This window comes from Actinoplanes awajinensis subsp. mycoplanecinus (assembly GCF_001509495.1).
Lineage (GTDB): Bacteria > Actinomycetota > Actinomycetes > Mycobacteriales > Micromonosporaceae > Actinoplanes > Actinoplanes palleronii.
This window is the reverse complement of sequence record NZ_LLZH01000059.1, coordinates 1-115,343: the sequence shown is the minus strand read 5'-3', so window position 1 is coordinate 115,343 and position 115,343 is coordinate 1. Positions and strand designations below refer to the sequence as shown.

Below are 115,343 nucleotides of genomic sequence, written 5' to 3'. Positions count from 1 at the left end.
TGACCGATTTCGCGTACGCCGAGCCCGCCGCCGAAGTCCACGAGCAGTGGACGTCCCTACGAGTCGGCGAGCTGTCCCAGGTGACCTTCCACGGCCGCCCACGGCCCGGGGAGTGCCCGTCAGCCGACCTCCTCACCCACCTGCTCCACCTACCCACCACGGCCACCACGCTGACCCTGACCGCCGCCCTACCGGCCACCGCCCCGACCACACCCACGCCCGCCGCCCGCTCCGCACCCGCGCGCAGATCCGCCTCAGCCACCGCCACGTCCGCCTCCGCCGCCCCTGCCGCCTCTGCCGCCGCACCTGGACTCGGCGAGCAGCCGCAGCTCAGCCTGGCCATCCGCCTGGCCGCGTCGGAACCGGCCGCACTCGAGCCCGCCATCAACCTCCTGCGACAACTGGCGGCCGGAGAGCACCTCCACCTCCGCCGCCGGGACGGCGACCACCTGCCCGGCTTCGCCGCCACCCTGCCTCTCGCCGCGTCCGACAAGGCCGGCCTGCCCAGCGGTCACCGGCAGATCACCCGGACCGTCCCCGGCCGTCGCACCCACCCGGACGCGTTGTCCCGGCCCGGCGATCCCCGGTCACCGGCGGAGGGGTTCGGCCGTCTGGCGTTGCCGACCGACCGGGCCGGCCTGGTCGTGGGGCACAACCGGCACGGCCAGCCGGTGCTGATCCGGCCGTTCCGCCCGGACCACACCCGGGTCGTCCTGGTCGGCGGGCTCCGCTGCGCCCAGGTGGTGACGTTCCGCGCGATGGCGCTCGGCGCCCGGGTGCTGGTGCGCACCTACCGCCCACGGGCCTGGGAGCCGTTCGCCCGCGGCGCGGCCGCACCCAGCGGCTCGATCACCCTCGGGGCGCCGGACCAGCCGGTCGAGGCGCCACCAAGCTCACCGCTGTGTCCGCTACTGATCATTCTCGACCTGGGACCGCTCACCCCGGCCCCGCCCGTCTTCGCCACCCCGCTCCCGGCCGGCCCGGTCCAGCCTGGCACCGCGGCCAGGCTTCCCCTCGGAGTGACCGGAATCGGCCACACCCCCGCACCGCTACCGGCCGGTGCGACGGATGCCGGGCCGTGGCGGGCGACGCTGTCCCTCCGGGAGGAATGTCGCGCGGCGGACGTCGCCGCCGCGAACGACGCCGATCTGCTCCTGCTGCAGACCCTGCGGCCGGACGAGGCCCACCTGATCGGCGCCGCGCTCGAACTGGGCGACACCGCACCTCTGCTCACCCGGATGCGCCCCGGCATGCTCGCGGTCATCAACAGGCAGGCGGTCCGCTGGGCGATGCTCGCACCCACCTCGGTGGAGAAGGTCCTGATCGGTGACTCCCGCCGGTCGGCAAATGAGCGATAGATCTCGATATGCCGGAATATCCGGCGGCAGGCGGATGAAGATCGCGGAGTGTCGTACCCACCACTGGCACGGCCGTGGCACCATCCCCTGCCATGGGCATCATCATCCGGCTCGTGATCACGGCCATCTCGCTGTGGATCACGACCCTGGTCATCGACGGGATCCAGCTCACCGCGGGCACGGCAGCCGGTAAAGCCGGCACTCTGCTCGCGGTCGCGGCGATCTTCGGTCTGGTGAACGCGGTTCTCCGTCCGATCATCAAGACGATCGGTTGCGGGCTCTACGTCCTCACCCTCGGCCTGATGGCACTGGTCGTGAACGGACTGCTGTTCCTGCTGACCAGCTTCATCGCCGACAAGCTCGACCTCGGCTTCCACGTCGACGGCTTCGTCGCCGCGATCCTCGGCGCGCTGCTCGTCGGCGTCGTCAGCTGGGTCCTCAACATGCTCGTCCCCGACGGCGGGGACGACTGATCCGGCCCCACACCGGCTGCACCCGCACACCTCAGCACCAGCCGAACGCGATCGGCTGGTGCTGAGTGCTGTCAAAACGCCCTTGAGGCAACCCTCAGCGCCAGCCGGGGCCCGCCGCGCGCCATCCACAAAGACCGGCGGAATGCAGGCCAGCGAGGGCTGATTGGCCTCGTGAGCTGGAGCATAGGCAAGGACCGTGGCTGTTTCCGGCCCTTACGGTGTGTGCCATGAGCGACGAGCGGCGCGGATATCTGTACGGCCTCACGGCGTACGTGCTCTGGGGCTTCTTCCCGATCTATTTCAAGCTGCTCCGGCCCTCGCCCCCGCTGGAAATCCTCTCGCACCGGATCATCTGGTCCGTCCTCTTCGTCGCCCTGCTGCTCACCGTCCAGCACAACTGGCGCTTCCTGGGCCGTGTGCTGCGCACCCCGCGCCTGCTCGGCGGCATCTCGGTCGCGGCGCTGCTGATCGGGGTGAACTGGGCGACCTACATCTACGGCGTGAACTCGTCCCGGGTCGTCGAAACCGCGCTCGGCTACTTCATCACCCCGCTGGTCGTGGTCCTGCTCGGCGTGACCGTGCAGCGGGAGCGGCTGCGCGCCTGGCAGTGGATCGCGGTGGGCATCGGTGGCCTGGCGGTCGCCATCCTGACCGTCGACTACGGGCACCTGCCGTACATCGCGCTCGTCCTGGCCGCCTCGTTCGGCTCGTACAGCCTGATCAAGAAGCGGATGTCGCTACCGCCGGCCGAGGGGCTGTTCGTCGAGTCGGCGGTGCTGGCACTGCCCGCGCTGGGCTATCTGACCTGGCTGAACCTGGCCGGGGACGCCGAGTTCGGGCACGTCTCGGCACAGCACACGGCGCTGATGCTGTTCTCCGGTGTGGCCACCGCCGTACCGTTGCTGCTCTTCGCCGGTGCGGCGAACCGGGTGCCGCTGGTCGGTCTGGGGATCCTGCAGTACGTCGCGCCGATCCTGCAGCTGGCCTGCGGTGTGCTGATCTACCACGAGCCGATGCCCGCCGCCCGGCTGGCCGGTTTCGGACTGGTCTGGATCGCTCTGATCATCTTCACCGTCGACGGGCTCCGCAGCGCACGCCTGCGCGCCACCGCCAGAAGCTCCGAGAAGCAGATCAGCGAGGCTGGTACGACAGCATGACCTTGCCGTCGAAGCGCACCAGCTCGAACCGGTCCAGTCCGGCCTCGGCGAAGTGCGTGACCGACTGCATCGGGAATTCCGCCCCGGGCTGCGGCGTCCACGACCCGAGCTGCTCACTCTGGTCATCAGGCCCGTAAGCGATCAGCCGGTACGTGTACGGCTTGGCCGACGCCGCGTACCGGCAGAGCATCTCCACCTTGGTGCCGCCCGCCGTCCCGGTGAGCCGGATGGTGGCGGTGATCGGCGAGTTGATCTCCACCGCGCTCATCGCGACCGCCGGACCACTCGCCGCGGCACCCGCTTCGGGCTGGCGCAGCAGCCACAGGGTGGCCCCACCGCCGAGAACGACAATGAGCACCAATGCCGCTACGGTGCTCAACATGCGTACCGGAAACGCTTTGACCGGCGGCGGAGCCGGCCGGTAGCCACGGGCCGGTGGCGCGGCCGAGAGCGACGGGTCCAGCAACCTCGCGAATTCGTCCGCGTCGAGCCGGTCCAGCATGTCCGGAACGCGGGCCAGATCGGCGACCGCCTCGCGGCAGAACGAGCACGACGCCAGGTGTGATTCGTAGGCGGCGCGTTCTGCCGGCGACAGCGCGCCGAGGACGTAGGCGGCGTCGTCGTGCCCGTCCTCACAGCGCATGGTGTCCTGCCTCCAGCCGGCGTCCCCGTCATCCGGTCTTTGGTACGCGACAACCGCCCTGGAGGTTCAAATATCTCTTAAAGCCGCACCTCAAGCTGTAGCGACTCGGTGACTGAACAGTCCCGGTGCAGGCAAAACGCGATCGAAGAAGATCACGCTGTGGCGGACTCGCCGCCGGACAGCGCCTCGGCCACATTCCGCGCGGCGGCGGTCAGTTTGGCCCGCACGACCCGCGCCGAGGTGAGCATCTCGGCGGCCGGCATCGAGCAGGCGAGCACGAGCCGCCGCTCCATGTCCCGGTCGGCGACCACGACCACCGCGGCGGAGGCCAGCCCCTGCCGGAACTGTCCCATTTCGATCTGCATGCCGCGCCGCTCGCCGGCCGCCAGGTCGCCCTCGAGCGCCTCCGGCGTGGTGAGCGTGGTCGGGGTGAACGCCCGCATCCCGTAGTCGCGCAGGTAACGCGACCGCTGGTCCGGGGTGAGCGTGGCGAGCAGCGCCTTGCCCAGTGCGGTGGCGTGACCACCCTCGTCGAAACCGGGGGCGACGTCATCCAGGAACGGCGAGCGGGCACCCTCGGCGGAGGCGGTCACCGCGATCCGGCCGCCGACGAAGCGGCCGAGGTAGTGGCTGTATCCGGTGTCGATCGCGGCACGGCGGAGCGCGTCGCCGACCGCGGGCGGGCCGCGGAACGCCGAGACGAGCTCGCGGTACCGATCGGCGATCTCGAGACCGACGATGTAGGTGCCGTCTTCGCGCCGGATCACGTAGCCCTCATAGGCCAGTGTGCGCACCAGGTGATAGGTCGTCGCGACGGTCAACTCGCACCGCCGGGCGATCTGTTTCACCGTGAGCCCGCGTGGCGCGCGGCCGACCGACTCCAGCACGCGTAACGCTCGCGACACGCTCCGGATGAGATCTGACGGCTCCGCTAGGGGGTCACGCACAGCTACCTCCGAGGCCAGGGACATACACCATATGAAGAAACATCCGGCGACGGAATGCCAAAAGCATGTGGATCACGATCGATTTGCACAGCCGGTGTGATCAACAGAACGGGGCGTGTCGGAGCGTGCCCGAATTGGCTTAGTCTGCGTCCGATGCCATCTGCCTCGAAACAGACCCCGAAAACGGCACCGACCAGGTCAAACGCCACCCGCGCCACGGTCGGCGCGCTGACCACGACCATTTCTGTTTCGATACCGGTCTTCCTGGTCGGCGGACTGGCGGTTCAGGTCCGCGAGGAACTCGATTTCAGCCCGGCCGGTCTGGGTCTGGTGGTCTCGGCGTACTTCGGAGTGAGCGCGCTGGCCTCGATCCCGGCCGGCGCTCTGGTCGAGCGGCACGGCGCCACCCGGATCGCCCGGGCCGGCATCGGGCTCTCCGCGGTCGCGCTGATCGCGGTCGCGGCCGGGGCGCGCTCACTGTGGAGCCTCATGGTGATCCTGGCGATCGGCGCGGCCGGCAACGCGATGGGCCAGCTGGCCAGCAACACCAGCCTGTCCCGGCAGGTGCCGGCCCATCGACAGGGCTTCACCTTCGGCGTGAAGCAGGCCGCCATCCCGATCAGCACGCTGCTGGCCGGTGCGGCGGTGCCGTTGGTGGCTCTGACCGTCGGCTGGCGCTGGGCGTTCGTCCTGGCCGGGCTGCTGGCGTGCGTGGCCATCGCCGCGGTGCCGGCCGATGAGCTCGGCGGGACCCGCACGCGCGAGCAGGGGCAGGCGACCGGCGCCCTCGTGGTGATCGGCCTGGCCGCCATGCTCGCGGCCGCCTCGGCCAACGCGCTCGGCACGTTCCTGGTGTCCTCGGCCGTCTCGCACGGCATCGGCCCGGCCCCGGCCGGGCTCGCACTCACCCTGGGCGGCGCGATCTGCGGGCTGGCCCGGATCGTCGGCGGCGCCCAGGCCGATCGCCGGCCGGACCGGCAGGTGGGCACGATCGCCGCGCTGCTCGCTTGCGGCGCGCTCGGCTTGGCACTTCTTTCGGTACGAGGGGAAGGCGCCCTGATCGCCGGCGTCGTGCTCGGCTTCGGTTTCGGCTGGGCGTGGCCGGGCCTGATGACCTTCGCGGTGGTGCGCCTGCACCCGCAGTCCCCCGCGGCAGCCACCTCGATCACCCAGACCGGGGTCTACGCCGGTGGCTGTGTCGGCCCGCTCGGGCTGGGCGCGATCGCCGGCACAGCCGGGTATCCGGCCATGTGGACGGCGGCGTCGATCGCGATGGTGCTGGCCGCGGCCCTCATGCTGCTGGGCAGCCGGTTGCTGGGCCGGTACCGGAGCTAGGTCGTCCGGTCGGCGATGACGTCGCAGAGCGCTTCCATCGCGCTCTTGGCCTGGCCGTCCGGCAGCGGCGCCAGCCGGGCCCGCGCCTCGTCCGCATAACCGCGGACCGTTTCCCGGGCCCGCTTCATCGCCGCCGACTCGCGCAGCAGCGTGAGCGCCTCGGCGTGCAACGTGTCGTCGGTGATCGGCCCGGCGGAGAGCAGCTCGCGCAGCCGGACCGCGGCGGCGTCCGCGTCGTCCCCGGCCAGCGCGTAGAGCACCGGCAGCGTGGGCACGCCCTCGCGCAGGTCGGTGCCGGGCGTCTTACCGGACTGGACCGACTCGGAGGCGATGTCGAGCAGGTCGTCGGAGAGCTGGAAGACCATGCCGATGACCTCGCCATACCCGGCGAGGGCCTCGACGACCTCGGGCCGGGCGCCGGAGAACATGCCGCCGAAGCGGGCCGCGGTGGCGATCAGTGAGCCGGTCTTGTCCGCGATGACCTGCAGGTAGTGCTCGATCGGATCGGTGCCGCGCGGGCCGGCGGTCTCGGCGATCTGCCCGTGCACCAGGCGCGAGAAGGTCCGCGCCTGCAGGTGCACGGCCTCGGTGCCGAGCTTGGCGGCCAGCTCCGCGGCCTGGGCGAACAGGTAGTCGCCGACCAGGATGGCCACCGAGTTGCCCCAGCGCGCGTTCGCGCTCGGGGTGCCCCGCCGGACCTGGGCCTCGTCCATCACGTCGTCGTGGTAGAGCGTCGCGAGGTGGGTCAGCTCGACCACGTTGGCCGCGTCGATCAGCTCGGGCCGGGCCGGATCGCCGAACTGCGCGCTCAGCGCCACCAGGATCGGCCGGAGCCGCTTGCCCCCGGCGTCGGCGAGATGGCGCGCGGCTTCGGTCACCAGCGGGTCGGCGCTGGCGACGTGCACCCGCAGCGCTTCCTCCACGGCAAACAACATCGCGGACACCGACGCGTCCATCTCGGGATCGACGTCGAGGCCCAGCGACGACAGCGTCAGATCACCGGTGCTCACCACGCTCCCACGATGCCATACCGGCCCGCCCCTTTCAGTCCCAGGGGTGCAGGCGACAAGATCAAAATAATCAGGGCTTCCGGAGCCCGGCCCGGATGGCGCGATAGGCGGCCCACGGGACGGCCGGGCGGTCCAGGTTGCGGTGAGCCAGGTACCGGCGGGTGGCGGCCTGGCACTCGCGACCGATTCGGATCGGGTCGAGCAGGCTCGCCCGGTGCCGGGCGCCCGGCTCGACGAGCTTCACCGGGCGCAGCAGCCAGCCGTCGCCGTCGCGTACCAGCCGGCCGCGCACGTTCGCGTTGTGCAGACCGGACAGCTTGTCGTCGTGCCGGTGCACCAGCAGCCCGGACGGGCCCGCCACGACCGGCACGTCCGCGGGCACCTCGACCCGGTAGCCGTCCGGCGTCGCGCTGACCGTGGTCCGCACCAGCAGCGGGGCTCCGGCGGCGTCGAGCGCGATCAGCACCACCGACGGGTACCCGGCCAGCACCTCGGCGCCGAGCAGCGTGCTGTCGGCCAGCCCGGTGTTCGCGGCGACCGGCAGCGGCCGGGCGACCACCTCGGCCGGCTCGACGTCGATCAGCAGGCGCATGTAGTAGAAATCGGCCATCTTGGTGGCCGGCCAGTTCAGGTAGCCCTGGCTGTGCGGCTGGCGCTCCATCAGCAGCGCCCAGAGCCGCCCCAGATCGCCGACCGGCGCGGTGTGCACCTCGTCCGGGCAGGTGGCGACGCCGCGCACCAGCACCTGCTCAGGCAGGTCCAGGCCGCTCGCGGTCGGCTCGGAGAAGAGCAGTGCCACCCGGCCGTCCCGGCGGATGTTGAACGCCTTCTGCGGGTAGCCGAGCGAGGTGGTCAGCAGCAGCGTCCCGTCGTCCCGGCGCAGCCCCGAGGTCGGCCACGCCACCGGTGAGCCGTCGCGGGTCAGGGTCGCCAGCTCGCAGGTGCGGTAGGCATCGATCACGTCGGCCAGCGGTTTTCCGGTAACGAGCGCATCCACGGTGATCATCCTAGGTGGATCACGACACCGTCCGGTCAGACGACAGCGGCTCCGGCAGAGTGCCGGAGCCGCTGGTCAGGACGGATTGACGTGTGCTCAACGCACGAATTGAGAAGCCTCACGTGTCAGGTCGATCAGCGGGGCCGGCGCGACACCGAGCACCACCGTGACGATCACGCCGAGGCCGAGCGCGGCCGACGTCAGGAAGCCCGGGATGGACACCGCCGGCGTGGTCTCGCCCGGCTCGGAGAGCCACATCAGCACGACCACCCGCAGGTACGGGAACGCCAGCAGCATGCTGGTGATCACGCCGAAGATGACCAGCCACGTCTGCCCGCCGTCGATCGCCGCACCGAAGACCGCGAACTTGGCGGTGAAGCCACTGGTCAGCGGGATACCGGCGAAGGTGAGCAGGATGAACGTGAAGATCCCGGCGAGCAGCGGGCTCTTCCGGCCGATGCCGGCCCACCGGGACAGGTGGGTCGCCTCGCCGTCCGAGTCACGCACCAGGCTGATGATCGCGAACGCCGCGACCACCGAGAAGCCGTACGCGACCAGGTAGAACATCGTGCTGGCCAGGCCGTCCTTGTTGAGCGCCAGCACACCGACCATCAGGTAGCCGGCGTTCGCGATCGACGAGTAGGCAAGCAGCCGCTTCATGTCGGTCTGGGTGACCGCCATGATCGCGCCGAGGAACATGGTCAGCACCGCGACCGTGCCGAGGACCGGCTGGAAGTCCCAGCGCACCCCCTCGAACGCGGTGTAGAGCACCCGGAGCAGCGCGCCGAACGCGGCGACCTTGGTGCAGGCCGCCATGAACGCGGTGATCGGGGTCGGCGCTCCCTGGTAGACGTCCGGCGTCCAGACGTGGAACGGGGCCAGCGCGCTCTTGAACAGCAGGCCGATCGCGACCAGGCCGAAGCCGGCGTAGAGCAGCACCGGGCTGCGCTGCGGGTTGGCCACCGCGGCGTGGATCGCGCCGAGCTGCACGCTGCCGGCGAAGCCGTACAGCATCGCGACGCCGAACAGGAAGAACGCCGAGGCGTACGACCCGAGCAGGAAGTACTTGAGCGCCGCCTCCTGGCTGAGCAGTCGCCGGCGCCGGGCGAGCGCGCACAGCAGGTACAACGGCAGCGAGAAGACCTCCAGCGCCACGAACATGGTGAGCAGGTCGTTCGCGGCGACGAAGAGCAGCATGCCGCCGAGCGCGAAGGTGGCCAGCGGGTACACCTCGGTGAGCCCACTCTGGCCGGTCACCTGCTTGGCGTCCTTGTCCGAACCGACCACGACGGCGGCCTGGGCGACGAACGCGCCACCCTGCTCCACCTGCCGCTCCCCGATCAGGAAGAGCGACACCACGCCGAGCACCAGGATCGCGCCCTGCAGGAAGACGGACGGGCCGTCGATCGCGACCGCGCCGCCGACCGTGACGATCCGGGTGTTCCGGTTGATCACCAGGACGGTCAGCGCGGCCACCACGCCGAGCAGCGCGAGCACCAGCTGGACCAGGTTGCGGGCCCGGCGCGGGACGAGCACCTCGATCAGGACCCCGACGCAGGCGACCCCGAAGAGGATCAACATGGGCGCGAGCGCGCCGTAGTCGATCTCCGGAAGTTTCAGCTCTCCCATGGTTATCGGCCAGCCTTTCCATCCGCGACCGCGCTCGGGCCCGGATCCTGTGTGCCGACGTCCAGCAGGGTCTGCTCAACCGCCGGGTTGATCACGTCGGTGACCGGTTTCGGGTAGAAGCCGAGCACCAGCAGGAGCGCGATCAACGGGGCGACGACGACCTTCTCCCGCAGGCTGAGGTCCTTCTTCATGGCCGGCACGTCTTCCAGGGCCGGATTGAGCGTGCCCTGGGTGGTCCGCTGGATCATCCACAGCACGTACGCGGCGGCCAGCACGATCCCGACGGTGGCGATCACGGCGTACGCCTTGTTGGTGCTGAACGTGCCGATCAGGACCAGGAACTCACTGACGAACGGCGCCGTGCCGGGCAGGGCCAGCGAGGCCAGACCGGCGAAGAACAGCACCCCGGCCAGGGCCGGCACCATCTTGCCCGCCCCGCCGAAGTCGCTGACCAGCGAGGAACCGCGCCGGGCCACGAACATGCCGACCACGATGAACAGCAGGCCGGTGGCCAGACCGTGGTTGACCATGTAGAGCACCGAGCCGGTGCCGCCCTGCGTGGTGAAGGCGAAGATGCCGATGCCGATGAAGCCGAAGTGCGCGATCGACGTGTACGACACCAGGCGCTTCAGGTCGTTCTGCCCGACCGCCAGCAGCGCCGCGTAGATGATCCCGACCACTGCCAGCACCATCGCGGCCGGCGCGAACCAGCGCGACGCCTCCGGGAAGAGCGGGAGGCAGTACCGCAGGATGCCGAACGTACCGACCTTGTCCATCACGCCGACGAGCAGCGCGGCCGCACCCGCTGGGGCGGCACCACCGGAGTCCGGTAGCCAGGTGTGGAACGGGAAGAACGGCGCCTTGATCGCGAACGCCACGAAGAAGCCGAGGAACAGCCAGCGTGCGGTGTCCTGATCGAACGTCTTGGCCGCGTCGACGAGCGCGGAGAACTCGAAGGTGTGCCCGCCGATCACCCACAGCCCGACCACGGCGGCCAGCATGAAGAGGCCGCCGACCAGGCTGTAGAGGAAGAACTTGACCGCGGCGTACTGCTTCTGGCCGCTGCCGAACGAACCGATGATGAAGTACATCGGGATCAGCATGATTTCGAAGAACACGTAGAACAGGAAGACGTCCGCCGCGGCGAACACCCCGATCATGGTGAACTCGAACGCCAGCAGCAGGGCGAAGTAGGTCGGCGCGGACCGCTTGCTCTGGTCCACGTCGTGCCAGGACGCCAGGATGACCACCGGGAACAGCACCGCGATCAGCATCAGCATGACGAGCGCGATGCCGTCGGCGGCGAAGGTGAAGCTGGCGTTCCAGGACGGGATCCAGGCGTACTTCTCGTGGAACTGGAACCGGTCGGGGCTGCCGACCGTGAAGGCGACCCACATGAAGATGCTGAGCACCAGCACGACGAGCGACCAGATCAGCGCGACGATCTTGGCTAGCTCTGCCTTGGCCCGCGGAATGCAGGCCACCGAGATCGCCCCGACCAGGGGAAGCAGCGTGAGTACAGAGAGAAAGGGAAAGTTCGTCACGCCAGCCACCCCAACTGGATCGCTAGGAAGGCGCCGACAATGAGCATCGCGCCGGTGAGCATGGAGAGTGCGTACGAGCGGACGAAGCCGGTCTGCAGCCGCCGGAGCCGGCTGGAGCTGCCACCGACCGCCGCCGCCAGCCCGTTGACGATGCCGTCGATGCCCTTGGCGTCCAGGTAGACCAGCGCCCGGGTGAGGTACTTGCCGGGCCGCTCGAACACCGCCTCGTTGAACGCGTCGGTGTAGAGGTTGCGCCGCGCCGCGGTGACCAGCACCCCGGCCGGCTGCGGCTCGAGCGCGGTGCCCTTGCGGAACATCGACCAGGCCAGACCCGCACCGGCGACCGTGACCACCAGCGAGAGCACGGTGATCACCGTGTGCGAGAGCACGCCGTGCACCTCGCCCTGTTCACCACCGAGAACCGGGGTGAGCCACTCCGGCACGGTCGTGCTCATCACCCAGCCGGCCGCGACCGAGCCGACCGCCAGCAGGATCAGCGGGATCGTCATCAGCGCCGGCGACTCGTGCGGGTGCTTGTTCTCCTCGGTCCAGCGCGCCGGGCCGTGGAAGGTGAGCACGAACAACCGGGTCATGTAGAACGCGGTGAGCCCGGCACCGAGCAGCGCGGCCAGCCCGAAGACCCAGGCCTGCCAGGTCACTTCCCGCTCGAAGGCGGCCGCGATGATCGGCTCCTTGGAGAAGAAGCCGGACAGCGGCGGGATGCCGATGATCGCCAGCCAGCCGGTGGCGAACGTCAGCCAGGTGATCCGCATGTGCTTGGACAGGCCACCGAACCGGCGGATGTCCACCTGGTCGTGCATGCCGTGCATGACCGAACCGGCGCCGAGGAACATGTTGGCCTTGAAGAAGCCGTGCGCCAGCAGGTGCACGATGGCCAGCCCGTAGGCCGCACCGCCGAGCCCGACACCGAGGAACATGTAGCCGATCTGGCTGACCGTCGACCAGGCCAGGATCCGCTTGATGTCGTCCTTCGCCGAGCCGATGATGCAGCCGATCAGCAGCGTCAGCGCACCGACGCTGACCACGATCAGCTGCAGCGTCTCGTTGGCCGAGAAGATCGGGTTGGACCGGGCGATCAGGTAGACCCCCGCGGTGACCATGGTGGCCGCGTGGATGAGCGCCGACACCGGGGTCGGGCCCTCCATCGCGTCCGGCAACCAGGCCTGCAGCGGGAACTGACCGGACTTGCCGGCCGCGCCGAGCAGCAGGAGCAGACCCATGACCAGCACCGTGGTGGCGCTCAGCGAGGTCACCCCGCTGAAAACCGCGGAATATTGAGTGCTGCCCAGCGTGGTGAACATCAGGAAGACGCCGATCGCCAGGCCGGCGTCGCCGACCCGGTTCATCAGGAACGCCTTCTTGCCGGCCGTGGCCGCCGACGGGCGGGTGTACCAGAACGAGATCAGCAGGTACGACGCCAGACCGACGCCCTCCCAGCCGAAGTAGAGCATCACGTAGTTGTTGCCGAGGACGAGCAACAGCATCGCCGCGACGAACAGGTTGAAATAGGCGAAGAACCGTCGCCGGCCCGGGTCGTGCTCCATGTAGCCGACCGCGTACAGGTGGATCAGCGAACCGACACCGGTGATCAGCAGGACGAAGACCCCGGAGAGCGGGTCGAAGAGCATGCCGAAGTCGACCTTCAGCGCGCCGACCTGGATGAAGTCGAACAGGCTCAGCTCGGCCGAGCGCTTCGTCTCCTCCAGGCCGCTCAGGCTCAGGAAGAAGATCAGCCCGAGTACGAACGAGCTGGCCACCGCCAGGACGCCGAGCCAATGACCCCACTTGTCGGCCCGCTTGCCCAGCAGCAACAGGATCGCCGCGCTGGCCAGCGGGATGGCCACGAGTAGCCAGACGCTGCTCAGCACCCCCGTCGCGGGGGCGTACTCCAATGAGAGTGCCATGGAAGCCCCTTCAGTACTTCAGGAGGTTCGCGTCGTCGACACTCGCCGAGCGTCGCGTACGGAAGATCGACATGATGATGGCGAGGCCGACAACGACCTCGGCCGCTGCCACGACCATCACGAAGAACGAGATGATCTGGCCGTCCAGGCCGCCGTTGATCCGGCTGAAGGTGACCAGCGCCAGGTTCGCCGCGTTCAGCATCAGCTCGATGCACATGAACAGGACGATCGCGTTGCGCCGGATCAGCACTCCGGAGGCGCCGATGGTGAACAGGATCGACGCCAGGATCAGGTAATAGTCAGGAGTCACTTCGCTCCGCCGTCCATCGATTGCTCCGCTTCGCGTTCACTTCTCGGTGCCCTTCGGGGCTACCTCAGAGATCGTCAGCTCCCGGACCGGCAGGATCGGCGAGATGCTGCTCTCCGCTCCGTTGCCGTCCGGCAGGCGGGCCGGCGCGGCCACCGACATGGTGTTCGCGTAGACGCCGGGGCCGGGCTTCGGGCCGGGGTAGTTGCCGGGAAGGAAGCGCTCCTTCATCCGGGACACCTGGTCCACCTTCTCGCCCTTGCCGCGTTCGACGTGGGCCAGGATCATCGCGCCCACCGCCGCCGTGATCAGCAGCGCCGAGGTGACCTCGAACGCGAAGACGTACTTGGTGAACAGCAGCGAGGCCAGGCCCTGCACGTTGCCGTTCTGGTTGGCCGCGTCCAGGCCGGCGGTCGGGGTGTCATCGAGCGCCCGGGCCAGTCCGGTGCCGACCAGGCCGGCGAATCCGAGACCGAGAATGATCGCCGCGACCCGTTGCCCGCGCAGCGACTCGATCAGCGAGTCCGAGGCGTCCCGGCCGACCAGCATCAGCACGAACAGGAACAGCATCATGATCGCGCCGGTGTACACGATGACCTGCACGAAGCCGAGGAACGGCGCCGAGTTGACCACGTAGAGGATCCCGAGGTTCAGCATGGTGAGCACCAGCCAGAGCGCGGAGTGCACCGCGTTACGGGCCAGCACCATACCGAGCGCCCCGATCACCGCGAGCGAGCCGAGGATCCAGAAGGCGACCTGCTCGCCGGTGGACACCTGGGTCATGCCGCACCCCCGGTGGCGTCCTCCGCGGCGTTCGTCGACCACGGCGCCCGCTCCGCTCCGGCCGACGTACCCGGGTTGGTGAGCGCGCCGAGGTAGTAGTCCTTGTCGGTCTCGCCCAGGCGCATCGGGTGCGGCGGCTGCTCCATACCCTCCAGCAGCGGCGCCAGGAGCTGTTCCTTCGTGAAGATCAGGTCCTGGCGGCTGTCCCGGGCCAGCTCGAACTCGTTGCTCATGGTCAGCGAACGGGTCGGGCAGGCCTCGATGCAGAGCCCGCAGAAGATGCAGCGGGTGTAGTTGATCTGGTAGATCTTCGCGTACCGCTCACCCGGCGAGAACCGCTGCTCGTCGGTGTTGTCGCCGCCCTCGACGTAGATCGCGTCGGCCGGGCAGGCCCAGGCACACAGCTCGCAGCCGATGCACTTCTCCAGGCCGTCCGGGTGCCGGTTGAGGATGTGCCGCCCGTGGTAGCGCGGCGCCGGCGTCGGCGGGGAGAACGGGTAGTCGGTCGTGATCACCTTGCGGAACATGTGGGCGAACGTCACGCCGAAACCCTTGAAGGAGCCGGTCAACGTGTTCACGTCACACCTCCTTCGACTCGGGGTCGCCGCCGACGGCGGCCGGGGCACGCTCGGCGACCGCACGGCGGGCGCGCGGGCTGGGCGGTACCTGGAGGTCCATCGGGGGGACCGGGAAACTGCCCGGTGGACGTGCGGCCAACTGCTCCTCGATGGGCACCGGATCGGGTTTCTCCGACGAGGGCCACTTCCACGCGACCACCAGCACGATCAGGGCGATCACCCCGGTGGAGATCCACCGGGCTTCGGTGGAGAGCGCGCCGCTGCGGGCGACCTTGAAGTACGCCAGGAAGAGGATCCAGACCAGGCTGACCGGGATCAGCACCTTCCAGCCGAACCGCATGAACTGGTCGTACCGCATCCGGGGCAGTGTGGCCCGCAGCCAGATGAAGCCGAACAGCAGCGTGAAGACCTTGAGGAAGAACCAGATCAGGCCGAAGTAGCCGGAGTTGGCGCCCTCCCAGATCGCGGTGATCGGCCACGGTGCGCGCCAGCCACCCAGGAACAGCGTGGTGCAGAACGCCGAGACGGTGATCATGTTGATGTACTCGGCCAGGAAGAACAGCGCGAACTTGAACGACGAGTACTCGGTGTGGAACCCGCCGACCAGCTCGGACTCCGCCTCGGGCAGGTCGAACGGCGCCCGGTTGGTCTCACCGACCGCCGAGATCACGTAGATCAGGAAGCTCGGCAGCAGCTGCAGGCAGTACCAGCCGGGCATGGTGATCGTGACGCCGAAGAGCGTGGTCGGCTCGCCGGACGCCTGCGCCGCGACGATCTGCGAGGTGCTCATCGAGCCCGCGGTCATGAACACCGCGACGATGGAGAGGCCCATCGCGACCTCGTACGAAATCATCTGCGCACTCGACCGCAACGCGCCGAGCAGCGGGTACGTCGACCCGGACGCCCAGCCGGCCAGCACCACGCCGTAGACGCTCATCGACGAGCAGGCCAGCAGCACCAGCACCGAGACCGGTACGTCGGTGAGCTGCAGCGCGGTCCGATGACCGAACATGTTCACCACGCCACCGAACGGGATCACCGCGAAGGCGGTGAACGCCGTGGTCGCCGAGATGACCGGGGCGAGGAAGTAGACGATCTTGTCGGCGGTCTTCGGAATGATCTCCTCTTTGAACGGCAGCTTCAGGCCGTCGCTGAGGCTGGTCAGATAACCGCGGAACCCGACCTGGTTGGGGCCCGGCCGGACCGCCATCCGGGCCACGACCTTGCGCTCGTAGTTGATCGTGAACAGCGTCAGGATCAGCAGCAGGACGAACAGCCCGAGCAGCTTGATCAGCACGATCCACCAGACGTCCTGTTCGAACGTCTGCAGGGTCGGGTCCTCCGCGTGCGCCGCGAGAAGGACGTTCATCGCTCAACTCCCTCGGCGAGAATCGGACCGGGCAGACCGGCCGACAACCGGACCACCGCGCCGGCGGTGACGCCGAGACTGCGGCGCACCGTCGAAGCCGGCGAGTTGGTCGGCAGCCACACCACCTGCCGGGGCAGGTCGGCGATCGCGGCCGGCAGCGTCACCGAGCCGCGGTCACTGCGGACCGTGAGCAGGTCGCCGTCGGTGACCCGCAGCTGCTCGGCCAGCTCCTTGCCGAGCCGGACAACAGGCGGTCTCGCCGTACCGGCCAGCACCGCGTCGCCCTCGGTCAGCGTGCCCAGGTCGATCAGCTGGTGCCAGGTGGCCAGCACCGCGGCCCGCTCACCCGGCTCGGCGACCGCCTCGGCGGCGATCGACGGCAGCTCGGGACGGGCCGTGCCGGCCGGCAGCGCGCCCAGCTCGCGGCGCACCGCCTGCACGTCGCCGGTGTTCAGGGTGACGTCCAGCAGCGCGGCGATCGCCTCCAGCACCCGGCCGTCGGTCATCGCCGTGCTGCCCAGGACCTTCTCGAAGGACCGCAGCCGGCCCTCCCAGTCCATGTAGGTGCCGGACTTCTCCACCGCCGGCGCGATCGGCAGCACCACGTCGGCCCGCTCGGTCACCGCGCTGGTGCGCAATTCCAGGCTGACCAGGAAGGGCACCGCGTCCAGCGCCTGCTCGGCGAGGACCGGGTCGGTCAGGTCGCCCGGGTCCACCGCGCCGACCAGCAGGCCGCCGAGTGTCCCGTCGGCCGCCGCCGCGATGATCGCGTCGACGTCCCGGCCCGGCCGGCTCGGCAGCACGCCGGAGTCGACCGCCCAGCCCAGCGACAGCTCGGCGCGAGCGCCCGGGTCGCCGACCGGGCGACCGCCCGGCAGCAGGTTCGGCAGGCAGCCGGCGTCGACAGCACCCCGGTCACCGGCCCGGCGCGGCACCCACGCGAGGCGGGCGCCGGTCCGGGCGGCCAGCGCCGCGGCCGCGGAGAGCCCACCCGGCACGGTGGCCAGGCGTTCGCCGACCAGCAGCAGGCTGCCCGGAGCGCTGAGCGCCTCGGCGACCGCCGGGTCGGTGTTCAGCAGCCGGGCCTCGTCACCCGGCACCGCCGCGACGAGCGTGGCGCTGAGCTTCTCGAAGCCGCGGGACAGATACGGCGCGATCGCCGTGACCTGCAGTTTGCGGCGGCTGGTCGCCTTGCGCAGACGCAGGAAGAGGATCGGGCACTCCTCCTCCGGCTCCAGTCCGACGATCAGAGCGGACGGGGCGGCCTCGACATCGGCGTACGAAACCTCGGAAACCCCGGCCACCGCGGCCGCGAGGAAATCGGCCTCCTCGGTGATCTCGGCCGACGAGCCGGAGGCTCGGACCGGCCGCGCCCGGAAGTCGATGTCGTTGGTCCGCAGCACGATCCGGGCGAATTTCGCGTACGAGTACGCGTCCTCCACGGTGAGCCGCCCGCCGGTCAGCACCCCGACGCCCCGCTCGCGGGCCGCCTTCAGGCCTTCCGCGGCGGTGAGCAGCGCCTCGCTCCAGGACGCCTCGCGCAGCTGCCCGGTACGCGCGTCCCGGACCAGCGGCGTGGTGATGCGCTCGTTGGCCGTGGTGTAGCGGAAACCCCACCGGCCCTTGTCGCAGTTCCACTCCTCGTTGACCGCGGCGTCGTCACCGGCCAGCCGGCGCAGCACCTTGCCGCGCCGGTGGTCGGCTCGCATCGAACAGCCGGCCGCGCAGTGCTCGCAGGTGGTCGGCGAGGAGACCAGGTCGAACGGGCGGGCGCGGAACCGGTACTGCTCGCCGGTCAGCGCGCCGACCGGGCAGATCTGGATGGTGTTGCCGGAGAAGTACGAGTTGAACGCGACGTCCCCCTCGCCCTCGCCGACCTGGCCGTCCCCGGTGCCCGTGCCACCGAAGAAGTCGTCCCGGTAGACGTTGATCTGCTCGCCGGAGGACCGGTCCATCAGGTCGATGAACTTGTCGCCGGCGATCTCCTCGGAGAACCGGGTGCAGCGCTGGCAGAGCACGCAGCGCTCCCGGTCCAGCAGCACCTGGCTGGAGATGTGGATCGGCTTCTCGTACTCGCGCTTGGGCTCGTGGAACCGCGACTCGGCGCGGCCGTTGCTCATCGCCTGGTTCTGCAACGGGCACTCACCGCCCTTGTCGCAGGTCGGGCAGTCCAGCGGGTGGTTGATCAGCAGCAGTTCCATCACGCCGGCCTGGGCCTTGGCCGCCACCGGCGAGGTGACCTGGGTCTTCACCACCATGCCCTCGGCCACCGTCTGGGTGCACGAGGCGATCGGCTTGCGCTGGCCCTCCACCTCGACCAGGCACTGGCGGCAGGCACCGGCCGGCGCCAGCAGCGGGTGGTCGCAGAACCGCGGGATCGCGGTGCCCATCCGCTCGGCCACCCGGATGAGCAGCTCGCCCTTCTCCGCGGTGACCTCGACGCCGTCGATGGTCAGCGTGACCAGGTCGGCCCTCTTCGCTACGTCGGTCATCAGTGCGCTCCCACCAGGCTCTTCTCGGACAGCCGGGGAGCCGTGCGGCCCTCGATGTAGCCGAGGTAGTCGTCCCGGAACCACTTGAGCGTCGAGATGACCGGCGTCGCCGCGCCGTCACCGAGACCGCAGAAGGACCGGCCGAAGATGTTGTCCGCGGTGTCCTGCATGGTGTCCAGGTCGGCGAGGGTGCCCTGGCCGGCGAGGATCCGCCGGTAGGTACGCACCAGCCAGTAGTTGCCCTCCCGGCACGGTGTGCACTTGCCGCACGATTCGTGGTGATAAAACTCCAGCCACCGCCACGTGTTGTAGACCGGGCAGTCCTGGTCGGAGAAGATCTGCATCGCCGTGGTGCCCAGGATCGAGCCGGCCGCCGCGACACCCTCGAAGTCCATCGCGGTGTCGATGTGCTCGGCGGTCAGGATCGGCGTCGACGAGCCACCCGGCGTCCAGAACTTCAGCTCGTGGCCCGGCTGCATGCCGCCGGCCATCTCGATCAGCTCGCGCAGGGTGATGCCGAGGCCGCACTCGTACTGGCCCGGGTTGACCACCCGGCCGGAGAGCGAATAGATCATCGGGCCGGCCGACTTCTCGGTGCCCATGCTCTTCCACCAGTCCGCGCCGCCCAGCACGATGTACGGCACGCTGGCGATCGTGCCGACGTTGTTGACCACGGTCGGGCTGGCGTACAGGCCGGCGATGGCCGGGAAGGGCGGGCGCAGCCGGGGCTGGCCGCGGAACCCCTCCAGCGAGTCGAGCAGCGCGGTCTCCTCGCCGCAGATGTACGCGCCGGCGCCGCTGTGCACCACCAGGTCCAGGTCGAACCCGGAGCCGAGGATGTTCTTGCCGAGGTAACCGGCGGCGTACGCCTCCTGCACCGCGTTGCGCAGCCGCCGCGCGGCGTGCACCGCCTCACCGCGGATGTAGATGAACGCGCGGTTCGCCCGGATCGCGTAGGACGCGATGATCGCGCCCTCCACCAGCGAGTGCGGGTCGTACGTCATCAGCGGCAGGTCCTTGCAGGTGCCCGGCTCGCCCTCGTCCGCGTTGATCACGAGGTAGTGCGGCTTGCCGTCGCCCTGCGGGATGAAGCCCCACTTCAGCCCGGTCGGGAACCCCGCGCCACCACGGCCACGCAGCCCGGAGTCCTTGATCAGCTGGATCATGTCGTCCGGGTGCACGTCGAGGGTCTTGCGGAGCGCCTGGTAACCGTCGAGGCGCTCGTAGACGCCGATCTGCCAGGCGTCCGGCGAGAGCCAGCGCTTGGTCAGCACCGGGGTCAGCTTCTGCAGCACCTCAGGTCGGATTTGGGTCATTTCTCCTCCTCCGAGCCACGGGTCGGGTCGGGCGTGCGCGGGCTGTCGCCCGCGGGTTTGGCGTCGCCGGCCGGCGCGCTGCCCGCGACGCCGGTCGTCGCGCCCGCGTTCGCTTCCGGTTTCGCCGGTTCGCTCGCGGTGGGATTGCGGAGCTCCGCGGTACGGATCTGCGGGTCCTCGGTCTTCTTCCCGGCGTTGACCCGGTCACCGACCTGACCCGCCTTCTCGGCAGCCTTTCCGGCGACCGTGCCGACCGCAGCCTTCACCGCTTGCACCGCGGTCGCGACCTTGCCGGGCTGCTCCTCGCGAGCCGGCTTGGTGGTGGTGATCGGGGTGTCCAGGTTGAAGCCGGCCACCGCGATCCCGTGCTCCTGGGCGAGACGCACCCCGCGCAGCGTCGGCGCGCCGGCCACTCCGTCGCCGACCGCGCCCTCGCGCGGATCGGCGAAGCCGGCCAACTGGAACTGCATCTCCTTGAGCGAGCAGATCCGGGCGCCCCGGCTGGGCGTCGGCTGCTCGCCGTTACGCAGCTTGTCGACCATCTCGACCGCGGAGTCCGGCGTGGCCTGGTCGACGGTGAAGTCGTAGTTGACCGTCACCACCGGCGCGTAGTCGCAGGCGGCCAGGCACTCGGCGTGCTCGAGCGTGATCTTGCCGTCGGCGGTGGTCTCGTTGTGACCGACGCCGAGGTGCTCGGTCAGCTGGTCGTAGACCTCCTGACCGCCGAGCACGTTGCAGAGCGTGTTGGTGCAGACGCTGACCAGGTACTCACCGGTGGGCCGGCGCTTGTACATGGTGTAGAAGGTGGCGACCGCGCCCACCTGGGCCTTGTTGATGCCCAGGATCTCGGCGCAGAAGGACACCCCGGCCGGGGTGACGAACCCGTCCTCGGTCTGCACCAGGTGCAGCAGCGGCAGCAGCGCCGAGCGCTCCCGGCCGGCCGGGTACCGCGCCAGGATCTCCCGCGCGGCCCCCAGCAGCTTCTCCGCCAGCGGAGCCGCGGCCGGGGAGAATTCAACGGCAGTGTCGGACATCAGCGATCACACCCACCCATAACCGGGTCCAGGGAGGCGCCACCGGCGATCACGTCGGCCAGCAGTGCTCCCTCGGCCATCGCGGGGATGGCCTGGAGGTTGACGAAGCTCGGCTCGCGGTAGTGCACCCGGTAGGGGTGGGTGCCACCGTCAGAAACCGCGTGTACGCCGAGTTCGCCACGCGGGTGTTCCACCGCGACATAGACTTGACCGGGCGGCACCCGGAAGCCTTCGGTCACGAGCTTGAAGTGGTGGATCAGCGATTCCATCGACTGGCCCATGATCTTGGCGACGTGCTCCAGGGAGTTCCCGAGACCGTCCACGCCCAGCGCGAGCTGCGCGGGCCAGGCGATCTTCTTGTCCGCGACCCAGACCGGGCCGGGCTTGAGCCGGTCGAGCGTCTGTTCGACGATCTTCAGCGACTCCTTGATCTCCGCCAGCCGGACCAGATAACGACCCCAGACGTCCGCCGTGGTCGCGGTCGGCACGTCGAACTCGTACGTCTCGTAACCCGCGTACGGCATGGTCTTGCGCAGGTCCCAGGGCAGGCCAGCGGCCCGCAGCACCGGTCCGGTGATGCCCAGCGCCAGGCAACCGGTCACGTCCAGGACGGCGACACCCTGCGTGCGCTTCTGCCAGATGATCTGGCCGGAGAGCATCGCCTCGTATTCCTTGAGCTTCTTCGGCAGGTAGACCAGCAGGTCCCGGATCTTCTTGACCGCCGAGTCGGGCAGGTCCTGTGCCAGGCCGCCGGGCCGGATGTAGCCGTTGTTCATCCGCAGCCCGGAGGTCTCCTCGAAGATGTCGAGGATGTACTCCCGCTCCCGGAAGCCGTACAGCATCATCGAGATCGCGCCGAGCTCCATGCCGGTGGTGGCCAGCCAGACCAGGTGCGAGGCGATCCGCTGCAGCTCCATGAACATGACCCGGATCGTTCTGGCCCGCTCGGTGATCTGATCTTCGATCCCGAGCAGCTTCTCCACCGCGAAGCAGTACGCCGCCTCGTTGGACATGTTGGCCAGGTAGTCCATCCGGGTCACGAACGTGACGCCCTGCGTCCAGGTGCGGTACTCCAGGTTCTTCTCGATCCCGGTGTGCAGATAGCCGATCACCGGGCGGGCCTCGATCACCGTCTCGCCCTCGAGCTCCAGCACCAGCCGGAGCACGCCGTGGGTGGACGGGTGCTGGGGACCCATGTTGACGACGATCTTCTCGTTGCTGAGCGGGTCGATGCTGGACGTGACGCTGTCCCAGTCGCCGCCGGTGACCGTGAAGACCCGGCCCTCGGTCGTCTCGCGCGCGCTTGCGTACTCAGAACTTGTCACTGGTAGACCCTCCGCTGGTCGGGCGGCGGAATTTCGGCGCCCTTGTACTCCACGGGCACCCCGCCGAGCGGGTAGTCCTTGCGCTGGGGATGGCCCTCCCAGTCGTCCGGCATCAGGATCCGGGTCAGGTTCGGGTGGCCGGTGAAGACCACGCCGAACATGTCGTAGACCTCGCGCTCCTGCCAGTCCGCGGTCGGGTAGACGCTGGTCACGCTGGGCAGCGGCACACCGTCCGCGACAGCGGCCTCGAGACGGACCCTCCGGCGGTACGTCATCGAGGTGAGCTGGTACGCGATGTGGAACCGGCGCTCGTCGGTGGCCAGGTAGTCGACGCAGTCGACAGAGGAGCAGAGCTCGAACTTCAGGGACCCGTCGTCCCTCATTACCTGACAGACGTCCTTGATTCTCTCGGGCCTGATGTGAAGTGTGAGTTCCGCCCTATCCACCACCACTTTCTCGATGGCTTCGGAGAACGCCGGATAAGCTTCCTCCAACGCGTCATAGACGTCGTCGAAATACCCGCCGAACGGCCGAGGGCTGTCAAAAACAGCAGGTCGAGGGCGGACCAGACGGCCGAAACCGGAGACGTCGCCGGTGCCCATGACGCCGAACATTCCTTTGTCCGGACTGGACGGAGGCGGCGCTGTTTCGGGAGCAGAACCGCTACCCTCAGTTCCAGGCTGAATACTCATTTGCCACCCTCCCGCAAATGCGGCTGGAGTTTCATCCAGTTCTCGATCCGCAATTGCTCTTCGCGCCCTTCCTTGACGGCCTGCGTCCATTCCGCCCGGCGGACCTTGTCCACCCGGTACGACGACGGCATGGCACCCGGTGCGACGAGCGGGAGCTTGCCGTCGAGACGGCGCTGCTCGTGCATCTTGCGGCCGTTCGGGCCGAGAGGTGTGGCCATCACCTTCTCGCGCATCTTGAGGATCGCGTCGATCAGCATCTCCGGCCTGGGCGGACAGCCCGGCAGGTAGATGTCGACCGGGACGATGTGATCCACACCCTGCACGATGGCGTAGTTGTTGAACATGCCGCCGGACGAGGCGCAGACGCCCATCGAGATCACCGAGCGCGGCTCGGGCATCTGGTCGTAGATCTGCCGGACCACCGGAGCCATCTTCTGGCTGACCCGGCCCGCGACGATCATCAGGTCCGCTTGGCGAGGCGAAGCGCGGAACACCTCCATGCCCCAGCGACCCAGGTCGTAGTGCGGGCCACCGGCGGCCATCATCTCGATGGCGCAGCAGGCGAGACCGAAGGTCGCACCCCAGAACGATGACTTGCGAGCCCAGTTCGACAGCTTCTCGACCGAGGTGAGGAGGATGCCGCTGGGAAGTTTCTCTTCGATTCCCATGGTTATCAGTCCCAGTTGAGGCCGCCGCGCCGCCACACGTAGGTGTAGGCGATGAACACGGTGACGATGAAGAGGACCATTTCCACGAAGCCGAACAGGCCCAGCGCCTCGAACGAGACGGCCCACGGGTAGAGGAAGATGGTCTCGATGTCGAAGATGATGAAGAGCATCGCGGTCAGGTAGAACTTCACCGGGAAGCGTCCACCGCCGACCGGTTGAGGGGCCGGCTCGATGCCGCATTCGTAGGCGTCCATTTTTGCCCGGTTGTAGCGCTTCGGACCCACGATCGGTGCCACCGACACCGAGAACAACGCGAAGAGCGCGCCGAGGATCAGCAACCCGACGATCGGGACGTATGGGTTGATCGTCATCTTCACTCCCGTACGACTGTTAGCCGCTTCACACTAGTTTTTCGCTTTTGTATCCCTTTGGTCGGGGTGCCCGAATCCGTCGGTCAGACGGAGGGCGCCACCTTCGTCAAGCCGTTGATGATGCGGTCCATGGCGTCGCCACCGCGCGGGTCGGTGAGGTTGGCCAGGAGCTTGAGGACGAACTTCATCAACGTCGGGTGCGGCATGCCGTGCTTGGTGGCCAGCCGCATGATCTGCGGGTTGCCGATCAGCTTCACGAACACACCACCCAGGCGGTAGTAACCGCCGAACCGCAGGCTCAGCTCGGACGGGTAGGCGCGCAGCGCCCGCTCCCGTTCCGGTCCCGCCGGGCGGGCCAGTGCCTGCACCGCCACCTCGGCGGCCAGCTCACCGGACTCCATCGCGTACGCGATGCCCTCGCCGTTCATCGGGTTGACCATGCCACCCGAGTCGCCGACCAGCATCACGCCGCGGGTGTAGTGCGGCACCCGGTTGAAGCCCATCGGGAGCGCCGCGCCCAGCGTCGGGCCCTCCGCGTTCTCCTCGCCCCGCATACCCCAGTCCTCCGGGGTGGAGCCGAGCCAGTCGGTGAGCAGGTGCCGGTAGTTCGTCTTGCCGAACGCATCGGACGAGTTGAGGATGCCGAGGCCCACGTTCACCCGGCCGTCACCCAGCCCGAAGATCCATCCGTAACCCGGGAGGAGCCGGCTCGGGTCCTGCGCGCTGCGCAGCTCCAGCCAGGACTCCAGGTAGTTGTCGTCCGCCTTGACCGCGGAGCGGTAGTAGCGCCGGACGGCCACCCCGAGCGGGCGGTCGTCGCGCTTGGCCAGCCCCAGCGCCAGCGGGAACTTGCCGGAGACGCCGTCGGCGGCGATCACCAGCGGAGCGCGGTACTCGACGGGTTCCTTGTCCGGGCCGATCTTGGCCTCGACGCCGATCACGTACCCGTCCTCGTTCAGGACCGGGCCGATCACGTTCACGTTCGTCCGCAGCAGCGCGCCGGCCTCGACCGCGCGGTCGGCCAGCATGTCGTCGAAGTCCATCCGGGTGCGGACCAGGCCGTAGTTGGGGAAGCTGGCCAGCTCGGGCCAGTCCAGCTCGAGCCGGACCCCGCCGCCGATCACCCGGAGGCCGCGGTTGTGCAGCCAGCCGGCCTTCTCCGAGGTGTCGATGCCCATCCGGACCAGCTGCCGGACCGCGCGCGGGGTCAGGCCGTCGCCACAGACCTTCTCGCGCGGGAACTCGGTCTTCTCGAGCAGCAGGACGCGAACTCCGTGCCGGGCGAGGTGGTACGCGGCCGCGCTGCCACCGGGCCCCGCGCCGACCACGATCACGTCAGCCTCGTCGGCGACGGTCGATGGCGAGTGGTCAGTCACGGTGCAGCCTCCGATCCCGCGGCGCTCGTGAATTAGTTCACAAGCGCGCCTCGATCGGAGTCTAGGCCGACTATCGAAGATCTTTGCGCTCAGGTCAGCCTAATTGTTTCGGCGTGGCTAACGAATCGGGGCAGATTCCCCCAAAACGCGATCTGCGATCCCCCGGGCCGGGCCCTCGAGATGATCTCGGATAGTGCCGTCCATCGCCCGGTCCAAAGCGACGATCAGTTCCTCTACCAGGTCTTGCGCCAACAGGGGATCTTGGGCGGCGACCATCCGGATGCGATTGGCCAGCTCACTGGCACGCCGCTCACCAGCCTCGCCCTCATCAATCGCGATGTCGATGTCGGTGTCCTCGAGCTGCCCGATTTTTGTCATAACTTCGAGCTAAACAGTCGATTCGCTCCGCGTACGTGAAATGACCGTTTTGTCACCGACACGCGCGAGTTGATCAGGATCCGTTTTCGGTACGGCCGGTCAGCGGCGGGTCGCCCGGTGCAGCGACACCACTCCGCCGGTCAGGTTGCGCCAGCCGACCCGGTCCCACGGCCCCGACTCGGCGATCCGCCCGGCCAGCCCGGCCTGGTCCGGCCAGGCGCGGATCGACTCGGCCAGGTACACGTACGCATCCGGGTTGCTCGACACCCCGCGCGCCACCACCGGCAGCGAGCGCATCAGGTACTGCATGTAGACGGTCCGGAAGGCCGGGTTCGTCGGCGTGCTGAACTCGCACACCACCAGGCGGCCGCCCGGCCGGGTCACCCGGGCGAACTCACGCAGCGCAGCGCCGGTGTCCACCACGTTGCGCAGCGCGAAGGAGATCGTCACCGCGTCGAAGGTGGCGTCCGGGAACGGCAGGTGCAGCGCGTCACCGGCCAGCAGCGGCACCTCGGCCCGCACCCGGCGGCCGGCCTGCAGCATCCCGACCGAGATGTCGGCGCCGACCGCGAACGCGCCGGACCGGCCCAGCTCGTCGGTGGAGACGCCGGTGCCCGCACCCACGTCCAGCACCCGCTCACCCGGCCGCAGGCCCAGCGCGGCCCGGGTGGCCCGGCGCCAGCTGCGGTCCTGTGCGAAGGAGAGCACCGTGTTGGTCAGGTCGTAGCGCTTGGCCACGCCGTCGAACATCTCGGCGACCTCGTGGGGCTCTTTGTCCAGATCTGCGCGCGTCACGTCAACCAACTCTGCCACTACGTCGCCAAACAGAACGGGCGGGATGGTTTCCCATCCCGCCCGTGCCTTGTGCGTTATATATACGACCGCCATCGGTCGGGTCCGACTGCTCGTCACCGACGCTGACCGCCTGGCGACGCATAAGTTTTTCCGGTTCCGTACGCAGGCAACGTAACCAGCGGGAACGGCGCGGTACAGCCAACAGGCGGGCTCGTTACGAAGGAGCAATACAGCCCTCCCCGGTCCGACGACCCCCACCCTGGCCGAACGGTCAGCTCGGACGCGCCGAAGGGCTCGGTGAGGGCGTGTTCTCGGCGGCATCGGCGAGATCTCGCGCCTGCCAGGCGACCAGCACCACCACCAGGATCGCGGCCACCACCGCGGACCAGACCAACGCGCCGGCCGCGGACCACATGGCCTTGCGGGTCACACCCACCGCGGTCTTGGCCACGCGGTAGCCACCACGGGCGTTCTTCAACTTGACCCAGGCCGCGGTGAAGAAGAACACCACGATCGCGGTGACGACGAAGGTCAGCAGTGACACGCTGCTGTTCAGCATGCGTCACAGAATGCAACGAACAGCCGACCATGTCTGTCGATAGATCGGCTGTTCCGATCGTCCTATCCGGCCGTTACTGGGCGTCCACAAGGGGGAGCTGGGTACGCCCCGCCACGCCGCCACCGGGGATCGCGATCGACGAGAAGTGCGAGACCACGCGGTCGTCGGTCGGGTCGTCGGCGGCGGTCCGGTGCACCGCGAGGTGCTTGTACCACGTGTCGCGCCAGGCCGGGATCCGGTCCGCGGTGCGGATCATCGAGATGAGTTCCTGCAGGTTGGAGCGGTGCTTGGCACCGGCCGAGGAGATCACGTTCTCCTCCAGCATGATCGAACCCAGGTCGTCGACGCCCATGTGCAGCGAGAGCTGGCCGATGTCCTTGCCGGTGGTCAGCCAGGACGCCTGCAGGTGCGCGATGTTGTCGAAGAACAGCCGGGAGACCGCGATGAACCGCAGGTACTCCATCGTGGTCGCCTGGGTGCGGCCCTTCAGGTGGTTGTTCTCTGCCTGGTACGTCCACGGGATGAAGGCGCGGAAGCCACCGACCTCGTGCGACTCCTCCACCGCGATGTCGCGGTACCCGTTCGCCACCGCGAGGTCCTGCACCTCACGGATCATCCGGATGTGCTCGATGCGCTCGAAGTTGGTCTCGCCGGTGCCCATCATCATGGTCGCGGTCGAGGACAGGCCGTTACGGTGAGCCACCGCCATCACCTCGAGCCAGCGCGCACCGCTCTCCTTGAGCGGGGCGATCGCCTTGCGCGGCCGGTCGGGCAGCATCTCGGCGCCGGCGCCGGCGATCGAGGTCAACCCGGCTGCCTTGATCCGGAGGATGGCCTCCTCGATCGACAGGTTCGAGACCTTGGCCATGTGCAGGATCTCACTCGGGCCGATCGAGTGGATCGCGAGCTGCGGGAACGCCTGCTTGACCGAGGAGAAGAGCTCCTCGTAGTACTCCACGCCGTAGTCCGGGTGGTGGCCGCCCTGCAGCATCACCTGGGTGGCGCCGAGCTCGACCGCCTCGGCGCAGCGGCGCAGGATCTCCTCGGTCGGGTGCGACCAGCCCTCTTTGTGCTTGGGGGCCCGGTAGAACGCGCAGAACTTGCACGCCGTGACGCACACGTTCGTGTAGTTGATGTTGCGGTCGATCAGGTAGGTGACGATGCCGTCCGGGTACCGCCGGCGCCGGACCGCGTCGGCCGCCTCGCCCAGTGCGTGGAACGGGGCCTCCGTGTAGAGCAGCAGCGCCTCCTCGGGGGTGATCCGCCCACCGTCCGCGCCGCGCTGCAGGATGCTGTCGATCTCCGGGTTCACCGTCACGACAGGAAGCGTACGTCCAACGGCGGACAGCCGTCAGCGGCCTCGGTCACCGCCACCCGCGCCGTCGATGAGCACGCCCAGCCCGTCGAGCACCCGGGCGAGGCCGAAGTCGTACGCATGATCGGGGTTGTGGGCGGCGCCGAGCGCGGCGCCCGCCGCGGCGCCGACCCGAGTGGCGGTCGGGTAGGCGTGCTGGTCGAAGACCGCTTCGAAGACCGGGCCGCGCTCCTGCCACCACTCCCAGTCGGTCTCCTGGCTGCGCTCGGCCGCGGCCCGGCCGTCGGCGGCGGTCCGCGCCGAGGACTGCACGAAGCCGATCAGGAAGGTCAGCGCCGAGTCGATCTCCACATCGTCCAGCCCGCAGCCGGTGAAGGCGCGCAGCTCGTGCTCGTACTTCGCCATCAGGCCGGGCCCGAGCGGCGGCCGGTTGGCCGGCAGACCGGCCACCCACGGATGCTCCTCGACAAGCATGCGGTTCTCCGCGGCGATCGCGGTCAGCCGCTCCCGCCACGGCCGGTCCGGCAGCTCGGCCCGAGGCATCGCCAGGTAGACCCGGTCCAGCATCAACTCCAGCAGGGTCGCCTTGTCCGGCACGTAGGTGTAGAGCGTCATCGGCACCACGCCCAGCTCGGTCGCGACCCGGCGCATCGAGACCGCGTCCAGCCCCTCGGCGTCGGCCAGGCTGATGCCGGTCTCGATGACCCGGACCACGCTCAGGCCCGGACGGCGGCCTCGCTTGCGCTCGACCGCCTCCGGAAACCAGAGCAGATCGATGGTGCGGCGCGCTTCGGCCATCTCGGGTGGCACTCCTTTCTTGTACGGCGTATTCTGTACGGCGTACAACTAACCGTCCTGGGGAGGCACCATGCGAATCCGGTCATCCGCACTAGCGCTCACCGTCGACGACGTCCCCGCCTCGAGCAAGTTTCTCGCGGACCACTTCGGCTATGTCGAACGGATGGCGGCTGACGGGTTCGCCTCTCTCGGCCGCGACGACGCCGGCCTCGACCTGATGTTCATGCGCCGCGGCCTGGAGGTGCTGCCACCACACCTGCGCGAGGTGGCCGCCGCCGGCGCGATCGTCGCCTTCGTGGTCGACGACCTCGACGCCGAGCAGGACCGGTTGCGCGCCGAGGGCGTCGAGCTCACCCTGCCGATCCGCGAGGAGCCCTGGGGCGAGCGCCTGCTGCTGGTCACCGACCCCAATGGTGTCGTTTACGAGTTGGTGGAGTGGGCCGAGACCGAGCCGGGCCGATAATCTCGACGAACTGCTCAGGGGGTTGATACGTGCTCGTCGTTCACGGCGCCTGGGCGCCCGGGTCCGGGCGCCCAGGCCGGTTACTGCTCTGGGCCGAGGAACCGACCGCCCGGGAGACCTCGGCGTCCCGGGCCAAGGTCCGCCCACATCCGTTCGCGGCCGGCGCCGAGGCGCTGGCCGGCGCCCTCGCGCTCCCCGATGACGTGACCAGCATCGGAACCGGCACGGTCCAGCTGCCCGGCACCTCACAGGGGCCGGTCCCCTCCCCGGAGACCGGCGTCGAGCCGGCCACCTCGCGCGGCGTCCGGCTGGCCGGCTGGACCGTGCCCACCCTCGTGGTGCCCGGTGAGTCCGCCGTGGCCGTGCTCGCGGCCCTCGCCGACCCCGACCCGGCCGGAGCCTGGGTCGCCGGCGCCTCGCTGCGTTATCTCTGCCTGCTCGCCGGCTGGGCCTGCGACCTGGCCCAGCACGGCCGGATGCTGCCGCAGCTGACCATCGAGGAGAAGGTGCCTGCCGCGCGGTGGCGCTCCGTGCTGACCGGCACCGACCTGGCCACCTACCGCGACTTCGCGGCGGGGATGCCACCGGTGGTCCGGGCGGTCACCCCGGTCACGGCTCCGGCGCGCGCGGGTTCCGCGGCCGCCGAGGGGCACCCGGCCGGGCGGACCCTGCGGGACGCGCTGGAGACGCTGCTCGACGCGTCGGCCCGGGTGATCCTGCCGGAGCGGATCCTCGGCGGCCACCGGGCCGGGCCGAAAGCGCCGCTGCCGGACCGCTGGATCACCGCGCTGACCGCACCCGACCCCACCCTGCCGCACGCGTCCGCCGGCGAGCTGCGCGACCTGCGCAAGGCGCTCGACGACTGGATGCGCGCGGCCCAGGCGGCGAACGGGCCGATCCGGGTCAGTTTCCGCCTGACCGAGCCCGAACCGGGCGAGGACGACTGGCAGCTGGAGTTCGCCCTGCAGTCGGCCGAGGACTCCGGCCTCTACCTGCCGGCCGAGGCGGTCTGGGCCGGTGAGCGGTTCCCGGGCCTGCCGAGGCGGCCCGACGAGGCGCTGCTGGCCGGGCTGGGCCGCGCGGTGAGACTGTTCCCGCAGCTCAACGACGCACTGCGGCAGCAGCAGCCGGCCGCGATGGAGCTGAACACCGCCGAGGCCTACGACTTCCTGCGCCAGGCTGCCCCGCTGCTGCAGGCGGCCGGGTTCGGCGTGCAGCTGCCGTCCTGGGCCGGGCGCAAGGGTGTCGGCCTGAAACTGACCACCCGGACCAGGTCCAAGGCGGGCGCCTCGCGGGCGGCCGCCGACTCCGGGTTCGGCCTGAGCGAGATCGTCGACTTCCGGCTCGACCTGGTGATCGGCGACGGCACGGTCAGCGCCGAGGAGCTGGCCGAGCTGGCCCGGCTCAAGGTGCCGCTGGTGCGGGTCCGCGGGCAGTGGGTCGAGCTGGACGATCGCCAGCTCAAGGCCGCGCTCAAGGCGGTCGGCCGGCGGCGGGAGGGCGAGCTGACCGCCGCCGAGGTGCTGCAGCAGGTGGTCGAGGGCGGCGAGGAGGACCTGCCGCTGATCGAGGTGGACGCCGACGGTGTGCTCGGCGATCTGCTCTCCGGCCAGGCCTCCGAGCGCCTCGAGCCGATGCCGACCCCGGAGGGGTTCCGGGGGACGCTCCGGCCGTACCAGGAGCGGGGCCTGTCCTGGCTGCACTTCCTCACCCGGCTCGGGCTGGGCGGGATCCTGGCCGACGACATGGGCCTGGGCAAGACCGCGCAGACCCTCTCGCTGCTGCTCACCGAGCGCGTCGGGCGGGCACCCGAGGAGAACGCGCCGACGCTGCTGATCTGCCCGATGTCCCTGATCACCAACTGGCAGAAGGAAGCCGAGCGGTTCGCCCCGGAGCTGCGGGTCTACGTGCACCACGGCGGCACCCGGCAGCGCGGTGACGACTTCCTCGCCGCGGTCGGCGCGGCTGATCTGGTGCTCACCACGTATGGCACGGCCGCGCGCGACCTGGAGACGCTGCGGGAGATCGGCTGGAGCCGGGTGGCTTGTGACGAGGCTCAGGCGATCAAGAACAGCGGCACCCGCCAGTCACAGGCGGTCCGGGCCATCCCGGCGCGCACCAGGCTGGCCCTGACCGGCACCCCGGTGGAAAACCACCTCGCCGAGCTCTGGTCCATCATGGACTTCTGCAATCCGGGACTGCTCGGGCCGGCGAAGAGGTTCCGCCGCCGGTTCCAGGAGCCGATCGAGATCAACCAGGACGCGGACGCGACCGCCGCGTTGAAACGCGCGACCGGGCCGTTCGTGCTGCGCCGCCTCAAGACCGACAAGAGCATCATCTCGGACCTTCCGGAGAAGAACGAGATGAAGGTGTGGTGCACGCTCACTCCCGAGCAGGCCACCCTCTACCAGGCCGTGGTCGAGGACATGATGTCCGAGATCGAGGGCAGCGAGGGCATCCAGCGGCGGGGCAACGTGCTGGCCGCGATGATGAAGCTCAAACAGGTCTGCAACCACCCGGCGCACCTTCTCAAGGACGGTTCCCGGCTGCCCGACCGGTCCGGGAAGCTGGCCCGGCTCGAGGAGCTGGCCGAGGAGATCGTCGAAGACGGCGACAAGGCCCTGATCTTCACTCAGTACGCGGAGTGGGGCTCCCTGCTGCAGCCCTACCTGGCGGCGCACCTGGACCGTCCAGTGCTGTGGCTGCACGGCGGGCTCAGCAAACCCCGTCGCGACGAGCTCGTCGAGCGCTTCCAGACCGAGGACGAGCCGATGCTCTTCCTGCTCTCGCTGAAAGCGGCCGGCACCGGGCTCAACCTGACCGCGGCCAACCATGTCGTCCACTTTGACCGGTGGTGGAACCCAGCCGTCGAGGACCAGGCCACCGACCGGGCGTTCCGCATCGGACAGTCGCGTGACGTGCAGGTCCGCAAGTTCATCTGCACCGGCACGCTCGAGGAGAAGATCGACGCGATGATCGAGCGGAAGAAGGCGCTGGCCTCGGCAGTCGTCGGCACCGGCGAGGAGTGGATCACCGATCTGAGCACGGACCAGCTGCGCGAACTGTTCGCGCTCGACCCGGCGGCGGTGCGCTGAGATGCCGTTCGACAAGTCCGGCCAGTTCTACGACGCGGCTCGTCCGATCGAAGTGGACGGTGGGCTCGCCGTCCGGTCGAAACGCGGCAAGATCGGCGAGCAGTGGTGGTCGCGGCGCTTCGTCGACGTGCTGGAGGAGGTCTGCGACCCGGGCCGGCTCGCGCGCGGACGCGCCTACGCACGAAAAGGGCAGGTCATCGACTTCGCCCTGAGCGCCGGGCAGATGGTCGCGCGGGTGCAGGGGTCGCGGCCGACGCCTTATCAGGTGACGATCCGGATCGCCGCGTTCGACGAGGCACAGTGGACGGAGATCACCGAGGCGCTCGGCGCGCAGGCGCTCTATCGCGCCGCGCTGCTGGCCGGCGAGATGCCGCGCGAGATCGTCGAGCTGTTCACCGACCTGGGGCTCCCGCTCTTCCCGTCGGAGCTGAACATCGACTGTTCCTGCCCGGACTGGGGCATACCGTGCAAACACGGCTCTGCGGCGCTGTATGTGCTGGCCGAGGCGTTCGACGACGATCCGTTCCTGGTGCTGGCCTGGCGCGGGCGGGCCCGGGAGACGCTGCTCGACGCCCTGCGCGGCACAACCGATCCGGGCGAGGCGGTGGATCCGCTGGCGGTGGCGGAGGAGCCGCTCACCGACCGGATGGCCGACTACTACTCCCCCGCGGTGAGCCTCGGCCGGTTGCGGGAGCGACCACCGCGCGGCGGGACACCGCCCGAGCTTCTGCTGCGGGCCCTGGACCCGCCGCCGGTCAAGGTCCGTCACATTCCGCTGATCGACCTGCTGCGCCCGCTCTACCGCGACCTGGCCGCCCAGCCGGAGGAGTGACGCGGGCCGGGGCCTGCGGTAACGCAGGCCAGGGCAGCGGTGACGCAGGCCGGCCCGCCGTTCGGCATGACCTCGCCCTTACCTGCGGGGAGCCACAGGCCCGGACCGCGCGGCTCGGCGCTCCCGGACCGCGCGTCGCGGACCGCGCGGCTCAGGCGCTCCCGGACCGCGCGGCTCGAGCGTCGCGGACCGCGCGGAGTTGCAGTCCGGGTGGTGCAGAGCCGCGGCCCGGGGCCGTCCGGCGCGAGAGTCCGGGCCGCGTCCATCGTGGACCGATCGTGGGCGAGTCCACGATGGACGCGGCGGCTGGGGAGCTATCCGACTTGGGCTGATTTCGCCTCTCGGAGAGTGCCCATAAGCATGCGAGGCGTCACAACCGGTGTCAATAGACGATGACCGATATATAGGTCTTCCGCAGCGCGAACCGGCTCGCGAACTAAGGTCGGTTTCATGAGTGAGATGAGCTACCGCCGGCTCGGCGAATCGGGCCTGGTCGTGTCCGTGGTCGGCATCGGCTGCAACAACTTCGGCCGCAAGCTCGACGCGGACGGCACCCGTGAGGTCGTCGACGCCGCGATCGACGCCGGGATCACCCTGTTCGACACGGCCGACATCTACGGCACCCCGCACGGCAGCTCCGAGGAGTTGCTCGGCGCCGCGCTCAAGGGCCGCCGCGACGAGGTCGTGCTGGCCACCAAGTTCGGCATGAACATGGAGGGACTGAACGGACGCGACTTCGGCGCCCGCGGCTCCCGGCGCTACCTGGTCCGCGCGGTCGAGGCGTCGCTGCGCCGGCTGGAGACCGATCACATCGACCTGTACCAGCTCCACGAGCCGGACCCGGCCACCCCGATCGAGGAGACCCTCACCGCGCTGGACGACCTGGTCCGCTCCGGCAAGGTGCGATACCTGGGCAACTCGAACTTCTCCGGCTGGCAGATCGCCGACGCCGACTGGACCGCCCGGGCCGGGAGCTTGACGCCGTTCATCAGCGCGCAGAACCAGTACAGCCTGCTGCACCGGGACGTGGAGATCGAAGTGGTCCCGGCCTGCGAGCGCTTCGGGCTGGGCCTGCTGCCGTTCTTCCCGCTCGACTCGGGCCTGCTCTCCGGCAAGTACCGCCGCGGCGAGACGCCGGCCGCCGGCACCCGGCTGGCCCAGGACCGGTACACGCCGTGGCTGGCCCATGCCGACTGGGACACCATCGAGGCGCTTACCGCGTTCGGCGCCGAGCGCGGGCACAGCCTGCTCGAGGTGGCGATCGCCGGGCTGGCCGCCCGCCCCGCGGTCACCAGCGTGATCGCCGGCGCGACCACGCCCGACCAGGTACACGCGAACGCCGCGGCCGCGAGCTGGCACCTGGACGTCGCCGACATCGCCGCCCTGGACGCCATCCTGAACAGCTAGCCCCCAGCGGCGCGCTGCGTGGGGACTTTCGGCGCGCACCGCACCACAACTCCACACACTGCCCGCGGCAGCGCGCTGCGTGGGGACTTTCGGCGCGCACCGCACCACAACTCCACACACTGCCCGCAGCGGCGCGCTGCGTGGGGACTTTCGGTGCGCACCGCACCCAAACTTCACACACCGCCCCCGGCGGTGCGCTGCGCACCGAAAGTTCACACACTGCCTGCGGCGGTGCGCTGTGCGCTGGAACTTCACACGCCATTGGCGGCGCAGTGAGGGCCGGGTGCATTGCACCCGGCCCTCACTGGACGTTGCGGAAGAGCTACTCGACGACGGTGATGATGCGCCGGCGGCGGGCCATCCGGAACGCGAGCACGCCGAACGCCAGCAGCGCCGCGCCGCCGCCCGCGATCAGTCCGGCCGACGGGCCGGTGATCGGCAGGCCGCCGCCCTCGCCGCCGGTGCTACCGGCGCTCACGGTCAGCGCGGCCTTGTCGTTGCCGTGCTTCGTGTCCTGCACACCGCCGTCCACCTGGACGAACCCGGCCTCGTGCGAGCCTTCCTGGATCATCGCCTCGAAGGCGAAGACCCGCTTGCCGCCCTTGGCGACCTGGTCGAACACCAGGCAGACCCAGTCCCGGCTGTCCAGATCGGACTTCAGGTCGAGCTTGGTCGGCGACGTGCCCGGCACGCACCACTCGTCGGCCTTGGTCAGCTTGACGTTGGTCGGCACGTTGACGTGCACGTACCCGATCCACTTGGTGCTGATCGGGATCGTCGCGGTCGGGCCCAGGTTCTGCGTGCCGACCTTGACCGTGACCAGGTCACCGGGGGTGCCGCGGAAGGTACCGCCGATCGCCTTGCTGTCCGCCGCCGACTTCGGCACCTTGACGTAGAACAGGGCCAGGTTGTCGGCCGGGTTCAGGTCGTCGGCGACGTCGTCGTCGGTGATGTCGGCGACGGTGGCCGCCGGCTGGAGCTTCAGCTCGGCGCCGGGCTTCGAGGCGGTGCGCTTCTTGAAAGCGTCCACATAGTTCTGAGTGAGACCGACGACGCCGGCGACGGCGAGATAGTCCGCCGGGCCGGCCGCATCCGCGGCAACCTTGATCTTCGCGGGGGTGGACGCCGACAGGGTCGCCGCCTGGCCCGGGGCGAGCTTCTCGTCGAGGACGCAGATCAGGCCCTCGACGTCCGCGTCCTTCTCGCAGTTGCGGTAGTTCAGGTCCGGCGAGACACCCGCGCCCAGGGTCGACACGATCAGGCCGAGCGGGCCGGACTGCACGTTGCCGGTGTTGCGGACGCTCAGCGCCAGGTCGGCGGACTGACCGCGGCCCAGCTTCAGGTCCTTCAGGTCACCGACCTCGAGGTCGACCGCGCTCTTGGTGGTACGCACCACCTGGACCTGCATCTTGTCGTGCTCTTCGGTACCGACCGTGGCGGTCAGGTCGAAGTACGAGTTCAGGTTCGTGGTGGACGCGACGTCCGGCTTCACGGTGAGGGTGTAGGCGCGCCGCTCACCGCCCGCCAGCTTGGCGATCTTGCAGGCGGTCGCCGTGCAGCCGGCCGGCGGGACGAACCCGATGTCGGACGGCACCGCGTCGGGACCGTCGGCGAAGCCGATCGTCACGTTCTCGGCAGCCGCGCCACCGAGGTTGTAGACCTCGAACTTGACCGTCTTCGACTGGCCGTCGATCACCGTGACGGTGTCGGTGATGTCGAGCAGCACCAGCGCGAACCCGGGAAGGATCGAGTCGGCGGCCTGCGCGGGCAGGGCCAGGCCGGACACGGCCAGGCCGACGGCGACCGGCGGTAGGACGAGGCGGCGGAGCAGAGCGCGCAAACGCATGTTCACCGTTTTCGGACTTGAAGCCGCGCGGGGGCGGCTGGAGAAAGTCCGCGGAGCGTAAGGCCCTGCCCCTGAAAGATCAAACCTCGGCGAAGAGCAGGCCATTCTGCGGCAACGGCGGAACTTCGCCACGATTCGCCGCACGCCGGGCGAATTCCGTGATTCCCTGCTGCTGCCGCTCACCCAGCGAGAAGTCCAGGACCCGGAAGTAGTTGGCCAGCGTGGCCGCGTCGAACGGCTCCCAGCGGGCCGCCGCCTCGGCCACCTCGTCCAGCTCGCCCAGGCAGAGCTCCTTGGACCGCTGGAACGCCTCGTGCACGTCCTTGACCTGGCCGGGGTGTGCCGCGGCGAAGTCCTTGCGGACCGCCCAGACGGCGAAGACCATCGGCAGGCCGGTCCACTCCCGCCACGCCTCGGCCAGGTCGATGACCTGGAGGCCGAGGGCGGGTGCCTCGTACATCGCGCGCAGTGCCGGGTCGCCGATCAGCACACCGGCGTCGGCTTCCTGCAGCATCTGCGACAGGTCGGGCGGGCAGCGGAAGTAGGTGGGCTCCACGCCGTACCGGTCGGCGAGCAGCAGCTGAGCGAGCAGGACGCCGGTGCGTGAGGTGGAACCGAGCGCCACCGGGCGCTTGTCGAGCTCGGTCGGAGGCCGGGTGGAGACCAGGTTGACCGACAGCACCGGCCCGTCGCTGCCGACCGCCAGGTCGGGCAGCAGGAGCAGTTCGTCGGCGTGCCGCAGGTACTCGACCAGGGTGATCGGGCCGATGTCCAGGTCACCGGCGACGAGCGCGGCGCTGAGCCGGTCCGGCGTGTCCTTGTGCAGGTCGACGTCGAGCAGAGCGCCCGACCGCATCAGGCCCCAGTAGATCGGGAGGCAGTTGAGGAACTGGATGTGCCCGACCCGGGGCCGACTGACGCTGTCGTTCATGCAGCGACGGTATCCCCTGATTCAGCGACATCCGTGGCGAGAGCAGCATCAGGGTGGCCAAGGTCGCAGCGAGGCCGGCTGGCGCTCAGGGGTGTGTCCGGCGTCCCGAGGCACCCCGGAGAGCCAGCCGGGGACCGCGGGCGCGCCACGGTCCGGAGCGGGCCGCAGTGTGGCGCGAGACCACCACGGGACGCGGCTGATGCCTACGGACGGGAAGCCATTGATCGTACGAAATGGGGGGTTTGACGGACCAGCGGCCAGCAGGCGAGAGCGGCGAGCAGCCCGGCGGCGCCCGCACCGGCGACCAGGACGCGTGGGTCGAAGTGCTCGAGCAGCGGGCCGGCCACCAGGAAGCCGAACAGCCCGGCGCCCTGGACGACCGCGGTGATCACGGCGAAGGCACGGCCGTGCGCCTCGGCCGGCACCCGGCCGGCGACGATCACGGTCATACAGACGTTCAGGGCGCCGTTGCAGACGCCGCCCAGGATCCAGAGCGGGACCAGCCAGCCGGCCGCGCCCACCGTCGAGCCGGCCAGGACCACCAGGCTCGCGCCGGCCAGCACGGCGAGCACCAGCCGGACCGAGATCCAGCGCTGCGGGATTCGCCCGAAGAACGGGGTGACCAGCACCATCCCGACCATCCAGGACGCTGCGACCAGGCCGTAGACGGTGGCCGAGGCGCCGAGCGTGTCCCGGATGAAGAACACGTCGAGCACGTTGATCGCGCCGACCCCGGCGACCACGGCGGCGATCGCCACGGCCATCACGGTCAGCGACCGATCGGAGCGCAGCCGGAACGCGACCGGCTCGGTCGCCTGGTCGGCGGTGGCGCCGCCGCACCGCCGGGTCCGGATCAGCAGCGCCATGACGACGAGTCCGAGATAGCTGGCCGCGTCGATCAGCAGCGGGACCCGCGAACCGGTCTGCCCGACCAGGAACCCGGCCAGCGCCGGGGCGACCAGTGCGCCGATCTGGCTGGCGGTCTGCACCAAGCCACTGGCCTTGGCCAGGTCGTCACGACGGACCATCTGCGGCAGCAGCGCCTGCAGGGTCGGCTGGGTGACCGCGAGACCGGCGGCGAGCAGCGCGACCAGCGCGATGATCGCGGCCGGGTGGGTGACGAAGGCGAGGGCGGCGCAGACCGCGGCCTGCCCGAGGCCGACGGCGACCAGCAGCGTACGACTGTCGGCCCGGTCGGCCAGCCGTCCGGTGAGCGGGGTGAGCAGGGCCATCGGCAGGGCGGCGGCGAGCAGCAGCCCGGAGACGGCCAGCCCGCCGTGCCCGGTCTGCTGCAGGACCAGGGCGAGCGTGGTCGCCGCGAGGAAGTCGCCGCAGACGGAGACACCCCGTCCGGCGGCCACCAGGTAGACGTCCGTCCAGCGCGAACCGGCAGATGTGAAGGACATACTTCGAAAGTAATCCTTCACATCTACGGGCGCAACCCGCCTATCGAAATCAGTCCATGGGGAATGCCGTGTACTGAACGACCACCTTGCGGGCGCCGGCCGGCGGATCCTCCTGCCGCTCCCGCACCCGGTACGGCTCCAGCAACTCCCGCACCTGCGCGCTCAGCCGGGTCATCTCCTCCGCGGTGACCAGCAACTGCTGGCCCATCATCGCGCTGGCCTCCCGCCACTCCTCCGGCTCCTGGTGCTGCCGGTCCAGCCACTGATGCACCCGCTGCTGGTCCCGGGTCAGGTAGACGTCGATCAGCGCCCGCTCGGCGGCCACCGCCTCGGGCTGGTTGGTGTCACTGGCGATCCACAGGCCGTTCCCGGTGCTGCGCCAGCGCCGCTCCCGCCCGTCACCCTGGCTCGGCGCCTGCTCGACCAGGCCGTATTTGGCCAGCTCTCGCAGGTGGTAGCTGGTCGCGCTGGGCGACAACCCGACCAGGCCGGCGCACTCGGTCGCGGTCACCGTCGACCCGGTGACACTCAGGTGCTCGACGATCTCGATCCGCGCCGGATGCGCCAACGCCCGCAACGTCCGCGCATCCGTCACCCGCACGTCCGCCCGGTTGGTCTCCTGCTCAGCCATGCCCACATTCTCCGCGAGAGGGGGAGGCCGGTGAAAATCAGTGGACAGCGCCTGTGGGCGGCGTAGCGTGGAGGGCCGCTATGACGGCCGTGGTGAGCATGCACCGCAGCGGACGTCGCCCGCGCCGGCGGCGGCCGACCCGTCCTCCGGATACGCGAGCGCAAGCCTTGATCAGCCTGCCGAGGATGTCCCGTGCCCGCGTCTGAACTGGACCTCGAACTCACCGCCGAACGCACACACCTGACCGAGTCCCGGGCCGCGCTGCACCGGATGCGTGGCCGCGCCGAAGCGCTCTTCTCCACCGGCAACCAGGTGGCCGGCGACGCCTACACCGCCGAGCAGCTGGGCCGGCACATGGCCCGCCGGGTCAAGGAGCTCGCCGACGACCCGGACACCCCGCTCTTCTTCGGCCGCCTCGACATCGAGGAGGTCGCCTACCACGTGGGCCGCCGGCACGTCACCGACGACGCCGGCGAGCCGATGGTGCTGGACTGGCGGGCGCCGCTGTCCCGCTCGTTCTACCGGGCCAGCGTCCGCGACCCGCAGGGCGTCGCCACCCGCCGCCGGTTCGGGTTCGTCAAGGGCGAGCTGACCAGCTTCGAGGACGAGCACCTGGACCGCGGCGAGGAGCTCGGCACCAGCAGCCGGATCCTGACCGCCGAGATCGAGCGCCCGCGCGTCGGCCCGATGCGCGACATCGTCGCCACCATCCAGCCGGAGCAGGACGAGCTGGTCCGGGCCGACCTGGGCGACTCGATCTGCGTGCAGGGCGCGCCCGGCACCGGCAAGACCGCGGTCGGGCTGCACCGCGCGGCGTTCCTGCTCTACCTGCACCGGGAGCGGCTGCGCCGGTCCGGTGTGCTGATCGTCGGGCCGAACACCGCGTTCCTCTCCTACATCTCGGCGGTGCTGCCGACCCTCGGCGAGGTCGAGGTGCAACAGTCCACGCTGGACGAAATCGTCGGCCGCGCTCCGGTCAAGGCGGTCGACACGGCCCAGGCCGCTGTCGTCAAACATGACGTACGGATGGCAGCGGTCCTTCGCAGTGCACTGTGGAACCGTCTCGGCGAGCCGACCGAGCCGATCATGGTGTCGGACGGCTCGTACCGCTGGCGGATCGACCTGGAGCCGCTGCGCCGGATCGTCGACGAGGCCCGCGGTGAGGGCTTGCCCTACGCGGTCGGCCGGGAACGGGTCCGGGCCCGCGTGGTCGGCCTGCTGCAGCGCCAGTCGGAGTACCGCACCGGCAACTCGCCGAACGAGGGCTGGCTCCGCCGGATGAGCAAGGTCGCCCCGGTCGCCGGGTTCCTGGAGACGTGCTGGCCGGCCGTCACCCCGGAGTCGCTGGTCGCCGAGCTGCTGACCGACCCGTCCACGGCCGGTGACCTGCTCACCGCGGACGAGCAGGAGGCGATCCGCTGGGTCAAGCCGCCCAAGACCGCCAAGTCGGCCAAGTGGACGCTCGCCGACCTGGTGCTGCTCGACGAGGCCGCCGGCCTGCTGGAACGGGAGACCAGTTTCGGTCACGTGGTCATCGACGAGGCGCAGGACGTGTCGCCCATGCAGGCGCGCGTGATCGCCCGGCGCAGTGAGCACGGCTCGATCACCCTGCTCGGCGACCTGGCACAGGGCACCGCGCCGTGGGCCGCCACCGACTGGCACGACATCCTGGCCCACCTCGGTAAACCGGACGCCGCGGTGGTGCCGCTGACCGTCGGATTCCGCGTACCGGAAGTGGTTGTGGCCCTGGCCAACCGCCTCCTGCCGGCGCTCGGCGTGAACGTGCCCGAAGCGGTCTCGCTGCGCCGCGACGGTGACCTCAGGCTCCTCCCCGTCGCCGACCCTGCCGACCTGGACGCCCGCACTCTCGCCGAGGTCACCGCGGCCCTCGGACACGAAGGGTCCATCGCGGTCATCGCGGCGGACGCTGCGGTGGATCAGCTCCGCGCGCACCTCACGGTTGCCGGGATCGAGCACGCGCGGCCCGACGAGCTCGAGACCGCGGCGCGCGTCATGGTCGTCCCTGCGACGCTGGTCAAAGGCTTGGAGTACGACCATGTCATCGTCCACGAGCCCGCCGACATCGTGGCCGCCGAGCCGCGCGGCCTGAACCGCTTGTACGTGGTGCTGACCCGAGCGGTCACCCGGCTCTCGGTTCTGCACGCCAAGCCACTCCCGCAACCGCTGTAAAAAAGCCGTCCTGTGGATCACGCTCCCACGTGGTCCGCGGGACGGCTTAACATCGGCTGATGTCCCGCATCGGAGTGTTGTTCGACCGCGACCTGTCCCCCGAAGACCTGCAAGCCTTCGCCGTCGCCGCGGAGGAGGCCGGCGCCGACGACCTCTGGGTCGTCGAGGACCTGGGCTGGGCCGGGTCGATCAGTACGGCCGCGCTGGCCCTGGCCGCCACGTCCCGGATCCGGGTCGGCATCGGCATCACCCCGGCCCCGCTGCGCAGCCCGGCCCTGCTCGCCATGGAACTGGCCATGCTGGCCCGGGTCTACCCCGGTCGTCTGGTGGCCGGTCTCGGACACGGCGTCGCCGAGTGGATGCGCCAGCTCGGCCTGGAGGCGAAGTCCAAGCTGGCCCTGCTCGAAGAGACGATCATCGTGGTGCAGGGGCTGCTGCGCGGCGAGACGGTCACCCTGCAGGGCCGCGAGGTGTGCATCGACGGCGTACGCCTGGTGCACCCGCCGGCGGTGGTCCCGCCGATCGTCACCGGCGTGGTGAAGCCGCGCTCGCTGGAGCTGTCCGGCCGGGTCGCGGACGGGACGATACTCGCCGAGGGCAACAGCCCGGCCCAGCTGACCGACGCGCTCGGGCACATCCGCAAGGGTGGCGCGACCGACGAGCACGAGCTGATCGTCTTCACGTACCTGCACGTCAACGACGATCCGGCGGACGCCGCGCGGGTGACCGGCCCGATGGTCGAGGGTCAGGCGAGCTGGCTGGGCGTGCCGCCCGAGGAGATCTTCTCGCTGATCGGGCCGGTCGGTCAGGTGGCCGGCAAGGTGCAGGCGCTGGCCGAGGCCGGCGCCGCGACGATCGTGCTGCGCCCGCTCGGCCCGGACCCGATCCCGCAGCTCCGGGCCGCGCTCACCGCACTGGGTCGCTGACCGCGGCGTCGATCAGGCGGGCCATCTCGGCGACCGGTAGCGATGGATTGCCGGCCGCCGACTCGGCCACCTGCGGATCCGCGTCGGTGAGCAGCGCCGCGACGCGGTCCGGTGGCAGCGCCGGATGACCGGCGGCGATCGGCCGGGCCTGCGTGTCGGCGAGGCAGTGCTCCAGGGCCGCCGCGTCGGCGTGCGGGTGCCGGGCGATCTCGCGCAGGGCCTTCGGCACCCGCGGCTCGCGCCGGGCCAGATCGAGGAGCAGGTCCGCTGTCGCGTCCGGGTTCGCGGCGACACGACCTATCACGCGTACGCCATGAGCCGCCACCATCGCGGCCAGCCGCGCCGCGCTCAGTCCCGGATGCCCGGCCACCGCGGCGACCACTTTCGCGTCCGGGTCACCGGCCAGCCCGTCCCGTACGTCCGCGGGCAGGTCACGGCGGACCGCGAGCAGCATCCGCACCTCCGGGTTGGCACTCGCCGCCAGTTGCCGGAGCTCCTCGTCGGTCGCGGTGGCGACCCGGGGCAGCAGGGTCGGCCCGATCCGGGTGGTCCCGGCCAGCTCGGCGAGCACGTCCAGTGGCACCGCCGGGTTGTGGGCGAGCCTGCGCCGCACCTCGTGCGTCTGATCACCGGCCATCCGGCGGAGCAGGGCGACCGGCAGGGCGGGGTTCTCGGCGAGGTCACCGCGTACCCCGGAAATCGGGTCGTCGGCGAGCCGCTCAGCGGCCTCGACCGGCAGATCCGGCCGCGCCGCGAACGCCCACCGCAGGAACGTCGACGGATCCTCCGCGAACCTGACCAGCGCGGATACCGGCGTCGCCAAGTTATCCACAGCCTGCCGCCGGATCCTGTGGATAGTGGATTCGTGGCTGCCGTCGCAGGCCGCGCCGGGCGGCAGCGTGCAGTCGGTCCGCAGGCAGTGCGGGTCGTGCACAAACGGGATCGGTTCCCGTTCGCAGACCAGGCACGCCTCCGGCGGCGGCTCGTTGGCGACCAGCGCGGCCAGGCTGGCCGGCGGGGTGGCCCGGTTCACCGCGACCATCACCCGGACCTCGGCGTGCCGGTGCGCGGCCAGCCGGCCCAGCAGCTCCGGATCCGTGGTGTGCAGGGCCAGCTCGGCGACCACTTCCGGATCCGGGTCGGCGGCCAGCGCGGCGACGACGTCCGCCGGCAGGCCCGGGCAGGCGGCCAGTTCCTGCCGGATCTCCGAACTCGGCTCGGCGGTGAGCCGCCTCGCCCACTCCGGCCGGCCACGGCCTTCGTCGAGCAGGGCCAGTTCGACGTACGTCCAGGTGGCGGCGGTCTCGCCGGCGGTACCGGGCCCGTTGCCGCTGAAGTCCTCGGCGGAGAGGCGGCCTTCGCGGGCCAGCACGATGGCGGCGCCCTCGAATCGGGTGGCGAGAACGCGCACCTGGGCGGGCGTCAGGTCGGAGCGGTAGGCGAGGTCGCGCGCAAGCTCCTCGTCGGCCAGCCCGATCAGGCGGTCGACCAGGGCGGGCGGCAGGGCAGTGTTACCGGCCAGCGCCACCAGGAGGTCATCCACGATCGAGCATCTTCGCCGTTCGAAGGCCCGTCCGGAAGCCTTTTCTGTTGCGTCTCCATCTCACCTTGTGGACCCGCGGTGGCCGACGGTCAGACCAGCGGCTTCACCCAGCGGGACCACTCGGCCTGCGGGTGATAGCCGTGCCGGGCCCAGATGCCGTGCGCGCCCGCGTTCGCGTCGAGCACCATGGCGTCCGCGCGGGTGCCGCCCAGCCTGCGAAAACGCTCCTCGGCCGCGGTGATCAGCCGGCCGCCGACCCCGGCCCGGCGGTGCCGCGGCGCGACCGCGAGCCGGTACAGATGACACCGCCAGCCGTCCCACCCGGCAATGATCGTGCCCACGATCTCGCCACCGTCGACGGCCAGGATCAACGCCTCCGGATCCCGCGTGACCAGCGCCTGCACCGCCGCGGCGGTGTCCACCGGCCGACCGTCGTTCTCCGCCGCACCCTGCCAGAACGCCAGCACCGCGGCCAACTCGGACTTCTCGGCCACTCGCAAGATCAGCTCTCCCACGACGGTTACCTTAGGTCGTCGCGATGTGCGCAGAGCGACGCCGGTTCGGCTAGAAGACTGACAGTTTCGTTCTGGCGATGGTGTCCGGATGCGACCATGCGGCTATGACCGTTCCCTCGCCTGGAGTTCCCAACTGGGTGGATCTGGCGACGTCGGACCTCGACGCCGCTGTCCGGTTCTACTCGAGTCTGTTCGGCTGGACCGTTGAGGTGTCCGGCGATGACTTCGGGGGATATACCACCTTTCTCCTCAATGGGCTGCCAGTGGCCGGCGCCGGTCCGCTGTTCGGCGAGGGACAACCGACCGCGTGGAGCACGTACCTGGCGACCGACGACGCCGACCTGGTCGCCGTACGGGTGGAGGCGGCCGGCGGCAAGGTGCTGGTGGCGCCGTTCGACGTGATGGATCAGGGGCGGATGGCCGCCTTCCTGGACCCGTCCGGCGCGCCGTTCAGCGTCTGGGAGGCCGGCATGATGCGCGGCGCCGAGGTGTTCGACGTGCCCGGCGCGCTCACCTGGAACGAGCTGAACACCCGGGATCTGGACGGGGCGCGGAACTTCTACGGTGCGGTGTTCGGGTGGACGTTCCGGGAGGCGCAGGTGGGCGGGCTGCCGTACCTGCTCTGTGACAACCTGCGCCAGCCGGTGGCCGGGATCCAGCCGATGGTCGGCGAGGGCTGGGCGGACGACGTGCCGCCGTACTGGCTGGTCTACCTCGCGGTCGGGGACTGTGACGTGGCGGCCGAGCACGCGTTCGCGCTGGGCGGGCGGATCGTGCAGCCGCCGACCACGATCTCCATCGGACGCTACGCGGTGCTCACCGACCCGCAGGGCGGCACGTTCGCCATCCTCGCCGGCCGCCGGTAGCGGTTCCCGGCTGGTCCTCAGGGCTGCCTCACGGCGCGTGAGGCAGCCCTGAGGACCAGCCGGAGACCGTGGGTCAGGAGCGGACAGCGACGATCAGGGGGCCGTGGTCGCCGGGGATCACCCGGACCCGGACGCGGTAGTGCTCGGCCAGGTTCGCCTCGGTGAGCACCTCGACCGGGGTGCCGGCCGCGACCACCCGGCCGCCGGCCAGCAGCACCATCCGGTCCGCGTACTCGCCGGCCGTGGAGAGGTCGTGCATGGTGGCGAGCACGGTCAGGCCCCGCTCGGCGCGCAACCGGTCGATCAGCTCGAGGACCTCCTGCTGGTGACCGATGTCCAGGGCGCTCGTCGGCTCGTCGAGCAGCAGGATCCGGGCGCCCTGGGCGAGCGCCCGGGCCAGGAACACCCGCTGCCGCTCGCCACCGGAGAGGGTGTCCAGCCGGCGGCCGGCGAACGGGACCAGGTCGAGGGCGGTCACCTCCGCCTCGACGGCGGCGAGGTCTGCGGCCGACTCCCGGCCGAGCGCCGGAACGTACGGGGTACGCCCCAGCAGCACATAGTCGAAAACGGTCATCGCGGGTGGGACGACCGGGTTCTGGACGACCACCGCGACCGCCTTGGCCCGATCCCGGCGGTGCAGCCGGTCGACCGGGCGGCCGTGCAGGTGGACCGACCCGCGGAACGGCAGGAGCCCCGCGACGGCGCGCAGGGCGGTGGACTTGCCGGCGCCGTTCGGGCCGATCACGGTCGCCCACTCGCCCTCGGCGACGGTCAGGTGGACGGCGTCGACGATCAGGGCGCTGTCCAGTCGTACGGTCAGATCGGTGACCTCGATGGCCGGGCCCGCCGCCGTACCGGAAGAAGTCGGCTCGCAGGAGAGCGGACCGGGAGCGGACGTCATGTCGTCAGCGACCGGCTGGTGCGCAGCACCAGGATGAAGAACGGCGCGCCGAGAAACGCCGTGACCACACCGATCGGGATCTCCGCCGCGCCGCCCGCCACCCGGGCCAGCAGGTCGGTCAGGGCCAGGAACGCCGCGCCGAAGAGCACCGACAGCGGCAGCAGCGAGCGGTAGCTCGGCCCGGTCAGCATCCGCAACGTGTGCGGAACGATGATGCCGACGAACCCGATCAGGCCGGAGACCGAGACGGCCGCCGCGGTGCCCAGCGACGCGGCCACGATCAGCAGGTAGCGGCTGCGCTGCGGATGCAGGCCGAGACTTGACGCCTCCTCGTCGCCGACCGTGAGCACGTCCAGCTCGCGGCGCTGAGCCAGCACGATCACCGCGGTCACCACCGTGTACGGCAGCACCACCAGCACGTCGTGCCAGCCCGCGGTGCCCAGCCGGCCGAGCAGCCAGGAGTACACCTCGCGCAGCGACTCGACGTGTCGTTGCAGCAGGTAGGTCTGCATCGCGGCGAGGAACGCGGAGACCGCGACCCCGGCCAGGATCAGCGCCGACGGTGACCGATCCCGCCCACCGGCCGCACCCAGCACCCAGGTCAGCGCGACCGCGACCAGGGCGCCGACAAAAGCGGCAAGTGGCACCCCGATCGGCAGCCCGGCCGCCGCGTCCGTGGCCGGCCGCAGCACGATCACCGCGGTCACGCCGAGCCCGGCGCCGGCGGCGACGCCGAGCAGGTGCGGATCGGCGAGCGGATTGCGGAACGCACCCTGGTAGGCGGCGCCGGCCAGGGACAGCATCGCGCCGACCACCAGGCCGAGCACCACCCGGGGCAGGCGCAGTTCGAGCAGGATCGCGACCTCACGCTCGGTGAGACCACTGTGCAGGCGGACCCCGGGAATCAGGTTGAGCAGCTCGACCGCGACGCCGCCGGGCGGCAGCGGGACCGATCCGAAGGCCAGGCCGGCGGTGACCGCGACCAGCACGGCCAGCACGCCACTCGCGAACCAGGCCGGGCGCAGCCCGGCCGGCCTCATGAAGCCGGAACCTTGCGGACCGCGTCGGCCACGGCTTGGACCAGATCGACGGTACGGGGGCCCCAGCGCGACGCGATGTCATCGTCGAGCGGATAGATCTGGCCCGTGCGCACCGCCGTGATCGACGCCCAGCCCTTACGCGCCGTGACCGTCGCGGCGGACTGCTGGCAGCACTTGGTGTCGGCCAGGAAGACGGTGTCCGGGTTCGACGCGACGAGGCTCTCCGCGGAGAGTTGCGGGTACCCGCCCTTGCTGCCGTCCGCGTCGGCGGCGTCGGCCACGTTTGTCATCCCGAACAGCTGGAAGACGCTGCCGATGAACGTCTTCGAGGTGGCCGAGTACAGCTCCGGGCCGAGCTCGTAGAAGTAGCTGACCGGTTTTGCCCGGGCCGGCACCGACGCCACGATCTGCTTGATGCCGGTCTGCATCGCCGAGGTGACCTGGACGGCCTCGCCGCTGTGCCCGGTCAGCGAGCCCAGGTCCTTGATCTCGAGATACGTATCGGTCAGGGTGGTGGCCGCCGGGGTCCGGAACACCGGGATCTTCAGCTTGCCGAGCTGGGCGACGATCTGGTCGGCGTCGTCGGAGAGCACCACCAGGTCGGGATCCTTGGCCGCGATCGCCTCGGCGTTCGGCTTGAAGCCGGAGAGGTCGGTCCGGGGCGCGTCGGCAGGGTAGTTCGACTGGTCGTCGACTGCGGTGACCTGCGGACCGGCGCCGATCGCGAAGAGCATCTCGGTGGCGACCGGGCTCAGCGAGACGATCTTCTCGGGGCGCTGCTCGAGGGTCAGCGCCCCGGCCGTGAAGCTCTCCCCCGCCGACGGCCGGGTGCTGGGCGTCCCGGAATCCTTGTCGCCACCGCACCCGGTGAGCAGCAGGGCCGCCGCGGTGGCGGCGGCGAGAAGCGCGCGTTTCATGGAGGTCCCCCGGACTACTTGCCGGCGTCGCTCTTGGTCTCGGACTTCAGCTCACCGGTGGCTGCGGCCTCGTCAGTATCCGTGCTCCCGGCGGCCGTGGCCGTCTTCTCCTCTGCCAACACCGTCGTCACTTCCGCCGGCGCCGTCGTCACTTCTGCCGGCGCCGTCTTCTCTGCTGCCGGCGCTGTCTTCTCTGCTGTCGGTGCCGGGGTCGAGGCGTCGGCGGCGGCGACGCGGTCACCGGCGGCGACGGCGTCGTCGTCGCCCGCCAGGGCGGAGCGCAGGCGCTGCTTCTCCGCGGTGCGGCGCTCGACCACCGAGCCGAGGTGCTCGGCCATCTCGTTGCGCCACTTGCGCAGCAGGATGAACGAGAAACCGGCCGAGGCGACGAACGCGATCATCGCTTTGACCAGGATGTTCAGCGGCAGCGGAACGAGCGCGGCGAACACCACCACGAACAGGCCGAGCCGGCCCAACGTGTATTTGATGGCGGGACTCATGATTTATCTCCCTCAGCCGGACCGCTGACGAAGCCAGCGCAGGCCGTAGAACCAGACGAAGCAGTACACGACCGTACCGGTCACCGCGCCGGACCCGCCGCTCACCAGGTTCGGGGTGTAGTCGGCGAGCAGACCGGCGACGGTCATCCCGAGGGCCGCGCCGAACCCGATGCCGAGCAGCGCCACGACCACCCGGTCGGCACCGTAGCCCTCGGCCCGGAACTGCTCGATGAACAGCCAGACCGGCAGGATCACGATCAACCAGCCGTTCGTCTCGCCGAAGTCGGCGGCGCCGGTCAGGGCCAGGATGCCCTCCAGGACCAGCACCACCGCGATCCCGACGACCAGGCCGGCGAACGCCGCGCCGAGCATGTCGCCGACGCTCGCCACCGGTACGGGTTCGCGCCGCAGTCCACGGCCTGTGCTCGGCTGCTGGGTCATCAGAACACCCTAGGCCCAGACCTTCTGCGGCTCGCTGCGCCGCTCGGCCAGGCTGATCGGCTTCTCGTACTCCCGGACGACCTCGTATCGCGTGTTGCGCTCGACCGGCTGGAAACCGGCATCCCAGATGATGTTGAGCAGGTCGTCGCGGTGCATGGTGCTGGGCGTGCCGTACGAGTCGGCGTCGTGGGTGATCTTGTATTCGACCACCGAGCCGTCCAGGTCGTCGGCGCCGAAGTTGAGCGACAGCTGCGCCACCGACAGGCCGTGCATGACCCAGAAGTTCTTCAGGTGCGGCACGTTGTCGAACATCAGCCGGGAGACCGCGAACGTCTTCAACGACTCGGCCGGTGCCGCCATCGTGGTGCGTTCCTGGATCCGGTTGCGGACCTTGCCGTCCTGGGAGTCGACGAAGTCGTGCTGGTAGCGCAGCGGGATGAAGACCGCGAAGCCACCGGTCTCGTCCTGCAGCTCGCGCAGGCGCATCACGTGGTCGACCCGGTGCCGGGGCTCCTCGATGTGGCCGTAGAGCATCGTGGCCGGCGTCTTCATGCCCTTTTCGTGGGCCAGCCGGTGGATGCGCGACCAGTCTTCCCAGTGGCAGTTGTGGTCGACGATGTGCTGCCGGACCTCCCAGTCGAAGATCTCGGCGCCGCCGCCGGTCAGCGACTCCAGCCCGGCGTCCATCAGCTCGTCGAGGATCTCGCTGGCCGGAAGGCCGCTGATCTTCTCGAACCACTGCACCTCGGTGGCGGTGAAGCACTTGAGCTTGACGTTCGGCAACGCGGCTTTCAGCTCGCGCAGCACCTTGGGGTAATAGCGCCAGGGCAGGGACGGGTGCAGGCCGTTGACGATGTGCAGCTCGGTGAGCTGCTCGTCCTCCATCTCCTTGGCCTTGGCGACCGCCTCGTCGATGCGCATCGTGTACGCGTCCTTCTCGCCCGGCTTGCGCTGGAAGGAGCAGTAGGCACAACTGGCCGAGCAGACGTTCGTCAGGTTCAGGTGGCGGTTGACGTTGAACATCACCCGGTCACCGTTCATCTCGGTGCGCTTGTGATGAGCCAACCGGCCGAGCCAGGTCAGGTCGTCACTCTCGTAGAGCGCGATGCCGTCCTCACGGCTGAGCCGCTCGCCCGCGTAGACCTTCGCCTCGAGGTCACGCTTCAGTCCGGCATCCATGTGCGCCCCTTTCCCGTCGTCGCCGTCGAGACTACGTCCCGGCTCTGACAACCAGTACGGCGACAGGCGGCGAGGTGTCACGCCACACCGTGCGGCAGATCGCTCTCACCAGGTAGAAAATCTCCGCACCCGGGTAAGTCGAGAAATTCTCAGGGTCCTTTCATCTTCTTTCGATCGACAGCGGTGCTCCGCCTGCGGTATGAACCTTTAGGAACGACTAGCGATGGTCGCCGGCCGTCGCGGATGGGGAGCTCATGTCGAAGGCACTGCGGTACGGATCAGTAACATCACGATCCGTGCAGGCGCGACTCCGCCCCGTCATGTACTCGGCGGCCGCCGCCGCCACACTCGCCGCGCTGTTCCAGCCGATCCCGGCGATGGCCGCGCCGACCGTGCCAGCCGGTGGTCAGGTGACCACTCCGGTCGGTGGCCAGCCGACCGCTCCGGGCCTGCCAGCCGGCGGCCAGGTGATCGCCGCGGGTGTGCCGGACGCCGGCTCGCGCCCCACCGCGCTCGGCGCCCTGGTGCTGCCCGGCACCCCGATCAGCACGACCACCACCTCCGCGATCCCCGGCTCCGCCACGAGCCCGGTCCTGCAGCAGATCGAGAAGGGCCGCATCGCGGTCGACCAGCTCGGCGACCAGCTGCTCAAGCTGAAGGCCGAGCGCGACCTCGCGCAGACCCAGGTCACCACGGCGCTGCAGAAGGTCACCGACGCGCAGACCAACCTCGGAGACGCGCAGACCGACGCGGTCGCCGCCGCCGGCCTGGCGATGCAGCAGGCCGCCGCCGCCCCGCCGGGCGCGCTCGACTCCGGCCTGCTCGGCCTGGACCAGTTGGCCCGCCTGCAGCGCGGCGAGACCCCGACCGACGACTCGTCGGCCAGCCGGCTCGAGGCCGCGCAGATCGGCACGCAGATCGCGCTCGACGAGCAGATCACCACCACCGCCAAGTGGAACGACCTGGCCGCGCAGTACACGAAGATGAACGCCCAGCTCGTCCGGAAGCAGGCCGCCCAGCAGAAGCTGGAGAACGCGCACCGCGCCGAGCTGACCGCCGCCGAGAGCGCAGCGAGCGCGGCCGACCAGGCGCTCGGCACGGATTACCTGTCCGGCTCGACGAACGGTCAGGGTGCCGACCCGCGGGCGGTCCAGGCGCTGCAGTACGCGCTGGCCCAGCGCGGCGACCCGTATGTGTGGTCCGAGGAGGGCCCGGACCAGTTCGACTGCTCCGGCCTGATGTACGCGGCGTACCACACGGTGAACTTCCCGCTGGTCCGCGTCTCCCGCGACCAGTACTGGCAGACCCGCAACAAGGTCGTCGACCGGTATTCCCTGCTCCCCGGTGACCTGCTGTTCTTCAGCTACTCCAACAGCTGGACCGGCATCCACCACGTGGCCATGTACGCCGGCGACGGCATGATGGTCGAGGCCCCGCGCACCGGGCTGAACGTGCGTCTCGTCCCGGTCCGGTGGACCCGCCTGTTCCAGGCCACCCGGGTCTTCGGCTCGGTCGAGGGCGGGGCCAGCGAGGTGCCGCTCGGCTCGCCCGACGCGGAAGAGCCGGCCACCGGCACCCCGACCAAGACCGCTACGCCGAAGCCGTCGGCCACCACCAAGACGCCGAGCCCTTCGACCTCCTCGACGAGCAAGCCGCCGGTCACCACGTCGCCGACGCCCAAGCCGAGCGGTTCCAGCTCGAGCCCCAGCGCCAACCCGTCGACCACCACGCCGTCGACCCAGCCGTCGGCCACCACGCCGTCGAGCACCCCGTCGGCCACGCCGTCGAAGACGCCCGACCCGGTCGAGACGACGACCTCGGCGCCGGAGGCCACCACCACCTCGGCGAGCGCCGCGCAGACCACCTCGAAGACGGCTGAGGCGACCAAGTCGACCGAGGCCGAGACGAGCACCGCGGCCTCGGTTTCAACCTCTTCCGACTAGGGCACTTTGCCGGCACCCACCTCCAGTCCGGAAATCCAGTGACAAGGCGTCCGGAAAACCATCCGAACCGGTCATCGACCCTTCAGGCAGCGCCGTCGTAGGGTTTTTCGGGTCAATGCCGGATGCGTTCACACCGACTGATGTGGCACGGTTAAGGTCAGCGACCGACGTCCAAAAGCCGTCGGCAGCGGCGGTCGGGAGGACCCATGGACGAGCAGCAGGCGACCAGGGACGGCGCGAACTCCTCGCCGCCGCCCGGCCGGCCGCCCGCCGACGAGGCCGAGGGTTTCGCACCGCCGCCGCCACCGCCTCCGGGCGCGCTGTGGGCGGCCGCCGCGCCGGTCTCCGGCGCTCCCGCCCCGGTCTCCGCCGCGCCGGTCTCGGCCGCTCCTGACCCGGTCTCGGCCGCTCCTGCGCCGGTCTCCGGCGCTTCTGGTCCGGTCTCCGGCTCCGGCACTCCCGCGGCGGACTTCGGCTCGTCGCGGGGCAATGGTGGCTCCGCGCGGCCGATCTCGGCGGTGCCTAGCGCGGGCGCGGCACGGGCCAGCGTGCCGGGTGCGGCTTCGAACGGTGCGCAGCGGCAGTCGTCGACCGTCTACGGCGCCGCCGCCGACCCGAAGCCCAGCGACCCGACGCCCGCCCCGGCCGCCCCGGCGCCCAGCGACCCGACAACGGTCCTGGCCGACGCGCAGCCCGGTAAGCCGACGACAGTCCTGGCCGACGCGCAGCCCGACGAGCCGACCTCGGTCCTGGCAAGCTCCGAGCCGACCTCGGTCCTGGCCGGCTCCAAGCTCAGCGAGCCAACGCCGGCTGACCCGGAGCCCAGCGAGCCGACACCGGAACCGGCTGACCCGAAGCCCGCGGACCCCGAGCCCGCCGAACCCAAGCCGAGCGAGCCCAAGCCGAGCGAGCCCAAGCCGAGCGAACCCAAGCCGAGCGAGCCCAAGCCCGCCGAGCCCGAGCCGAGTCACCCCCGGCCGGTCCCCGCGCCGCCCCGGCCCAGCGAGCCGAAACCCGTCGAGCCGGCCCGTCCGGAACCGATCACACCGACACCCGGACCGTTCCCCGGCCCACAGCCCGGTCCCTTCCCCACCCCGTCGCCGGCGCCGTTTCCTCCTGGCCCCGTGCCGGACCCGTACCCGCCGAGCCCCGTTCCCCCTGGCCCCGGTCCCTCACCGGTGCCGCCGATGCCGGGTCCCAGCCCGGTGCCGCCCGGCCCCGGGCCGTCCCCGGTGCCCGCGCCACCCGGCCCGAGTCCGGTTTTCCCGCCGCCCCCGGCGATCGGGAACGGCCTGCCCTCGTACACGATGCCGCCCGACGGCGGCGGCCCGACGGGAGTCCTTCCGCCCATGTCCTACGGCACCTCTGGCTTTCCACCCGCGCCGGGCAACGGCGACTTGACCCAGCCGGTCAACCTCGCCGATATGACCATGCCGTTCTCCGCCTCGAACACCAGCGCCGCGCCCGGTGGTGCCGCGAACAACAGCGACATGACCATGCCGGTCAACCTCGCCGGGGGCAGCGACCGCACCATGCCGGTGCACCTGGCTGGCGCGAACAGTGACATGACCATGCCGGTGAACCTGGCGTCGGCGAACATCGACGCGACGATGCCGGTCAACGTGGTCTCGATGCCGGGCGCCGTGCCCGGGCAGCGCGGCCAGGGTCAGGCCGGCCAGTACGGCCAGGCCCGGCAGCCGACACCGGCCGGTCAGCCGGAGCACGGCGGGCCGATGGCGCCCGGCACGCTCTACAGCACCGGCGGCTACCCGGCGATCGACATGACCATGCCGGTGAGCAACCCCGCGGAGAACTCCGGCTCGCTCACCGGGCACATCCTGGCTCAGGGGTGGTACGACGCGCCGGTGGAGCAGCGACGCGGAAACTTGAAGGTGATCCTGGCCATGCTGATCGTCCTCGGCGTGCTCGTCACCGTGAGCCTGGTTTTCGTGTTCACCGTGGGGAGCAGCTTCACTGACATGCTCACGGGCAAGTAAAAAGCTAGCGTTCGTGTACTCCCCCCGGGGTATTTGCCGCCCGGGGGCGCCTGCTCTAAGCTGGCGAGGTTGTGCGCTGAGGTGAGCCTGCCCACTACCAGACCGGAATGCGGTCGGTGTGGCAAGCGTTCACACGTACACTCATGGCAGATGTTGACGCGGCGTGCCCATCCGGAGCACGCCACGGGCGTTCTTGCGGGCAATTCAGCGGGCGGTTCACAACCACCGCGGCGGGCCATTCGCGAGCATGCGCCCCCGTAGAGAGGTTCTCTTGACCACTTTCGCTGATTCCAGCACGTTCCCGTCCGTATTCGAGAACGGCACCAACGACACCGACACCGCCACGGTCGACACGACCGAGGCCGCCGTCACGGAGACCGCCGCCACTGAGGCCGCCGTCACCGAGACCGCCACCGCGACCGCCGCGGTCGAGACTCCCGCCGATGAGGCCGAGGCTCCCGCCGAGACGGTCATCAGCTTCGCCGACCTGGGTGTTCCTGCCGAGATCGTGCGCGTCCTCACCCGTGAGGGCATCACCACCCCGTTCGAGATCCAGGCCGCCACCGTGCCGGATGCTCTGGCCGGCCGCGACGTCCTGGGCCGCGGCCAGACCGGCTCCGGCAAGACGCTCGCCTTCGGTCTACCGGTGCTGACCCGTGTCGCCGCCAGCGGCAAGGCCCGCCCGCACTACCCCAAGGCCCTGATCATGGTGCCGACCCGCGAGCTGGCGATGCAGGTCGCCGACTCGCTGATGCCGGTCGGCCGGGCCGTGGGCGTCTTCCTGAAGACCGCCGTCGGCGGCGTTCCGTACGACCGTCAGATGGATGCTCTGCGCCGCGGCGTCGAGGTCATCGTGGCGACTCCGGGCCGGCTCGCCGACCTGATCGAGCGGGGCGCGTGCAAGCTCGACGACGTCGAGATCACCGTGCTGGACGAGGCCGACCAGATGGCCGACATGGGCTTCCTGCCCGAGGTCACCGAGCTGCTCGCGAAGACCCCGGAGCACGCTCAGCGGCTGCTGTTCTCGGCGACGCTCGACGGTGACGTCGACTCGCTGGTGCGGCGCTTCATGCACGACCCGGTGACTCACTCCACCGCGCCGGCCGAGGCCAGCGTTTCTACGATGGATCACCACCTGCTGCTGATCCCGCCGGCCGAGAAGTTCCCGATCACCGCGTCGATCGCCAACCGGGAGGGCAAGACCATCGTCTTCGCCCGCACCCAGATGGGTGTCGACCGGCTGGTCGAGCAGCTGCACGCGGTCGGTGTCCGGGCCGGCGCCCTGCACGGCGGCAAGACCCAGCGGGTTCGTACCCGCACGCTTGCCGAGTTCAAGGAAGGCCGCTCGAACGTGCTGGTCGCCACGGACGTGGCGGCGCGTGGCATCCACGTCGACGGGGTCTCCCTGGTCGTGCACGTGGACCCGCCGAAGGACCCGAAGGACTACCTGCACCGCGCGGGTCGTACCGCTCGGGCCGGCGAGTCCGGCGCGGTCGTGACGCTGGTGCTCCCGAAGCAGCGCCGCACCACCCAGGCGATGATGACCAAGGCGGGCGTCTCCCCGTCCGAGGTCCGCGTCCGGGTCGGCGACGAGAAGCTCGCCGAGGTCACCGGTGCCCGTCAGCCGTCCGGCATCCCCGTGGTGGAGGAGCCGGAGCAGCGTCGTGAGCGTTCCGGTGGCGGTCGTCGCTTCGGCGGCGGCGGCAGTGACCGGCCCCGGTACGGCGACCGGCCCACCAGCGGTGGCTACCGCGGTGACCGGCCCGCCGGCGACCGTGGCGGTTACGGCGACCGGCCGAGCAGTGGTGGCTACCGTGGCGACCGCCCGGCGGGCGACCGTGGTGGCTACGGCGACCGCCCGGCCAGCAGCAGCGGTGGCTACCGTGGCGACCGTCCGGCGGGCGACCGTCCGGCCGGCGACCGTGGCGGCTTCAGCGGCGAGCGTTCCGGTGGGAGCTTCGGCGGCGACCGTGGCGGCGCGAGCCGTTTCGGTGACCGTCCGGCCCGTACCGACCGTCCGGCCTTAGGTGACCGTCCGGCTTTCGGTGACCGCCCGCGGGGCGAGCGCACCGCCAGCACCGGTGGTGGCGAGCGGCACTTCGCCGACCGTCCGGCACCGCGGACCGGCGAGCGGCCCCGCACCGAGCGTCGTGAGGGTGGCCCGGCCCGCTTCAACTCGGCGCGTCCGGCCCGCAGTCACTGATTGACCCAGCTTTAACGAAAGCCCCGTCTCGCACCTGCGAGGCGGGGCTTTTCCACAGGCTTGTCCACAGGGCGCGGCCGGGCCGTCGTACCTTATGAAAATCGGACGCGACGACCTCCTGGCGCGGAATCCTGCGCCGCGTTGGCTCTCTCGGCCGGAAACCCGGGTAGCTTGCCGGTATGGGCGTGTTGTCAGCAGGGTTGTTCTGGGAACGCCGGGATGTCCCCGGTTGTGAGCATGTGCGACTGGATGCGCAGAACGGGCTTTATGCCCGGGGAACCGTGCTGGCCGCCGAGCCTGTGGAGTTCGCCTGCCACTACGAGATCCAGACGGATCCGAGCTGGGCGACGGTGCGGCTGGACGTGCGGTCCGAAGGTGCCGGCTGGGCGCGCGGGGTGCGGCTGGAGCTGGCCGCCGGGCGGTGGCGGGTGACCACGTCCGAGCAGGGTGATCTCGACGCGGCCCTGGTGGACGCGGGGCACGCGCGGGCCGGGCTGCCCGGGATCGAGGACCCGGACCTGCTCTACGGAGTGTTCGACGTCGATCTGAGCGGGTCGCCGCTGACGAACACGCTGCCGATCCGCCGGCGCGCGCTGCTGACCGGGGAGGTCGGCGTCTCGCACCGGGTGAGCGTGGCGTGGGTGCTGGTGCCGAGCCTCGAGGTGGTGCAGGCGGACCAGATCTACACCCCGCTCGGCGAGAACCGGGTCCGCTTCGCCAGCGAGACGTTCGCCGCCGACCTGACGGTTGACGACGACGGCTTCGTCACCGATTACCCGGGACTCGCCCGAATGATCACACTCGGTCGCGGATCCAGCTGAGGCAGGCCTTGTCGACGGTGGCGAACGGCTTTCCGTACGCGGTACGAGACGCCTCGTCGGGCTTCTTCGCCTCGCGCAGCACCAGGTTGGTGAACTGGAGCAGCTTGCGATCACCGAACTTGGCGGCCATGCACGCGGTCGCGTAGTGCCCCATCGCGTAGAGCGTGTTCACCGTCAGATCGTCCGCGTTGTCGGCCAGGGACGGCACCGCAATGCTCTTCGGCATCCCGCGCCGCTGGAACGCCTCGATGAGCACGTCGTGGTTGCCGGTGTCCTGCGGCTTGCGGGGCAGCGCGCCGATGTACTCGGCCACCCCCTCGACCAGCCACTGGTCGTCGGTGGTCTCCCAGGTCCCGCCGGCCAGGGTGACCACGTGCGCGAGCTCGTGCTGGATGGTCACCGCGAGCTGGCCCCGGTCGGCGCTGGACTTGGCGCGCAGCACGATGTCGCCGCCGGTCGAGTTGAGCGGCATCTCGTAGCCGATCACCCACTTCTCCTTGATGCCGCCGTACCAGTTCTTCCAGCCCTTCTCGTCGGCGACGTAGACCCGGTACCGGCGCTGCGGGTTGTTCACGTACCCGGCGTAGCGGTCGGCCACCTTGGCGGCCCTCTCGGCCAGCACGAGCACCTGCTTGAGCTGCTTGGCCTGGCTGCTCGGGCCGGCCACGATGACCCGCTTGCCCTTCACGAAGGTCAGCGCCCGGTTGTCCCACGGCGCCGGCTGCAGGTAGTTGTTCTCGACGCCGGCCTGGTCGTTCAGCTCGGTGATCACCCACTGGCCACGGACCTGCTGGAACGTCAGCCGGTAGGTGACCTTGGCCGGGCCCTCGTCGTAGTTCTTGCGCCAGTCCGGGCAGGCCACACCGGAGAAGCAGTAGCCGAGCGCGGCCTGGGTCACCACCTTGGTCGCGGTGGTCCCCTCCAGCTTGTCGGCGTGGAACTCGGCGTGGCTGATCTCCAGCGTCCGCAGGTTCCGGAACATCGTCCGGTACCGGGTGACAAGCGTCTTCTTCGCCGGGTCGACAAAGGCCAGCCAGGCCTTCTCGTCGCCCTTGGTGAGCGCCTCGGCCTGCTTCTGCAGCCGCTCGGCGACCAGCTCGAACGGGGTGGCCGGGCGGGCCGGCGCCGTGGCGGCGTCGGCCTTCGCGGGCTCGTCGCGGGCCGGCCAGAGCACCGCGGCGCCGGCGCCGGCGGCCAGGATCACGGCGGCCAGGGTGGCGAAGACGGCCGGCTTCCAGTTGCGCTGGGGGGCCGGCGGGATGGGCGGAAAGGGTGGAGGACCCCAGGGTGCGGGCGGGGCCGGCGGGGCGCCCCAGGGAGCGGGCGGCGGCGGGCCCCAGGAGACCGGCGGCAGGCCGTAGGAAGGGTCCGGGGATTCCCGGGGCCGGGGCACGACCGGAGGCTGCCAAACGGCCTGGGGCTCCGGCACGGCCGAACGCGAGGGATCTTCCACGGCCGGATCTAATCACGGACCGTCGATGCAGGCCTAGTCCGGCCAGGTACCGTCCCGCAGGAACGCCTCGATCGTCGTGGTGTGCGGTGCCAGGACCAGCCCCTGATCGCTCACCCACCGGTCGGAGTAATAGGTGTCCGCGTACCGTTCGCCGCCGTCACAGATCAGCGTGACCACCGATCCGGTGCGCCCGGCCGCCAGCATCTCGGCGATCAGCCCGAACGCGCCCCACAGGTTGGTCCCGGTGGACCCGCCGAGGCGCCGGCCCAGGATCGCCGAACCGGCCCGCATCGCGGCGAGCGACGCGGCGTCCGGCACCTGCACCATCCGGTCGACGACCGCGGGCAGGAAGGACGGCTCCACCCGGGGACGGCCGATGCCCTCGATCCGGGAACCCTTCCCTGTCACCACGGTCCAGTCGGCGGCGACGTAAGCCTGCCAGAACGCCGAGCCTTCCGGGTCGACAACGCAGACCTTGGTGGGGAAACGGCGGTAGCGGGCGTATCGGCCGATGGTGGCGCTGGTGCCACCGGTGCCGGCGCCGACAACGATCCAGGTCGGCACCGGGTGGCGTTCCATGGCGAGCTGGAGGTGGATCGACTCGGCGATGTTGTTGTTGCCGCGCCAGTCGGTGGCCCGCTCGGCGTGGGTGAACTGGTCCATGAAGTGACCACCGAGGTCGGCGGCGAGACGCTGGGCCTCGGCCACCACGGTGGTCCCGTCGGTCACCAGGTGACACCGTCCACCCTGGAACTCGATCAGCGAGATCTTCTCCGGCGAGGTGCTGGCCGGCATCACCGCGATGAACGGCAGGCCGAGCATCCGGGCGAAATACGCCTCGCTCACCGCGGTCGAGCCGGAGGACGCTTCCACCACGGTGGTCTGCGGGCCGATCCAGCCGTTGCACAGGGCGTACAGGAAGAGCGACCGGGCCAGGCGGTGCTTGAGCGAACCGGTCGGGTGCGAGGACTCGTCCTTGAGGTACAGGTCGATGCCCCAGGCGGCCGGCAGCGGGAACGGCAGCAGGTGGGTGTCGGCGGACCGGTTGGCGTCCGCCTCGACCAGGGCGATCGCGTTGCGGGCCCAGTCCCGGGCGCTGTCGTCGCAGCGCTCCACGGAGATCGTCAACTCAGCCGACCCCGGGCTGCGGACGGTTCTCCCACTTGGTGGAGAGGGCGATGGCGGTGCGGGTGGAGGCGACGCCGGGGGTTCGGTTGATCCGGACAATCAGCTGCTCCAGTTCCGCGATCGTGCCGACCCGGACGATCAGTTGGTACGACTCCACGCCGGCCATGAAGTAACAACTCTCCACCTCGGGCATCGCGCGCACCGCGGCGAGCACGTCGTCGGTGTCCGCGCCGGAGTCCTCGACGATGCCGATCAGCGCGGTGACCCCGAGGCCGACCGCTTGGTGGTCGACGTCGGCGCGGTAACCCCGGATGGTGCCGGCGGCCTCGAGCTTACCGACTCGCTCGTGCACCGCGGGGGCGGAGAGCCCGACCTTGCGCGCCAGCTCGGCGTACGACGAGCGCGCGTTCTCCCGGAGCAGGTCGATCAGCCGGAGGTCGATGGAGTCCATGTGTGAAACCCTAAACGGGTGGCCGGTCGGCACTCACGCCCGGTAGCGACGAATGGGGGGCAGGATAATGATCGTTGTCGCAATCGGGGCTTTTTCCGCATTTCACGGACTTGGTTCTGGGGCGGTGCTCTAATGGCTTTACGTCCCGATCGAGCAAGCCGACACTCACCGTGACCACGGCCGCTCCAGAAAACAGAACCGAGGAGGGGGTTGTGGACACTGGAGACCGTCTGCTGACGCCGGGCGAAGTAGCCGCATTGTTTCGCGTCGATCCGAAAACGGTCACGCGCTGGGCTGCAGCCGGGCGAATCGGTAGCATCCGTACTCCTGGTGGACACCGCCGATTCCGCGAATCCGAAGTCAAGGCCCTCCTTGAGGGCGACGGCGTGATCGAGGAGATGCGCGAGGACGACGCGGCGAACAAGCCGCGTAACAGTGGTCCGACAAGCCCGGGTACGGGTTTCGGTCCGCCCAACGGTTTGCGCTAGCGCTCACCGAGCCGTCCGTTCCATCGCCGCATCAGGGTGTGTGTTACGCCCAGCGAGTCCAACACTTTGCCAGCTACGAAATCGACGAGTTGCTGTGCGGTGGCGTCTGCTCCAGACCCGTAGAAACCGGGGCTGGCAGGCAGCACCACCGCACCAGCGTCGTGCAGTGCGATCAGATGTTCCAGGTGACTACGTGTCACCGGAGTCTCCCGCGGCACCACCACGGTCCGTCGGCGCTCCTTCAGATTGACCTCCGCGGCCCGCTGAAGCAGGTCCTTGGAGAGTCCGATGGCGATTCCGGCACATGCCGCTGTGCTGGCCGGCACCACCGCCATCCCCTTCGCCGGATATGAGCCGCTGCTCGGTCCGGCTGCCAGATCACCGGCCGGCCAGTAGGCCAGGTCACCGAGGTCACGGCCCAGCCAGGCGCCGACGTCGTCCTTCCAGTGCGCATCCCGGATCGTCGCACCGGTCTCGTCCAGCAGGGTGAGCCGGGCCGCCCGGGAGACGACCAGGTCGACCGACTCGCCGGCGTCCAGCAGTGCGCTGAGCACCGCGCGGGCGTAGGGCGTGCCGGAGGCGCCGGAGACACCGATGATCCAGGGTTCGCGCATGCTCCCAGTGTGCTACCGGTTCACGGTCAACTGGGCCGCGGCGGGTATGGCGTCATTCACCCGGGGCCAGGCGGCCCGGTCGTTCAGATCGACCACCGTGATCCCCTGCGCGATCTTCTTGACCTCGGACGCCGCGATGCCCTGACCGGAAACGGTCAGACGGTAACCGCCCGCCACCGCGGCTGTGCAGGTGCCGGCCTGGCAGGTCAGCTTCGCGGGGGTGGGCAGGTCGTCGTCCGCCTTCCCTGCCTTGATCTGAATGAGGTGCGCGATCTTTCCCGGGGCGGGCCCGCGACCGGGACGGCGCATCCTCTCCTCGGCCATCGAGGCGGTGACGAATTCCGTGTAGGAGGAACCGCTCGTGGAGCCGGCCGTGATCAGGCGGTAGTCCGCCGGGAGGTACTTCGCCACGGTCGCGAGGTGCGCGGCTGATCCACTGTCGGGGGCGAGAGCCTCGGCCACCGCCCGCATCCCGGCCCGGGTCATCGAGCCGGCGATCGGGCGCACCATGGCTTTGGCCCCGTCGGCATACTCCCAGACCAGGAATTCCGAGTCGTCGCTCGCGCGGTCCCCGGGCAGTACGAACTGCGCCCACGTCGCCTCCCGGCCGGCGACAGGCTCGGCCGGGGTGGTGGAGAGCAACCCCGGGACCACGTCCGTGATGCCGGGGCGCAGCACGGTGAGCTGGCCGACCTCCTTACCGTTCCGTCGGATCTCGGCGGTGGTCCCCCGCAACTCCACAAGCGTGGGGTCGAGCACCCGGAACGCACCGGCCTGGTAGCCGCGGAAGGCGTAGTCGAAGGAGAGCAACTCAGGCGATGCGGCGCTCGCCGAGGGCGAGGCCGCGACCGGCGCCGGGGCGGGCCGCTCCGGCCGGGCGACCACCTGCGGCGCCACGACCGCGGCGGCCACCGCCACCACGACCGCGGTCGCCCAGCCGGCACGGTGCCGCCAGCGCAACCGCCGGCCCGCCCGGACCACGTGATCAACGTCGTAGCGCGCCGGCGGAGCGTCCACCCGCGCGTCTTCCAACAGGTCAGACAACCGCATGACGTTCCTCCAGATCGACGCCGAGGATCTGCCGGAGCGTGGTGAGACCGCGGGCCGTGTACACCTTCACGGTGCCCTCCGGGCAGTGCAGCGCCGCAGCGGTCTGCTGCACACTCAGGCCCTCCAGGTACCGCAGTACCAGCACCGCGCGATGCCGGGGCGGCACCTTCAGGAGCGCGGCCCGGAGCTCGAGCCGGTCGTGCACCGCCCCCGTCAGGTCGGACACCACCGGCTCCGGTACGTCGCCGCCGCCTGATCGCTCCCGTCGCCACCATGGGCTGCGCGGCCACGAACTCCCGGAACTCGGCCTCTCTAGCGCTCACGATCACTAGACGGAGCCGGGGCCGGAACGGGTTACAGCAGATTCAGGTCGAGCACCGCGAAGACGAACAGCGCGATCCCGATGAAGCCGTTCGCGGTGAAGAACGCCCGGTTGACCTTGGAGAGGTCGGTCGGGGTCACCACCACGTGCTGGTAGATCAGGCCGCCCGCGGTGAGCGCCAGCCCGATCCACCAGAGCCAGCCGAGGCCGACCAGCTGGCCGAACCAGACGAAGAACCCGAACGTCAGCACGTGGGTGACGGTGGAGATGTGCAGGGCGACCGGCACACCGAACCGGGCCGGCGTGGAGTGCACCCCGATCCGGCGGTCCACCTCGACGTCCTGGCAGGCGTAGATGATGTCGAAGCCACCGATCCACAGGCCGACCGCGATGCCGAGCACCCAGGCCGGTCCGGAGCCGCTGAACGTACCGGTGATCGCCAGCCAGGCGCCGACCGGTGCGACCGCCTGTGCCAGCGCGAGCACGTAGTGCGGGAAGTTCGTGAACCGCTTCGCGTACGGATAAATGACCAGCGGGACCACCGCGAGCGGCGACAGGACCAGGCACAGCGGGTTGAGCAGGCCGGCCGCGAGCACCAGGATCACGAGCGAGACGGCGGCGCCGGTCCAGGCGGTCCGCACGCTCACCGCGCCGGTGACCAGTTCCCGGTTCTGGGTACGCGGGTTCAGCGCGTCGATCTTGCGGTCCAGGATCCGGTTGGCGGCCATCGCGAACGTCCGCCCGGACACCATCGCGACGGTGACCAGCACCAGGTCCAGCCAGTGCCGCCCGGTCCCGTCCCGGTCGATGGCGACCAGCGCGGAGAGGTACGCGAACGGCAGCGCGAAGACCGAGTGCTCGATCATGACGAGCCGCAGGAAGGACTTGACCTTCCCGGGCTTCTCCTCGACAGCTGTCACAGCCCGTATTCCTTCCACCGCTTGTCGACCAGGGAGACGACTTCCGGCGCCATGATCATCTCTTCTGGCCAGCCTCGCGTATAGCCCTCCGCGGGCAGCTTGCGGGTCGCGTCCACGCCCGCCTTGCCACCCCAGAACTGCTGGTACGACGAGTGGTCCAGGTGATCCACCGGCCCCTCGGTGAGCAGCAGGTCCCGCGCGTAGTCGACGTTGCCGAAGGCGCGGAAGGCCACCTCGTTGTAGTCGTGCACGTTGCAGTCCTCGTCCACCACCACGATCAGCTTGGTGAGCGACATCAGGTGCGCACCCCAGATGGCGTTCATCACCTTCTGTGCGTGCTTCGGGTAGCGCTTGCGGATCGACACGATCAGGCAGTTGTGGAAGACCCCGGCGGCCGGCATGTCGTAGTCGACGATGTCCGGGATCAGGATCTTGGCCAGCGGCAGGAAGATCCGCTCGGTGGCCTTGCCCAGGCCGTGGTCCTCCTGCGGCGGCTGGGACGTGATGATCGAGTGGTACACCGGGTCCTTGCGCATGGTCATGCACTCGATGTGCAGCACCGGGAACGGCTCGACCGGCGTGTAGTAGCCGGTGTGGTCGCCGAACGGTCCCTCCGGGTGCCGCTCGCCGGGCTCCAGATAGCCCTCCAGGATCACCTGCGCGTTCGCCGGGACCTGCAGCGGCACGGTCAGGCAGTCGACCATCTCGACCCGCTCGCCGCGCAGGAAGCCGGCGAACAGGTATTCGTCGATGTCGCCGGGCAGCGGGGCGCTGGCCGCGTAGCAGACCACCGGGTCGGCGCCGATCGCGATCGCCACCGGCAGGCGCTGCCCGAGCCGCTCGGCGACCGCGTGGTGCGCGGTGGAGTCCTTGTGGATCTGCCAGTGCATGCCCAGCGTGTTCTTCGAGTGCTGTTGCAGCCGGTAGAGCCCGAGGTTGCGCTTGCCGGTCTCCGGGTGCTTGGTGTGCGTCAGCCCGAAGTTGTGGAAGATCCCGCCGTCGCCGGGCCAGACCTGCAGGCCGGGCAGCCGGCCCAGGTCCACCTGGTCGCCCTTGAGCACGATCTCCTGGACCGGCGCGACCTTCACCTTCTTCGGCGGCACCGACTTGAGCTGCAGCACCTTGGCGATGCCCTCGCGGATCCCGGACCAGCCGACCGGCAGCTCCGGCTTGGCCAGCGCGCCGATCCGGGCGCCGATCTCGTCGAGCGACTCGACGCCGAGCGCCATCGCCATCCGCTTCTCGGTGCCGAACAGGTTGATCGCCACGGGCATCTCGCCGCGCGTCGGATTCTCGAAGAGCAGCGCCGGGCCACCGGCGCGGACCGTGCGGGTCACCACCTCGCTGATCTCCAGCGTCGGATCCACCGGCACGGTGACCCGGCGCAGCTCACCGGCGGATTCCAGGGCGGCGAGAAAGCTCTGCAGATCGGCATAGGGAAACCCACGGGACGCCATGACCCACAGTCTGGCACCGGCCCGGCCCCTCCTTGAGCCCAGGTCCGTCACGTTTGATCCGCGCCTCACGTTGACCAGATGGTGAAGCGGCGGAGCATGGCACGGTGGTGCGCCCTGATCGGGTTGCTGGCCGTCGGCGCGATAGCCGCCCCGGCGGTCTCGGCACGGCCGGATCGGCTTCCGGCCTGCGGTGTTCCAGGTCCGGCTTCCAGCCGGCCACCCTCGGTCCGGGCATCGCGGTCCGCTCCAGGTGCGTGCCGGGCCGCGGTCCTCGAGTCTTCGGTACGACAAGTGAAGCCCCCCGGCCTCACCCCGAGCGGCTACCACCACCTCGGCGCCGGGACAGCCGGCGAGTGGAGCGGCGTCTCCGGCCGGCTCGGCGTGGTGGACGGCGCGATCCGGAACGGCACGTACGACTTCGTCGCCAGCCGGTTCATGGTGAAACGGGACATGGGCAAGGGGACCATCGCGTGGCTCGAGGCCGGCTGGGCGCAGAACGGCTGGGAACTGGCCGCGCGCCCGCACATCTACACCTACAACACGAACACCAAGTCCTGGCAGTTCTACGACCAGTACCCGATCAAGGCCGGTGACACGGTCTGGCTGGACCTGCACACCGACGCCGACGGGGTCTGGCAGGCCTGGCTGTGGTGGAACAACCGGTGGAACCTGCTCACCGCGCAGAAGCTGCCGATCGGTGGCTCCGCGTTCGTCGAGCAGTACGTCGAGGTGCACGCGGACGCGAAGAGCCCGGGCCGGATCGACGTGCCGCCGGTGAAGGTGGACAACGTCCAGCTGCGCCCGCCCGGCGGCGGCCCGGCCCGGTTCTGGCGCGAGGACGTGCCGACGCTGACCGGGGTGGCCCCGGGGCAGCAGCAGCGCAGCGGCGGCTTCTGCCTCGACTGGACCACCCGCTACGACACGTGGAGCGCGGGCGACTGCACGTCGTGATCCTCAGCCGGCGTTGGCGTAGCTGTGCAGCCCTTCGAAGAACAGGTTGACGCCGAACAGGTTCATCAGCATCGTCACGAAGCCGAGCAGGGCGATCCAGGTCGCGGCGGTCCGCTTGACGCTCGGGGTGGCCCGGGCGTGCAGGTAGGCCGCGTAGACGACCCAGGAGATGAACGCCCAGACCTCCTTGGGGTCCCAGCCCCAGTACCGGCCCCAGGACGCCTCGGCCCACAGCGGCCCGGCGATCAGGGCACCGAACGTGAACAGCGGGAACGCGAACGCGTGCAGCCGGAACGTCAGCCGCTCGAGCGCCGCGGCCGGCGTCGGCACCCGCTTGCCCAGCGTGTAGGGGAAGCTGCGCTTGCCCTGGTCGTAGCCGTTCTTGATCAGGAACATGGCGGCCGGGACCGCGCCGATCAGGAAGATGCCGGACGAGATGATGATCGTCGAGACGTGCACGATGAACCAGTACGAGTGCAGCGCCGGCACCAGCGGGCCGACCGGCGTGTAGGCGACCAGCGCAGCCGCGCCGAGCAGCATCACCAGCGCCAGCGAGGAGAACAGGCCAAGGTGCCGCAGGGCCGGGCGGCGCAGCAGCACGCCCATGAACACCGCCGAGCCGACGAAGGCGGCCGAGGCGATGTACTCGTACATGTTGCCCCAGGGCATCCGGTCGGCGGCGATGCCGCGGGTGACCAGGGTGCCCAGGTGCAGGGCCAGCGCGACGACGTTGAGCGCCACCGCGATGCGGCCGGCCCACTCGCCGCGGCCCGGCTTCTCCGGGGCGGCCGGCTCGGTCACCGCCGGGTCGGCCGGGACCTCGGCGTCCACCGGCGCGCCGGCGCCGACGAGCTGCCGGGCCGGGCGGTTCGCCGCCTTGCCGATCCGGCTGCGGCGGCCGAACGCGTACTCACCCGCGTAACAGACCATGGCGGCCAGGTAGGTCAGCACGGCCAGGGCCATGAGCTGATCGGACAGATTCGCCATCAGGGCGTTCCTTCCTCGGCGTGTCCGGGGGGCCCGCCATCGGTGTCGGTGCGGGTCAGCGCGGCGAATTCGGCCGCGAACCCCGGATAGTCGGTGCGGGGCAGACCACCGGCTTCGATCACGCTACCGCCGGTGTCCGGACCCTCGGCAGGGGACACCCGGAACCAGACCCGGCGCCGGTGCACGAAGAGCGAGAGCATCAGGCCGAGCAGCCCGAGCACCGCACCGGCCAGCACCATTGTCTGCGTCGGGTCGTACCGGATGGAGAGCGTGGCGAACTGGCGGGTGCCGACGAACTCCAGCTTGCTGCCGTCGTCGAGGGTCCAGGTCTGTCCGGGCTTCAACGCGTACGGCCGCTCGCCGCTGACCTTCTTCAGCTCGCCGTTGGTGATCTGGCCGCGGTCCAGGGCGTAGACCGAGCCGGCCTTGCCCACGTCCAGGCCCAGGTTCCCGCGGTACGCCGCCAGGTAGAGCATCGGGTTGTTCGCGGCCGGGAACGTCGACGTGGCACTGCCGTCGGTGCTGCCGGTCGGCAGGAAGACGCCCTCGAAGCCGACCTGCAGCTTGGGGTCGCGCTGGTTCGTCTTCGGATCGATGTTGACGTCCGGGAACTGGGCGACACCCGTGCTGGTCTGCATGGCGTCGGTGGGCAGGAACGGGACGATCTTGGTCTGGCTGACGCCGTACTTGTCGGTGTAGCGCAGGATCGGCGCGTAACCCTGGCCGATCAGGTGCACGTTGGCGTGGTGCAGCCGGAGCGGGTCGTTGACCGTGAAGTCGGCCGGCTGGTACGTCCCGTTGCCCTCCTTGACCTCGACCGAGGCCAGGAACGACTTGGGCTGGCCGGTGCTCTGGTAGGTGGCCTCGAAATCGGTCATCCGCATGCAGAACTTCGGCAGGTCGCCGGCGTCCACGCGCGGGCCCAGCGCCGAGTCGTCGTACTGCGTGATGGTGTTGCAGAAGCCCTGGTCGGCGCCGGTGACCAGCAGCCGGTTGCCGTGCCAGCCGTACCAGTGTCCGAAGCCGACCCCGATCAGCACGGCCAGCAGCGCGAAGTGGAACAGCAGGTTGCCGGTCTCCTTGAGGTAGCCCTTCTCGGCCGCGACCGAGAACCCGCCGTCCGGCAGCTTCACCACCCGGGTCCGGAACAGCTTGCGGCGCAGCGTCCGGGCCAGGCTCGCCGCCGCGGTGGCCGGGTCCTCCGGCCGGGTGGACGCCGCAGCGTGCTGCGGCAGTCGTTCCAGCCGTTTCGGCGCGGTCGGCGGCATCGACGCCATCGCTCGGGCGTGGTCACGCAGCCGGGGCAGCACGCAGCCGACCAGCGACGTGAAGAGCAGCAGGTAGATCGCCGCGAACCAGGCCGACGCGAAGACGTCGAAGCCGCCCAGCCGGGCCACCCACGGCGCCAGGTCCGGATGCGCGGTGTAGTACTGCGACACCCGCTCCCGGTTCACCGAGGTCTGCGGGAAGTACGAGCCCGGGATCGCCGCGACGGCCAGCAGGAACAGCAGCACCAGCGCGGTACGCATGCTGGTCAGCTGCCGCCACGAGTTGCGCAGCAGCGCCCAGAGCGGGTTCACCCGGCGCGGCTGCGGCGCCTCGGCGGTGGCCGGACGGTCCTCGACGACTGTCACAGCAGTGTCCCCGCGCCGAAGTCGAACGTCGTCTGCAGCCAGATCAGGAAGTAGTCCCACTGGCCGCTGACCAGGGCTACACCGACCAGGATCAGCAGGCCGCCGCCGATCCGGGTCACCCAGCGGCTGTTGCGGCGGATCGCCTTGAAGACGCCGAGCAGCTTGCGGAAGAACAGCCCGAACAGGATGAACGGGATGCCCAGCCCCAGGCTGAAGGCGATCGCCAGGATCACCGCGCGGTCGGTCTGCCCGGTCGTGGTGGCCAGGCCGATCACCGCGCCGAGGGTGGGGCCGACACACGGCGTCCAGGAGAGCGCGAAGATCGCACCGAACACCGGCGCCCCGAGCAGGCCGGCCGCCGGCAGCTTGCTGAACCGGGCCTCCCGCTGCAGCCCCGGGATCACCCCGAGGTACGCCAGGCCGAGCCCGATGATCAGCACGCCGAGGATCAGGTTGAGCGTGTCCTGGTTGGTCTTCAGGCTGAACACCACGTTCGACACCAGCGTGATGAGCAGCGTGAAGACCACGGTGAAACCGAGCACGAAGAGCAGGCTCCCGGCCAGCACCCGGCTCTTCACCGCCACCACCCGGGTCTTGACAGCGACCCCGCCGCCGGTCTCCGCGGGCTCCGGACGGGTGGTGCCGATCGCCGCTTCCAGGTCGGCGCCGGCCAACCCGGTGACGTAGGAGAGATAGCCCGGCACCAGCGGCAGCACGCACGGCGACAGGATGCTGACCAGCCCGGCGATCAGTGCCGCGCCGACTGCCAGCAGCAGCGGGCCGCTGGCGGCCATCTCCTTGAAGGCGTCGTCCATCAGCCGGTCACCTCCGCGGCCACCCGTTCCACCAGCGGTTGCAGCTCACCGGCGGTGGTCGAGCGCCGCAGCGCGACCGCGATCCGGCCCTGGCGGTCCAGGATCAGCGTGGCCGGCGTGGTGGTCTGGGTGATCTCGAACTGGAGCGCGACGTCACCGTCGAAGTCGTAGATGCTCGGGTACGTCATCCGGCCCCGCTCGAACGCCTTCGCCGAGTCCCGGTCGTCCCGCGAGTCGATGCCCAGGAACGTCACGTTCTTGTCCTTGGCGCCCTGGTAGACCTTCTCCAGGTCGGGCGCCTCGGCCCGGCACGGTGCGCACCAGGAGCCCCAGAAGTTGATCACGATGACCTTGCCGCGGTCGGTGGCGATGTCGTACTTCGTGCCGTCCAGCAGCTCGCCGGTCACGTCGCCGATCTGCGGCCGGTCCGCCTCGTCGCACTCCACCACGCCGTTCGTGGTGGTGCACTTCTTCGCCCAGTTCTCCGCGCCGCAGCCGGCCAGGACGCCGGTCAGGGCGACCGCGGCCAGCGTGGCGGCGAGGAGACGGCGCACGTCAGGCTCCCTTGGCGGTCTTGGCGGTGGCGGAGAGCGCGACCAGGTGCGCGGCCGGTTCGGAGTAGTCGATGCCGACCACCTTGGACCCCTCGAACCGGAACGAGGTCAGGCTGGCCAGGCCGCACTCCCGCTTGCGCGGATCGTGCCACAGGCGCTTGCCCTCGACGTAGCGCCGGAGCGTCCAGATCGGCAGCTGGTGCGAGACGCAGACTGCCTCGTGGCCCTCGGCCGCCACCCGGGCCGCCTGCACGGCCTCGAACATCCGCTGCGCGATCGCCAGGTAGGCCTCACCCCAGGACGGGGTGATCGGGTCGCGCAGCACCCACCAGTGCCGGGGGTTGCTGAACGCGCCGTCACCGACCGAGACCCGCTTGCCCTCGAAGAAGTTCGCGCTCTCGATCAGCCGGACGTCGGTCGCCGTCTCCAGCTTGAACTCGGCGGAGATCGGCTCGGCCGTCTCCTGCGCGCGCTCCAGCGGGCTGGCCACCACGTGCGTCACGTCCCGGCCGGACAGCGCCGAGGCGGCCGCCTTGGCCATCTGATGACCCAGCTCGGAGAGGTGGAAATCCGGCAGCCGACCGTAAAGGATCTTGGTGGGGTTGAACACCTCCCCGTGGCGGAAGACGTGCACCGTGGTCTTGGTCAGCTCAGTCACTCTTGGCTCCCCGCAGCGGCCCTGGCGGCGTGTGGCAGCGCGGCGGAGATCTGCTCCAGCGCCGCGTCGTCGATCGCGGTCGACACGAACCACGACTCGAAGGCGCTCGGCGGGAGATAGACCCCGCGCGCCAGCATGGTGTGGAAGAACGCCTTGAACGCCGCGGCGTCCTGGGTCTTCGCCGAGTCGTAGTCGGTGACCTCGTTGTCGGTGAAGAAGATCGAGAACATGTTTCCCGCGTACGACAACCGGTGCGGCACCGACGCCTCGGTCAGCGCGGCCGAGGCCAGCGAGCCGATCGTGGTGGCCAGTTCGTCCAGCCGCTTGTAGGCGTCCGCGTCGGCGAGCCGCAGCGAGGCCAGGCCCGCGGCGCAGGCCAGCGGATTGCCGGAGAGGGTGCCGGCCTGGTAGACCGGGCCGGCCGGGGCGAGCCGCGACATGATGTCCCGGCGGCCGCCGAACGCCGCCGCGGGCAGGCCGCCGCCCATCACCTTGCCGAACGTGAACAGGTCGGCGTCGACCGGGTGCAGCCCGGCCCAGCCGCCCGCGGACACCCGGAAGCCGGTCATCACCTCGTCCACGATCAGCAGCGCGCCGTGCCGGTGGGCGATCTCGGCGAGCTGCTGGTTGTAGCCCTCGCGCGGGGTGACCACGCCCATGTTGCCCGGGGCGGCCTCGGTGATGATCGCCGCGATCTGGTCGCCCTCCGCGGCGAAGGCGGCCTCGACCGCGGCCACGTCGTTGTACGGCAGCACGATCGTCTCGGACGCCGCCGCCCCGGTCACGCCGGGCGAGTCGGGCAGGCCGAGAGTGGCCACCCCGGAGCCGGCCGAGGCCAGCAGGGCGTCCACGTGGCCGTGGTAGCAGCCGGCGAACTTCACGATCTTCGACCGGCCGGTGAAGCCCCGGGCCAGCCGGATCGCCGTCATCGTGGCCTCGGTGCCCGAGTTGACCAGCCGCACCTCGTCGATCGGCGTGCGCCGGACGATCTCCTCGGCCAGGTCGACCTCACCCGCCGTGGGAGTGCCGAAGCTGGTGCCGAGGGCGGCCGCGCTCTGCACCGCGGCGACGATCTCCGGGTGGGCGTGGCCGTGGATCAGCGGGCCCCACGAGCAGACCAGGTCGACGTACCGCCGGCCGTCGACGTCGGTCATCCACGGGCCGCTGCCGTGCGCCATGAAGCGCGGCGTGCCGCCGACCGCGCGGAAAGCACGCACAGGTGAATTGACCCCGCCCGGGATGATGGTCTGGGCACGGTCGAAGAGGGCCTGGGAGACCGGGGCGTCCTCCGGATACGGAAGATCCGCGGTGGGATATGTCGTGGTCACAGCGGTTCCCATTCTGTCAGCGGGCACGGTCGCCTATGTTGAGAGGGTTGTTCACGTCACCGGTTGATGTCCGGAACAGCCTGGTTCGACCGCGCCCGACGGGCCGATCGGCGAGTAAGAGGATAGGCTGACCGGCGTGGAGCGACCCGAGCTGTCCATCACGGTTCAGCGCGCCCCCGACGAGGTGACAATGCAGCTCGCCGGGGAGATCGACGTGCTCACCGTCACCGAGTTGGCTGCTCTCGTCAACGAGGTGCTCGCCGACGAATCACCGAATCGCATCGTGCTGGACATGGCCGGTGTCACCTTCTGCGACTCGCAGGGCCTGGGCACCCTGGTCGTGCTCAGCCGCAAGGCGCAGCACAACCAGACCGTGCTGGCACTGGCCAACGTGGGCGATTTCCTGATGCGGGTGCTCGACATCACCGGGCTCCGGTCAGCCCTCATGATCAGCACTGCCTGACCTCAGGTCCTTGCGCATCTGCTGCGTGACCACCCGGTAGCCGGCCGTCGTATACAGCCCGATCGCGCGGGCGTTGTCACCGAAGACGTTCAGCTCGAGCGCCGGCACGCCACGCTCGCGGACGGCCTGCTCGCCGGCGGTGAGCAGGGCCCGGCCGTACCCGGCGCCCTGGAACTCCTCGTCGATCGCGATCTCGTAGAGGAACGCGCAGTCCCGGAAACCCCGCGGGTGCTCCAGGCTGATCCACATCGTGCCGACCACGGCGCCGTCACCGCGTACGCCACGAAGGAAGATCATCCCCGGGGTCTCCTGGCCGCGCGGCAGCAACGCCGCCTGGCCATCCCGCGTGCGTTGCAGGTTCTCCTCGAACGTGCCCGAGCCCGCCTCGGCCTGGGCTGTGGCGAAGGCACGCATGACAGCCTCGTGCCACGCGTCGAACTCGTCCGCGGTCATCTCCCGCACGGTCAGGTCGGGCATACCCCGATGCTGTCACATCCACCTGAGAGCCCGGCGGGCATCACGTCGGCTGTGGACAACACCTCAGCCGAAGGCACCGCTGACCGCCAGCGCGGTGCCGGATCCGCTGGTCGCGGCGGCCGTGTAGGCGTCGGCTCCGGCATCCCGGCCACCTGACGCGTACGTGTACCGCGCGAAGAACGTGTACGTCCCCGCCGCCAGCGTGTCCCCCGACGAGAGCGTGAACCGGTAGACCAGCGCACCGGCCTCCTCGGTGACGCTGCTGTTCACGCTCGCGCCGGGCACCTGCTGGCTGCCGCCCCGGGCGACCAGCTCGGCGGTCTTCGCCACCCGGATGGTCACCTCGAGCGCGGTCAGCTGCTCGGTGGTGCGGATCGTCACCACGCTGCTGGCCTGGGTGTCGCCACCCACGTCGACCGAGCCGTCGGACCAGAGCGGCCCCATCGTGGCACTGTCCGTGACCGGGGCCGAGGTGGCCGGCGCGGCCGCCGACGGCGACACCGACTTGCTGGGCCGGTGACTGCCCGGCGACCGGCTGGCCGGCGTGCTGGGCGAGACCGGGCCGGACGGCGACGGGGTGGCGTTCTCGGTGACCGCCGGGCCCACCGACGCGGTGACGGCCGGGGGCGGCGGCGTGGGCCGGTCCTCGTCCGGTCCGCCGGCCAGCGCCCACTGGGCGAAGCCGCCACCACCGAACACCGCGGCCACCGCGACCGCGGCGCCGGCGATCCGGATCCGCGGACCCCGCCCGCGGGCCGCGGCCTCGTTCCGCATCGCCGTCTGGGTGACCCGGTTCAGGATCACGACACGGTCGGGCTGATGTGCTGCCGCCTCGGCGCGCAGCAGCGCGCGCAGCTCGTTCTCGGTGACCGTCACCGCGCCGCCTCCCAACCGTTGATTCGAGCCAGACTGCCGCCGAGCATCTCGGCCAATTGCTTCGCTCCGCGTGAGGTCGCGCTCTTCACCGTGCCCTCGGAGATCCCGAGGGTGCTGGCCACCTCACGTTCGGACATGTCGAACGCGTACCGCAGGACCACGCAGGCCCGCCGCCGGTGCGGCAGCCGGGCCAGGGCGCGACGCACGTCCAGGACGACCGGAACGTCCGACTCCGGTGCCCGCTTGAGCACTTCCAGCGAGAACAGGCGTTCCCGGCTGCGCTTGCGGATCCAGTTGCGGGCCAGGTTCATCAGGATCCCGTGGCCGTACGCCGCCGGGTCGTCCGCCGCCTGCACCCGGTCCCAGTGCCGCCACACCTCGGTCATGGCGTCCGCCGCGAGGTCGTCGGCGGCCGAGGCGTCCCCGGTCATCAGGTACGCCAGCCGCGACAACGAGTCATGGTGCCGCTCGAAGTACGCGTGGAAGGCGGCGTCGCGCATCGGCACCCTTCAGGTCACGGCGGTGGAATCGGACGGTGGCCGCCGGGCTGGCACCCGGCGGCCACCACTACCTCACTTGAAAGTGACGTCGGAGGCCGAGTACTTGCAGTTGACGCCGTCCGGGCCGGTACCGACCTCGGTCGGCTCGGCGCCGGTGCTGTTGCCCTTGAACTTCACGCAGACCTTCAGGTCCGCGGACCCGACCACGGTGATGCCGGAGAGCGTCGCGGTGTCGCCGAAGTTCGTGTTGATGCCGACCAGCGCCTTGGCCTTGCCGGTGGCGATCACGTTCTGCACCACCACCGAGCGCTTGTACTGGGTCTTGCAGTTGCCGCACGAGCGGTACAGCTTGCCGTAGTCGCTGACCTGGAAGTTCTTGATGGTCAGCGTGCCGCCGCCGTTGTGCTGGAAGACCTTGTCGTCGGCGCCCTTGGCCCCGCCGCCGTTGACGGTGTAGACCGCCGAGGTGCCGCCCTTGAACGTCGCGGCGTCCTCGCCGACGTTCTCCCACCAGACGTTGGTCAGCGTGCAGGAGCCCTTGCAGTGCACGCCGTCGGCGGCCGGGTCACCCAGGATCACGTTCGACAGGGTGGCGCCGTCGGCCAGCTCGAAGAGCGGACCCTGGTCCTCGTCCTGCGAGGCAGTGCCGAGCGCGCCGCTGCCCGAGTAGCGCACGTTGCCGCCGTCGAAGCTGCCGGTCACCGCGATGGTGGCGGTCACCGCCTTCTCACCCTTGGCCGTCGGCCAGGTGGTGGCGGCCGTAGCGGTCGCGGTCGGCGTCGCGGTCTTGGTCGCGGTGGGCGTGGCGGTCGCCGTCTTGGTGGGACTCGCCGTCGCCGTCTTGGTGGCCGTCGGGCTCGCCGTGGCGGTCTTGGTCGCCGTCGGGCTCGCCGTGGCGGTCTTCGTCGCGGTGGCCGTCGCGGACGCGGCCGCCACCGGGGATACCACGACGTCGTCGAACTCGGCCGACGCGAAGCTGGTGATCAGGCCGATCCGGCCGGTGCCGGGCAGCACTCCGGTGCCGCTGCCGATCGCCGTGCCGTCCACGTACCCCTTGATCGTGCTGCCCGAGGCGTCGATCCGCAGGGTGTGCCAGGCGGTCAGGCCGCTGACCGTGGCGGAGCCGAGCACCGAGACCGCGCTGCCCTTGACCGCCTGCAGCTCGGCCTTGCCGGCGCCCAGCAGGGCCAGCCGGTACATGGTCGACGAGCCGCTGGCCCGGGCCGCGACGCCGGCCAGGCCGGTGCCCAGCTTGACGCCCTTGACCTTGGCCTGCACCGAGTAGTCGGCCCACGAGGTCTCGCCGGCGAACACCCGGGCGATCTCACTGTCCGTCTTGGACTGCTGGTAGACCTTCGAGCCGTCGGTCACCACGGCCCAGGTGCCACCGGACTTGGTCCAGCCGCTCGCGCCGTCCTCGAAGTTCGCGTCGAACGACGTGCTGGCCGAGGCGTTCGGGACGAGTACCGCCACCAGGGCGGTGACCGCACCCGCGGCACCGGCGGCGCCCAGGGTCGTGATCATCCGGCGGCGGCGACGGCTCGCGGCGAGGGCGTCGTCGGGGTGTACGTGCCGCATGGTGCTCCTAGCGTCCTGGGGGATGAGGCTTCGACCGCTTGTGGTGCGGGCGATCAACTTCGTTGCCTCTGGTGACCCAGGTCACATGGAGCGGTCAGCTACCCCAGCGGGCCTTCTCCAGCAGCGCGAGCGCCTCGGTGGCCGCGTCCGCGCCACCGGCCCGCAGCACCCGGGCTGCCTCGTCGACCGTCTCGGTCAGTCGCAGCCACTGCGAGTCGCGTTCCTTCGTCGCCTCGGAAACCGCCTTGAGCTGCTGGTTCTTGACCCACAGCTCGACGAAGATGGAGACCTTGGCCCGCAGCACCCACGGGTCGAACGGCTTGGTGAGGTAATCCACCGCACCCACCGCGTAGCCCCGGAGGGCGAGCTGGGCGTCCCGATCGGCCGCGGTCAGGAACAGGATCGGCACGTGCCGGGTCCGCTCCCGCCGCTTGATGTGGCTGGCCGTCTCGAAACCGTCCATGTTGGGCATGTGCGCGTCGAGCAGGATCACCGCGAAATCGTCGGTCAGCAGCTGTTTGAGCGCGGCCTCGCCACTCTCCACCGCGACCGCGGTCACCGGCAGACCCTGCAGGATCGCTTCCAATGCCAGCAGGTTGTCCCGCCGGTCGTCGACCAGCAGTGCTTTGGCGCGCTCACCCACGCGTGCTCACCTCGTTCCTTCCGACGTCGCCTCACCAGCCCGTGCCCGGTCGCGGCTCGAGAGCCGCGACCGAAGATCAGACTCGGTCAGCCACGTTCCGGTTCCGTGGTCTCCGCGTTCACCCAGCGCGCCATCAATTCGATCAACTCGTCCAGATCGACCGGCTTGGTGATGTAGTCACTGGCGCCGGCGGCGAGGGCCGACTCCCGGTCACCGGGCATCGCCTTCGCTGTGAGGAACACTACCGGTAGGTCCCGGAAACGCTGATTGCGGCGAATTCCCCGCGTCGTCTCGTACCCGTCCTGGTCGGGCATCATCGCGTCCATCAGCACGATGTCCACCTCCGGATGCTCGTTCAGGATCCGGACGCCGTCCACCCCGTTGTCCGAGTACAGGACGTTCAGCCCGTGCATCTCCAGGGCGCTGGTCAGGGCGAAGACGTTGCGGACGTCGTCGTCGACGATCAGCACGGTGGCGCCGTCCAGCTGCCGGCCGGCCGGGTTCGCCGGAGCCGGTTCCTCCTGGCGCGGCGGCATGGCCAGCGACGGCATCTCCATCAGTGACGGCATCTTCAGCGCCGGGGCCGGCCGGACCGAGATCGCCTTGGCCGGCGGCAGCCCGGCGGGCAGGGCCGGCATCGGGATCGCGTCTGGGCTCAGCGCCTCCGGCATGTAGAGCGTGAAGATCGAGCCCTCACCGGCCACCGAGCGGACCGCGATGGTGCCGCCGAGCAGCGCGGCGAACTCCCGGCTGATCGACAGGCCCAGGCCGGTGCCGCCGTACTTGCGGGTGGTGGTGCCGTCGGCCTGCTGGAACGGCTCGAAGATGATCGCCAGTTTCTCGTCCGAGATGCCGATGCCGGTGTCCCGGACCGCGAACGCCACCACCTTCTGCGCCGAGACCAGCGAGGGAACGTCCGAGTCGGACTCCCGGGACGCCGCGAAGATGCTCAGCGTGACCGAGCCGTGGTCGGTGAACTTGACCGCGTTGGAGAGCAGGTTGCGCAGGATCTGCTGGAGCCGCTGCGGGTCGGTGACGATCGAGTCGGGCAGGCCGGGCGCCAGCTCCACCTCGAAGCGCAGGCCCTTGTCCTCGGCCTGCGGGGCGAACGCCTGCTCGACGTAACTGCGGATGCCGTCGAAGTCGACCACGTCCGGCTCGACGTCCATCCGGCCGGCCTCGATCTTCGACAGGTCCAGGATGTCGTCGATCAGCGACAGCAGGTCGGAACCGGCACTGTGGATGGTGCGGGCGAACTCGATCTGCTTGTCGGTGAGGTTCTGATCGGTGTTGTCCGCGAGCAGCCGGGCCAGCAGCAGCAGCGAGTTCAGCGGGGTGCGCAGCTCGTGGCTCATGTTGGCGAGGAACTCAGATTTGTACGTGTTGGCGCGGGACAGCTGCTGCGCCTTCTCCTCGAGGCCGAGCCGGGCCAGCTCGATCTCCCGGTTCTTCAGCTCGATGTTCGCCTTCTGGTCGCTCAGCAGCTTGGCCTTGTCCTCCAGCTCGGCGTTGGTGCGCTGCAGCTCGGCCGACTGGTCCTGCATCTCCCGGGCCAGGCGCTGCGACTGGGTCAGCAACTCCTCGGTACGCCGGTTCGCCTGGATCGTGTTCAGCGCCACCCCGATCGTGGCGACCAGCCGCTCCAGGAACGTCAGGTGCAGCCCGGAGAACGCGGCCACCGACGCGAACTCGATCACGCCGAGCATCTCGCCCTCGAACAGCACCGGCAGCACCACCAGGTCGTTCGGCGGCATGGCGAGCAACCCGGACCGCATGGTCAGAATGCCGTCGTGGGTGGCCCGGACCCGGATCGTGCGGCGGGACACCGCGGCCTGGCCGACCAGCGCCTCGCCCGGCCCGAACGTCACCTCGTGATCGCGGGCCACGTAGCCGTACGCCGCGGCCAGCCGCAGGCGCATCACCGCTTCCTCGTTGTCGACCAGGAAGAACGCGCCGAGCTGCGCGTCCACCAGCGGCGTCACCTCGGTCATGATCATGCGGCAGACCTCGCCGACGTCCCGCTGGCCCTGCAGCAGGCCACCGATCCGGGCCAGGTTCGAGTCGAGCCAGCCCTGCTCCGCGTTGGTCTTGGTGGTGTCGCGGAGCGTCACGATCATCCGGTTGATGTTGTCCTTGAGCTCGGCCACCTCGCCCTGCGCCTCGACCGCGACGCTCTGGGTCAGGTCACCCCGGGTCACCGCGGTGGACACCTCGGCGATCGCGCGGAGCTGGATGGTCAGCGTGGAGGCCAGCTGGTTGACGTTGTCGGTGAGGTCGCGCCACGTACCGGAAACGCCCTTGACCTGGGCCTGACCGCCGAGCTTGCCCTCCGAGCCGACCTCGCGCGCCACCCGGGTGACCTCGTCGGCGAACGACGACAGCTGGTCGACCATGGTGTTGACGGTGTTCTTCAGCTCGAGGATCTCGCCGCGGGCGTCGACCGTGATCTTCTGGCCCAGGTCACCCTTGGCCACCGCGGTGGTCACCGACGCGATGTTGCGCACCTGGGCGGTCAGGTTCGACGCCATGTAGTTGACGTTGTCGGTCAGGTCGCGCCACGTGCCGGCCACCCCACGCACCTGCGCCTGCCCACCGAGCTTGCCCTCCGAGCCGACCTCGCGCGCCACCCGGGTCACCTCGTCGGCGAACGACGACAGCTGGTCGACCATGGTGTTCACGGTGTTCTTCAGCTCGAGGATCTCGCCCTGCGCGTCGACCGTGATCTTCTGCGACAGGTCGCCCTTGGCCACCGCCGTGGAGACCTGCGCGATGTTGCGCACCTGGCCGGTCAGGTTGGAGGCCATCGAGTTGACGTTGTCGGTCAGGTCGCGCCACGTGCCGGCCACCCCACGCACCTGCGCCTGCCCACCGAGCTTGCCCTCGGTGCCCACCTCGCGGGCCACCCGGGTCACCTCGTCGGCGAACGACGACAACTGGTCGACCATGGTGTTGACAGTGGACTTGAGCTCGAGGATCTCGCCGCGGGCGTCGACCGTGATCTTCTGGCCCAGGTCACCCTTGGCCACCGCGGTGGTCACCGACGCGATGTTGCGCACCTGGCTGGTCAGGTTCGACGCCATGTAGTTGACGTTGTCGGTCAGGTCGCGCCACGTACCGGAAACGCCCTTGACCTGGGCCTGGCCACCCAGCTTGCCTTCCGAACCGACCTCGCGCGCCACCCGGGTGACCTCGTCGGCGAACGACGACAGCTGGTCGACCATGGTGTTCACGGTGTTCTTCAGCTCGAGGATCTCGCCGCGGGCGTCGACCGTGATCTTCTGCGACAGGTCGCCCTTCGCCACCGCCGTGGAGACCTGCGAGATGTTCCGCACCTGCGCGGTCAGGTTGGCGGCGAGCTGGTTGACATTTTCGGTCAGGTCGCGCCACGTGCCGGAGACGCCACGCACCTGGGCCTGCCCACCCAGCCGGCCCTCGGTGCCCACCTCGCGGGCCACCCGGGTCACCTCGTCGGCGAACGACGACAACTGGTCCACCATGGTGTTCACGGTGTCCTTGAGCTCGAGGATCTCGCCCTGCGCGGCCACCGTGATCTTCTGCGACAGGTCGCCCTTGGCCACCGCCGTGGAGACCTGCGCGATGTTGCGCACCTGACTGGTCAGGTTCGACGCCATCGAGTTCACCGAGTCGGTGAGGTCCTTCCAGGTGCCGGCCACGTTCGGCACCTCGGCCTGGCCGCCCAGCTTGCCCTCGGTGCCCACCTCGCGGGCCACCCGGGTGACCTGCTCGGCGAAGAGCCGCAGGGTGTCGGTCAGGCCGTTCATGGTGTCGGACAGCTCGGCGACCTCGCCGCGGGCCGACACGGTGATCTTCTGGGACAGGTCGCCGCGGGCCATCGCGGTCGCCACCTGGGAGATCGAGCGCACCTGGTGGGTCAGGTTCGACGCCATCAGGTTCACCGAGTCGGTGAGGTCCTTCCAGGTGCCGGCCACGCCCCGGACGTCGGCCTGGCCACCCAGCTCGCCCTCGGTGCCCACCTCGCGGGCCACCCGGGTCACCTCGTCGGCGAACGAGGACAGCTGGTCCACCATCGTGTTCACCGTGCGGCCGATCCGGAGGAATTCACCCCGCAGTGGCCGGCCGTCCATTTCCAGCGCCATGTGCTGAGAAAGGTCGCCTTCCGCCACCGCGCCGACCACCCGGGAGATCTCGGTGGTGGGCCGGCCCAGATCGTCGATCAGCGAGTTGATCGAACGGACGCTGTCCGCCCACGAGCCGTCCAGGCCCTCCTCGTCGAGCCGCTCGGTGAGACGGCCGTCGCGGCCGACGATCCGGCTGATCCGGCGGAGGTCGAGATTCTGCCGTTCCTGCAGCGAGATGACCTCGTTGAAGGCCTCCGCCACCGAACCGGCCAGACCGCCGCGACGGGGCAGCCGAACCTTCAGATCGCCGCGCCGAACCCGGCGTAGCGCCTCCGCGAGCTCGCTGAGCAGAACCGTCTCGTCGGGCCCGCCGACGCTGGCTTCCTTGGCCGCAGTCATGCTGTCCTCACTCGCTGTTCAACTGCCGGGTTACCTATCCTCTCTCGCCCGACCGGGTCAATGCGAGAGACGACTTTGTGCATACACCCGCTCAAGGGAGAGGATGCATGCTGTGCCAGCCGAGGTCGGAACCAGGACGAGCATCCCCGCGGGAGCGTCATCCGGCACCCTTGTCCGCCGGGCCCGCCTTCCCAACGACCGGCGCACCCCGGCAGCGGCGCGTGCGCTGGTCCGCTCGGTGCTGGAGGAGGCCGGCCTGGACGGCCTGCTCAACGAGGCCCTCCTGCTGACCACCGAACTCTCCACCAACGCGGTGGTGCACGCTAACACCGACCTGGACATCGAGGTGACCGCCGACCCGAGCGGGCTGACCGTGACGGTCACCGACTTCGCGCCCGGGCCGGTCGAGCAGCTCGCCGTCGGGCCGAAGAACGAGAGCCCGGACATCGGCGAGGTGGCCGAGCGCGGCCGTGGCCTGCTGCTCGTCGACCACTTCGCCAGCCGGTGGGGCACCGTGCACGAGGGCGACGGCAAGGGCGTCTGGTTCCACCTCGACCACCGTCACCCGGACGGCACCGGCCAGGGCCGGATCCCGACCGCGACGGACGCACCCAGCCTCGGCGCGCTGACCGGGCTGCTGCGCAGCGGCTCCGACCGGCAGACCGACGAGGGCCTCACCGAGCTGGCCGCCGACCTGCTCTCCCGGCTGGCCCGGCTGACCGGCGCGGCCGGCGGCGTCGTACGGGTGGACCGTGGCGACGGCATGGGCCGGCAGCTGCTCGCCCGGTACGGCCGCGCTCCCCGGGACAACGCGGACACCATCCGGGTCCCCCTGACCGTGCACCGGCCGTACTCCGGTGAGCTGGAGCTGGACGCCGCCCCGGTGGGGTACGCCCAGGCCCTCACCGTCATGGTCGCCGAACGGTTCTCGCTGCACCTGGAGAACGACCGGTTGCGCCGCGCCGACATCCGCCGGCAGACCTGGATCACGTTCCTGGCCGAGGCCAGCGAGCTGCTCGCACAGTCCCTCGACGTCAACCTCACGATGGCGCTGATCCCGCAGCTGGTGGTGCCCCGGCTGGGCCAGTGGTGCGCGGTGCACACCACCGACGCCTGGGGCCGGTTGCAGCTCTCCGCGGCCACCCACGCCGACGAGTCCACGCTCGCCCAGCTGCACGCCACGCTCGCCGAGACCGGCCCGGAGTCGATCCTGGCCCGGCTGGAGGAGGCGTCCCGGCTCGGCACCCAGGTGATGTTCGGCGCCCCGCTGGAGGGCTTCGCGGTGCCGCTGGTGGCCCGGGGCGCCCGGCTCGGCACGCTCGCGGTCGGCCGGCACGCCAAGCACCGGCACGACGCCGACGAGGTGGCCGTGCTCGAGGACGTGGCCCGGCGGGCGGCGCTGGCGATCGACAACGCCCGGATCCACGACGAGCGGCGTACCGTCGCGCGCACCCTGCAGGCCTCGCTGCTGCCGCCGGCCCTGCCGCACGTCGAGGGGATCGGCTTCGCCGCCGAGTACGTGCCGACCGGTTCCGAGGTGGGCGGCGACTTCTACGACGTGATGCCGTTCGGCGACAACCGCTGGCTGGTGGTGGTCGGCGACGTCTCCGGCAAGGGTGTGCAGGCGGCCACGGTGACCGGCCTGGTCCGGGACGTGATCCGGATCCTGGTCGACGACGGCAAGTCGCTCAGCGAGATCCTGCACCGGGTCAACCGCACGCTGGTGCAGCGCGGCGGCGGGCGGTACTGCACGCTCGCGATGGCCTCGGTGGTCCGGCGGCCGGACCAGACCCTCGGCGTCTGCCTGCACCTGGCCGGGCACGACCGGGCGGTGCTGGTCCGGGCGGACGGCACGACCACGTACGTCGGCGAGGGCGGCACCGCGCTCGGTCTGCTGGAGACGATCTCCTCACCGGACGCCGAGATCACGCTCCGGCCCGGCGACTCGCTGATCTTCTACACCGACGGGGTGACCGAGCGGCGCCGTGGCCGGGAGCTGTTCGGCTCGACCCGGCTGCGGGACGCGGCCGCGCCGCTCGCGGGATATCCCGCCGACGCGATGGCCGCCCGGCTGCGCTCCACGACGATCAACTTCTCGGTCGAGGAGCCCCGCGACGACATCGCGATCCTGGTGCTGCGCAACGACGCCTGAATCCGTCGTACCCATTAGATCTGCCCTTTTTGTCGGGCCGATCGTGGCATGGTGTTGGCATGGCGAAGACGCAGTATTACACCGCCACCAGCATCGACGGCTTCATCGCCGACGAGCGCAACTCGCTGGATTGGCTCTTCGAGGTGGACGAGGGAACGCAGAACCCGTTCGGCGAGTTCTTCTCCGGCGTCGGAGCGTTCGCCATGGGCGCGACCACCTACGAGTGGGTGCTGGAGAACGACAACCTGCTGGAAGAACCGCAGAACTGGCACGACATGTACGGCGACGTGCCCTGCTGGGTCTTCACCCACCGTGACCTGCCGCCGGTGCCGGACGCCAACGTCTTCATGATCAGTGGGGACGTCCGCCGGGTGCACGAGGCGATGCTCGTCGCCGCACAGGGCAAGAACGTCTGGCTGGCCGGCGGTGGCGACCTGGTCGCCCAGTTCGCCGCCGAGGGACTGCTCGACGAGATCATCCTGGGCATCGCGCCGGCCGTGCTGGGCAGCGGCACCCCGCTGCTGAAGCACCGGCTGCGGGTGGACGAGATGATCCTGACCGGGGTGCGCGAGGTCGGCCAGTTCGCCTACCTGACGTACGCGGTCGGCGACGTCGCCCGGCTGGGCCGCCACCTGGCGGCCGAGACCGTGACCCTGCTCCCCGCGCCGTACTGACCCGTCCGCCGGTTCAGCCGGCGGGGCGGCGCCAGGACGCCCAGGCGGACGCGACCGCGTCCTCGACCGTGCGCCGCGCGCGGAAACCCATCCGCTCGGCCCGGCCGACGTCCGCGATCACCGCCGCGGCGTCACCGGGCCGCCGTTCTCCGGTACGGAACGGCAGCTCGGCACCGGCCACCCGCCCGGCGATCCGGACGATGTCGAGCACCGACGTCGGCCGGCCGCTGCCGATGTTCACCGCCTGACGCGACGGCTGCCACGACCGGCCGCCGAGAAGAGCGACCCCACGCAGGTACGCCCGGGCCACGTCCTCGACGTGCACGTAGTCGCGCACCGCGCTGCCGTCCGGCGTGGGGTAGTCACCGCCCCGCACGACGAGCTCCGTCCCGTCGGTGAGCGCCCGGAACACCGCCGGCAGCAGGCTGGCCGCCCCGGTGTCCGCCGCGTACGGATGCGTCCCGGCCCCGATCACGTTGAACTGCCGCAGCGCCAGCGACCGCAGCCGCCCGTCGCCGTGCTCCGCGATCAGCCGCTCCCCCTCGTCCTTGGTCACGCCGTACGGGTTGACCGGCCGCCGCGGCTGCCCCTCCGCGACCGGTGTCCGCCCGGTGTCGCCGTAGACCGCCGCGGACGACGCGAACAGCAACCGCCCCACCCCGGCCCGGGCCATCGCGGTGAGCAGGTTCCCGGTCCCCTCGACGTTGTGCGACCGGTACGGGGCGTCCTCCAGCGCGGTCTTGCGCGCCGCGAGGTGCACGACGCCGGCCGCCGGATGCTGCTCGAACAGCTTGTCCAGCTCATCCGGGTCGGTGACCGAGCCCTTGACCACGGGTACGTCGGGCGGCAGCCGGTCGGGGCGCCCGGTGGAGAGGTCGTCGAAGACCACCACGTGGTGCCGGCGACTCAACAGGTGCACGACGTGCCCGCCGATGAAACCGGCGCCACCGGTCACGATCCAGGTCAACGTCGGTCCTCATCCGGATGGCGGCGCCAGCTGCTTCACCAGGACGAGACACGGTTCCTGCACGCGTACCGTGTTGCCGTCCTCGAGCACATGTTCACGGAACGTGGCCAGATGCCGGTCCCGCCACGCGGTGAAGGATAAGTCCTCGTAGAGCCGGATGGCCCGGTGGTTGTCCGGATGTACGCCCAGGGCGACCCGTCCGTGGCCGAGCGCGCGGAGCCGGTTCTCGGCCTCGGCGAGCAGCCGGCGGGCGACACCGGAACGCTGATGCCGTTCCATCACGCGCAGGTGCTGGAGCAGCGGGACGCCGGGCAGCCCGTCGCGCAGTTCCGGCTCCTCGGGCGGCGCGAACCGGAGGAAGAGGTGCCCGGCGAGACCCTCGCCGACCAGGGCCAGCAGCAGGATGCCCCGGCGGTGGTGGAGATGGTCGAGCAGGTGGTGCCGGTCGTACCGGTCCTCGATGAGTTTGCGGACGTCCTCGTGCGAGGCCGCACGTATCGACACGTCGTCCATCACCGCTGGGCCTCCCCGGCTCGCCTTCGGTGATCGTGCCGCTACCGGGCGCTGCTGTCGACTCGGGACGACAGCAGCGCGGGCTCGTCAGCGGTTCAGCAGGCCGATGACGACCACCGTGGCGCCGAGCGCTCCGGTGATCAGGAAGGCCGCCGTCAGCGGCAGCCGGGCGGCCACGGTGACCACCCGGACGATGGTGAAGGTGACGCTGAGGACGAGCCAGCCGACGACGAGCACGGCGGCCAGGGCGGCCAGCGCCACCAGGGCGGCCGACAGCTCCTGCGCGTATGCGCCGTCGACGGCGGAGGGGATGACTTCGGCGAGGGTCGGGACGGTCGCGTGCATGGGAACCCCCTGCATGTCGGTCTTCGACTGTTCCACCTGTAGTGCATTTAATTGCACTGTAGATTGCTGGAGTTCAGCCGAGCAATGAGTAGAGGAAACTAGAAGATTCATTCACGCCGATCACGGATCAGGCACGTGTCGTTGCACCTGCCACGCGGCTCCACCTGCGACTGCTAGGGTGCAGAGCGCCAGCTGGCGATGGGCGATACGGCTCGTCGGGTGTAGTACAGTGAAATTTCCTGGAGGTGCCGGAGTGTCCGCTGTGGCCGACCCCGGTCGGGTTCTCGCCAAGCGATTGCGTGAGCTGCGCAAGTCGTGGTGGCCAGATGTCTCGATCACCCAGGCGGAGCTGGCCGAGGCGATCAGCGGGCGGAAGAAGGCGAGTCTCCAGCTCGTCTCGTCCTGGGAGCGCGTCGCCGACCCCACCGCGCCTCCCGAGGATCGGCTCAACGCCATCCTGACCTTCTTCAGCAGCCGCCGTTCGATCGAGCGGCGGCCGTACCGGCTGGTCAGTGAGGGCGACCTGACGCCGGAGGAGGCGGCGACCCGGGCCCTGCTGCGGGACGAGCTGTTCGCGCTGCGGGCCGCGGCGCTCGCCCCGGACGCGGCGGCGGCGACCACCGACGTGCCGGGCCGGCCGAGCATCGTGGGCCGCGGGCCGTGGCACTACAAGGTGGGGCCGGTGGTGATCGTCTGCGCCGAGCCGGGCACCGAGGCGCCGCCGGCCACCCTCGACCCGGACCGCTCGAAGCTCTCCCGGCTGGCCGACCTCGACTCGCTGTTCGAGCTGCACGGGCACCTGCGCGCGGTCAACCCCGACCTCGAGGTGCGCTACGTCGGCGCCCGCGACATGCAGGAGGACGACTGGACCGCCCACCTGGTGCTGCTCGGCGGGATCGACTGGAACGACGCGACCCAGGACGCCATGCGGCTGACCCCGATCCCGGTCACCCAGCACTCGGACGACGACGACCCGAGCCGCGGCTGCTTCCGAGTCGTTAGTCGGGGCGAGACGCACTCCTTCCCGCCGGAGTTCGACAACCGCGGAGGTGCCCGGGTGCTGGTTCAGGACGTGGGACATTTCTTCCGGGCGCCGAACCCGATGAACCGCGAGCGGACCCTGACCGTATGCAACGGAATGTACGGCAGTGGGGTTTACGGAGCGGTTCGCACGCTGACCCATGACGTCTTCCGGGAGAAGAACGCCGAGCACCTCGCGCAGACCTTCACCGGGGACGCCTTCAGCCTGCTCTTCCGCGTCCAGGTGCTGAACGGCGTCGCGGCCACCCCGGACTGGACCGCGCCGGGCACGCTCCTGCACACCTGGCCGGAGGTGGACGAGCGTTGAGCCCGGGGTCCCTCGTCGACGCCCGCGAGCTGCACCACGGCTCGCACGCCGGCCTGCTGCAGGACGAGGAGCTGCCGACCGGCGCACCCGCCGGGCTGGACGCGATCATCGTGCCGACCGCCTGGCCGGTCGACGCGCTGCGGCACGTCATGCAGGTCGGCAACGCGATCGGCTGCCCGGTGGTCGCGCTCTGCAGCCGGGACGCCTCCGCCGAGCGGGCCCGCAAGCTCGCCGAGCACGAGGAGGCCGCGGTCCTGGCGGTCGACGTGGACCAGCCCTTGGCCCGCAAACTCCCGGCGTTCGCCACCGACCGGCGGCTGCGGGAGGCCGGGTTCGGCAGCACCAGCGACCTCAGCCTGAAGCGGAACCTCGGGCTCGTCCTGGCCCGCGGCTCGGGCTGGCAGCGGGTGCTGTTCCTGGACGACGACATCCACATCGACGACCCGCAGCACCTGCACCGGGCGGCCGGGCTCGTCGACGACTACCGGGCGGTCGGGCTGGCCAACCACGGCTACGCGGACAACTCCGTGGTCTGCCACGCCTACCGCGAGGTCGGTGGCGCGCAGAGCACGTTCATCGGCGGCGGCGCGATGATCGTCGACACGTTCCGCACCCGGTCGTTCTACCCCAACATCTACAACGAGGACTGGTTCTTCCTGCTCGGCGACGGCATCCCGTTCCGTGCGGCACGCGCCGGCGCGATGCGGCAACGCACCTACGACCCGTTCGCCAACCCGGGCCGCGCGGCCGCCGAGGAGCTCGGCGACACCCTTGCCGAAGGCTTGTTCTGGCTGCTGGAGACGGGTTCGCCGGACGCCGTGGCGGAGAGCGCTTACTGGGGTGACGCGCTGTATCGGCGGCGCCGGTTCATCGACCTGGTCATCGACCTGGTCGGCGACGGCCCGGAGGGCGAGCGGATGCGCCGCGCGCTGGTCGCCGCGCGGGGACGCAGCGCGGCGATCACCCACCGGCTGTGCCAGAGCTTCGTGGAGCTGTGGCAGGCCGACCTGGCACGCTGGCGCGCCTACCTGGACGAGGTGCCGGTCAGCTCCAGCCCGGAGAAGTTCCTGCACGAGGTCGCGATGACCGACCACGTGCACACCTCGACGGCGTTCCGGGATCGCTGAGGCCCTTTCCGGTACGGGCGGCTGCCGCCCGTACCGGAAGAAGACCGTGCGTCAGACGCCTGCCGCGCCCACCGTGTCGAGGATCCAGGCCAGCACGAAGGCCTCTTCCCGCCACGAGTCGTAGCGGCCGCTCGGGCCGGCGTGCCCGGCGCCCATCTCGGTCTTGAGCAGGAACTGCCCGTCCGGAACTGTCGCGCGCAGCCGGGCCACCCACTTGGCCGGCTCGTGGTACATCACCCGGGTGTCGTTGAGGCTGGTCACTGCCAAGATCTTGGAGTACGGCAGCTTGGCGACGTTCTCGTACGGGCTGTACGCCTTCATGTACGCGTAGACCTCGGCCGACTCGAGCGGGTTGCCCCACTCCTCCCACTCGGTGACGGTGAGCGGCAGCGACGGGTCGAGGATCGAGGTCAGCGGGTCGACGAACGGAACCTCGGCGACGATACCGGCGAACGCCTCCGGCGCCAGGTTCGCGATCGCGCCCATCAGCAGGCCACCGGCCGAACCACCGCGGGCCACCAGCCGGTCGGCGGCGGTCCAGCGGTTGCGGACCAGCGCCTCGGCGCAGGCCACGAAGTCGGTGAAGGTGTTCTTCTTGGCCAGCATCTTGCCGTCCTCATACCACCGGCGGCCCATCTCGCCGCCGCCGCGGACGTGCGCGATCGCGTAGACCACGCCGCGGTCCAGCAGCGAGAGGCGGGCGATCGAGAAATACGGGTCGATGCTGTGCTCGTAGGAGCCGTATCCGTAGATCACGGCCGGTGCCGAGCCGTCCCGGACCACACCCTTGCGCGTGACGATCGAGATCGGCACCCGGGTGCCGTCCGGCGCCGTGGCCCACTCGCGGAACTGCTCGTAGTCGGCCGGGTCATACCCACCGAGCACCGGCTTCTGCTTGCGCAGGGTCATCGACCGGGTCACCAGGTCGACGTCGAAGACCGACTCCGGGGTGACCAGCGAGGTGTAGCCGATCCGGACGGTGGCCGTGTCATATTCCGGGTTGCCGCTCAGGCCGACGCTGTAGAGCGGCTCGGGGAAGTCCATGTCGTACGTGTCGGTGCTGCCGTCGCACATCACCCGCAGACCGGTCAGGCCGTCCTTGCGCAGGGAGATCACGATGTGCCGGGCGAACGCGTCGACCGACTCGAGGCGGGTACCGGGCTGGTGCGCGATCAGCTCGACCCACTCGCCCGGGGCGTCGACCGACGTGTAGGCGACCGCGAAGTCCTCGGCGTCCCGGTTGTGCAGGATCAGGAAGCGGTGACCGTGGTGCTCGATCTGGTATTCCACGCCCTGCTGCCGCTCGGCGACGAGCACCGGCTCGGCGTCCGGGGTGTCGGCCGGGATGATCCGTACCTCAGAAGTGATCTTGCTTTGGGCGTCGATCACGATGAACTTCTCGCTGCGGGTGAGCTCGACGCCGACCCAGAAACGCTCGTCCGCCTCCCGGTAGACGACCACGTCGTCGCCGACCGGTGCGCCGACCACGTGCCGGTGCACGGTGTCGGGGCGCCAGGCCTCGTCGACGGTGATGTAGAACAGCACGCGGCCGTCACCCGACCAGGCGCTGCCGTAGAACGTGTCCGGGATCTCATCGGCGAGCACCTCGCCGGTGCGCAGATCCTTGACCCGCAGCGTGAAGCGCTCGTCACCGGCAAAATCGGTGGAGTAGGCCAGCCAGTTGCCGTCCGGCGAGATGTCGAACGTGCCGAGCGAGAAGAACTCCTTGCCCTCGGCCAGCACATTGCCGTCGAGCAGCACCTCCTCGCCGGCGCGCTGCTCGTCGACCGGCGGGGCGGTCTCACCGGGACGGACCGGCACGCGGCACTGGATGCCGTACTGCTTGCCCTCCTCGGTGCGGGTGTAATACCAATACCCGCCCTTGCGGCCCGGGACCGACAGGTCGGTCTCCTGGGTGCGGTCCTTGATCTCCTGGAAAGCCTTCTCCCGCAGGCCGGCCAGGTGCGCCGTGGCCGTATCGGTCCAGGCGTTCTCCGCCTCCAGATAGGCGACCGTCGCCGGGTCCTCTTTGTTCATCAGCCAGGCGTACTCATCGGTGACCGTGTCGCCGTGGTGAGTGCGTTCGGACGGGGCCTGGTGAGCCGTCGGCGGGCCGGCGGGCGTTTCGATCGTCACCCCGAACACGTTACCGGCTTGCACACCCCGCACCTCGCCGATTAGAACATGTGTACGATATGCCAGAGTGGACGATCTTCAGGGATCTCGATCTGCGCTCCGGTCTGGTGGGGAGGCTTCGGACGTGACTGATTCCCTTCTCGATGCGCTCGTGGACATCTGCGGCCCCGGCTTCGCGCGCCTCGCGCGGTCGGTGGACCGGGTGGGCGGGCATCGAGCCGGCTATGTGGCGGTGCCCGCCACCGGCCGTGCCGCGGCCGCCGTGCTGCGGCTCGCGGCCGACCGCGGGCTCAGCGTCCGGCCGCGCGGTTCCGGCAGCAAGATCGACTGGGGTACGCCTCCGTCGGTGCTGGACCTGGTCATCGACACCGGCCGACTGAACGGGATGTGGAACCACCACGGCACGACCGCCGTCGTGGCGGCCGGCACCCCGGTCTCCGCCGTGCAGGCCGCGCTCGCCCTGCGCGGCAAACGCCTGGCGGTCGACCCGCCGTCACCCGGCGCCACCGTCGGCGGGATGCTCGCGGTCAACGAGGCCGGCCCGCTCGCGCACCGCTTCGGCAGCCCCGCCGAGCAGGTCGAGAGCGTGACGTACGCGGAGGCCACCGGCGCCGAGACCGAGTCCGACGGCGAGGACGGCCGCCCCGGGATCGCCGAGATCGACGGCGTGCTCACCGCGGCGCTGCTGCGGCTGCACCCGCTGCCCGAGGCCCGCCGCTGGCTGGGCCACCCGGTGACCACCCCGGCTGCGGTGGCCGACCTGGTCGAGCAGGCCGTGATCCAGCGCCTGCAGCCGAGCGCGATCGAGGTCGACCTGCCCGGCGCCGGCCACGGCACGGTGGCCGTGCTGCTGGAGGGTGACACCGAGTCGGTGGCCACCCGGGCCGAGAAGCTGGCCCAGGTCTGGGGCGCCGAGGCGGTCCTGGCGCAGGAGGGCCCGCCCTGGTGGGGGCGGTACCCGTTCGGCCCGGCCGACGTCGCGCTGCGGATCTCGGTGCGCCCGGACGGGTTGCAGGCGGTGGCGTATGCGTTGCGCGACCTCTGCGGCACCCCGGTGACCCTGCGCGGCTCGGCCGCCATGGGCACCGTGCACGCGGTCCTGCCGGCCGGGCTGGCCGCGCGCCGGGTGTCCGAGATCGTCATGGGGCTGGATCAGGTGCTGCTGGCACGGGACGGCAAGGTCGTGGTGGTCTCCGCCCCGCCCGCGCTGGCCACGCAGCTCCGCATGGCCGAGCCGCGTGACCTCTTCTGATCGGCTTCAGTAGATCAGCCGACCTTTCGCCTGGCCGGCGATCAGCCGACCCCTCGCCTGGCCGGTGATCAGCCGGCCCCTCGCCTGGCCGGTGATCAGCCGACCCGGAGCTCCTCGAGGTCGGTGCTGGAGCGCAGCACCAGCATGCCGGCGCCGACCACCAGCAGCATGACCAGCAGCGCCCCGCCGCCGAGCAGCGCGAGCTGCCCGAACGGCACCGGCACCGGCTGCACCACCAGCGGGTCGACGATGATCTTCTTGGCGCAGGTGGTGAAATCCTGCGCCGGGTCGACACACGCCTCATACCCCGAGCCGCCACCGACCTCGACCTCGGTCCGGAGACTGCGGGTCAGCGACGCCCCGGAGACCAGCGCGAGCAGCAGCGCCGGCACCAGCGGCGCGAACGTGTGCCAGAGCAGCATCGACCCGAGCGTGCGGCGCGGCACCCCGCTCGCGGTCATCGCCGCGAACGTCCGGCGCCGGGCCACGATCCCCTCGGCGAACGCGACCAGCACCCCGCCGGCCGCGACCACCAGGGCGATCGCCACCGCCACCAGCACCAGCCGGACCCCGTTGTAGTAGAACGACTGGTCCTCGGCCGCGCCGAAGGTGCCGCCGTCCGCCGGGCTGAGCGCGTTGAACCTGTCGTACGCGGTGAACTCGGCCCACAGATCGGCCCGGTACCCGAGCGCCCCGGCGCCGAACACCACGGCGGCGAGCAGCGCGCCGAGCGTGCGACTGCCGTTCCACGGGTCGGCCATCAGCCGGGCCCCGGTCAGCAGGGACACCGCGCCGCGACCGTACCGCCGCAGCAGCCGGCCGGTGGTGTACGAGATCCAACCGGTGCCGAGCACCACGCCGACCATCACGCACAGCACCCCGGCGCCCATCATCGCCAGCGGCGTCCAGGCCGGCAGCCGGGCGCCCTTCGGGATCAGGTCGAACGTCTCCGGGGCGAGCAGCACCAGGCCCAGCACGATCAGCACACCCGGCCAGGGCCGTGGGCCGCGCTCGCGGAGCCGGCGCACCACCCCGAGCGGGGTGATCAGCACCCGGCGGATCAGCAGCACCCCGATGGCACCGGACAGCACCGGGACGGTCAGCAGGAGCAGCCCGGCGAGCACCGGGTTCGGCAGCACATCGGTGGGCAGCAGCAGCCGGCCGTCCGGGGTCCGCGCGTCCAGTACGACCCGCAGCAGCAGGTAGAGGCCGAGACCGAGGACCGAGCCGAGCAGGCTGGCCGCCGTGGTCTCCGCCCCGGCGATCAGCACGGCCTGCCCCGGTGTCGCCCCGGCCAGCCGCAGCGCGGCGAGCCGGCGGTCGCGGGCCGGCGCGCCGAGCCGGATGCACTGCCCGGCCAGGGCGAGCACCGGCAACGCCAGCATCGCCAGCCCGAAGATCACTCCGGGGCGCAGGCCGGACTCGACCAGCATGGTGCTCGCGTACTGCTCGGAGCCGGGCGCCATCATCAGGCCGCCCTCCGACGACGCCGGGTCCGGCACCCAGTTGCCGCCTCGGATCGCCGCGACGGTCGCGGCGGCGAGCAGGGCCAGAGCGGCCAGGGCGCTGCTCGCGGCGGTCAGCACGGTCCGCAGCCGGTCCGTACGGTTGCCGGCCAGGCTGAGCCGGACCAGGGTGCCCGCCCTCACGAGCCGACCCCGAGGCCGCTGGGGTCCAGGGCGCCGTCGCGCAGCACGATCTCCCGGTCCGCGTACGCCGCGATCGGCGCCTCGTGGGTGACCAGCACGACCGCGCTGCCCTGCTCCCGCACCACCTGCACCATGGCGGCGAGCACCTGCTCGCCGTTGAGCTGGTCCAGCGCGCCGGTCGGCTCGTCCGCGAAGATCACCTTCGGTTCGGTGACCAGTGCCCGGGCCGCCGCGCAGCGCTGCTGCTGGCCGCCGGACATCGCGCCGGGCCGCTTGTCGGCCAGGTCCGCGACACCGAACCGATCGAGCCACCCGACCGCCGCCTCCCGCGCCTCTCGCCGCCCCGAACCGGCGAGAAGCAGCGGGAGGGCGACGTTCTCGGCCGCGGTCAGCTCCGGCACCAGCTGCCCGAACTGGAACAGCACACCGAAGTCGGTGCGCCGCAGCCGCGACCGGGCGGCCTCGGACCACAAGGTCAGGTCCTGGTCCCGATAGGTGATCGAGCCCTGGTCGGCGCGGAGGATGCCGGCCAGGCAGTGCAGCAGCGTCGACTTGCCGCAACCGCTCGGGCCGGTGATCGCAACGATCTCGCCCTCGCCGACGGTGATGTCGACGCCCCGCAGGGCGGGGGTGCTGCCGTAGCTCTTGGTGATCCCGGTGCCGGTCAACAGGGGTGCGTTCACGCTTTCACTTCCTTCTCCAGCTCGGCGACCCGCGCCAGGGTGGTCTCCAGCCAGCGCAGGTCGGCGTCGAGGTGCCCGATGGCGTAGTCGGCCGCGAGGACGTCGCCGACCCCGGCGCCGGGCACGATCTTGGCCTTGGTCAGTTCGCGCATCCGGTCCATGTGCGCGGCCCGCTGCGCGGTCAGGTAGGTGCGGGCCTGGTCGACGCCGGCGGCCAGCAGCGCCACCACGACCTTGCTGAACAGCGCGCTGCTCAGGTGCGGTGCGGGCGCCTCGACCTCGGTCAGCCAGGCCGCGAGGCGCTCCCGGCCGCGGGCGGTCAGTTCGTACGACGTCCGCTCCGGTCCGGACTCCTGGTCCTGGCCGGCCTGCTCGACCAGCCCGTCCCGCTCCAGCCGGCCGAGGGTCGAGTAGACCTGCCCGTACGCCAGCGGCTTGGCCTGTGGCAGGCGGTCGTCGTGGGCCCGCTTCAGGTCATACCCGTGCCGGGGGCCGCCGGCCAGCAGCCCCAGCAGGACGTGTGCGGTGGACATGCCGGGTACTATTCACTGAGTGAATAGCCGCGTCAAGCCGGTTGTCCCGGAAAAGTCGATCTTCTAGGCTCCACCCGCATCTATCTCGGGGGAACGAGCCCATGCCTTCTGCGGCTCAGCGCGGCCTCGCGGCTGCCTGTTGCGCCTTCCTGTCCACCGCCGGCCTGATGGCTGTTCCGGCTCTGCCCGCCGCCGCGGCGACGCCGGCCGAACTGACCGTCATCCCGGCCGACATCACCGACACCTACGCCACCGACCTGATCGGCTTCGCCGGCCAGACCGGCTTCCTGCACCGCTACACGATCGACGACAGCTGGCTGTGGACCCGGTACGCCGACCGCGCCACCCGGGCCGTGCCCGAGCTGGACGGCCACTTCTCCAGCCACTTCGTCCCGGTCGGCGGCGACCGGATCCGGATGCTCGTCGACGTCGCCGGCCACACGCAGGCCGGCGCGCTGAACGTCCTGGACCTCGGCAGCGGCGCCTGGCTGCACCCGGTGCTGCCGACCGACGCCAGCCTGGTCGCCTACCTCAACGGCACCATGCTGGTCCGGGCCAAGTCCGGGCCGATCGCTCTGGAACTGCGCACGTTCGCCGACGACGGGTCGTTCTCCACGGCCCCGGTCACCGGCGTCCCGGCGGAGGCCACCAGCGTTGTCACGGTCGGCGTCACCCCCAGCGGCACCACGACGGTCCTGGGCCTCCGTGGTGTCACCGGCAGCGCCTCCTGGACCCGGTACGCCCTCCTCGACTACGCCACCGGCCGGCTCTCGATGATCCCCACCGTCTCCGGGGTGATGGAGGTGCTGCTCTCGGACACCCACGTCGGTTTCCGGACCAGTGGCACCGTGCAGGTCTTCGACCGCGCGGCCGTCGTCGACGGCACCGCCGGGACACCGGCCGCCATCTCGTACCCGTCCGCGACCGTGGTGTTCCTGGTCGGCGGCGATCTGCTGCTCCGGTCCACCAGCACCAGCCGGGCTCCGGTCCGGCTCCGCTCGGCCGACGGAACCGAGCGGGAGGTGCTGGCGCTGAGCCAGACCAACCCCAACGCGATAGTCAAGGCACCGAACGGCGCCCTCGTGGTGGGCGGCACCGGGCCGGCGGACTGGGCCGTCCAGCTGGTCACGCCGGACGGTACGACCCCGATCTTCGCCGAGGCGGGCCCGGCACGCACCGCGGGTCTGACCATCTCGCAGGGACTGGTGCGGCACATCCAGGCGCAGAACCGGCCCGGCGAGACCGTGTACCGGTACGCCAACCACCGGCTGACCACCGGCACCGACGTCTGGACCCGGGAACGCGGCGGCCCGCTGCCCGACGCCGACTCGTGCGAGACCGGCGCCTCCTGCGTACGCACCGTCGACGGCAACGGGTACGGCACCTTCTACGTCGCCGGAACCAAGCTGAACAGCCGGATCGACGGGTACACCAGCCACGCCAGCATCGCGCTGGGCGGCACCGGCGGCCGCGTGGTCGACGCGTCGGCCGGCTGGGTGGTCGTCAACACCACGGCGCCGAAGCGGCAGCTGATCGTGGAGCCCGGTCAGGACCGGATCGCCACCACCCGGGCGGTCACCGGCGCGGCGCTCTGGTTCGACACGCTCTGGTCCGGCAGCGCCGGTCACCTCCAGGCGAAGAACCTGACCACCGGCGTCACCTCGCCCGCGATCGCCACCGGCGCCGCCTGCACCCCGGACGAGCTGCAGGCCACCGGCCGGTACGTCTACTGGTCGTGCGGCGCCACCGGCCCGGCCGGCGTCTACGACCTGACCCGCAAGCGCGGCATCGGCGTGCCGGCCGCTCAGTACCTGCTCGGCGACGGTTACCTGGTGCGGCACGACGCCGGCGGCGACCTGCTCCGGTACGACCTGACCGCCGGCACGATCGGCGCACCGGAGAAGCTCGGCAGCCGGAGCCGCGACACCCTCGCCGACGACCGGAACATCACCTGGGCGGTCGACAAGTACAGCGGCAACGTCGCCTACACCGACGCCGAGAACGCGATCCACGTGGTCGACCCGGCGGTCACCCGCTCCGCACCGGCCTCCGTCATCCCGGTCGCCGGCACCCGCAGCGACCTGTACGTCGACGACAAGTACGGCTGGAACCAGCCCTACCTGCTGAACCGGCCGGTCACCTCGTGGCGGGCGACCATCACCCGGGTCGGCACCGGCGCCGTGGCCGCCGTCGTGACCGGTGGCGCCGCGGATCGCCAGATCCAGTTCACCTGGAACGGCTACCTCGCGAACAAGAAGGCGGCGAGCAGCGGCCTCTACCGGATCACCCTGAGCACCACCGCGGACGGGGTCCGGAACACCGCCGCCACCACGTCCCTGATGGTCAGCTGCGGTACGCCGGGCCTGCACGACTATAGCTGCGAGGGCATGCCGCAGGTCCTGGCGGTGAGCCGGGCCGGCCGGGGCGCCTGGCAGGTCGCCAGCCGGGGCCGCACCTCGCTGTCGAACCAGGGCTGGACCGAGTCCTGGGACATCGGCGCCCGCAAGAACCAGGTGTCCGCGCTCGTCCCGTTCGGCGACGTGAACCGGGACCGGATGAACGACCTGCTGGTCCGCAAGGGCAACGGCACCCTGTACGCCTACCTCGGCTTCGGCCAGGCCTACTTCGGTCAGAACAAGATCGTCAAGGTCGGCACCGGCTGGAACCGGTACAACACGCTGCTCACCTCGGGCGACCTCACCGGTGACGGCATCGCCGACCTGCTGGCCCGGGACGCCAGGACCGGCACGCTCTACCGCTACAACGGCACCGGTCGTACGACCTTCGCCGGCCGGGCCAAGCTGGCCGGCGGCTACAAGTCGTTCACCCGGATCGTCGGCCCCGGCGACCTCAACGGCGACGGCCGCGCCGACCTGCTGCTGGTCAACGCGAAGGGCCTGGTCTACACGCAGTACGGCACCGGGAAGGGCACCTTCGGCAAGGTTCGGAAGATCGGCGCCGGTTTCGCGGGGTACACCGCGGTGCTCGGCGTCGGCGACCTGAACGAGGACGGCCGCAACGACCTGCTGGTCCGCGACAAGGCGGGTAACCTCTTCCGCCTGCTCGGCACCGGGAAGGGCACCTTCGCCGCCCGGCAGCGGATCGGCACCGGCTACCAGAAGTGGGCGTACCTCTTCTGAGGAACAGGCGAGGCTGCGGCGTGCCCTAGGCGGTACGCCGCAGCGCGACCACCGCGATGTCGTCGGCCTGCTCGCGTGAACCGGCCAGGCTGGTCAGCAGACGGCTGCAGAAGGCGTCCAGGTCCGGCCCGACCTCGGCCGCGCAGGCGGCCAGCGCGCGCAACCCCTCGTCGATGTCGACGTCCCGCCGCTCGATCAGCCCGTCGGTGTAGAGCACCAGCGTGCCGCCGGGCGGCAGCTCCAGCTCCAGCTCGGCGCGCTTGGGCGCGTCCAGGCCGAGCAGGACACCACGCGGCGACAGGAAACTCACCTCGCCGTCGACGTGCAGCAGCGGCGGCAGGTGACCGGCCGAGGCCATCCGGATCCGGCCGGTCGCCGGGTCCAGGGTGAACAGGCAGAGCGTGGCCGAATCGGCGGGCAGCACGGTCCGCATGAACCGGTTCGCCAGCTCCAGCACCGCGCCCGGCGGGTGGCCCTCCACCGCGTAGGCCCGGACCGCGTGCCGCAGCTCGGCCATCACCGTGGCGGCGTGCAGCGAGTGCCCGGCCACGTCACCGATCGCCACCAGCAGCTTGCCGTCCAGCACGGTCAGCTCGTAGAAGTCGCCGCCCACCTCGGTCTGCGCGCCGGCCGGCTCGTACCGCACGGCCAGCTCGATGCCGGGCACGTCGGGCAGCTTCGACTGCAGCAGGCTGCGCTGCAGGGTGACCGCGATCCGGTGCTCCTCGTCGAACGAGCGCTGCGCCTCCACGGCGGCCGCGACCGCCTGGGAGAGCTGCCGCAACACCGGGAAGCCCGGGGTCTGCGAGCTGCCCGAGACCGCGACGTACACCGGCGGGCGGTCGATCCGCAGCCGGGCCGCGGCGACTGCGACCGATTCCCCGTCCGGCCAGGCGACCACGTTCCAGTCCGCTACGTCATCGGTACGAACCAGTGAGCCCACCGCGACGTTGTGCCCGGGAACAGTCCATTTCCGTACGGCAGAGGGCGACCCCGCCGCGGCCAGGCTCTCGCCCTCGGACGTCTCGGCCACCACCACGACCGGCCCGCCGAAGATCGCCGTCGCACCCGCCGCGGCCGCCTCCAGCAGAGCCGGCAGCGTCGACGCCGAGTTGATCGCCAGCGTGGTCTCGGCCAGCCGGACCATCCGCTCGGCGAGCAGCTCGGCCCGCTGCCGCGCCCGGTAGTACCGCAGCACCGCCTGCGCGGTCGCGATCAGCTCATCCGGCTCGATCGGCTCGACCAGGTACGCGTCCGCGCCACGGTTCAGTCCCTGTGCCCGGTCGGCCACGTCGACCGCGTGCGCGGACACGTGGATCACCGGCAGTGCGCCGTACCGTTTATCGCCCTTGATCCGCTCGCAGACCTCGAAACCGCTCATGTCCGGCAGCCTGACGTCCAGGACGACCAGGTCGGCCTCGATGTTGTCCTCGGCCAGCTTGCGCAGCGCCTCGCCGCCGGTCTCCGCCTCGACGATGGTGAAACCGGCCCGGGTGAGCCAGCTGACCAGCAGGTAGCGCTTGGTCGCGCTGTCGTCGACGACGAGAACCGTGGCCGGGGTCATGACGCGGGCTCGCTCGTCTTGTCGGCGGCGCTCTGGTCGGCGGCCGGGAGCTGAAGGGTGAACGTGCTGCCGGTGCCGGGGGTGGAGGCGACCCGCAGCCCGCCGCCCAGGATTCCGGCCAGCCGGCGGGCGTAGGGCAGGCCCAGGCCGGTGCCCCGGCCGCTCACCGACATGCTGCCGGGCACCTGATAGAACTCCTCGAAGATGCGTTCGTGCAGCTCAGAGGGGATACCGGTGCCGGTGTCGGCGACCACGAACTCGACGTCGGCGCCGATCGGGCGCACGCTCAGCCGCACCGAGCCGGACTCGGTGAACTTGAGCGCGTTGGTCAGCAGGTTGCGCAGCACCTGGGCGAGCAGCACCTCGTCCGAGCGCAGGGTGGGCACCGTCGGCTCGTCCACCACGAACTCCACCTCGGGCCGGGTGGCGAGCGGGCGCAGCGTGCCGCGGAGCTGCCCGAACATCGCCTTGAGGTCGACCTCGGACCAGGTCGGCTCGAGCCGCCCGGCCTCCGCCTTGGCCAGGTCGAGCAGTCCGTTGACCAGGCTCAGCAGATCGCTGGCCGAGCTACGGATCAGGTCCACCTGCCGCTGCTGGTCGACGGTGAGCTCGTCCGACGAGGAGTCGGTCATCAACCGGCCCAGCCCGATGATCGCGGTGACCGGGGCGCGCAGCTCGTGACTCACGTTGGCCAGGAACCGGCTCTTCGCCTCACTGGCCGCCCGCAGCTGCACCGACTTCTCGTCCAGCTCGGCGTAGAGGGCGACAACACCCCGGTTCGTCTCCTCCAGCTCGTCGGAGAGCTGGTGGTAGAGCGCCATCACGCCGCGGTTGGTCTCCTCCAGCTCGGCGTTCAGCCGGGCCAGGTCGTCGCGCTGTGCGCGCACCTCGTCCAGGGCGGCGATCAGCTGCTGGTTCTGCACCGCCAGCTCGTCGAGCGGGGTGCCGGGAACGTGCTGCGCCAGTGCGGCCCGTATCTCGTCCATCTTGGTCGAGGTCAGGACCGGCGCCCCGGAAGGGAGGCGCCGTGCCATCCGTACCGTTGTGCCGATGCCACCATCGTCGACCTCCATCGTGTCGACCAGGCGGCCGACCAGCTGCAGCTGTTCGGCAAGGCGGGATGACCCGCCCGCCGCCGAATGTGCCATTGTCACCTGGAGCGCTGGTACCCCGTACGACTCAACCCTGAACGTCACGTCGGTGTCCGCCCCGGCGACGAGCAGCACCCGGCAGACCTCGCTCAGCGCGGTCGCCACCCTGGTCTGGTCCTGTGACTCGAGCCCGACCGCGCGAGCCACCTCCCGGCCGAGCTGCCGGACCGCGAAGATGTCCTGCTCGACTCGCAGGCTCATCCGTGCCAGGGGCTCGGACCTGTTCATGTCAGCCGGGCCACGAGAACGCCCGCGTCGTCCCGCCGGGTCCCGGCGTCGCGCAGCACGGTGGCCGCGATCAACTCGGGCGACCGGGTCAGCAGGCCCGGGTACTCGGCCGGCTTCCAGCGGTCCACCACACCGTCGCTGTGCATCAGCACGATCGCGCCGTCGGGCAGCGGGTAGTCGAACTGCCGGATCTGCCGGCGCTGGTGCCCGGCGATCCCGGGCATCGAGACCATGCCGCGGCGGGAGCCGTCCGGACTGAAGACCGTGCCGGTGATGTTGCCCAGGCCCGCGTAGCGGACCACGCGGGCCACCGGGTCGAGTTCGGCGACGGCGAGCGCGGCGCCGCGGGTGTGCCCGATCGAACGATGCAAGGCCTCGACCACCGCGGACGGTGACCCGGCCGGGGTCTGCCGGAAGACCCGCACCGCCTCGTGCGAAGCGGCCGCGGCCAGCCCGCCGTGCCCGAGCCCGTCGCTGACCAGCAGCTGATGGCGGCCGTCGACCTCGCGGCTGGCGAAGGCGTCGCCGCACACCGTCTCACCGGACATCGGCCGGGTCAGCCCGGCCGCCCAGCCCTGCGGCGGCGCGGCCAGCGGCCACACCTGCACGGTCAGAACCGTCCCCTTGCCGGGCAGCGAGTACAGGTCCCAGCGGCTGGCCTGACGCAATATCGCGCCGAGCCCGATGCCCAGGGTGCCGGCCGTGGAGTGCCCGTCGCCGATCGCGTGCTGCACGTCGGCCATCCCGGGCCCGCTGTCGATCGCGATCAGCTCGACACCGGCCTGCTCCGGGGTTCGGATCGTGCGGACCAGCATCACACCCTGCTGGGCGTGCTTGACCAGGTTGCCGGCCGCTTCCGCGGCGACGATCGACAACTCCGCGATACGGCGCTCCGGCATGGCCAGATCCGCGGCGAGGCGTTCGGCGGTACGGCGTACCGCCGAAGCCGTCCCGGCGGCTTCCACCCGGAACCAGACCCCCTCGTCGAGAAGGCCTTCGGGCACGACAGCCACCGTTTCTCCGCTCATCGACACCATTTGGTCACAGTGATGGTCGTACCTTCGCCGGGCGCGGTCTCGATGACGAACTCGTCGACCAGCCGGCGGGCGCCGCTCAGACCCAGGCCCAGGCCACCGCCGGTGGTGTACCCGTCGGTCAGGGCCAGGTCCAGGTCGACAATGCCCGGACCCTGGTCGGCGAAAACAATCCGGATACCGGCCCGGATCTCGTTGCGGACCCGGCTCACCTCGACGTAACCACCACCGCCGTAAACCAGGGTGTTCCGGGCCAGCTCACTGGCCGCGGTGACCAGCTTGGTCTGGTCGACGAGGGAGAGCTTGGCCTCCACCGAGACGGTGCGCACCAGCTGGCGCACACGGACCACGTCCTGGTCCGAGGCGACCGGAACCTGCCGGCTCTCCTCGCTCACGGCGCGAGTACCGCTGCCGGATCGGCCTCATCCTCGTCGTCGTCGAATTCCACGTCCAGGTGGGCCCGGCTGAGTGCCAGCATCTCGATGCCGAGTTCCACGTTGAGCGCAGTACGGATGCCGGGCAGCGACAGCCCCAGCTCGACCAGGGTGATCGCCACCGCCGGGCGCATGCCGACCACCACGGTCTCGGCGTCCAGCACCCGGGAGACCGAGGCGATGGTGGCGAGCGTGCGGCCGACGAACGAGTCGACGATGTCCAGCGCGCTGATGTCGATGATCACACCGTGGCAGCCGGTGGCCACGATGCGATCGGCGAGGTCCTCCTGGAGCTGGAGGGCCACCTGGTCCTCCATGTCGATCTGGATCGAGACCAGGAGGATGTCGCCGATCTTCAGGACCGGGACGCGTTCCACGTCAGCGCTCCGTCCGCTTGGCCGCGACCACCTTGTAGCTCTTCTGGCCGAGAACGTAGCGCAGCGCGTCGGCCAGCGAGGCCTTCGTCGCGATGTCGCCGAACTCGATGCCGAGCGCCACGATCGTCTGGGCGATCTGCGGCCGGATCCCGGAGATGATGCAGTCGGCGCCCATCAGGCGGGCGGCCACCACGGTCTTCAGGATGTGCTGGGCCACCTGGGTGTCCACCGCCGGCACGCCGGTGATGTCGATGATCGCGTACGGCGAGCCGGTGTCGACCAGGGTCTGCAGCAGCCGCTCCATCACCACCTGGGCGCGAGCCGAGTCGAGCGTGCCGACCAGCGGAACGGCCACCACGCCGTCCCAGAGCTTGACCACCGGGGTGGAGAGCTCGAGCAGCTGCTCGGTCTGGTCGGCGATCAGGGACTCGCGGACCCGGACATAGCTGTCGAAGGTGAACAGCGCGGCCCGGTCGATGAACGCGGAGAAGGAGACGAAGGCACGCAGGGTGTTGATGTCGTCGGTCTCACCGAGCACGTCGAGGACGGCGTCCTTCAGCGCGAAGACGCTGATCGCCGTCTCGTTGGCCGAGAACCCCTGCCGGGCACGATGGCTCGACAGCTCGCTCAGCTGAGCCCGCAGCTCGGCGGCCTCCTCGTCTTTCAGATCTCGGGCACCAGAAGCAAGCGCCTGCTGGAACCCCTTCTGCAGGTCTCGGGTCTGCCGCTCCAGCTCCGGCCGACTCATCCGCCCCTGCAAACCGGCGCCGACCAGCTCCGCCCATCGGGCGACCAGCCCGTCGGCGTGCTCTTTGAGCAGGTCCGAAAAGCGACCCGACTCATCCGGACTCAGCGCCACCGCTGCCTCCCCCAACCACACGATCTGTCCGCAACGGGCGGACTTTACCATCAGCATGTCCGTTAATTGCTGTAGACCAACAAACGGACGAGGTCAAGCCCTTCGTCCTACAGCGCGCGTCCCCTCGGTACTTGGAGTACCGTTCAGCAATAACTGGAGGTATCCCCGAATGTCCTTGACGGTACAGACCGAACAGCGTGGCGACATGGTCGTCGTGTCGGTAGCCGGCGAACTTGATATGGCCACCGCCCCCCAACTGCAGGACCAGATCAGCGACCTGTTGGAGAAGGGCCGGAGCCGGCTCGTCTTCGACCTGGCCGAGGTGTCGTTCTGTGACTCCACGGGGCTGTCCGTTTTTGTCCGGGCGAAGAACAGCACCGACGACGCCGGCGGCACGGTCCGGCTGGCTGCCCCGCAGCGGGGCGTGCTGCGCATCCTCGAGGTGAGCGGCCTGGTCGAGGTGCTGCACACGTACCCGACGGTCGACGAAGCGGTCAGCGCCGAAGAACCCGCGCTCGACTGACGCCTGACGTTCGCTGGATGGACCGGTCGGCGTAGTTTGTCGCCGACCGGCATCGGGCACCCGTTGCCGAATTGGACCTTCGGTTTCAGGGAGTGCTCGTGGGCAAGATGTTCCAAGGCTTCAAAGACTTCATCATGCGCGGCAACGTCATCGACCTGGCCGTCGGTGTGGTCATCGGTGCCGCGTTCACCACCGTCGTGACGACTCTGACCAGCGGCTTCCTGAAGCCGCTGATCCAGCTGATCACCGGTGGCAGCGGCGTCTCGGCCGGCACTTTCAAGGTCCGTGGTGTGCCCTTCGACTACGCCAGCTTCATCAACGCGGTCATCACCTTCCTGTTGACCGCCGCAGTGCTCTACTTCCTGGTCGTCTACCCGCTGAACAAGCTGGCTGAGCGCCGCAAGCGCGGCCAGGAGCCGGAGTCGAAGGCGCCGAGCGACGAGGTCCGCCTGCTCACCGAGATCCGCGACGCCCTGATGGCACAGGCCGGCACCCCGGCGCAGGGCCAGGTGTACGGCAGCGCGGTGGACGAGGTCCTCCAGCGCCGCCAGGAGCCCCCGCGCTGACATACCGCGAAAAAGATCAGCCCTCCCGGCGCTGTTCGAACACATGTTCGATACAGTGCCGGGATGGAGCAGCGTAAGCACTGGTGGAACGGCAAATGGGGCCGCCTGGCCCGCAAGGATGTCTACCTGCGCACCAGCGGTGATCAGTGGTATGTCGAGCAGCGCGCCGGCGGCACCGACGGCTCCTCGCACTTCTTCGAGTACGACAGCGAGGACGCCGCGATCGACATGGTCCGCGCCCTGCTGAACGGGCCGGACGACTGGCGTGAGCTGTCCGTCCGCCCGCCCACCCGCTGAGCGGTCAGGCCGCCCGGTGCTTCTCCCCGCCGGGCTCGTGCCGAGCGGTCAGGCCGCCCGGTGCTTCTCCTCGCCGGGCTCGTGCTGAGCGGTGAGCGGACCGGTCGGCGGGACCAGCCGCAGCCCCGGCAGCCACGGGGCCGGCGCCTCCTCCGGCACTGCCGCCCCGTCGAAACGCCACCCGGCGCCGACCCGTGACCCGGGCGGCCGCACCGGCCCGCCGACGCCCCGGGACAACGCCACCACCAGCAGATATCCGACGATCACGAAGCCGTGGCCGACGAGCCTGGTGACGTCCACCCGCCCGCCGGTGAGATCGTTGAACGACAGCAGCAGCAGCATCCCGACGAACGCGGTCAGCATCGGCAGCAGCCCGACCGGCCGGGTCCGCCGCAGCGCGAGGAAGAGGTAACCCGCGCCGACCGCGGCATTCCACGCGGCCGACTCGTTCCACAGGTGCCCGGGCGCGGTGGACGGCCCCAGGTGCACGTGCCCGGCCGCGGACGCGCCACCGATCTGCGCCAGCCCCAGGATGATCTGCACCGCGCCGACCAGGGCGAGCGCGACGTACAGGATCGCCGCCACCGGCAGGCGCCGCCACCAGGGTGCCGGTGCCTGCGCCGGCAACGCGGCCAGGATGGCCGCACTGAGATCCGGCACGTCCGGCACCATTCCGGTACGTGTCAGCCGGTTCACCGCCGCGGCCTGGTCCAGCCACTCCCGGCACCCCGCGCAGCCGGCCAGGTGTTCGTCGACCAGCGGCCGCAGGACCGGATCGTCCTCACCGTCCAACTGCGCCGACAGCATCTCGCGCCACCGTTCACACGCCATGACTCCATAGTCGCGCGGAACCGGCCGATGGTTCCCACCCGATCTCGGCGGATCAGCCCCCGGGAGCGGGTCAGTGGTATTCCGGCCCCGGGCCGACCTCGATCTCCTCGCTGTGGCCGAGCAGCCGGCGCCGTTCCCGGAACGCTCGCAGGTTCGCGGTGTTGCCGCAGGTGCTGACGTCGTGCCAGACCCCGCTGTTGTTCCGCGAGGTGTCGAAGAACGCGGCCCGGCAGATCGCGTTGTGGCAGAGCTTGAGCCGCGGCCAGGCCCCGGCCTGCTGGGCCAGCAGCGCCTCGGCCCACAGCGCGGAGGCCAGCCACCGGATGCCCCGGCCGGTCGGCACCACCCGTACCCAGCCGGCCGCGTCCGGTGCCAGGCTGACCGGCACGTCGGCGGGTGGCAGCGAGCCGGGTGGCTCCTGGTTCGACCCGGCCAGCACGACCTGCTCGAACGCGGACCGCAGCCGGCGCAGCGAGCGCAGGTCACTCGCCGCGAGCAGCAGCGTCGGGGCAGGCAGACCGGACGCCCGGGACCAAGTGGTCAGCGCGTCGGTCACCCACCACTGGGCGTCTTCGACGACGCCGAGCAGGTCCGGGCCGTACGACATCGCAGCACGGGTGTTCAGCAATTCCTGGACGAGGGCGAAGCCTCCGGGCGCCTCTCGCACACCGTGCCGGGCGCTCGCCTTCCACGACATAGTCAAAGACTACTTGACTCTTTTTCACACCTTGCGCCCACGGGGCACCCGGTCACCCACCCGAGCGGTGGACGATCGAATGTCGGTGGGTGAACGGTTGTAAATAGGTATCTAGAATGATGCGGCTCGACTCGGCTGAACCGGCTTGGGAGGCCCCGTGCGAAGAGTTCTGGCGATCACGGTCGCCGTGGTGGCGGCGCTGACGGTGGCCGCCGGCTGCGACTCTGGCACCCCGGACGCGCCCACCGCCGTACCGAAATCGCCAACGGCCGCGCCCAGCGTCTCGGCCGGACCGTCCGCGCCCACCTCGACCGGCGTCCCACCAGCGACCTCGACGTCCCCGCCGACCCCGGCCCCGATCCGGAAGCTGAAGGTCGGTGCCAAGGGCGCCGACGTGCTCGCCCTGCAGAACCGGCTGACCGAGCTGGGCTATTGGAACGGCACGGCGGACGGCAAGTTCGGCGGCGCCACCCAGCAGGCGGTGTACGCGCTGCAGAAGGCCGCCGGCACCGGCCGGGACGGCGTGGTCGGCCCGAAGACCCGCAAGATCCTGGACAAGGGCGTGCGGCCGAAGGCGAAGTCGACGAGCGGGCGCGCCGTCGAGATCGACCTGAAGCGGCAGCTGCTGATGCTCGTCGACAACGGCGAGATCACTCAGATCTTCAACACGTCGACCGGCTCGAACGAGTACTACGAGCAGGAGGGCGAGACCTTCCTGGCCGACACCCCGAGCGGAAAATTCCGGGTCAGCCGGCAGATCGACGGCTGGCGGCACGCCCCGCTGGGCCTGTTGTGGCGCCCGAAGTACTTCAACGGCGGGATCGCGGTGCACGGCGCGACCAGCGTCCCGCCCTACGCGGCCTCACATGGCTGCGCCCGAGTGTCGATCTCCGCGATGAACTGGCTGTGGAAGAACGACGCGCTGCCGCTGAAGACCAAGGTCTGGGTCTACTGACGGGATCGTTGCGCCGACCGCAGCGGCTGCCGCGGCCCGGGGACCAGAACCTTCTCCTCGGGCGGCAGCGCCGCACCGTACAGCTCGGCGCAGAGCACCACGCCCATCCACGGCACCCACGGCCCGCTCAGCACCAGCGGCTCCGACCGGCCCCACATCCACAACCGGATCGCCCAGTCGGCCGGCTCGGCCTCCACCCGGCCCAGCGACTGCAATGACCACTCCCGGTCACCCAGAATGATCCGCTGGTCGGTGACCACCACCACCCGGCGACCGTCGCCGGCCACGTCGGCCGGGAACCATCCGTACTGGTTCTCCCCCGACCGCAGCCGCACGGTCGGCGACACGGCGGCGGGCCGCCCACCCCGCTCGACCAGCGCAGCCAGCAGCATCATCGACCGGAACCCGGCCGACAGCTGATCGTCATCCCACACCGTCAAAACACACTCCTATTCAGGGCATACCGGACGGAATTTGTCCCGTCCCGACACACCAGCACTGACCTTGGCACGATCACAGCGCGCTGACCAGCGAATACCCACCCAGGAGAGTGGTTCTTCCGGCGCGGCGGCCTCATTCGGAACAACCCGGTTACCCCAACCGGGTGCCCGGCGAACTCAGATCCGTTCCAACGCCAGATGCCAGGGATAGACCCCGAGGCGCTCTCCGGCGGCGCCCGGCTCGTGCGGCTCGAACTCCCCCGGCCCGAAAATGACCCGAACCCCCTCGGCCCGCAACTGCTCGACACTGCGGGCGAACGGCACCCGCGCCGCGAGCGCACTGTTCACGAACGGCAGGACGACCACCGGAATGCCGAGCCCGGGCGCTTCGGCGAGGAGCCCGAGCGCGTACGTGTCAGCAGTGCCCTGCGCGAACTTGTTGATGGTGTTGAAGGTGGCCGGCGCGACGATGATGGCGTCCGCCCGGCGGCTCCGCGGCTCGCTGGGGTCACGGTACCGGCTGCGCACCACCCGCCCGGTCCGTTCCTCCAGCGCGGCCACGTCGATGAACGCCAGCGCCGACGGGGTGGCAACGATCTGCACCTGCCAGCCGGCCGCCTGGGCGAGGTCGACGAGCGTACCGACCTCACCGGCGGGCCCGGCCGCACAGACGATGATGTAGAGAACTCTGCTCTCAACGGTCATCCCGCGAGACAACACCATGCCCGCGACCCCCGACCTGGCCGGGGGCCCGGGCCGGCGTTTCAGATGGTGGCCGGCGTTTCAGATGGTGGCCGGCGTTTCAGATGGTGGCCGGCGTTTCAGATGGTGGCCAGGTGGAGGTTGCGCCAGTCGATGAACTTGAAGTTGGTGCTGGTGCGGCCGTCGGCCGGGGTGTTCTCGCCGTCGTGGAGGACCAGGAGGCCCTTGGGGTAGCCGGGGAGGGCCACCGAGGTCGCGGCGGCGCCGTCGGAGTGCTGGACGCCGTCGACGGCCGGTCCGTCGGTGACGGTGAAGAGGGTGACCGGGCGGTTGGTACGACGGTCGTAGACGTAGAAGCGACTGTCCCCCTGGCTGGAAACGATCAGGTAGCCGTCACGCTTGCCGGTCTCGTAGAGGGAGGCGCCCTCGACGTCGGCGGTGATCCGGCCACCGAAGCCCGGGTCGTTCGCGGTGTCCAGGACGCACTCCTCGGAGGTGGCGTCCCAGGTTCCGGGGGTGCCGTACTCCTTCACCTTCTCGACGATGCGCGGGATGCTGCTGAACGTGCCGGCGCGCAGGTTGATCCGCCAGAGGGCGACGTCCTCCTGCGCGGCGTAGAGCACGCCCGCCTCGGCGTCGATGACCATGCCCTCGACCTGCGGGCCCTCGCCCGGATCCGCGCACGGCGACCAGGTGTCGCCGTTCGGCAGGCGGAACGAGCTCGGCAGATCCAGGGTGTCCGAGGTGCGGTAGGTGACCTTGCCGTGCTTCTCCTCGAGGCGGAAGATCCCCAGCCGGGTGCTGTGCCGGCGGCTGACCACGGCGTACCGGTCATAGGTGGCCAGGCCGTAACCGGTGGCCTGCTCCTCGACCTCCGCCTGGTCCTTCGAGAAGAGCAGCGGGGCGTCGGCCGACGTGATGTCGGTCAGGCCGGCCGGGCTGATCCGGTAGATGCGGAGCTTGTCCAGGCCACGGTCGGTGACGACGGCCAGGTCCACCTGCTGCTTGCCGAGCTTGAAACCGGAGATGATGTCGACGTTGTTGAAACGTCCACCGTCCGGCGTCGCGATCGACTGCACCTCGCGGCCCTTGAGGTCGTACACGCGCAGACCGCCGTTCTTGGCGGTGCCGATCACCAGGCTGCGCGCCTTGTTCGCCTGGTCGACCCAGATCGCGGGATCGTCGGCGTCGGCGTCACCACCGGCCTCGTCGTCGTACAGGGCCGGGGTCTCGACCTTCGCGGTGATCTCGCGGGCCGGCCGTTCCGAGGCGAAAGCCGGTGCACCGGCGGCCAGGGTGGTCAGTGCCACGAGCGCGGCGATTCCGGAAGTACGTTGCATGATCAGCAGGATTCCCGATCGAGCTGTCCAGCGGGTGACCTGAGACTGAACACGCCATCTAGCCGTTATCCAGCCGTTACAAGAATGCCCGAACTAGAGCCGGAAACCCCGCATCGCACCTAATGACAGCAACACAGTGAGCTTTGAGAAAACGGGGAACACAGCGATGCGACGCACAATTGCGGTTCTGGCGGCGACGGTAGCCGGTCTGTCTCTGATCACCGGGTGCTCGAGCAAGCCCGAACACGTGAACGGGGCCGCGGAGCCGGTCGGCGGGATCACCCCTGGCACTTCCGCGACTGCCGGTACTCCCTCCAGCTCCCCGTCCGCTTCGCCGAGTCCGTCGGCGGCGGTCACGTCGGCCTCACCGCAGACCAGCAAGACCGGCAAGCCGGCGACCACGCTGCACCTCGGCCCGTACGGTGTCGGTGATCTGAAGCTCGGGATGTCGCAGGCCGCCGCGGTGAAGACCGGCCTCCTCGTCAAGGACCCGGAGCCCGACACCACCGGGTGCTCCACCGTCTACTACGTCAAGACCGACGAGACGCACTCGCCGGTGATCTTCGAGGGCTCCAAGGGCCTGATGTCGATCACCGCCTACCCCGGTCTGACCACCCCGGCCGGCATCAAGCTCGGGAGCACGTTCAAGGCGGTGCGCAAGGCCTACCCGGACTGGGAGAACCCGGTGGACGGCGGGGACACCGGCAAGGGCTTCGCGCAGGTACCGGGATCGGACAACGCGGTCTACCAGATCGAGATCGAGGCCGGCAAGGTCGACTACCTCTCGCTGGAGTTCCGTCGCGACAGCTGCTCCGACTGATCAGCTGCCGGGACGAGTGACCCGCAAGGTGCGCAGGACGTCGTCGGTGCGGTCGACCGGATCGTTCTGCCGAATCTGCAGATAGGCGCCGCGGTCACCGATCAAAAGAATTTCACTGTACGAGGTGCCAGTGCCGGCGCAGGCGGTCCAGCGGCGCACCTGACCGCTGAGGCCGTTGACCGAGACCGGCCGGTCCGGCTGCTGGACACAGTCGTCGTGCGAGGGCAGCGTGGCGCTGCCCGGCTCCCGGATCGACGGACTGACCCCGGCGAGCACCGCCGGGGAGGTGCCGGCCGGGCTGGCCAGATCCGCGCCCACCTGCAGGCCGGGCGACAAGCCGGCGGGCAGGCCGATCGAGGCCGGATTCCAGCCCTGGTCCCGGAGCTGGCGGGCCCACGACGCCGGCACCGCGACGGAGAGCGCGTGGGCGTCGTCGCGGACCCGGACCCAACCCGGCGGAGATCCGTACGGCACGGTCGCCCCACCGGCCGCGGCCAGGGCGGCCAGGGCTATCACCGCGCCGGTGATCCGGGCCGTCCAGCGAAGCAGCCGGCGCTCCACGGACAGGTCCAGGGCGGCGGCGAACGCCTGCGCCGACGGCCAGCGCCGGGCCCGGTCCGGGTCCAGCGCGCGGAGCACCGCATTGTCGATCCGCTTCGGGATGCCGGGGCGCAACTTCGACGGGGCGGTCAGCCGGGCGCGATCGGCGTACGGCGTCTGCCCGGTCAGCATCTGATAGGTCATCGCACCGAGCGCGTGCACGTCGGCGCGCACGTCCAGGCCACCACCGAGCAGGCGCTGCTCCGGCGCCATGTACCCGGGCGTGCCGGTCACCACGGTGAACCCGGACGCCTGGGCGATCTCCTTGGCCAGCCCGAGGTCGGCGACCAGGATCCGTTCCCGGCCACGGACCGTGTCGAACAGGACGTTGGACGGCTTGAGATCACGGTGCAGCACCCCGGAGTCGTGCAGCACGGTCACCCCCTCGGCGATCGCGGTGGCCGTCCGCAGCACCACGTCCAGCGGCATCCGCCCGGCGGCCAGTCGCTCGTCCAGGGTGCCACCCGAGGCGTACGTCATCACCTGGTACGGCCGCCCGTCCGGCAGCTCGCCGAAGTCGTGCACCCGGACCAGGTGCTCGGAGTCGACCCGGCGCAGCACCTGCGCCTCCTGCTCGAACCGGGCGCGGACATCCGGGTGGTGCGCCCAGTTGTCGGCCAGCACCTTGATCGCCACTTCGGACTCCAGCACGTCGTCCTCGGCGAGCCACACCGTGGCAAAGGCTCCCGAGCCGAGACGCCTGGTGACGCGGTAGCGGCCGATCTTGGTGAGTATTGGCACGTTCGTATTATGAGCGTCACGACAACGGGGGCGATCAATGAGGCACGTGCAAGATCAAGAGGAACTCGCCCGGCGAGCGTCGACCGGCGACCGGGCCGCTCTCGAAGCGCTGCTCGCCGAGATCCAGCCGTCGATCCTGCGGCGCTGTGCCCGGTTCCTGCCCTGCTACCAGGACGCCGAAGAGGCCTGCCAGGACGTGTTGCTGCAGGTCGCCCGCAACATCGGCGGCTTCGAGGGCCGGTCCAAGTTCAGCACCTGGCTGCACGTGATCATCGCGAACAGCTCGCGGCAGACGTACCGGTCGCTGAAGCGCCGCGCGGTCGAGGAGGCACACGAACAGCCCCCGATCGACGTCGCCGACGCCCGGACCACGAGTGTGATCGCCGGTTCCCGGCTCGACCTGCTGGACGCACTGGAGCGCCTGGAGAACCGCAACGCCGACCTGGTCGGGCCGGTTGTGCTGCGCGACATCTGCCAGCTCGACTACCGGGAGATCGCCGAACAACTGGGCATTCCGGAGGGCACCGTGAAATCCCGGATCCACCAGGGCCGCGCTCACGTCCGGGAGTATCTGACCGCTGGTTAATCGGAGGCGCCCCCGGGTCGGCGGGTACATGATTGCGGAACGGAACGGGGTCGGTACCCTTGCAAGGCGCGGGCTGCTAGCTCAATGGCAGAGCTGAGGACTTTTAATCCTTAGGTTCAGGGTTCGAGTCCCTGGCGGCCCACTGTTACACCAGGTCAGCCCCGGTCCCCGGCGCTGACCTGGTCTGTCTCCACCCGCAGCCGTCTCCGCTGGCGGCCGTCTCCGCCGGCGGCTGGTTCCGTCTCGGCCGGGTCCGCTGGCGGCTGGCTCCGCCTCGGCCGGGTCCGCTGGCGGCTGGCTCCGCCTCGGCCAGTTCTCTCTCGGCCGTTCCGTCGACGGCCGGTTCCGTCTCGGCAGCTTCGAGGAGGCACGGTGACTGATCCGGTGATCGCTGAGCGACTGCTGCTCGCCACCCGGGTGGACTGCTGCTTCCAGCTCGACGAGCCCACCTTCATCGCTGCCGGAGAGTCCTATTGGCTCGACGACGAACAAGGCGAGCTCTGTGTGGCCCGCGGCAACGGCCAGACGACCTGGCACTCAGGCAGCAGACGCCACGGCTCCAGCCCCGGCGACCCAGCGCCTCGCCGAACTCCCTGACGCCGCACCACCGCCCAAGTCGCCACAGAAGAAACGCAGCGCCCGACTCGGTGAAGCCCGAGCCGGGCGCATCAATTCAGCTACGCCACAAACCGAGAGCGCCGACGGCGCCCCACCAGATAACCTGCCCCGCCGAGGAGCACCAGCGCACCGCCGATGCCGGCCACGGTCCCGGTGGCGTCACCGGTCACCGGCAGCCCGCCACCGTCGCCACCAGAAGTACCCGAGCTGGCAGAAGAGCCGGGGATCGCAGCAGCGCTGGTCGCGCTGGGCGTGACACTAGGCGCCGACGTAGGCCCAGACGACACCGACGGAGACGGCGTGGGCGAAGAGGGCGACGGCTGAGCCGCACAGTCAAGCGCCCGCGCGGCATACAGCCCGTCGTTCAGGTATGCCAGGTAGACGTCGATGCCACTACCGTCGAGCACCTTCTGCGCCGCCGCGTTCACGTTGGCACCCGCACCCGTCAAAGTCCGACCCACCGAGATCCGCAGGTCCACCGTCCAGGCGCGCTGCAGGTTGGCCTTGAGGAACGCCCGCAACTCATCCGCGCTCCCATCCAGCCCCTTCTGCAGTGCAGTAGAAACGGTCGGCAACCCCTCAGTCTTCGCCTCGCTCAACAGCTGGTCAGCCAACACCCGCACCTGCACATCGGTAGCGGTATCCAGATCAATGGCGACAAGCTCGCGAAAGTCCTTGAACACCTTGCGCTCAACCGTCTGACAGACCTCGTTGAGCACAGGCGACTCGGCCTGAGCCACTGCCGGCGCCGCCGGAATCAAAAAAGCCAGCGGCACCAAAACCCCAGCCGAAACCTTCCACCGCATGTACGACTACCTCCCCGTTGCGAACTCAAACCGTCGAGATAGTGCCCGATGGCCAACCGAGAAGCAAGAAAGTATCGATGAACATCTCACGGCCGTCTACAGCCGCGGCCGGGAATCGGGCTGCTTGGTTGGGCTTTTTCGTGGTCTGTGGCGTTGGCCGGTTTGGGCGGGGAGGGCCATTCGAAAACCGTCAGGCTTGATATTTTCGAATGGCCCTCCCCGCCCAAACCTTGCCTACCTGGCGGCTTCGGCCGCGACCCCGATCCGATAGCCGCTTGAGCCAGAGCTCCGCCCTCAGCCAACAGAAAACTTTTGCCACGAGGCCGCTCCATCCCGAGGCCCAGCCTTATCCCTCGGAAGCCTCAGCCACGCCAAACGTGCGGTGACAGGGGCCTCGGCCGCGAGGAACGAAAAGCTCAGCCACGCCAGGTCCGCGGCAACTCCATCCCCAGCCGGCCGAAACGGAAGCCCCGGGCAACGCCAGGTGGCTGGCGACAAAGGCCTCGGCCGCGAGGAACGGAAGTCCTTAGTTCGCAACGCCCCAGTCTCCCGGAATGCAAAGACCATCGACCCTGACGGTCCAGACCCCCTGCCCCGCCCCAATTACCCGGCTGGCTTGCAGGGGTGTCTCGCAGTGCTCGAGATACCCCTGCAAGCCAGCCGATACCGCAACCCGCGCCCGCAGCCTCGCGCCAAAGCGGATCTCGCGTAACCGAGGTCGGTGCCGCAGCGTGCGGCCGCAGCCGTCTACCGCAACCCGCGGCCGCAGTCCTGTGCCGGAGCGGGGGTTGCGCTTGGTCGTGGTCGGCGCCGAAACCCAGGAGGACGCCCCTGCCGCAACTCCCGGCAGAGACCCCAGCCCACAACGGGTATGGGGTCCCCGGCCCGCAGGCGGTCTGGAGCTGTGGCCGCAGCCCCAGCCCCTGACGGCTTGCGGTCTGGGTGTCGCGGCCGCAAACGCGAGGTGGCAAGGTTTGGGCGGGGAGGGCCATTCGGAAATATCAAGCCTGACGGTTTTCGAATGGCCCTCCCCGCCCGAACC

At 70.3% G+C, this 115,343-nt stretch carries 105 protein-coding genes, 1 tRNA gene and 2 pseudogenes (1 of these 108 running past the window's edge); 32 read left to right on the top strand and 76 right to left on the bottom strand.

The window, feature by feature from the left end; all coding sequences use genetic code 11:
- The 3 genes from ADL15_RS56425 to rarD form a co-directional block, all read left to right on the top strand.
- Positions 1-1,358 carry the 3' portion of a type VII secretion protein EccE gene (locus ADL15_RS56425; RefSeq protein ID WP_157441288.1) on the top strand. It extends 733 nt beyond the left edge of the window, so only the last 1,358 of its 2,091 coding nucleotides appear in the window; its start codon lies off the left edge, out of view; its stop codon occupies positions 1,356-1,358.
- Positions 1,359-1,450: 92 nt separating this feature from the next.
- A complete protein-coding gene (locus ADL15_RS10770) occupies positions 1,451-1,831 on the top strand; it encodes a phage holin family protein (RefSeq protein ID WP_067687844.1) in 381 nt (126 codons plus the stop codon).
- A 227-nt stretch (positions 1,832-2,058) separates the two neighbouring features.
- The gene (gene rarD, locus ADL15_RS10765; RefSeq protein ID WP_067687842.1) at positions 2,059-2,988 is read left to right on the top strand and encodes an EamA family transporter RarD; all 930 of its coding nucleotides are present in this window, start codon (positions 2,059-2,061) and stop codon (positions 2,986-2,988) included.
- Positions 2,989-3,535: 547 nt separating this feature from the next.
- Here the strand turns inward: rarD and ADL15_RS57025 are convergent.
- Positions 3,536-3,631 (bottom strand): annotated as a pseudogene (locus tag ADL15_RS57025) (zf-HC2 domain-containing protein); the annotation flags it as partial.
- 152 nt (positions 3,632-3,783) lie between these two features.
- Complete coding sequence (locus ADL15_RS10755) at positions 3,784-4,578, bottom strand: IclR family transcriptional regulator (protein WP_067687838.1); 795 nt, start codon at positions 4,576-4,578, stop codon at positions 3,784-3,786.
- Between the two features lie 153 nt (positions 4,579-4,731).
- Between ADL15_RS10755 and ADL15_RS10750 the strand changes: the two genes are divergently transcribed.
- Positions 4,732-5,913, top strand: a complete 1,182-nt coding sequence (locus tag ADL15_RS10750) for an MFS transporter (RefSeq protein WP_067687836.1) — start codon at positions 4,732-4,734, stop codon at positions 5,911-5,913.
- Here ADL15_RS10750 and ADL15_RS10745 read toward each other — a convergent pair.
- The 22 genes from ADL15_RS10745 to ADL15_RS10640 form a co-directional block, all read right to left on the bottom strand.
- Positions 5,910-6,869 carry a polyprenyl synthetase family protein gene (locus tag ADL15_RS10745; RefSeq protein ID WP_198170707.1) on the bottom strand — a complete coding sequence of 320 codons (960 nt, stop codon included), beginning with the start codon at positions 6,867-6,869 and terminating at the stop codon, positions 5,910-5,912. The two genes, ADL15_RS10750 and ADL15_RS10745, sit on opposite strands and share 4 nt — an antisense overlap.
- A gap of 124 nt (positions 6,870-6,993) precedes the next feature.
- On the bottom strand, positions 6,994-7,920 hold the full coding sequence (locus tag ADL15_RS10740; RefSeq protein WP_198170703.1) for a pyridoxamine 5'-phosphate oxidase family protein: 927 nt from the start codon (positions 7,918-7,920) through the stop codon (positions 6,994-6,996).
- A 96-nt stretch (positions 7,921-8,016) separates the two neighbouring features.
- On the bottom strand, positions 8,017-9,549 hold the full coding sequence (gene nuoN, locus ADL15_RS10735) for an NADH-quinone oxidoreductase subunit NuoN (protein ID WP_067687832.1): 1,533 nt from the start codon (positions 9,547-9,549) through the stop codon (positions 8,017-8,019).
- A 2-nt stretch (positions 9,550-9,551) separates the two neighbouring features.
- Entirely contained in the window at positions 9,552-11,093 is a 1,542-nt protein-coding gene (locus tag ADL15_RS10730) for an NADH-quinone oxidoreductase subunit M (protein ID WP_067687830.1), read from the bottom strand.
- On the bottom strand, positions 11,090-13,018 hold the full coding sequence (gene nuoL / locus ADL15_RS10725) for an NADH-quinone oxidoreductase subunit L (RefSeq protein WP_067687825.1): 1,929 nt from the start codon (positions 13,016-13,018) through the stop codon (positions 11,090-11,092). The genes ADL15_RS10730 and nuoL overlap by 4 nt, the downstream gene beginning before the upstream one ends.
- 10 nt (positions 13,019-13,028) lie before the next feature.
- Complete coding sequence (gene nuoK, locus ADL15_RS10720; RefSeq protein ID WP_067687823.1) at positions 13,029-13,328, bottom strand: NADH-quinone oxidoreductase subunit NuoK; 300 nt, start codon at positions 13,326-13,328, stop codon at positions 13,029-13,031.
- A gap of 36 nt (positions 13,329-13,364) precedes the next feature.
- Positions 13,365-14,108, bottom strand: coding sequence for an NADH-quinone oxidoreductase subunit J (locus ADL15_RS10715; protein ID WP_067687822.1), 744 nt, complete (start codon positions 14,106-14,108; stop codon positions 13,365-13,367).
- Positions 14,105-14,686, bottom strand: coding sequence for an NADH-quinone oxidoreductase subunit NuoI (nuoI, locus tag ADL15_RS10710; protein ID WP_083971120.1), 582 nt, complete (start codon positions 14,684-14,686; stop codon positions 14,105-14,107). Before nuoI ends, ADL15_RS10715 begins: the two co-directional genes overlap by 4 nt.
- A gap of 1 nt (position 14,687) precedes the next feature.
- Positions 14,688-16,055, bottom strand: a complete 1,368-nt coding sequence (gene nuoH, locus ADL15_RS10705; protein ID WP_067687819.1) for an NADH-quinone oxidoreductase subunit NuoH — start codon at positions 16,053-16,055, stop codon at positions 14,688-14,690.
- Positions 16,052-18,547 (bottom strand): NADH-quinone oxidoreductase subunit G, encoded by a 2,496-nt coding sequence (locus tag ADL15_RS10700; RefSeq protein WP_067687817.1) that lies wholly within the window; start codon positions 18,545-18,547, stop codon positions 16,052-16,054. Before ADL15_RS10700 ends, nuoH begins: the two co-directional genes overlap by 4 nt.
- Complete coding sequence (gene nuoF / locus ADL15_RS10695) at positions 18,547-19,863, bottom strand: NADH-quinone oxidoreductase subunit NuoF (RefSeq protein WP_067687815.1); 1,317 nt, start codon at positions 19,861-19,863, stop codon at positions 18,547-18,549. The genes ADL15_RS10700 and nuoF overlap by 1 nt, the downstream gene beginning before the upstream one ends.
- A complete protein-coding gene (gene nuoE, locus ADL15_RS10690; RefSeq protein ID WP_067687813.1) occupies positions 19,860-20,897 on the bottom strand; it encodes an NADH-quinone oxidoreductase subunit NuoE in 1,038 nt (345 codons plus the stop codon). Before nuoE ends, nuoF begins: the two co-directional genes overlap by 4 nt.
- On the bottom strand, positions 20,897-22,222 hold the full coding sequence (locus ADL15_RS10685; protein WP_067687812.1) for an NADH-quinone oxidoreductase subunit D: 1,326 nt from the start codon (positions 22,220-22,222) through the stop codon (positions 20,897-20,899). The genes nuoE and ADL15_RS10685 overlap by 1 nt, the downstream gene beginning before the upstream one ends.
- Positions 22,219-22,914: an NADH-quinone oxidoreductase subunit C gene (locus tag ADL15_RS10680; RefSeq protein WP_067687811.1), complete on the bottom strand. Its 696-nt coding sequence runs from the start codon at positions 22,912-22,914 to the stop codon at positions 22,219-22,221. The genes ADL15_RS10685 and ADL15_RS10680 overlap by 4 nt, the downstream gene beginning before the upstream one ends.
- Positions 22,911-23,582: a NuoB/complex I 20 kDa subunit family protein gene (locus tag ADL15_RS10675; protein ID WP_067687810.1), complete on the bottom strand. Its 672-nt coding sequence runs from the start codon at positions 23,580-23,582 to the stop codon at positions 22,911-22,913. The genes ADL15_RS10680 and ADL15_RS10675 overlap by 4 nt, the downstream gene beginning before the upstream one ends.
- Positions 23,583-23,587: 5 nt before the next feature.
- Complete coding sequence (locus ADL15_RS10670) at positions 23,588-23,953, bottom strand: NADH-quinone oxidoreductase subunit A (RefSeq protein ID WP_157441287.1); 366 nt, start codon at positions 23,951-23,953, stop codon at positions 23,588-23,590.
- 83 nt (positions 23,954-24,036) lie between these two features.
- Positions 24,037-25,329, bottom strand: coding sequence for a geranylgeranyl reductase family protein (locus ADL15_RS10665; protein ID WP_067687808.1), 1,293 nt, complete (start codon positions 25,327-25,329; stop codon positions 24,037-24,039).
- Between the two features lie 117 nt (positions 25,330-25,446).
- On the bottom strand, positions 25,447-25,707 hold the full coding sequence (locus ADL15_RS10660) for a hypothetical protein (RefSeq protein ID WP_067687806.1): 261 nt from the start codon (positions 25,705-25,707) through the stop codon (positions 25,447-25,449).
- A gap of 99 nt (positions 25,708-25,806) precedes the next feature.
- Positions 25,807-26,502 carry a demethylmenaquinone methyltransferase gene (locus ADL15_RS10655; protein WP_067687804.1) on the bottom strand — a complete coding sequence of 232 codons (696 nt, stop codon included), beginning with the start codon at positions 26,500-26,502 and terminating at the stop codon, positions 25,807-25,809.
- Positions 26,503-26,773: 271 nt separating this feature from the next.
- Positions 26,774-27,061: a hypothetical protein gene (locus ADL15_RS10650; protein WP_067687802.1), complete on the bottom strand. Its 288-nt coding sequence runs from the start codon at positions 27,059-27,061 to the stop codon at positions 26,774-26,776.
- A 73-nt stretch (positions 27,062-27,134) separates the two neighbouring features.
- Positions 27,135-28,379: a cyclic dehypoxanthinyl futalosine synthase gene (gene mqnC, locus ADL15_RS10645; RefSeq protein WP_067687800.1), complete on the bottom strand. Its 1,245-nt coding sequence runs from the start codon at positions 28,377-28,379 to the stop codon at positions 27,135-27,137.
- A 33-nt stretch (positions 28,380-28,412) separates the two neighbouring features.
- A complete protein-coding gene (locus tag ADL15_RS10640; RefSeq protein ID WP_067687798.1) occupies positions 28,413-29,174 on the bottom strand; it encodes a TetR/AcrR family transcriptional regulator in 762 nt (253 codons plus the stop codon).
- Between the two features lie 70 nt (positions 29,175-29,244).
- Between ADL15_RS10640 and ADL15_RS10635 the strand changes: the two genes are divergently transcribed.
- The 4 genes from ADL15_RS10635 to ADL15_RS10620 all read left to right on the top strand — a co-directional run bounded on the left by ADL15_RS10635 (position 29,245) and on the right by ADL15_RS10620 (position 34,971).
- Positions 29,245-29,637 carry a VOC family protein gene (locus tag ADL15_RS10635; RefSeq protein WP_067687796.1) on the top strand — a complete coding sequence of 131 codons (393 nt, stop codon included), beginning with the start codon at positions 29,245-29,247 and terminating at the stop codon, positions 29,635-29,637.
- 29 nt (positions 29,638-29,666) lie between these two features.
- Positions 29,667-32,732: a DEAD/DEAH box helicase gene (locus ADL15_RS10630; RefSeq protein WP_067687794.1), complete on the top strand. Its 3,066-nt coding sequence runs from the start codon at positions 29,667-29,669 to the stop codon at positions 32,730-32,732.
- 1 nt (position 32,733) lies between these two features.
- Positions 32,734-33,564: an SWIM zinc finger family protein gene (locus ADL15_RS10625; protein WP_067687790.1), complete on the top strand. Its 831-nt coding sequence runs from the start codon at positions 32,734-32,736 to the stop codon at positions 33,562-33,564.
- Positions 33,565-34,023: 459 nt separating this feature from the next.
- Positions 34,024-34,971, top strand: coding sequence for an aldo/keto reductase (locus ADL15_RS10620; protein ID WP_067687788.1), 948 nt, complete (start codon positions 34,024-34,026; stop codon positions 34,969-34,971).
- Between the two features lie 322 nt (positions 34,972-35,293).
- Here the strand turns inward: ADL15_RS10620 and ADL15_RS10615 are convergent, their stop codons facing one another.
- The 4 genes from ADL15_RS10615 to ADL15_RS10600 form a co-directional block, all read right to left on the bottom strand.
- Entirely contained in the window at positions 35,294-36,817 is a 1,524-nt protein-coding gene (locus ADL15_RS10615; protein WP_157441286.1) for a COG1361 family protein, read from the bottom strand.
- A 79-nt stretch (positions 36,818-36,896) separates the two neighbouring features.
- On the bottom strand, positions 36,897-37,748 hold the full coding sequence (locus tag ADL15_RS10610) for a menaquinone biosynthetic enzyme MqnA/MqnD family protein (protein WP_067687784.1): 852 nt from the start codon (positions 37,746-37,748) through the stop codon (positions 36,897-36,899).
- Between the two features lie 203 nt (positions 37,749-37,951).
- Positions 37,952-39,154 carry an MFS transporter gene (locus tag ADL15_RS10605; protein ID WP_067687782.1) on the bottom strand — a complete coding sequence of 401 codons (1,203 nt, stop codon included), beginning with the start codon at positions 39,152-39,154 and terminating at the stop codon, positions 37,952-37,954.
- Between the two features lie 49 nt (positions 39,155-39,203).
- On the bottom strand, positions 39,204-39,785 hold the full coding sequence (locus tag ADL15_RS10600; protein WP_067687900.1) for an ArsR/SmtB family transcription factor: 582 nt from the start codon (positions 39,783-39,785) through the stop codon (positions 39,204-39,206).
- A 192-nt stretch (positions 39,786-39,977) separates the two neighbouring features.
- Between ADL15_RS10600 and ADL15_RS10595 the strand changes: the two genes are divergently transcribed.
- Positions 39,978-41,975 carry a HelD family protein gene (locus ADL15_RS10595; protein ID WP_067687781.1) on the top strand — a complete coding sequence of 666 codons (1,998 nt, stop codon included), beginning with the start codon at positions 39,978-39,980 and terminating at the stop codon, positions 41,973-41,975.
- A 59-nt stretch (positions 41,976-42,034) separates the two neighbouring features.
- The gene (locus ADL15_RS10590) at positions 42,035-42,901 is read left to right on the top strand and encodes an LLM class flavin-dependent oxidoreductase (protein ID WP_067687780.1); all 867 of its coding nucleotides are present in this window, start codon (positions 42,035-42,037) and stop codon (positions 42,899-42,901) included.
- On the opposite strand, the gene ADL15_RS10585 is transcribed toward ADL15_RS10590, so the two are convergent.
- Together ADL15_RS10585 and ADL15_RS10580 are read right to left on the bottom strand one after the other, a co-directional pair.
- Positions 42,882-44,444 (bottom strand): hypothetical protein, encoded by a 1,563-nt coding sequence (locus tag ADL15_RS10585; RefSeq protein WP_067687779.1) that lies wholly within the window; start codon positions 44,442-44,444, stop codon positions 42,882-42,884. The genes ADL15_RS10590 and ADL15_RS10585 overlap by 20 nt on opposite strands.
- A gap of 89 nt (positions 44,445-44,533) precedes the next feature.
- The gene (locus ADL15_RS10580; RefSeq protein ID WP_067687777.1) at positions 44,534-44,959 is read right to left on the bottom strand and encodes a GNAT family N-acetyltransferase; all 426 of its coding nucleotides are present in this window, start codon (positions 44,957-44,959) and stop codon (positions 44,534-44,536) included.
- 104 nt (positions 44,960-45,063) lie between these two features.
- Here ADL15_RS10580 and ADL15_RS10575 point away from each other — a divergent pair, with 104 nt between their 5' ends.
- The gene (locus tag ADL15_RS10575; RefSeq protein WP_067687775.1) at positions 45,064-45,825 is read left to right on the top strand and encodes a VOC family protein; all 762 of its coding nucleotides are present in this window, start codon (positions 45,064-45,066) and stop codon (positions 45,823-45,825) included.
- A 73-nt stretch (positions 45,826-45,898) separates the two neighbouring features.
- Here ADL15_RS10575 and ADL15_RS10570 read toward each other — a convergent pair whose 3' ends face one another.
- The 6 genes and pseudogenes from ADL15_RS10570 to mqnE all read right to left on the bottom strand — a co-directional run bounded on the left by ADL15_RS10570 (position 45,899) and on the right by mqnE (position 50,803).
- Positions 45,899-46,726, bottom strand: a complete 828-nt coding sequence (locus tag ADL15_RS10570) for an ABC transporter ATP-binding protein (protein WP_067687773.1) — start codon at positions 46,724-46,726, stop codon at positions 45,899-45,901.
- Complete coding sequence (locus ADL15_RS10565; protein WP_067687771.1) at positions 46,723-47,766, bottom strand: FecCD family ABC transporter permease; 1,044 nt, start codon at positions 47,764-47,766, stop codon at positions 46,723-46,725. Before ADL15_RS10565 ends, ADL15_RS10570 begins: the two co-directional genes overlap by 4 nt.
- Positions 47,763-48,683: an ABC transporter substrate-binding protein gene (locus ADL15_RS10560; RefSeq protein ID WP_067687769.1), complete on the bottom strand. Its 921-nt coding sequence runs from the start codon at positions 48,681-48,683 to the stop codon at positions 47,763-47,765. Before ADL15_RS10560 ends, ADL15_RS10565 begins: the two co-directional genes overlap by 4 nt.
- 185 nt (positions 48,684-48,868) lie before the next feature.
- Positions 48,869-49,183: pseudogene (locus ADL15_RS56835) on the bottom strand (DUF4229 domain-containing protein); the annotation flags it as partial.
- Between the two features lie 12 nt (positions 49,184-49,195).
- Positions 49,196-49,624: a hypothetical protein gene (locus ADL15_RS10550; protein ID WP_067687767.1), complete on the bottom strand. Its 429-nt coding sequence runs from the start codon at positions 49,622-49,624 to the stop codon at positions 49,196-49,198.
- Between the two features lie 9 nt (positions 49,625-49,633).
- Positions 49,634-50,803, bottom strand: a complete 1,170-nt coding sequence (gene mqnE / locus ADL15_RS10545) for an aminofutalosine synthase MqnE (protein ID WP_067687763.1) — start codon at positions 50,801-50,803, stop codon at positions 49,634-49,636.
- Between the two features lie 296 nt (positions 50,804-51,099).
- Here mqnE and ADL15_RS10540 point away from each other — a divergent pair, with 296 nt between their 5' ends.
- The 4 genes from ADL15_RS10540 (at position 51,100) to ADL15_RS10520 (ending at position 57,767) form a co-directional block, all read left to right on the top strand.
- Entirely contained in the window at positions 51,100-52,746 is a 1,647-nt protein-coding gene (locus ADL15_RS10540) for a C40 family peptidase (protein ID WP_232344011.1), read from the top strand.
- A gap of 206 nt (positions 52,747-52,952) precedes the next feature.
- A complete protein-coding gene (locus ADL15_RS52830) occupies positions 52,953-54,743 on the top strand; it encodes a hypothetical protein (protein ID WP_157441285.1) in 1,791 nt (596 codons plus the stop codon).
- A gap of 271 nt (positions 54,744-55,014) precedes the next feature.
- Positions 55,015-56,946: a DEAD/DEAH box helicase gene (locus ADL15_RS10525; RefSeq protein ID WP_067687757.1), complete on the top strand. Its 1,932-nt coding sequence runs from the start codon at positions 55,015-55,017 to the stop codon at positions 56,944-56,946.
- A 179-nt stretch (positions 56,947-57,125) separates the two neighbouring features.
- A complete protein-coding gene (locus ADL15_RS10520) occupies positions 57,126-57,767 on the top strand; it encodes a putative glycolipid-binding domain-containing protein (RefSeq protein WP_067687755.1) in 642 nt (213 codons plus the stop codon).
- Here ADL15_RS10520 and ADL15_RS10515 read toward each other — a convergent pair.
- The 3 genes from ADL15_RS10515 to ADL15_RS10505 all read right to left on the bottom strand — a co-directional run bounded on the left by ADL15_RS10515 (position 57,742) and on the right by ADL15_RS10505 (position 60,799).
- Positions 57,742-59,160, bottom strand: a complete 1,419-nt coding sequence (locus ADL15_RS10515) for a M1 aminopeptidase family protein (protein WP_083971113.1) — start codon at positions 59,158-59,160, stop codon at positions 57,742-57,744. The two genes, ADL15_RS10520 and ADL15_RS10515, sit on opposite strands and share 26 nt — an antisense overlap.
- 93 nt (positions 59,161-59,253) lie before the next feature.
- On the bottom strand, positions 59,254-60,348 hold the full coding sequence (locus ADL15_RS10510) for a PLP-dependent cysteine synthase family protein (RefSeq protein ID WP_269748331.1): 1,095 nt from the start codon (positions 60,346-60,348) through the stop codon (positions 59,254-59,256).
- Position 60,349: 1 nt separating this feature from the next.
- Entirely contained in the window at positions 60,350-60,799 is a 450-nt protein-coding gene (locus ADL15_RS10505) for an Lrp/AsnC family transcriptional regulator (protein ID WP_067687744.1), read from the bottom strand.
- A 212-nt stretch (positions 60,800-61,011) separates the two neighbouring features.
- Here ADL15_RS10505 and ADL15_RS51285 point away from each other — a divergent pair, with 212 nt between their 5' ends.
- Positions 61,012-61,287: a BldC family transcriptional regulator gene (locus ADL15_RS51285; protein ID WP_083971111.1), complete on the top strand. Its 276-nt coding sequence runs from the start codon at positions 61,012-61,014 to the stop codon at positions 61,285-61,287.
- Here ADL15_RS51285 and ADL15_RS10500 read toward each other — a convergent pair.
- The 5 genes from ADL15_RS10500 to ADL15_RS10480 form a co-directional block, all read right to left on the bottom strand.
- A complete protein-coding gene (locus ADL15_RS10500) occupies positions 61,284-61,901 on the bottom strand; it encodes a UbiX family flavin prenyltransferase (RefSeq protein WP_067687742.1) in 618 nt (205 codons plus the stop codon). The two genes, ADL15_RS51285 and ADL15_RS10500, sit on opposite strands and share 4 nt — an antisense overlap.
- A gap of 12 nt (positions 61,902-61,913) precedes the next feature.
- Positions 61,914-62,945 carry a hypothetical protein gene (locus ADL15_RS10495; protein ID WP_157441284.1) on the bottom strand — a complete coding sequence of 344 codons (1,032 nt, stop codon included), beginning with the start codon at positions 62,943-62,945 and terminating at the stop codon, positions 61,914-61,916.
- Complete coding sequence (locus tag ADL15_RS10490; RefSeq protein WP_232344010.1) at positions 62,938-63,177, bottom strand: RNA polymerase sigma factor; 240 nt, start codon at positions 63,175-63,177, stop codon at positions 62,938-62,940. Before ADL15_RS10490 ends, ADL15_RS10495 begins: the two co-directional genes overlap by 8 nt.
- A gap of 128 nt (positions 63,178-63,305) precedes the next feature.
- Complete coding sequence (mqnP, locus tag ADL15_RS10485; protein ID WP_083971110.1) at positions 63,306-64,193, bottom strand: menaquinone biosynthesis prenyltransferase MqnP; 888 nt, start codon at positions 64,191-64,193, stop codon at positions 63,306-63,308.
- The gene (locus tag ADL15_RS10480) at positions 64,190-65,650 is read right to left on the bottom strand and encodes a menaquinone biosynthesis decarboxylase (protein ID WP_067687731.1); all 1,461 of its coding nucleotides are present in this window, start codon (positions 65,648-65,650) and stop codon (positions 64,190-64,192) included. The genes mqnP and ADL15_RS10480 overlap by 4 nt, the downstream gene beginning before the upstream one ends.
- Positions 65,651-65,941: 291 nt before the next feature.
- On the opposite strand from ADL15_RS10480, the gene ADL15_RS10475 reads away from it, so the two are divergent.
- Positions 65,942-66,601 (top strand): hypothetical protein, encoded by a 660-nt coding sequence (locus ADL15_RS10475; RefSeq protein WP_067687729.1) that lies wholly within the window; start codon positions 65,942-65,944, stop codon positions 66,599-66,601.
- A gap of 3 nt (positions 66,602-66,604) precedes the next feature.
- Here ADL15_RS10475 and ccsB read toward each other — a convergent pair whose 3' ends face one another.
- The 6 genes from ccsB to hemL are packed head-to-tail and all read right to left on the bottom strand — an operon-like array spanning position 66,605 to position 72,589.
- Positions 66,605-67,588, bottom strand: a complete 984-nt coding sequence (gene ccsB / locus ADL15_RS10470; RefSeq protein WP_067687727.1) for a c-type cytochrome biogenesis protein CcsB — start codon at positions 67,586-67,588, stop codon at positions 66,605-66,607.
- Positions 67,588-69,222 (bottom strand): cytochrome c biogenesis protein ResB, encoded by a 1,635-nt coding sequence (gene resB / locus ADL15_RS10465; RefSeq protein WP_067687725.1) that lies wholly within the window; start codon positions 69,220-69,222, stop codon positions 67,588-67,590. Before resB ends, ccsB begins: the two co-directional genes overlap by 1 nt.
- On the bottom strand, positions 69,219-70,037 hold the full coding sequence (locus ADL15_RS10460) for a cytochrome c biogenesis CcdA family protein (protein WP_067687723.1): 819 nt from the start codon (positions 70,035-70,037) through the stop codon (positions 69,219-69,221). Before ADL15_RS10460 ends, resB begins: the two co-directional genes overlap by 4 nt.
- Positions 70,037-70,591, bottom strand: coding sequence for a TlpA family protein disulfide reductase (locus ADL15_RS10455; RefSeq protein ID WP_067687722.1), 555 nt, complete (start codon positions 70,589-70,591; stop codon positions 70,037-70,039). The genes ADL15_RS10460 and ADL15_RS10455 overlap by 1 nt, the downstream gene beginning before the upstream one ends.
- Position 70,592: 1 nt before the next feature.
- Positions 70,593-71,240, bottom strand: a complete 648-nt coding sequence (locus ADL15_RS10450) for a histidine phosphatase family protein (protein ID WP_067687895.1) — start codon at positions 71,238-71,240, stop codon at positions 70,593-70,595.
- Positions 71,241-71,245: 5 nt separating this feature from the next.
- Entirely contained in the window at positions 71,246-72,589 is a 1,344-nt protein-coding gene (gene hemL / locus ADL15_RS10445) for a glutamate-1-semialdehyde 2,1-aminomutase (protein WP_067687720.1), read from the bottom strand.
- Between the two features lie 124 nt (positions 72,590-72,713).
- On the opposite strand from hemL, the gene ADL15_RS10440 reads away from it, so the two are divergent.
- Positions 72,714-73,040 (top strand): STAS domain-containing protein, encoded by a 327-nt coding sequence (locus tag ADL15_RS10440; protein ID WP_067687718.1) that lies wholly within the window; start codon positions 72,714-72,716, stop codon positions 73,038-73,040.
- Here the strand turns inward: ADL15_RS10440 and ADL15_RS10435 are convergent.
- The 6 genes from ADL15_RS10435 to ADL15_RS10410 all read right to left on the bottom strand — a co-directional run bounded on the left by ADL15_RS10435 (position 73,014) and on the right by ADL15_RS10410 (position 81,613).
- Entirely contained in the window at positions 73,014-73,517 is a 504-nt protein-coding gene (locus ADL15_RS10435) for a GNAT family N-acetyltransferase (protein ID WP_067687715.1), read from the bottom strand. The genes ADL15_RS10440 and ADL15_RS10435 overlap by 27 nt on opposite strands.
- A gap of 63 nt (positions 73,518-73,580) precedes the next feature.
- Entirely contained in the window at positions 73,581-74,393 is an 813-nt protein-coding gene (locus ADL15_RS10430) for a hypothetical protein (RefSeq protein ID WP_067687893.1), read from the bottom strand.
- Positions 74,390-74,893 (bottom strand): SigE family RNA polymerase sigma factor, encoded by a 504-nt coding sequence (locus tag ADL15_RS10425; protein ID WP_067687713.1) that lies wholly within the window; start codon positions 74,891-74,893, stop codon positions 74,390-74,392. The genes ADL15_RS10430 and ADL15_RS10425 overlap by 4 nt, the downstream gene beginning before the upstream one ends.
- A gap of 72 nt (positions 74,894-74,965) precedes the next feature.
- A complete protein-coding gene (locus ADL15_RS10420; RefSeq protein WP_067687710.1) occupies positions 74,966-76,471 on the bottom strand; it encodes a pectate lyase in 1,506 nt (501 codons plus the stop codon).
- 94 nt (positions 76,472-76,565) lie between these two features.
- Complete coding sequence (locus ADL15_RS10415) at positions 76,566-77,114, bottom strand: response regulator (RefSeq protein WP_067687709.1); 549 nt, start codon at positions 77,112-77,114, stop codon at positions 76,566-76,568.
- Between the two features lie 86 nt (positions 77,115-77,200).
- Positions 77,201-81,613: a HAMP domain-containing protein gene (locus ADL15_RS10410; protein WP_067687707.1), complete on the bottom strand. Its 4,413-nt coding sequence runs from the start codon at positions 81,611-81,613 to the stop codon at positions 77,201-77,203.
- A 103-nt stretch (positions 81,614-81,716) separates the two neighbouring features.
- On the opposite strand from ADL15_RS10410, the gene ADL15_RS10405 reads away from it, so the two are divergent.
- Positions 81,717-83,765, top strand: a complete 2,049-nt coding sequence (locus ADL15_RS10405) for a SpoIIE family protein phosphatase (RefSeq protein WP_394326928.1) — start codon at positions 81,717-81,719, stop codon at positions 83,763-83,765.
- 59 nt (positions 83,766-83,824) lie between these two features.
- Entirely contained in the window at positions 83,825-84,439 is a 615-nt protein-coding gene (locus tag ADL15_RS10400; protein WP_067687704.1) for a dihydrofolate reductase family protein, read from the top strand.
- 13 nt (positions 84,440-84,452) lie between these two features.
- Here the strand turns inward: ADL15_RS10400 and ADL15_RS10395 are convergent, their stop codons facing one another.
- The 3 genes from ADL15_RS10395 to ADL15_RS10385 form a co-directional block, all read right to left on the bottom strand.
- The gene (locus ADL15_RS10395) at positions 84,453-85,406 is read right to left on the bottom strand and encodes an NAD-dependent epimerase/dehydratase family protein (protein ID WP_067687702.1); all 954 of its coding nucleotides are present in this window, start codon (positions 85,404-85,406) and stop codon (positions 84,453-84,455) included.
- Positions 85,407-85,415: 9 nt separating this feature from the next.
- Positions 85,416-85,919, bottom strand: a complete 504-nt coding sequence (locus ADL15_RS10390; RefSeq protein WP_067687699.1) for a GNAT family N-acetyltransferase — start codon at positions 85,917-85,919, stop codon at positions 85,416-85,418.
- Between the two features lie 87 nt (positions 85,920-86,006).
- On the bottom strand, positions 86,007-86,264 hold the full coding sequence (locus ADL15_RS10385; protein WP_067687697.1) for a hypothetical protein: 258 nt from the start codon (positions 86,262-86,264) through the stop codon (positions 86,007-86,009).
- A 253-nt stretch (positions 86,265-86,517) separates the two neighbouring features.
- Between ADL15_RS10385 and ADL15_RS10380 the strand changes: the two genes are divergently transcribed.
- Positions 86,518-87,612 (top strand): XRE family transcriptional regulator, encoded by a 1,095-nt coding sequence (locus tag ADL15_RS10380; protein WP_232344009.1) that lies wholly within the window; start codon positions 86,518-86,520, stop codon positions 87,610-87,612.
- The gene (locus ADL15_RS10375) at positions 87,609-88,739 is read left to right on the top strand and encodes a hypothetical protein (protein ID WP_067687688.1); all 1,131 of its coding nucleotides are present in this window, start codon (positions 87,609-87,611) and stop codon (positions 88,737-88,739) included. The genes ADL15_RS10380 and ADL15_RS10375 overlap by 4 nt, the downstream gene beginning before the upstream one ends.
- Positions 88,740-88,790: 51 nt before the next feature.
- Here the strand turns inward: ADL15_RS10375 and ADL15_RS10370 are convergent, their stop codons facing one another.
- Positions 88,791-90,875: a S9 family peptidase gene (locus ADL15_RS10370; RefSeq protein WP_067687891.1), complete on the bottom strand. Its 2,085-nt coding sequence runs from the start codon at positions 90,873-90,875 to the stop codon at positions 88,791-88,793.
- Between the two features lie 124 nt (positions 90,876-90,999).
- Between ADL15_RS10370 and ADL15_RS10365 the strand changes: the two genes are divergently transcribed.
- Positions 91,000-92,127, top strand: a complete 1,128-nt coding sequence (locus tag ADL15_RS10365) for an FAD-binding oxidoreductase (protein ID WP_083971104.1) — start codon at positions 91,000-91,002, stop codon at positions 92,125-92,127.
- A gap of 95 nt (positions 92,128-92,222) precedes the next feature.
- Here ADL15_RS10365 and ADL15_RS10360 read toward each other — a convergent pair whose 3' ends face one another.
- The 3 genes from ADL15_RS10360 to ADL15_RS10350 are packed head-to-tail and all read right to left on the bottom strand — an operon-like array spanning position 92,223 to position 94,992.
- Positions 92,223-93,776, bottom strand: coding sequence for an FtsX-like permease family protein (locus ADL15_RS10360; RefSeq protein ID WP_067687684.1), 1,554 nt, complete (start codon positions 93,774-93,776; stop codon positions 92,223-92,225).
- A complete protein-coding gene (locus tag ADL15_RS10355; protein ID WP_083971102.1) occupies positions 93,773-94,459 on the bottom strand; it encodes an ABC transporter ATP-binding protein in 687 nt (228 codons plus the stop codon). The genes ADL15_RS10360 and ADL15_RS10355 overlap by 4 nt, the downstream gene beginning before the upstream one ends.
- Positions 94,456-94,992, bottom strand: a complete 537-nt coding sequence (locus tag ADL15_RS10350) for a PadR family transcriptional regulator (RefSeq protein ID WP_067687682.1) — start codon at positions 94,990-94,992, stop codon at positions 94,456-94,458. Before ADL15_RS10350 ends, ADL15_RS10355 begins: the two co-directional genes overlap by 4 nt.
- Positions 94,993-95,159: 167 nt before the next feature.
- Between ADL15_RS10350 and ADL15_RS10345 the strand changes: the two genes are divergently transcribed.
- Positions 95,160-98,132, top strand: a complete 2,973-nt coding sequence (locus tag ADL15_RS10345) for an FG-GAP repeat domain-containing protein (RefSeq protein WP_067687680.1) — start codon at positions 95,160-95,162, stop codon at positions 98,130-98,132.
- 25 nt (positions 98,133-98,157) lie between these two features.
- On the opposite strand, the gene ADL15_RS10340 is transcribed toward ADL15_RS10345, so the two are convergent.
- The 6 genes from ADL15_RS10340 to ADL15_RS10315 are packed head-to-tail and all read right to left on the bottom strand — an operon-like array spanning position 98,158 to position 103,779.
- Positions 98,158-99,696: a fused response regulator/phosphatase gene (locus tag ADL15_RS10340; protein ID WP_067687678.1), complete on the bottom strand. Its 1,539-nt coding sequence runs from the start codon at positions 99,694-99,696 to the stop codon at positions 98,158-98,160.
- Positions 99,693-101,075: a sensor histidine kinase gene (locus tag ADL15_RS10335; protein ID WP_067687676.1), complete on the bottom strand. Its 1,383-nt coding sequence runs from the start codon at positions 101,073-101,075 to the stop codon at positions 99,693-99,695. The genes ADL15_RS10340 and ADL15_RS10335 overlap by 4 nt, the downstream gene beginning before the upstream one ends.
- The gene (locus ADL15_RS10330) at positions 101,072-102,103 is read right to left on the bottom strand and encodes a SpoIIE family protein phosphatase (RefSeq protein WP_067687887.1); all 1,032 of its coding nucleotides are present in this window, start codon (positions 102,101-102,103) and stop codon (positions 101,072-101,074) included. Before ADL15_RS10330 ends, ADL15_RS10335 begins: the two co-directional genes overlap by 4 nt.
- A complete protein-coding gene (locus tag ADL15_RS10325; RefSeq protein ID WP_067687674.1) occupies positions 102,100-102,504 on the bottom strand; it encodes an ATP-binding protein in 405 nt (134 codons plus the stop codon). The genes ADL15_RS10330 and ADL15_RS10325 overlap by 4 nt, the downstream gene beginning before the upstream one ends.
- Positions 102,501-102,920, bottom strand: coding sequence for an STAS domain-containing protein (locus ADL15_RS10320; RefSeq protein ID WP_067687672.1), 420 nt, complete (start codon positions 102,918-102,920; stop codon positions 102,501-102,503). Before ADL15_RS10320 ends, ADL15_RS10325 begins: the two co-directional genes overlap by 4 nt.
- A 1-nt stretch (position 102,921) precedes the next feature.
- Complete coding sequence (locus ADL15_RS10315; protein WP_067687670.1) at positions 102,922-103,779, bottom strand: STAS domain-containing protein; 858 nt, start codon at positions 103,777-103,779, stop codon at positions 102,922-102,924.
- 169 nt (positions 103,780-103,948) lie between these two features.
- On the opposite strand from ADL15_RS10315, the gene ADL15_RS10310 reads away from it, so the two are divergent.
- The 3 genes from ADL15_RS10310 (at position 103,949) to ADL15_RS10300 (ending at position 105,165) form a co-directional block, all read left to right on the top strand.
- Positions 103,949-104,302: an STAS domain-containing protein gene (locus ADL15_RS10310; protein WP_067687668.1), complete on the top strand. Its 354-nt coding sequence runs from the start codon at positions 103,949-103,951 to the stop codon at positions 104,300-104,302.
- 107 nt (positions 104,303-104,409) lie between these two features.
- The gene (mscL, locus tag ADL15_RS10305; protein WP_067687885.1) at positions 104,410-104,868 is read left to right on the top strand and encodes a large conductance mechanosensitive channel protein MscL; all 459 of its coding nucleotides are present in this window, start codon (positions 104,410-104,412) and stop codon (positions 104,866-104,868) included.
- A 63-nt stretch (positions 104,869-104,931) separates the two neighbouring features.
- Positions 104,932-105,165, top strand: coding sequence for a hypothetical protein (locus ADL15_RS10300; protein ID WP_067687666.1), 234 nt, complete (start codon positions 104,932-104,934; stop codon positions 105,163-105,165).
- Between the two features lie 48 nt (positions 105,166-105,213).
- Here ADL15_RS10300 and ADL15_RS10295 read toward each other — a convergent pair whose 3' ends face one another.
- Both ADL15_RS10295 and ADL15_RS10290 read right to left on the bottom strand, forming a co-directional pair.
- A complete protein-coding gene (locus tag ADL15_RS10295) occupies positions 105,214-105,996 on the bottom strand; it encodes a zf-HC2 domain-containing protein (protein WP_067687665.1) in 783 nt (260 codons plus the stop codon).
- A gap of 70 nt (positions 105,997-106,066) precedes the next feature.
- Complete coding sequence (locus ADL15_RS10290; protein WP_067687663.1) at positions 106,067-106,693, bottom strand: CGNR zinc finger domain-containing protein; 627 nt, start codon at positions 106,691-106,693, stop codon at positions 106,067-106,069.
- A gap of 157 nt (positions 106,694-106,850) precedes the next feature.
- Between ADL15_RS10290 and ADL15_RS10285 the strand changes: the two genes are divergently transcribed.
- Entirely contained in the window at positions 106,851-107,648 is a 798-nt protein-coding gene (locus ADL15_RS10285; protein WP_083971101.1) for a L,D-transpeptidase family protein, read from the top strand.
- On the opposite strand, the gene ADL15_RS10280 is transcribed toward ADL15_RS10285, so the two are convergent.
- The 3 genes from ADL15_RS10280 to ADL15_RS10270 all read right to left on the bottom strand — a co-directional run bounded on the left by ADL15_RS10280 (position 107,642) and on the right by ADL15_RS10270 (position 110,130).
- On the bottom strand, positions 107,642-108,088 hold the full coding sequence (locus ADL15_RS10280; protein WP_067687661.1) for a hypothetical protein: 447 nt from the start codon (positions 108,086-108,088) through the stop codon (positions 107,642-107,644). The genes ADL15_RS10285 and ADL15_RS10280 overlap by 7 nt on opposite strands.
- Before the next feature lie 177 nt (positions 108,089-108,265).
- A complete protein-coding gene (locus ADL15_RS10275; RefSeq protein WP_067687659.1) occupies positions 108,266-108,793 on the bottom strand; it encodes a flavoprotein in 528 nt (175 codons plus the stop codon).
- A 116-nt stretch (positions 108,794-108,909) separates the two neighbouring features.
- Positions 108,910-110,130 carry a phytase gene (locus tag ADL15_RS10270; protein WP_067687658.1) on the bottom strand — a complete coding sequence of 407 codons (1,221 nt, stop codon included), beginning with the start codon at positions 110,128-110,130 and terminating at the stop codon, positions 108,910-108,912.
- A gap of 247 nt (positions 110,131-110,377) precedes the next feature.
- Between ADL15_RS10270 and ADL15_RS10265 the strand changes: the two genes are divergently transcribed.
- Entirely contained in the window at positions 110,378-110,950 is a 573-nt protein-coding gene (locus tag ADL15_RS10265) for a hypothetical protein (protein ID WP_067687657.1), read from the top strand.
- Here ADL15_RS10265 and ADL15_RS10260 read toward each other — a convergent pair whose 3' ends face one another.
- Positions 110,951-112,291: a serine/threonine-protein kinase gene (locus tag ADL15_RS10260; RefSeq protein WP_198170697.1), complete on the bottom strand. Its 1,341-nt coding sequence runs from the start codon at positions 112,289-112,291 to the stop codon at positions 110,951-110,953.
- A 46-nt stretch (positions 112,292-112,337) separates the two neighbouring features.
- On the opposite strand from ADL15_RS10260, the gene ADL15_RS10255 reads away from it, so the two are divergent.
- From ADL15_RS10255 to ADL15_RS52825, 3 genes are all read left to right on the top strand, one after another.
- On the top strand, positions 112,338-112,877 hold the full coding sequence (locus tag ADL15_RS10255) for an RNA polymerase sigma factor (RefSeq protein WP_394326926.1): 540 nt from the start codon (positions 112,338-112,340) through the stop codon (positions 112,875-112,877).
- 70 nt (positions 112,878-112,947) lie between these two features.
- A tRNA-Lys gene (locus ADL15_RS10250) sits at positions 112,948-113,019 on the top strand.
- Between the two features lie 230 nt (positions 113,020-113,249).
- Positions 113,250-113,474, top strand: coding sequence for a hypothetical protein (locus ADL15_RS52825; RefSeq protein ID WP_157441283.1), 225 nt, complete (start codon positions 113,250-113,252; stop codon positions 113,472-113,474).
- Between the two features lie 80 nt (positions 113,475-113,554).
- Here the strand turns inward: ADL15_RS52825 and ADL15_RS10245 are convergent, their stop codons facing one another.
- A complete protein-coding gene (locus ADL15_RS10245) occupies positions 113,555-114,301 on the bottom strand; it encodes an LPXTG cell wall anchor domain-containing protein (RefSeq protein WP_067687653.1) in 747 nt (248 codons plus the stop codon).
- Between the last annotated feature and the right edge of the window lie 1,042 nt (positions 114,302-115,343).

Coding starts and splice junctions, on each gene's coding strand:
- ADL15_RS10635 (WP_067687796.1), top strand. CDS start 29,245: ATGCGAATCCGGTCATCCGCACTAGCGCTCACCGTCGACGACGTCCCC.
- nuoH (WP_067687819.1), bottom strand. CDS start 16,055: ATGAACGTCCTTCTCGCGGCGCACGCGGAGGACCCGACCCTGCAGACG.
- ADL15_RS10295 (WP_067687665.1), bottom strand. CDS start 105,996: ATGGCGTGTGAACGGTGGCGCGAGATGCTGTCGGCGCAGTTGGACGGT.
- ADL15_RS10330 (WP_067687887.1), bottom strand. CDS start 102,103: ATGAGCGGAGAAACGGTGGCTGTCGTGCCCGAAGGCCTTCTCGACGAG.
- ADL15_RS10410 (WP_067687707.1), bottom strand. CDS start 81,613: ATGACTGCGGCCAAGGAAGCCAGCGTCGGCGGGCCCGACGAGACGGTT.
- hemL (WP_067687720.1), bottom strand. CDS start 72,589: ATGGGAACCGCTGTGACCACGACATATCCCACCGCGGATCTTCCGTAT.
- ADL15_RS10600 (WP_067687900.1), bottom strand. CDS start 39,785: ATGGCTGAGCAGGAGACCAACCGGGCGGACGTGCGGGTGACGGATGCG.
- ADL15_RS10350 (WP_067687682.1), bottom strand. CDS start 94,992: ATGTCCACCGCACACGTCCTGCTGGGGCTGCTGGCCGGCGGCCCCCGG.
- ccsB (WP_067687727.1), bottom strand. CDS start 67,588: ATGGCGAATCTGTCCGATCAGCTCATGGCCCTGGCCGTGCTGACCTAC.
- ADL15_RS10500 (WP_067687742.1), bottom strand. CDS start 61,901: ATGCGCGAACCCTGGATCATCGGTGTCTCCGGCGCCTCCGGCACGCCC.
- ADL15_RS10565 (WP_067687771.1), bottom strand. CDS start 47,766: ATGAGGCCGGCCGGGCTGCGCCCGGCCTGGTTCGCGAGTGGCGTGCTG.
- ADL15_RS10390 (WP_067687699.1), bottom strand. CDS start 85,919: ATGGACGACGTGTCGATACGTGCGGCCTCGCACGAGGACGTCCGCAAA.
- ADL15_RS10340 (WP_067687678.1), bottom strand. CDS start 99,696: ATGACCCCGGCCACGGTTCTCGTCGTCGACGACAGCGCGACCAAGCGC.
- ADL15_RS10660 (WP_067687806.1), bottom strand. CDS start 25,707: ATGACAAAAATCGGGCAGCTCGAGGACACCGACATCGACATCGCGATT.
- ADL15_RS10400 (WP_067687704.1), top strand. CDS start 83,825: ATGGCGAAGACGCAGTATTACACCGCCACCAGCATCGACGGCTTCATC.
- ADL15_RS10680 (WP_067687811.1), bottom strand. CDS start 22,914: ATGAGTATTCAGCCTGGAACTGAGGGTAGCGGTTCTGCTCCCGAAACA.
- ADL15_RS10715 (WP_067687822.1), bottom strand. CDS start 14,108: ATGACCCAGGTGTCCACCGGCGAGCAGGTCGCCTTCTGGATCCTCGGC.
- mscL (WP_067687885.1), top strand. CDS start 104,410: ATGTTCCAAGGCTTCAAAGACTTCATCATGCGCGGCAACGTCATCGAC.
- ADL15_RS10300 (WP_067687666.1), top strand. CDS start 104,932: ATGGAGCAGCGTAAGCACTGGTGGAACGGCAAATGGGGCCGCCTGGCC.
- ADL15_RS10480 (WP_067687731.1), bottom strand. CDS start 65,650: ATGGCGTCCCGTGGGTTTCCCTATGCCGATCTGCAGAGCTTTCTCGCC.
- rarD (WP_067687842.1), top strand. CDS start 2,059: ATGAGCGACGAGCGGCGCGGATATCTGTACGGCCTCACGGCGTACGTG.
- ADL15_RS10290 (WP_067687663.1), bottom strand. CDS start 106,693: ATGTCGTGGAAGGCGAGCGCCCGGCACGGTGTGCGAGAGGCGCCCGGA.
- ADL15_RS10275 (WP_067687659.1), bottom strand. CDS start 108,793: ATGACCGTTGAGAGCAGAGTTCTCTACATCATCGTCTGTGCGGCCGGG.
- ADL15_RS10570 (WP_067687773.1), bottom strand. CDS start 46,726: ATGACGTCCGCTCCCGGTCCGCTCTCCTGCGAGCCGACTTCTTCCGGT.
- ADL15_RS10405 (WP_394326928.1), top strand. CDS start 81,717: ATGCATGCTGTGCCAGCCGAGGTCGGAACCAGGACGAGCATCCCCGCG.
- ADL15_RS10550 (WP_067687767.1), bottom strand. CDS start 49,624: ATGACCCAGCAGCCGAGCACAGGCCGTGGACTGCGGCGCGAACCCGTA.
- ADL15_RS10435 (WP_067687715.1), bottom strand. CDS start 73,517: ATGCCCGACCTGACCGTGCGGGAGATGACCGCGGACGAGTTCGACGCG.
- ADL15_RS10745 (WP_198170707.1), bottom strand. CDS start 6,869: ATGGACGCGTCGGTGTCCGCGATGTTGTTTGCCGTGGAGGAAGCGCTG.
- ADL15_RS10385 (WP_067687697.1), bottom strand. CDS start 86,264: ATGCACGCGACCGTCCCGACCCTCGCCGAAGTCATCCCCTCCGCCGTC.
- ADL15_RS10750 (WP_067687836.1), top strand. CDS start 4,732: ATGCCATCTGCCTCGAAACAGACCCCGAAAACGGCACCGACCAGGTCA.
- ADL15_RS10345 (WP_067687680.1), top strand. CDS start 95,160: ATGGCTGTTCCGGCTCTGCCCGCCGCCGCGGCGACGCCGGCCGAACTG.
- ADL15_RS10310 (WP_067687668.1), top strand. CDS start 103,949: ATGTCCTTGACGGTACAGACCGAACAGCGTGGCGACATGGTCGTCGTG.
- ADL15_RS10615 (WP_157441286.1), bottom strand. CDS start 36,817: ATGCGTTTGCGCGCTCTGCTCCGCCGCCTCGTCCTACCGCCGGTCGCC.
- nuoL (WP_067687825.1), bottom strand. CDS start 13,018: ATGGCACTCTCATTGGAGTACGCCCCCGCGACGGGGGTGCTGAGCAGC.
- ADL15_RS10505 (WP_067687744.1), bottom strand. CDS start 60,799: ATGGACTCCATCGACCTCCGGCTGATCGACCTGCTCCGGGAGAACGCG.
- ADL15_RS10675 (WP_067687810.1), bottom strand. CDS start 23,582: ATGGGAATCGAAGAGAAACTTCCCAGCGGCATCCTCCTCACCTCGGTC.
- ADL15_RS10590 (WP_067687780.1), top strand. CDS start 42,035: ATGTCCCGCATCGGAGTGTTGTTCGACCGCGACCTGTCCCCCGAAGAC.
- ADL15_RS10625 (WP_067687790.1), top strand. CDS start 32,734: ATGCCGTTCGACAAGTCCGGCCAGTTCTACGACGCGGCTCGTCCGATC.
- ADL15_RS10420 (WP_067687710.1), bottom strand. CDS start 76,471: ATGCGGCACGTACACCCCGACGACGCCCTCGCCGCGAGCCGTCGCCGC.
- nuoF (WP_067687815.1), bottom strand. CDS start 19,863: ATGACCCAAATCCGACCTGAGGTGCTGCAGAAGCTGACCCCGGTGCTG.
- nuoE (WP_067687813.1), bottom strand. CDS start 20,897: ATGTCCGACACTGCCGTTGAATTCTCCCCGGCCGCGGCTCCGCTGGCG.
- nuoN (WP_067687832.1), bottom strand. CDS start 9,549: ATGGGAGAGCTGAAACTTCCGGAGATCGACTACGGCGCGCTCGCGCCC.
- ADL15_RS10620 (WP_067687788.1), top strand. CDS start 34,024: ATGAGCTACCGCCGGCTCGGCGAATCGGGCCTGGTCGTGTCCGTGGTC.
- ADL15_RS10605 (WP_067687782.1), bottom strand. CDS start 39,154: ATGTCCTTCACATCTGCCGGTTCGCGCTGGACGGACGTCTACCTGGTG.
- ADL15_RS10575 (WP_067687775.1), top strand. CDS start 45,064: ATGACCGTTCCCTCGCCTGGAGTTCCCAACTGGGTGGATCTGGCGACG.
- ADL15_RS10270 (WP_067687658.1), bottom strand. CDS start 110,130: ATGCAACGTACTTCCGGAATCGCCGCGCTCGTGGCACTGACCACCCTG.
- ADL15_RS10560 (WP_067687769.1), bottom strand. CDS start 48,683: ATGAAACGCGCGCTTCTCGCCGCCGCCACCGCGGCGGCCCTGCTGCTC.
- ADL15_RS10640 (WP_067687798.1), bottom strand. CDS start 29,174: ATGGCCGAAGCGCGCCGCACCATCGATCTGCTCTGGTTTCCGGAGGCG.
- ADL15_RS10245 (WP_067687653.1), bottom strand. CDS start 114,301: ATGCGGTGGAAGGTTTCGGCTGGGGTTTTGGTGCCGCTGGCTTTTTTG.
- ADL15_RS10335 (WP_067687676.1), bottom strand. CDS start 101,075: ATGAACAGGTCCGAGCCCCTGGCACGGATGAGCCTGCGAGTCGAGCAG.
- ADL15_RS10425 (WP_067687713.1), bottom strand. CDS start 74,893: ATGCGCGACGCCGCCTTCCACGCGTACTTCGAGCGGCACCATGACTCG.
- ADL15_RS52830 (WP_157441285.1), top strand. CDS start 52,953: ATGGACGAGCAGCAGGCGACCAGGGACGGCGCGAACTCCTCGCCGCCG.
- ADL15_RS10520 (WP_067687755.1), top strand. CDS start 57,126: ATGGGCGTGTTGTCAGCAGGGTTGTTCTGGGAACGCCGGGATGTCCCC.
- ADL15_RS10650 (WP_067687802.1), bottom strand. CDS start 27,061: ATGCTGAACAGCAGCGTGTCACTGCTGACCTTCGTCGTCACCGCGATC.
- ADL15_RS10670 (WP_157441287.1), bottom strand. CDS start 23,953: ATGACGATCAACCCATACGTCCCGATCGTCGGGTTGCTGATCCTCGGC.
- ADL15_RS10770 (WP_067687844.1), top strand. CDS start 1,451: ATGGGCATCATCATCCGGCTCGTGATCACGGCCATCTCGCTGTGGATC.
- ADL15_RS10460 (WP_067687723.1), bottom strand. CDS start 70,037: ATGGACGACGCCTTCAAGGAGATGGCCGCCAGCGGCCCGCTGCTGCTG.
- ADL15_RS10700 (WP_067687817.1), bottom strand. CDS start 18,547: ATGACCGACGTAGCGAAGAGGGCCGACCTGGTCACGCTGACCATCGAC.
- mqnE (WP_067687763.1), bottom strand. CDS start 50,803: ATGGATGCCGGACTGAAGCGTGACCTCGAGGCGAAGGTCTACGCGGGC.
- ADL15_RS10610 (WP_067687784.1), bottom strand. CDS start 37,748: ATGAACGACAGCGTCAGTCGGCCCCGGGTCGGGCACATCCAGTTCCTC.